Origin of the sequence: Pseudomonas sp. DE0157, assembly GCF_007678615.1 — a bacterium.
GTDB lineage: Bacteria > Pseudomonadota > Gammaproteobacteria > Pseudomonadales > Pseudomonadaceae > Aquipseudomonas > Aquipseudomonas parafulva_B.
The window spans coordinates 165,217-277,662 of the sequence record NZ_VEJN01000005.1 but is presented as its reverse complement, the minus strand read 5'-3'; the positions used below and the strand labels follow the sequence as shown (position 1 = coordinate 277,662).

Annotated in this window: 100 protein-coding genes, 6 tRNA genes and 3 pseudogenes; 42 read left to right on the top strand and 67 right to left on the bottom strand. The window is 61.3% G+C overall.

Annotated elements, in window-relative coordinates; translation table 11 throughout:
* Nucleotides 1-102: 102 nt before the first annotated feature.
* The 12 genes from FS777_RS09410 to FS777_RS09355 form a co-directional block, all read right to left on the bottom strand.
* On the bottom strand, nucleotides 103-885 hold the full coding sequence (locus FS777_RS09410; RefSeq protein WP_058637691.1) for a TatD family hydrolase: 783 nt from the start codon (nucleotides 883-885) through the stop codon (nucleotides 103-105).
* A 27-nt stretch (nucleotides 886-912) separates the two neighbouring features.
* A complete protein-coding gene (locus tag FS777_RS09405) occupies nucleotides 913-1,899 on the bottom strand; it encodes a DNA polymerase III subunit delta' (protein WP_058605739.1) in 987 nt (328 codons plus the stop codon).
* The gene (gene tmk, locus FS777_RS09400; protein ID WP_145255181.1) at nucleotides 1,892-2,524 is read right to left on the bottom strand and encodes a dTMP kinase; all 633 of its coding nucleotides are present in this window, start codon (nucleotides 2,522-2,524) and stop codon (nucleotides 1,892-1,894) included. The genes FS777_RS09405 and tmk overlap by 8 nt, the downstream gene beginning before the upstream one ends.
* Nucleotides 2,525-2,533: 9 nt before the next feature.
* Nucleotides 2,534-3,727 carry an endolytic transglycosylase MltG gene (gene mltG / locus FS777_RS09395; protein ID WP_145255178.1) on the bottom strand — a complete coding sequence of 398 codons (1,194 nt, stop codon included), beginning with the start codon at nucleotides 3,725-3,727 and terminating at the stop codon, nucleotides 2,534-2,536.
* 4 nt (nucleotides 3,728-3,731) lie between these two features.
* Nucleotides 3,732-4,547, bottom strand: coding sequence for an aminodeoxychorismate lyase (pabC, locus tag FS777_RS09390; RefSeq protein WP_078478216.1), 816 nt, complete (start codon nucleotides 4,545-4,547; stop codon nucleotides 3,732-3,734).
* Nucleotides 4,547-5,791 (bottom strand): beta-ketoacyl-ACP synthase II, encoded by a 1,245-nt coding sequence (gene fabF / locus FS777_RS09385; RefSeq protein ID WP_058605743.1) that lies wholly within the window; start codon nucleotides 5,789-5,791, stop codon nucleotides 4,547-4,549. Before fabF ends, pabC begins: the two co-directional genes overlap by 1 nt.
* Nucleotides 5,792-5,978: 187 nt before the next feature.
* Nucleotides 5,979-6,215 carry an acyl carrier protein gene (gene acpP / locus FS777_RS09380; RefSeq protein WP_027914361.1) on the bottom strand — a complete coding sequence of 79 codons (237 nt, stop codon included), beginning with the start codon at nucleotides 6,213-6,215 and terminating at the stop codon, nucleotides 5,979-5,981.
* A 203-nt stretch (nucleotides 6,216-6,418) separates the two neighbouring features.
* A complete protein-coding gene (gene fabG / locus FS777_RS09375; RefSeq protein ID WP_145255175.1) occupies nucleotides 6,419-7,159 on the bottom strand; it encodes a 3-oxoacyl-ACP reductase FabG in 741 nt (246 codons plus the stop codon).
* A 15-nt stretch (nucleotides 7,160-7,174) separates the two neighbouring features.
* Complete coding sequence (fabD, locus tag FS777_RS09370) at nucleotides 7,175-8,113, bottom strand: ACP S-malonyltransferase (RefSeq protein ID WP_078478214.1); 939 nt, start codon at nucleotides 8,111-8,113, stop codon at nucleotides 7,175-7,177.
* A gap of 147 nt (nucleotides 8,114-8,260) precedes the next feature.
* The gene (gene plsX, locus FS777_RS09365) at nucleotides 8,261-9,271 is read right to left on the bottom strand and encodes a phosphate acyltransferase PlsX (RefSeq protein ID WP_078478213.1); all 1,011 of its coding nucleotides are present in this window, start codon (nucleotides 9,269-9,271) and stop codon (nucleotides 8,261-8,263) included.
* A gap of 3 nt (nucleotides 9,272-9,274) precedes the next feature.
* Nucleotides 9,275-9,457 (bottom strand): 50S ribosomal protein L32, encoded by a 183-nt coding sequence (gene rpmF / locus FS777_RS09360; RefSeq protein ID WP_008096416.1) that lies wholly within the window; start codon nucleotides 9,455-9,457, stop codon nucleotides 9,275-9,277.
* 13 nt (nucleotides 9,458-9,470) lie between these two features.
* Entirely contained in the window at nucleotides 9,471-9,998 is a 528-nt protein-coding gene (locus tag FS777_RS09355; protein WP_058637699.1) for a YceD family protein, read from the bottom strand.
* 95 nt (nucleotides 9,999-10,093) lie between these two features.
* Here FS777_RS09355 and FS777_RS09350 point away from each other — a divergent pair, with 95 nt between their 5' ends.
* On the top strand, nucleotides 10,094-10,672 hold the full coding sequence (locus FS777_RS09350) for a nucleoside triphosphate pyrophosphatase (RefSeq protein WP_100851117.1): 579 nt from the start codon (nucleotides 10,094-10,096) through the stop codon (nucleotides 10,670-10,672).
* A gap of 43 nt (nucleotides 10,673-10,715) precedes the next feature.
* Here FS777_RS09350 and FS777_RS09345 read toward each other — a convergent pair whose 3' ends face one another.
* The 3 genes from FS777_RS09345 to rluC are packed head-to-tail and all read right to left on the bottom strand — an operon-like array spanning nucleotide 10,716 to nucleotide 13,332.
* Nucleotides 10,716-11,705, bottom strand: a complete 990-nt coding sequence (locus FS777_RS09345) for a S49 family peptidase (RefSeq protein ID WP_145255172.1) — start codon at nucleotides 11,703-11,705, stop codon at nucleotides 10,716-10,718.
* A 6-nt stretch (nucleotides 11,706-11,711) separates the two neighbouring features.
* Nucleotides 11,712-12,386 (bottom strand): HAD family hydrolase, encoded by a 675-nt coding sequence (locus FS777_RS09340; RefSeq protein ID WP_145255169.1) that lies wholly within the window; start codon nucleotides 12,384-12,386, stop codon nucleotides 11,712-11,714.
* The gene (gene rluC, locus FS777_RS09335; RefSeq protein WP_145255166.1) at nucleotides 12,376-13,332 is read right to left on the bottom strand and encodes a 23S rRNA pseudouridine(955/2504/2580) synthase RluC; all 957 of its coding nucleotides are present in this window, start codon (nucleotides 13,330-13,332) and stop codon (nucleotides 12,376-12,378) included. Before rluC ends, FS777_RS09340 begins: the two co-directional genes overlap by 11 nt.
* Before the next feature lie 794 nt (nucleotides 13,333-14,126).
* Here rluC and rne point away from each other — a divergent pair.
* The gene (rne, locus tag FS777_RS09325; protein ID WP_058637703.1) at nucleotides 14,127-17,480 is read left to right on the top strand and encodes a ribonuclease E; all 3,354 of its coding nucleotides are present in this window, start codon (nucleotides 14,127-14,129) and stop codon (nucleotides 17,478-17,480) included.
* Between the two features lie 113 nt (nucleotides 17,481-17,593).
* Here rne and murB read toward each other — a convergent pair whose 3' ends face one another.
* From murB to FS777_RS09285, 8 genes are all read right to left on the bottom strand, one after another.
* Complete coding sequence (gene murB, locus FS777_RS09320) at nucleotides 17,594-18,613, bottom strand: UDP-N-acetylmuramate dehydrogenase (protein ID WP_145255163.1); 1,020 nt, start codon at nucleotides 18,611-18,613, stop codon at nucleotides 17,594-17,596.
* Nucleotides 18,610-19,074, bottom strand: a complete 465-nt coding sequence (locus tag FS777_RS09315; protein WP_078478209.1) for a low molecular weight protein-tyrosine-phosphatase — start codon at nucleotides 19,072-19,074, stop codon at nucleotides 18,610-18,612. Before FS777_RS09315 ends, murB begins: the two co-directional genes overlap by 4 nt.
* Nucleotides 19,074-19,835, bottom strand: coding sequence for a 3-deoxy-manno-octulosonate cytidylyltransferase (gene kdsB, locus FS777_RS09310; protein ID WP_145255160.1), 762 nt, complete (start codon nucleotides 19,833-19,835; stop codon nucleotides 19,074-19,076). The genes FS777_RS09315 and kdsB overlap by 1 nt, the downstream gene beginning before the upstream one ends.
* Nucleotides 19,832-20,017, bottom strand: a complete 186-nt coding sequence (locus FS777_RS09305) for a Trm112 family protein (RefSeq protein WP_003247142.1) — start codon at nucleotides 20,015-20,017, stop codon at nucleotides 19,832-19,834. The genes kdsB and FS777_RS09305 overlap by 4 nt, the downstream gene beginning before the upstream one ends.
* A 43-nt stretch (nucleotides 20,018-20,060) precedes the next feature.
* Nucleotides 20,061-21,059: a tetraacyldisaccharide 4'-kinase gene (gene lpxK / locus FS777_RS09300; RefSeq protein WP_145255156.1), complete on the bottom strand. Its 999-nt coding sequence runs from the start codon at nucleotides 21,057-21,059 to the stop codon at nucleotides 20,061-20,063.
* Complete coding sequence (locus tag FS777_RS09295; RefSeq protein WP_058605755.1) at nucleotides 21,059-21,493, bottom strand: biopolymer transporter ExbD; 435 nt, start codon at nucleotides 21,491-21,493, stop codon at nucleotides 21,059-21,061. The genes lpxK and FS777_RS09295 overlap by 1 nt, the downstream gene beginning before the upstream one ends.
* Nucleotides 21,490-22,125 (bottom strand): MotA/TolQ/ExbB proton channel family protein, encoded by a 636-nt coding sequence (locus FS777_RS09290; protein WP_058637708.1) that lies wholly within the window; start codon nucleotides 22,123-22,125, stop codon nucleotides 21,490-21,492. The genes FS777_RS09295 and FS777_RS09290 overlap by 4 nt, the downstream gene beginning before the upstream one ends.
* 61 nt (nucleotides 22,126-22,186) lie before the next feature.
* The gene (locus FS777_RS09285; RefSeq protein ID WP_145255152.1) at nucleotides 22,187-24,403 is read right to left on the bottom strand and encodes a DNA internalization-related competence protein ComEC/Rec2; all 2,217 of its coding nucleotides are present in this window, start codon (nucleotides 24,401-24,403) and stop codon (nucleotides 22,187-22,189) included.
* Nucleotides 24,404-24,545: 142 nt separating this feature from the next.
* Between FS777_RS09285 and FS777_RS09280 the strand changes: the two genes are divergently transcribed.
* Entirely contained in the window at nucleotides 24,546-25,178 is a 633-nt protein-coding gene (locus tag FS777_RS09280; protein WP_145255149.1) for a DUF2062 domain-containing protein, read from the top strand.
* Here the strand turns inward: FS777_RS09280 and FS777_RS09275 are convergent.
* The 3 genes from FS777_RS09275 to FS777_RS09265 all read right to left on the bottom strand — a co-directional run bounded on the left by FS777_RS09275 (nucleotide 25,062) and on the right by FS777_RS09265 (nucleotide 27,539).
* Nucleotides 25,062-25,841 (bottom strand): ABC transporter permease, encoded by a 780-nt coding sequence (locus FS777_RS09275; RefSeq protein ID WP_058637710.1) that lies wholly within the window; start codon nucleotides 25,839-25,841, stop codon nucleotides 25,062-25,064. The genes FS777_RS09280 and FS777_RS09275 overlap by 117 nt on opposite strands.
* A complete protein-coding gene (locus FS777_RS09270; protein ID WP_058605758.1) occupies nucleotides 25,838-26,770 on the bottom strand; it encodes an ABC transporter ATP-binding protein in 933 nt (310 codons plus the stop codon). The genes FS777_RS09275 and FS777_RS09270 overlap by 4 nt, the downstream gene beginning before the upstream one ends.
* Before the next feature lie 145 nt (nucleotides 26,771-26,915).
* Nucleotides 26,916-27,539, bottom strand: coding sequence for a glutathione S-transferase (locus FS777_RS09265; RefSeq protein ID WP_058637711.1), 624 nt, complete (start codon nucleotides 27,537-27,539; stop codon nucleotides 26,916-26,918).
* 282 nt (nucleotides 27,540-27,821) lie between these two features.
* Between FS777_RS09265 and FS777_RS09260 the strand changes: the two genes are divergently transcribed.
* Nucleotides 27,822-30,269: an acyl-CoA dehydrogenase gene (locus FS777_RS09260; protein WP_058637712.1), complete on the top strand. Its 2,448-nt coding sequence runs from the start codon at nucleotides 27,822-27,824 to the stop codon at nucleotides 30,267-30,269.
* Nucleotides 30,270-30,347: 78 nt separating this feature from the next.
* A complete protein-coding gene (locus FS777_RS09255) occupies nucleotides 30,348-30,755 on the top strand; it encodes a PA2817 family protein (protein WP_058637713.1) in 408 nt (135 codons plus the stop codon).
* Nucleotides 30,756-30,794: 39 nt separating this feature from the next.
* Here the strand turns inward: FS777_RS09255 and FS777_RS09250 are convergent, their stop codons facing one another.
* Nucleotides 30,795-32,261, bottom strand: coding sequence for a hypothetical protein (locus tag FS777_RS09250; protein ID WP_145255146.1), 1,467 nt, complete (start codon nucleotides 32,259-32,261; stop codon nucleotides 30,795-30,797).
* 469 nt (nucleotides 32,262-32,730) lie between these two features.
* On the opposite strand from FS777_RS09250, the gene FS777_RS09245 reads away from it, so the two are divergent.
* The 3 genes from FS777_RS09245 (at nucleotide 32,731) to FS777_RS09235 (ending at nucleotide 34,687) form a co-directional block, all read left to right on the top strand.
* Nucleotides 32,731-33,279: a fimbrial protein gene (locus tag FS777_RS09245; protein WP_145255143.1), complete on the top strand. Its 549-nt coding sequence runs from the start codon at nucleotides 32,731-32,733 to the stop codon at nucleotides 33,277-33,279.
* Nucleotides 33,280-33,344: 65 nt separating this feature from the next.
* Nucleotides 33,345-34,070, top strand: a complete 726-nt coding sequence (locus FS777_RS09240) for a molecular chaperone (RefSeq protein ID WP_145255140.1) — start codon at nucleotides 33,345-33,347, stop codon at nucleotides 34,068-34,070.
* Nucleotides 34,071-34,102: 32 nt separating this feature from the next.
* Nucleotides 34,103-34,687, top strand: a complete 585-nt coding sequence (locus FS777_RS09235; protein ID WP_230375208.1) for a fimbrial protein — start codon at nucleotides 34,103-34,105, stop codon at nucleotides 34,685-34,687.
* 133 nt (nucleotides 34,688-34,820) lie between these two features.
* On the opposite strand, the gene FS777_RS09230 is transcribed toward FS777_RS09235, so the two are convergent.
* From FS777_RS09230 to FS777_RS09215, 4 genes are all read right to left on the bottom strand, one after another.
* On the bottom strand, nucleotides 34,821-38,669 hold the full coding sequence (locus tag FS777_RS09230) for an RHS repeat domain-containing protein (protein WP_178091256.1): 3,849 nt from the start codon (nucleotides 38,667-38,669) through the stop codon (nucleotides 34,821-34,823).
* A gap of 69 nt (nucleotides 38,670-38,738) precedes the next feature.
* Nucleotides 38,739-41,627 carry a hypothetical protein gene (locus FS777_RS09225; protein WP_145255134.1) on the bottom strand — a complete coding sequence of 963 codons (2,889 nt, stop codon included), beginning with the start codon at nucleotides 41,625-41,627 and terminating at the stop codon, nucleotides 38,739-38,741.
* Between the two features lies 1 nt (nucleotide 41,628).
* A complete protein-coding gene (locus tag FS777_RS09220) occupies nucleotides 41,629-44,118 on the bottom strand; it encodes a hypothetical protein (RefSeq protein ID WP_078478203.1) in 2,490 nt (829 codons plus the stop codon).
* Between the two features lie 82 nt (nucleotides 44,119-44,200).
* Nucleotides 44,201-46,027 (bottom strand): hypothetical protein, encoded by a 1,827-nt coding sequence (locus FS777_RS09215; RefSeq protein WP_058637720.1) that lies wholly within the window; start codon nucleotides 46,025-46,027, stop codon nucleotides 44,201-44,203.
* A 314-nt stretch (nucleotides 46,028-46,341) separates the two neighbouring features.
* Here FS777_RS09215 and FS777_RS09210 point away from each other — a divergent pair, with 314 nt between their 5' ends.
* The 5 genes from FS777_RS09210 to FS777_RS21675 all read left to right on the top strand — a co-directional run bounded on the left by FS777_RS09210 (nucleotide 46,342) and on the right by FS777_RS21675 (nucleotide 56,997).
* A complete protein-coding gene (locus tag FS777_RS09210) occupies nucleotides 46,342-46,929 on the top strand; it encodes a hypothetical protein (RefSeq protein ID WP_145255131.1) in 588 nt (195 codons plus the stop codon).
* A 2-nt stretch (nucleotides 46,930-46,931) separates the two neighbouring features.
* On the top strand, nucleotides 46,932-52,031 hold the full coding sequence (locus tag FS777_RS09205; RefSeq protein ID WP_145255128.1) for an RHS repeat-associated core domain-containing protein: 5,100 nt from the start codon (nucleotides 46,932-46,934) through the stop codon (nucleotides 52,029-52,031).
* Nucleotides 52,032-52,308: 277 nt separating this feature from the next.
* Nucleotides 52,309-54,762: a fimbria/pilus outer membrane usher protein gene (locus FS777_RS09200; RefSeq protein WP_145255201.1), complete on the top strand. Its 2,454-nt coding sequence runs from the start codon at nucleotides 52,309-52,311 to the stop codon at nucleotides 54,760-54,762.
* A gap of 45 nt (nucleotides 54,763-54,807) precedes the next feature.
* Complete coding sequence (locus tag FS777_RS09195) at nucleotides 54,808-55,887, top strand: fimbrial protein (RefSeq protein ID WP_058637723.1); 1,080 nt, start codon at nucleotides 54,808-54,810, stop codon at nucleotides 55,885-55,887.
* Nucleotides 55,888-56,703: 816 nt separating this feature from the next.
* Nucleotides 56,704-56,997, top strand: a complete 294-nt coding sequence (locus FS777_RS21675; protein ID WP_058637725.1) for a type VI secretion system baseplate subunit TssG — start codon at nucleotides 56,704-56,706, stop codon at nucleotides 56,995-56,997.
* Here FS777_RS21675 and FS777_RS21670 read toward each other — a convergent pair.
* The 6 genes and pseudogenes from FS777_RS21670 to FS777_RS09160 all read right to left on the bottom strand — a co-directional run.
* A pseudogene (locus FS777_RS21670) lies at nucleotides 56,924-57,351 on the bottom strand (hypothetical protein); the annotation flags it as partial. The gene FS777_RS21675 and the pseudogene FS777_RS21670 sit on opposite strands and share 74 nt — an antisense overlap.
* Nucleotides 57,352-57,561: 210 nt before the next feature.
* A tRNA-Gly gene (locus FS777_RS09180) sits at nucleotides 57,562-57,637 on the bottom strand.
* Nucleotides 57,638-57,723: 86 nt separating this feature from the next.
* Nucleotides 57,724-57,799: transfer RNA gene (locus tag FS777_RS09175), tRNA-Gly, on the bottom strand.
* A gap of 2 nt (nucleotides 57,800-57,801) precedes the next feature.
* Nucleotides 57,802-57,877 (bottom strand) — tRNA-Glu (locus FS777_RS09170).
* Nucleotides 57,878-57,969: 92 nt separating this feature from the next.
* Nucleotides 57,970-58,045, bottom strand: a tRNA-Gly gene (locus FS777_RS09165).
* A 4-nt stretch (nucleotides 58,046-58,049) separates the two neighbouring features.
* A tRNA-Glu gene (locus FS777_RS09160) sits at nucleotides 58,050-58,125 on the bottom strand.
* Between the two features lie 325 nt (nucleotides 58,126-58,450).
* Between FS777_RS09160 and FS777_RS09155 the strand changes: the two genes are divergently transcribed.
* A complete protein-coding gene (locus tag FS777_RS09155; protein ID WP_023535381.1) occupies nucleotides 58,451-59,218 on the top strand; it encodes a hypothetical protein in 768 nt (255 codons plus the stop codon).
* Nucleotides 59,219-59,273: 55 nt separating this feature from the next.
* Here FS777_RS09155 and FS777_RS09150 read toward each other — a convergent pair whose 3' ends face one another.
* Nucleotides 59,274-59,756 carry a GAF domain-containing protein gene (locus FS777_RS09150; RefSeq protein ID WP_058605774.1) on the bottom strand — a complete coding sequence of 161 codons (483 nt, stop codon included), beginning with the start codon at nucleotides 59,754-59,756 and terminating at the stop codon, nucleotides 59,274-59,276.
* Entirely contained in the window at nucleotides 59,753-60,643 is an 891-nt protein-coding gene (locus FS777_RS09145) for an ATP-binding protein (RefSeq protein WP_078478198.1), read from the bottom strand. Before FS777_RS09145 ends, FS777_RS09150 begins: the two co-directional genes overlap by 4 nt.
* 195 nt (nucleotides 60,644-60,838) lie before the next feature.
* Here FS777_RS09145 and FS777_RS09140 point away from each other — a divergent pair, with 195 nt between their 5' ends.
* Complete coding sequence (locus FS777_RS09140) at nucleotides 60,839-63,193, top strand: response regulator (protein WP_058639820.1); 2,355 nt, start codon at nucleotides 60,839-60,841, stop codon at nucleotides 63,191-63,193.
* Here the strand turns inward: FS777_RS09140 and FS777_RS09135 are convergent.
* Entirely contained in the window at nucleotides 63,183-63,671 is a 489-nt protein-coding gene (locus FS777_RS09135) for a glutathione peroxidase (RefSeq protein ID WP_058605777.1), read from the bottom strand. The two genes, FS777_RS09140 and FS777_RS09135, sit on opposite strands and share 11 nt — an antisense overlap.
* A gap of 13 nt (nucleotides 63,672-63,684) precedes the next feature.
* Entirely contained in the window at nucleotides 63,685-64,080 is a 396-nt protein-coding gene (gene msrB / locus FS777_RS09130; RefSeq protein WP_025338187.1) for a peptide-methionine (R)-S-oxide reductase MsrB, read from the bottom strand.
* Nucleotides 64,081-64,247: 167 nt separating this feature from the next.
* Between msrB and FS777_RS09125 the strand changes: the two genes are divergently transcribed.
* Both FS777_RS09125 and htpX read left to right on the top strand, forming a co-directional pair.
* Entirely contained in the window at nucleotides 64,248-65,459 is a 1,212-nt protein-coding gene (locus tag FS777_RS09125; protein WP_078478195.1) for a pyridoxal phosphate-dependent aminotransferase, read from the top strand.
* A 269-nt stretch (nucleotides 65,460-65,728) separates the two neighbouring features.
* Nucleotides 65,729-66,616 carry a protease HtpX gene (htpX, locus tag FS777_RS09120; protein ID WP_023535364.1) on the top strand — a complete coding sequence of 296 codons (888 nt, stop codon included), beginning with the start codon at nucleotides 65,729-65,731 and terminating at the stop codon, nucleotides 66,614-66,616.
* A gap of 79 nt (nucleotides 66,617-66,695) precedes the next feature.
* Here htpX and FS777_RS09115 read toward each other — a convergent pair whose 3' ends face one another.
* Nucleotides 66,696-67,346 carry a thiopurine S-methyltransferase gene (locus FS777_RS09115; RefSeq protein WP_078478194.1) on the bottom strand — a complete coding sequence of 217 codons (651 nt, stop codon included), beginning with the start codon at nucleotides 67,344-67,346 and terminating at the stop codon, nucleotides 66,696-66,698.
* Between the two features lie 100 nt (nucleotides 67,347-67,446).
* Between FS777_RS09115 and FS777_RS09110 the strand changes: the two genes are divergently transcribed.
* Nucleotides 67,447-68,214, top strand: coding sequence for a class III extradiol ring-cleavage dioxygenase (locus tag FS777_RS09110; protein ID WP_145255125.1), 768 nt, complete (start codon nucleotides 67,447-67,449; stop codon nucleotides 68,212-68,214).
* A 65-nt stretch (nucleotides 68,215-68,279) separates the two neighbouring features.
* Here the strand turns inward: FS777_RS09110 and FS777_RS09105 are convergent.
* A pseudogene (locus FS777_RS09105) lies at nucleotides 68,280-69,985 on the bottom strand (DEAD/DEAH box helicase).
* A gap of 396 nt (nucleotides 69,986-70,381) precedes the next feature.
* Nucleotides 70,382-71,137, bottom strand: a complete 756-nt coding sequence (locus tag FS777_RS09095) for a spermidine synthase (RefSeq protein ID WP_145255198.1) — start codon at nucleotides 71,135-71,137, stop codon at nucleotides 70,382-70,384.
* A gap of 113 nt (nucleotides 71,138-71,250) precedes the next feature.
* Between FS777_RS09095 and FS777_RS09090 the strand changes: the two genes are divergently transcribed.
* Nucleotides 71,251-72,597 (top strand): class II 3-deoxy-7-phosphoheptulonate synthase, encoded by a 1,347-nt coding sequence (locus FS777_RS09090; protein ID WP_058639832.1) that lies wholly within the window; start codon nucleotides 71,251-71,253, stop codon nucleotides 72,595-72,597.
* Nucleotides 72,598-72,636: 39 nt separating this feature from the next.
* Here FS777_RS09090 and FS777_RS09085 read toward each other — a convergent pair whose 3' ends face one another.
* Nucleotides 72,637-72,855 (bottom strand): DUF1127 domain-containing protein, encoded by a 219-nt coding sequence (locus tag FS777_RS09085; RefSeq protein WP_058639825.1) that lies wholly within the window; start codon nucleotides 72,853-72,855, stop codon nucleotides 72,637-72,639.
* Between the two features lie 97 nt (nucleotides 72,856-72,952).
* On the opposite strand from FS777_RS09085, the gene FS777_RS09080 reads away from it, so the two are divergent.
* The gene (locus FS777_RS09080; RefSeq protein WP_023535366.1) at nucleotides 72,953-73,804 is read left to right on the top strand and encodes a LysR substrate-binding domain-containing protein; all 852 of its coding nucleotides are present in this window, start codon (nucleotides 72,953-72,955) and stop codon (nucleotides 73,802-73,804) included.
* A gap of 11 nt (nucleotides 73,805-73,815) precedes the next feature.
* Here the strand turns inward: FS777_RS09080 and FS777_RS09075 are convergent, their stop codons facing one another.
* Nucleotides 73,816-74,565: a sulfite exporter TauE/SafE family protein gene (locus FS777_RS09075; protein ID WP_145255122.1), complete on the bottom strand. Its 750-nt coding sequence runs from the start codon at nucleotides 74,563-74,565 to the stop codon at nucleotides 73,816-73,818.
* Nucleotides 74,566-74,679: 114 nt separating this feature from the next.
* Between FS777_RS09075 and FS777_RS09070 the strand changes: the two genes are divergently transcribed.
* Nucleotides 74,680-75,633: a LysR family transcriptional regulator gene (locus FS777_RS09070; RefSeq protein WP_058639827.1), complete on the top strand. Its 954-nt coding sequence runs from the start codon at nucleotides 74,680-74,682 to the stop codon at nucleotides 75,631-75,633.
* Between the two features lie 56 nt (nucleotides 75,634-75,689).
* Nucleotides 75,690-76,145, top strand: a complete 456-nt coding sequence (locus tag FS777_RS09065) for a MarR family winged helix-turn-helix transcriptional regulator (protein WP_058639828.1) — start codon at nucleotides 75,690-75,692, stop codon at nucleotides 76,143-76,145.
* A gap of 140 nt (nucleotides 76,146-76,285) precedes the next feature.
* Here FS777_RS09065 and efp read toward each other — a convergent pair whose 3' ends face one another.
* Together efp and earP are read right to left on the bottom strand one after the other, a co-directional pair.
* Nucleotides 76,286-76,855 (bottom strand): elongation factor P, encoded by a 570-nt coding sequence (gene efp / locus FS777_RS09060; protein WP_058639829.1) that lies wholly within the window; start codon nucleotides 76,853-76,855, stop codon nucleotides 76,286-76,288.
* 48 nt (nucleotides 76,856-76,903) lie between these two features.
* Nucleotides 76,904-78,037, bottom strand: a complete 1,134-nt coding sequence (earP, locus tag FS777_RS09055) for an elongation factor P maturation arginine rhamnosyltransferase EarP (RefSeq protein ID WP_058639830.1) — start codon at nucleotides 78,035-78,037, stop codon at nucleotides 76,904-76,906.
* 129 nt (nucleotides 78,038-78,166) lie between these two features.
* Here earP and FS777_RS09050 point away from each other — a divergent pair, with 129 nt between their 5' ends.
* Together FS777_RS09050 and FS777_RS09045 are read left to right on the top strand one after the other, a co-directional pair.
* The gene (locus FS777_RS09050; RefSeq protein ID WP_078478189.1) at nucleotides 78,167-78,565 is read left to right on the top strand and encodes a hypothetical protein; all 399 of its coding nucleotides are present in this window, start codon (nucleotides 78,167-78,169) and stop codon (nucleotides 78,563-78,565) included.
* A 2-nt stretch (nucleotides 78,566-78,567) separates the two neighbouring features.
* Nucleotides 78,568-79,038 (top strand): GreA/GreB family elongation factor, encoded by a 471-nt coding sequence (locus FS777_RS09045; RefSeq protein WP_145255119.1) that lies wholly within the window; start codon nucleotides 78,568-78,570, stop codon nucleotides 79,036-79,038.
* On the opposite strand, the gene FS777_RS09040 is transcribed toward FS777_RS09045, so the two are convergent.
* The gene (locus FS777_RS09040; RefSeq protein WP_058605790.1) at nucleotides 79,035-79,925 is read right to left on the bottom strand and encodes a LysR family transcriptional regulator; all 891 of its coding nucleotides are present in this window, start codon (nucleotides 79,923-79,925) and stop codon (nucleotides 79,035-79,037) included. The two genes, FS777_RS09045 and FS777_RS09040, sit on opposite strands and share 4 nt — an antisense overlap.
* A 106-nt stretch (nucleotides 79,926-80,031) precedes the next feature.
* Between FS777_RS09040 and FS777_RS09035 the strand changes: the two genes are divergently transcribed.
* Together FS777_RS09035 and FS777_RS09030 are read left to right on the top strand one after the other, a co-directional pair.
* Complete coding sequence (locus FS777_RS09035) at nucleotides 80,032-81,222, top strand: MFS transporter (protein WP_058605791.1); 1,191 nt, start codon at nucleotides 80,032-80,034, stop codon at nucleotides 81,220-81,222.
* Between the two features lie 138 nt (nucleotides 81,223-81,360).
* Entirely contained in the window at nucleotides 81,361-83,493 is a 2,133-nt protein-coding gene (locus FS777_RS09030) for a TonB-dependent siderophore receptor (protein WP_145255116.1), read from the top strand.
* Between the two features lie 331 nt (nucleotides 83,494-83,824).
* Here FS777_RS09030 and FS777_RS09025 read toward each other — a convergent pair.
* Nucleotides 83,825-83,914, bottom strand: a tRNA-Ser gene (locus FS777_RS09025).
* Nucleotides 83,915-84,112: 198 nt separating this feature from the next.
* Here FS777_RS09025 and FS777_RS09020 point away from each other — a divergent pair.
* The 3 genes from FS777_RS09020 to FS777_RS09010 all read left to right on the top strand — a co-directional run bounded on the left by FS777_RS09020 (nucleotide 84,113) and on the right by FS777_RS09010 (nucleotide 86,658).
* Complete coding sequence (locus tag FS777_RS09020; protein ID WP_100851090.1) at nucleotides 84,113-84,802, top strand: crotonase/enoyl-CoA hydratase family protein; 690 nt, start codon at nucleotides 84,113-84,115, stop codon at nucleotides 84,800-84,802.
* A 102-nt stretch (nucleotides 84,803-84,904) separates the two neighbouring features.
* Complete coding sequence (locus FS777_RS09015) at nucleotides 84,905-85,618, top strand: 1-acyl-sn-glycerol-3-phosphate acyltransferase (RefSeq protein ID WP_058605794.1); 714 nt, start codon at nucleotides 84,905-84,907, stop codon at nucleotides 85,616-85,618.
* A 68-nt stretch (nucleotides 85,619-85,686) separates the two neighbouring features.
* On the top strand, nucleotides 85,687-86,658 hold the full coding sequence (locus FS777_RS09010) for a magnesium and cobalt transport protein CorA (RefSeq protein ID WP_058639729.1): 972 nt from the start codon (nucleotides 85,687-85,689) through the stop codon (nucleotides 86,656-86,658).
* Nucleotides 86,659-86,692: 34 nt separating this feature from the next.
* Here the strand turns inward: FS777_RS09010 and FS777_RS09005 are convergent, their stop codons facing one another.
* Entirely contained in the window at nucleotides 86,693-87,424 is a 732-nt protein-coding gene (locus FS777_RS09005; protein WP_078478184.1) for an amidotransferase, read from the bottom strand.
* Between the two features lie 524 nt (nucleotides 87,425-87,948).
* Between FS777_RS09005 and FS777_RS09000 the strand changes: the two genes are divergently transcribed.
* Nucleotides 87,949-88,749: a cytochrome c gene (locus FS777_RS09000; protein WP_058639727.1), complete on the top strand. Its 801-nt coding sequence runs from the start codon at nucleotides 87,949-87,951 to the stop codon at nucleotides 88,747-88,749.
* A gap of 30 nt (nucleotides 88,750-88,779) precedes the next feature.
* On the opposite strand, the gene FS777_RS08995 is transcribed toward FS777_RS09000, so the two are convergent.
* The 4 genes from FS777_RS08995 to FS777_RS08980 form a co-directional block, all read right to left on the bottom strand.
* Nucleotides 88,780-89,112, bottom strand: coding sequence for a ribonuclease E inhibitor RraB (locus FS777_RS08995; protein ID WP_023535326.1), 333 nt, complete (start codon nucleotides 89,110-89,112; stop codon nucleotides 88,780-88,782).
* Between the two features lie 173 nt (nucleotides 89,113-89,285).
* Nucleotides 89,286-89,522: a hypothetical protein gene (locus FS777_RS08990; protein ID WP_023535304.1), complete on the bottom strand. Its 237-nt coding sequence runs from the start codon at nucleotides 89,520-89,522 to the stop codon at nucleotides 89,286-89,288.
* Between the two features lie 138 nt (nucleotides 89,523-89,660).
* Nucleotides 89,661-91,718: an LTA synthase family protein gene (locus tag FS777_RS08985; protein WP_058605798.1), complete on the bottom strand. Its 2,058-nt coding sequence runs from the start codon at nucleotides 91,716-91,718 to the stop codon at nucleotides 89,661-89,663.
* Between the two features lie 153 nt (nucleotides 91,719-91,871).
* Complete coding sequence (locus FS777_RS08980; protein ID WP_023535355.1) at nucleotides 91,872-92,063, bottom strand: PLDc N-terminal domain-containing protein; 192 nt, start codon at nucleotides 92,061-92,063, stop codon at nucleotides 91,872-91,874.
* Nucleotides 92,064-92,193: 130 nt separating this feature from the next.
* Here FS777_RS08980 and FS777_RS08975 point away from each other — a divergent pair, with 130 nt between their 5' ends.
* Complete coding sequence (locus tag FS777_RS08975; protein ID WP_058639734.1) at nucleotides 92,194-93,132, top strand: ZIP family metal transporter; 939 nt, start codon at nucleotides 92,194-92,196, stop codon at nucleotides 93,130-93,132.
* Nucleotides 93,133-93,172: 40 nt separating this feature from the next.
* Here the strand turns inward: FS777_RS08975 and FS777_RS08970 are convergent, their stop codons facing one another.
* Nucleotides 93,173-93,703 (bottom strand): hypothetical protein, encoded by a 531-nt coding sequence (locus FS777_RS08970; protein ID WP_058605799.1) that lies wholly within the window; start codon nucleotides 93,701-93,703, stop codon nucleotides 93,173-93,175.
* A gap of 60 nt (nucleotides 93,704-93,763) precedes the next feature.
* The gene (locus tag FS777_RS08965) at nucleotides 93,764-94,297 is read right to left on the bottom strand and encodes an ankyrin repeat domain-containing protein (RefSeq protein WP_058639725.1); all 534 of its coding nucleotides are present in this window, start codon (nucleotides 94,295-94,297) and stop codon (nucleotides 93,764-93,766) included.
* A gap of 271 nt (nucleotides 94,298-94,568) precedes the next feature.
* Between FS777_RS08965 and FS777_RS08960 the strand changes: the two genes are divergently transcribed.
* Nucleotides 94,569-94,841: a DUF3509 domain-containing protein gene (locus FS777_RS08960; protein ID WP_058605801.1), complete on the top strand. Its 273-nt coding sequence runs from the start codon at nucleotides 94,569-94,571 to the stop codon at nucleotides 94,839-94,841.
* 176 nt (nucleotides 94,842-95,017) lie between these two features.
* Here FS777_RS08960 and FS777_RS08955 read toward each other — a convergent pair whose 3' ends face one another.
* The 3 genes from FS777_RS08955 to aroC all read right to left on the bottom strand — a co-directional run bounded on the left by FS777_RS08955 (nucleotide 95,018) and on the right by aroC (nucleotide 97,878).
* Nucleotides 95,018-95,554 carry an oxidase gene (locus FS777_RS08955; protein ID WP_145255112.1) on the bottom strand — a complete coding sequence of 179 codons (537 nt, stop codon included), beginning with the start codon at nucleotides 95,552-95,554 and terminating at the stop codon, nucleotides 95,018-95,020.
* Entirely contained in the window at nucleotides 95,551-96,705 is a 1,155-nt protein-coding gene (locus FS777_RS08950; RefSeq protein WP_058639723.1) for an MFS transporter, read from the bottom strand. Before FS777_RS08950 ends, FS777_RS08955 begins: the two co-directional genes overlap by 4 nt.
* An 81-nt stretch (nucleotides 96,706-96,786) precedes the next feature.
* On the bottom strand, nucleotides 96,787-97,878 hold the full coding sequence (gene aroC, locus FS777_RS08945; RefSeq protein ID WP_078478179.1) for a chorismate synthase: 1,092 nt from the start codon (nucleotides 97,876-97,878) through the stop codon (nucleotides 96,787-96,789).
* A gap of 180 nt (nucleotides 97,879-98,058) precedes the next feature.
* Here aroC and FS777_RS08940 point away from each other — a divergent pair, with 180 nt between their 5' ends.
* A complete protein-coding gene (locus tag FS777_RS08940) occupies nucleotides 98,059-99,018 on the top strand; it encodes an alpha/beta hydrolase (RefSeq protein WP_145255110.1) in 960 nt (319 codons plus the stop codon).
* Between the two features lie 63 nt (nucleotides 99,019-99,081).
* Nucleotides 99,082-99,864, top strand: coding sequence for a hypothetical protein (locus FS777_RS08935; protein ID WP_145255107.1), 783 nt, complete (start codon nucleotides 99,082-99,084; stop codon nucleotides 99,862-99,864).
* Nucleotides 99,865-99,954: 90 nt separating this feature from the next.
* Here the strand turns inward: FS777_RS08935 and prmB are convergent, their stop codons facing one another.
* A complete protein-coding gene (gene prmB / locus FS777_RS08930) occupies nucleotides 99,955-100,863 on the bottom strand; it encodes a 50S ribosomal protein L3 N(5)-glutamine methyltransferase (RefSeq protein ID WP_058606109.1) in 909 nt (302 codons plus the stop codon).
* Nucleotides 100,864-101,044: 181 nt separating this feature from the next.
* Between prmB and FS777_RS08925 the strand changes: the two genes are divergently transcribed.
* From FS777_RS08925 to FS777_RS08905, 5 genes are all read left to right on the top strand, one after another.
* The gene (locus FS777_RS08925; protein ID WP_058639718.1) at nucleotides 101,045-101,635 is read left to right on the top strand and encodes a cysteine hydrolase family protein; all 591 of its coding nucleotides are present in this window, start codon (nucleotides 101,045-101,047) and stop codon (nucleotides 101,633-101,635) included.
* A gap of 81 nt (nucleotides 101,636-101,716) precedes the next feature.
* A complete protein-coding gene (locus FS777_RS08920; protein ID WP_100851085.1) occupies nucleotides 101,717-102,037 on the top strand; it encodes a hypothetical protein in 321 nt (106 codons plus the stop codon).
* Between the two features lie 227 nt (nucleotides 102,038-102,264).
* Nucleotides 102,265-102,825 (top strand): Smr/MutS family protein, encoded by a 561-nt coding sequence (locus FS777_RS08915; RefSeq protein WP_023535332.1) that lies wholly within the window; start codon nucleotides 102,265-102,267, stop codon nucleotides 102,823-102,825.
* Between the two features lie 69 nt (nucleotides 102,826-102,894).
* A complete protein-coding gene (gene folE / locus FS777_RS08910) occupies nucleotides 102,895-103,440 on the top strand; it encodes a GTP cyclohydrolase I FolE (protein ID WP_023535356.1) in 546 nt (181 codons plus the stop codon).
* A 61-nt stretch (nucleotides 103,441-103,501) separates the two neighbouring features.
* Nucleotides 103,502-103,873 carry a glutaredoxin gene (locus FS777_RS08905; protein WP_058639716.1) on the top strand — a complete coding sequence of 124 codons (372 nt, stop codon included), beginning with the start codon at nucleotides 103,502-103,504 and terminating at the stop codon, nucleotides 103,871-103,873.
* A 157-nt stretch (nucleotides 103,874-104,030) separates the two neighbouring features.
* Here the strand turns inward: FS777_RS08905 and FS777_RS08900 are convergent, their stop codons facing one another.
* Entirely contained in the window at nucleotides 104,031-104,633 is a 603-nt protein-coding gene (locus FS777_RS08900) for a glutathione S-transferase family protein (protein ID WP_078478176.1), read from the bottom strand.
* A gap of 146 nt (nucleotides 104,634-104,779) precedes the next feature.
* On the opposite strand from FS777_RS08900, the gene FS777_RS08895 reads away from it, so the two are divergent.
* A complete protein-coding gene (locus FS777_RS08895; protein WP_145255104.1) occupies nucleotides 104,780-105,970 on the top strand; it encodes a benzoate/H(+) symporter BenE family transporter in 1,191 nt (396 codons plus the stop codon).
* Nucleotides 105,971-106,024: 54 nt separating this feature from the next.
* Here FS777_RS08895 and FS777_RS21890 read toward each other — a convergent pair whose 3' ends face one another.
* From FS777_RS21890 to FS777_RS08885, 3 genes and pseudogenes are all read right to left on the bottom strand, one after another.
* The gene (locus tag FS777_RS21890; protein ID WP_372239216.1) at nucleotides 106,025-106,888 is read right to left on the bottom strand and encodes a methyl-accepting chemotaxis protein; all 864 of its coding nucleotides are present in this window, start codon (nucleotides 106,886-106,888) and stop codon (nucleotides 106,025-106,027) included.
* Nucleotides 106,886-107,413: pseudogene (locus FS777_RS21885) on the bottom strand (HAMP domain-containing protein); the annotation flags it as partial. The gene FS777_RS21890 and the pseudogene FS777_RS21885, both read right to left, overlap by 3 nt.
* 1,104 nt (nucleotides 107,414-108,517) lie before the next feature.
* A complete protein-coding gene (locus tag FS777_RS08885; RefSeq protein ID WP_058606116.1) occupies nucleotides 108,518-109,279 on the bottom strand; it encodes an SDR family oxidoreductase in 762 nt (253 codons plus the stop codon).
* Nucleotides 109,280-109,455: 176 nt separating this feature from the next.
* Between FS777_RS08885 and FS777_RS08880 the strand changes: the two genes are divergently transcribed.
* Complete coding sequence (locus FS777_RS08880; protein WP_058606117.1) at nucleotides 109,456-110,457, top strand: NADP-dependent oxidoreductase; 1,002 nt, start codon at nucleotides 109,456-109,458, stop codon at nucleotides 110,455-110,457.
* A gap of 69 nt (nucleotides 110,458-110,526) precedes the next feature.
* Here the strand turns inward: FS777_RS08880 and pyrF are convergent, their stop codons facing one another.
* Nucleotides 110,527-111,228, bottom strand: coding sequence for an orotidine-5'-phosphate decarboxylase (gene pyrF / locus FS777_RS08875; RefSeq protein ID WP_145255098.1), 702 nt, complete (start codon nucleotides 111,226-111,228; stop codon nucleotides 110,527-110,529).
* A gap of 214 nt (nucleotides 111,229-111,442) precedes the next feature.
* Between pyrF and FS777_RS08870 the strand changes: the two genes are divergently transcribed.
* On the top strand, nucleotides 111,443-111,610 hold the full coding sequence (locus FS777_RS08870; protein WP_023535343.1) for a DUF2897 family protein: 168 nt from the start codon (nucleotides 111,443-111,445) through the stop codon (nucleotides 111,608-111,610).
* A gap of 56 nt (nucleotides 111,611-111,666) precedes the next feature.
* On the opposite strand, the gene FS777_RS08865 is transcribed toward FS777_RS08870, so the two are convergent.
* Complete coding sequence (locus FS777_RS08865; protein ID WP_058639934.1) at nucleotides 111,667-112,002, bottom strand: helix-hairpin-helix domain-containing protein; 336 nt, start codon at nucleotides 112,000-112,002, stop codon at nucleotides 111,667-111,669.
* Between the last annotated feature and the right edge of the window lie 444 nt (nucleotides 112,003-112,446).

Sequence of the window (112,446 nt, the reverse complement as noted above, 5' to 3'; positions counted from 1 at the left end):
CAACTGCAACTGCAACTGCAACTGCAACTGCAACTGCAACTGCAACTGCAACTGCAACTGCAACTGCAACTGCAACTGCAACGTTAACTTAGGGTACGCGCCCTAGCGAACCCTTGCCAACGGAAATAACCGCTTGAAATTTGTGGTGGTCTGCTCAGCCAACTGTTCATAACTGACACACCGCAGTGAGGCCACATATTCAGCCACTTCCCGCACATATTGGGGCAGGTTGGGTTTACCCCGATAAGGAATAGGCGCCAGATAGGGCGAGTCGGTTTCCACCAAGAGCCGATCCGCCGGCACTTGCCGCGCCACGTCCCGCAACGCCTCGGCATTACGGAATGTGACGATCCCCGAAAGCGAAATGTAATACCCAAGATCCAAAGCCGCCTTGGCCATTTCCCAGTCTTCGGTAAAGCAGTGCAGAACGCCCGCCTGGGACAAGTTCGCCTCACGCAATAGTGCCAAGGTATCGGCACGGGCCGCTCGGGTATGCACGATCACCGGTTTTCCCGTCTGCCGCGAAGCTTCCAGGTGCAAGCGAAATGAGGCCTGCTGCAACTCGGCAGCTTCCGGCTCGTAATGGTAATCCAGGCCGGTTTCACCGATCGCCACCACATGGGGATGAGCCAATTCGGTCAACAGCCAGTCCAAAGCAGGCGCTGCACCCGGCGCCAGGTCCAGCGGGTGAACGCCTACCGAGCAATCCACATCGCTGTATTGCTCGGTCAAGGCTTTGACTGCGCCTGCATTTTCGGCACTGACACCGATGCACAGGAAGTGCCCGACACCACGAGCACGCGCCGCCTGCAAGGCAGCATCGAGCGAACCCCCATGGGCGCTGAGGTCAAGGCGGTCAAGATGGCAATGGGAATCTACAAGCATGGGTACACACACGGATAAGAATTAAAGTCAGCGCCCAGTTGGCAATTGTAGCCAATGGGCCAGCAACGATTCGATCAGCAAAGCACGATTCAGGTTTGCCTTGCCCAGCACTTTCTGACGCTGCTCAAGGATCCAGGCCTGGACCTCGAGGACTTTGGCCGGACGGCTCTTTTGCGCAAGGTATTGCACCACCTTGCGCATGTCGGCCATGCCGAGCTCATCGTCGTCCTCGGTCAACTGGTAGCGCAGGATCAACTGGGCCCAGTCGAAAAACCAATCGAACACTATCAACAACGGCACGGCTGTCCATGCGTCGGCCAACTGGCTGGGCGATTGCTGCTGCTTGAGCAGCTTCTTTACGCCTTCGGTCACCAGGGCGCGCTGTTCATGCACGCCTTGCTGATGAAGACTTAGGGCCAACAGCGGCGAACCGGCAGACAAGGTCAACAGATCGTCGCGCCGGGCCTGATCGGTCTCCGGCAAGGCGCTGGCCAACCAGGCATGGCTCTGGGCCTTGGTCGGCAGTGGACAGGTAACCTGCTGGCACCGGCTCTTGATGGTAGGCAGCAAGCGGCTGGGTTGATGGGTCACCAGCAGCAGCACCGTGTCGCCGGAAGGCTCCTCAAGGCTTTTGAGAAGTGCATTGGACGCGTTGACGTTCATGGATTCGACAGGCTCGATCATGACCACCTTGCGCCCACCCAACTGCGCGGTCTGAGCGACGAAGGCAACCAGTTCGCGGACCTGGTCCACCTTGATCGGCTTGTCCAGCTCTTCAGGTTCAAGCATGAAGTTGTCGGGGTGACTACCGGCCTTGAGCAGGTGGCAGGACTTGCACTGGCCGCAAGCCAGGGTGCCATTAGGGCGCTGGCACAGCAGCCGCGCCATCAGGCGCTCGGCCAGATCACGCTTACCTATCCCCTTCGGGCCGTGCAGCAGATAGGCATGGGCATGCTGGGCGCGGCCAGCCAGTTGCTCCCACAGTGTCTGCTGCCAAGGGTAGGCATCAGCCACGGCAGCGCTCCACAATATCTGGTAGCAGCCTGTCCAACGCTTGCTGGACGTCCGCCAGCGGCTGCGATGCATCCAGCAGCGTGTAGCGTTGTGGCGCCGCGGCTGCGCGATCCAGGTAGGCGCGGCGGACCGCTTCGAAAAACGCCTGCCCTTCCTGCTCGAACCGGTCCAGCCGCCCTCGCGCTGCAGCGCGGGCCAGGCCTACTTCGACGGGCAGATCGAACACCAGGGTCAGGTCAGGACGAAGGTCGTCCTGCACGAACTGCTCAAGCGTCGCGATACGATCGACGGGCAAGCTGCGCCCGCCCCCTTGATAGGCGTAAGTAGCGTCTGTGAACCGGTCACACAACACCACCGCCCCACCCGCCAACGCCGGTCGGATCACTTGTGCAAGGTGTTGAGCGCGTGCAGCGAACACCAACAAAAGCTCAGTATCGGCGTGCATGGCTTCATCGCTCGGCGACAACAACAGCTCACGAATCTTTTCAGCCAATGGCGTGCCGCCTGGCTCGCGGGTCAGCACCACGTCCAGCCCTTGCTCGCGCAGCCGGGCAGCCAGGTATTCCCGGTTAGTACTTTTGCCCGCGCCTTCGGGGCCTTCCAATGTAATAAACAAGCCGCTCACAAACAGTCCTTATTGGGGGGCGTCAAGCGCCGACGGTTCGGTTGCCCGATCGCTCTCGACCTTGCCCTGTTCAGGCGCAGCGGCTGGAGCAGATGGATCATCCGATGCTCCCGCCTCGGGCACTTGAGATGAACCGGACGGCGCTGCATCGTCCGAGGGTGTCGGCTGAGCGGTGCCAGGGCTTGAACGGTAATCGGCCCGACGCTTGAGCTGAAACTCGCGCACAGCAGAGTTGTGGTCGTCTAGGTCATCGGAAAAAACGTGGCTACCATCACCGCGCGCAACGAAATAAAGGCTGGTGCCATCTGCCGGGTTCAACGCCGCATGGATGGCCTCACGCCCGACCATTGCAATAGGCGTTGGCGGCAGCCCCGTCATGGTGTAGGTGTTGTAAGGCGTTGGCTGACGCAAATCAGCGCGTGTAATGCGGCCGTTGTAGCGCTCGCCCATGCCATAGATGACCGTCGGATCGGTCTGCAGCATCATGCCCAGCCGCAGGCGGCGGACGAATACGCCAGCGATTTGCCCGCGCTCCTGTGGAATACCGGTTTCCTTCTCCACCAGCGAGGCCATGATCAGTGCCTGGTAGGGGTCGCGGTACGGCAGGTCGCGGGCGCGCTCGGCCCACTCACGGGCCAGCACCTCTTCCAGGCGCATGTAGGCTTGCTGCAACAGTTCCACATCGCTCATGCCGCGTACGAAGCGATAGGTGTCCGGAAAGAAACGGCCTTCCGGGAAAACGCCAGCGTGCCCCAGCTTTTCCATGACTTCGGCATCGGAGAGGCCATCAAGGGTCTGCTTGATCTTTTCATGCTTGGCCACGGCCGCGCGCACTTGGCGAAACGTCCAGCCTTCGACCAGGGTCAGGTTGTATTGCACCACGTCGGCCCGCTGCCAGGCGTCGAAAAGCTGTTTCACGGTCATGCCGGGCGTCAGGCGATACTCGCCCGTGTGCAGTGGCACGCCGGCCATGTTGAAGCGCCAGTACAACCTGAGCCATAGCGCGTCGCCCAACAGCCCCTCTTGTTGCATGCGGTAGAACATGCGATTGGGCGTAGCGCCATTGGGCACATCCAGCAGGCGTTCCTGTGCCACATGCACAGGCTGATCCAGCACCGAATGGACCTTCCAGGCCGACCAGCCAAGGGCCAGGCCCATGACGATCAGGCACATTTCCAGCAGCAGCAGGAATTTACGTCTCACGAATTCAGGTTTCCAGTAACGTACGGGCAACGGCCTGCAACGTACGGGTGAGCGGGCCAGGCCGCCAGTTTAGCGCGCCTGCGGCGCGGACGGGCCAGATGCCGTAGACACTATTGCAAACGAATGCTTCATCCGCTTGTGCGAGCTCATCGAACGCCAGGTCACGCACTTGCACCGGGATGTTCATCATCTCCGCCCGCGCCAGCAGTGCGGCGCGCATCACGCCTGCCACCCCGCAACGATCAAGCCTGGCAGTAAGAAGCGTGCCTTGCTTAACCAGAAACAGGTTGCTGTAGACACCTTCGATCAGCCTGCCCTGCCCGTCACGCATCAGGCCTTCGGCATGTTCGCCGTCCTGCCATTCGGAACGTGCCAGCACCTGCTCGAGGCGGTTGAGGTGTTTGAGCCCTGCCAGCAAGGGTTGTTCCCCAAGCCGGGTCTGGCACATGAACAGGCGCACGCCCACGTCGGCGTGTTCGGCTGGGTAGCTGGGCAACGGGCTGGCTTGCAGGATACGCCGCGCCGCGACACCGGCCGCGGGTGCATATCCGCGCTGGCTGTCGCCGCGGGTCAGGATCAGCTTGGCCACGCCCTCACCCAGCTGAGCGGCATAGCGCCTTACCTCATCGGCCACCAGGGCCACGTCAGTGGCGATGGACAGGCGCTGACAGCCCAGTGCCAGACGCGCCATGTGCTCATCCAGCAGCAAGGGCCGCCCATGGCGTACAGCGAACGTCTCGAACAGACCATCCCCGTAGGCCAACCCGCGATTGTGCAGGTTGATCGCAGCCGCAGGCGTGCCATCGACCCAGCTTTGCATCACTCGGCGAACCGGCGGAACACCAGGGAGCCGTTGGTGCCACCAAAGCCGAACGAATTGGACAGCACGACATCGATTGGCATGCTGCGGGCCTGGTGCGGCACGAAGTCCAGGTCACAGCCTTCGTCTGGCTCATCCAGGTTTATGGTCGGCGGCGCCATCTGGCTGTTGATCGCCAACACGCTGAAGATCGCCTCCACCGCACCGGCAGCCCCCAGCAGGTGCCCGGTCATCGACTTGGTGGAGCTGACGGCCAGCTTATAGGCATGCTCGCCGAACACGCGCTTGATGGCTGCCACTTCGGCCAGGTCTCCAGCCGGTGTCGAGGTGCCGTGGGCGTTGATGTAGCTGACTTCCTGAGGCTGCACGCCGGCATCGCGCAGGGCATTGACCATGCAACGGGCTGCACCTTCACCCGATTCGGGCGGCGACGTCATGTGATAGGCATCGCCGCTCATGCCAAACCCTGCGAGCTCGGCGTAGATCGTTGCACCCCGCGCCTTGGCGTGCTCAAGCTCTTCGAGCACCAATGCACCGGCCCCGTCGGACAGGACGAAGCCGTCACGGCCTTTGTCCCAGGGACGACTGGCCCGCGCAGGCTCATCGTTGCGGGTAGAAAGCGCGCGCGATGCGCCAAACCCACCCATGCCCAGCCCACAGGCGGCCATTTCAGCGCCGCCGGCGATCATGACATCGGCCTCACCGTGCGCAATATTGCGCGCAGCCATGCCGATGCAATGGGTACCGGTGGTACAGGCGGTGGCGATGGCGTAGTTCGGCCCTTGCAGACCCAGGTGGATCGACAGGAAGCCGGAGATCATGTTGATGATCGAGCCAGGGACGAAGAACGGCGAGATACGCCGAGGGCCTGCGTCGTGCAATGTACGGCTGGTCTCCTCGATATTGGTCAGGCCACCGATGCCCGAGCCCATGGCCACGCCGATGCGCTCACGGTTGGCGTCAGTCACTTCCAGGCCAGCGTTGCGCACTGCCTGAAAACCGGCTGCCAAGCCGTACTGAATGAACAGGTCCAGCTTGCGAGCCTCTTTGGCCGACAAGTATTGCTCAACCTCGAAGCCCTTCACCGAGCCACCAAAACGGGTGGAGTAGGCAGAAAGATCCGTATGCTCGATCGGACCGATGCCACTGCGGCCAGCCAGAATGCCCTGCCACGTGCTCGGTACATCCGTACCCAGTGGCGACAGCATGCCCATACCGGTGACCACGACGCGTCTACGCGACACAGTACTCTCCTTTTCTAATGACAGAGTTTCTTGCCATTGCATCCAGTTGGACGGAATGAAATGGCAACAAGCTCTTGATGCGGGGCTTGGCAGCCGACACGGCGACAGCCGAAGCTTGCAAAGAAAAAACCGCACGCCAGTCAAGGCAGTGCGGTTTTTCCCGACAAGAAGCGTCGACTACAGCGTCTTAGGCCTGGTGGCTGTTTACGTAGTCGATGGCAGCTTGAACGGTAGTGATCTTCTCGGCTTCTTCGTCAGGAATCTCGGTCTCGAATTCCTCTTCCAGAGCCATCACCAGCTCAACGGTGTCAAGCGAATCGGCACCCAGGTCATCGACGAAGGACTTCTCGTTGGTCACTTCTTCTTCCTTGACGCCCAGTTGCTCGGCGACGATTTTCTTGACGCGTTCTTCGATGGTGCTCATACCTAGTTTTCACTCCTAATGGATATATGTCAGGCAGCTGGCCGGTGGCTAATTTTATAGAAGAACGTTCGCTTTTCAAGCTCAACGCGCCTTCAGCCTAGTCCCACGACCAGCCGCCTGGAATCTGATTGCAGCTTTATAACGGATTTTAGGCTCGCAGTATGACTCTTTTTTTACGAAATCCGTCACATTGACCGGCGATATTACATGTACATCCCGCCGTTGACGGGCACGGTTGCGCCCGTCACGTACGCTGCACCGTCAGAGGCCAGGAACGAAACCACCTTGGCGATTTCATCTGCCTGACCCAGGCGGCCCAGCGGAATCTGGGTCTGCAGGGCTTCGCGCTGCGCTTCTGGCAGCTCGCGGGTCATGTCGGTATCGATGAAGCCCGGCGTGACCGAGTTGACGGTGATACCGCGCGAGCCCACTTCACGCGCCAGGGCGCGACTGAAGCCTTCGAGACCGGCCTTGGCCGCCGCATAGTTGGCCTGGCCAGCGTTACCCATGGCGCCGACCACCGAGCCTATGCTGATGATACGGCCCCAGCGCGCCTTGGTCATGCCGCGCAGCACGCCCTTGGACAGACGGTAGAGGCTGTTGAGGTTGGTATCGATGACATCGAACCACTCGTCGTCCCTCATGCGCAGCATCAGGTTGTCACGCGTGATACCCGCATTGTTCACCAGAATGGTCGGTGCACCGAACTGCTCGCCGATGGCCGACAGTACCGAATCAACCGATTCGGCGCTGGTCACGTTCAGCTCCATGCCGGTACCGACAATGCCATGCTCCTTCAGGGTCGCGGCGATACGCTCGGCACCGGAGGCCGAGGTCGCAGTACCGATGACGGTGGCGCCTTGGCGACCCAGTTCCAGGGCGATGGCCTGGCCAATGCCACGGCTGGCGCCAGTGACCAGTGCAACTTTACCTTGCAGGCTCATGCAAGCTTCTCCAAGTCAGGCCAGTGCCGCACGCGTGGCGGCAACGGCGTCAGGGGTGTTGAGGTTGTAGGTGGTTACGCCATCGGCGCAGCGCTTGTTGAGGCCAGCCAAGACCTTGCCCGGACCGCACTCGACCAGGTTGACCGCACCGGTGGCAGCCAGCGCCTGGACGCACTCGACCCAGCGCACGGGCTGGTACAGCTGAGCCAGCAGATCACGCTTGAGCGCATCCAGATCGGGTGCGATGGCGGCTGTCACGTTCTGCACAACCGGAATCTGTGGCGCCTGCCAATCGATGGCATTGATCGCGGCGGCAAATCGTTCGGCCGCAGGCTTCATCAGCGCGCAGTGCGACGGTACGCTGACTGCCAGCGGCAAGGCGCGCTTGGCGCCCTTTGCCTTGCACAGCTCCATGGCCCGGTCCACTGCGGCTTTGTTACCGGCAATCACCACTTGGCCCGGCGAATTGAAATTGACCGCGCTGACGACCTCGTCTTCAGCCGCTTCGGTGCAGATCTGCACCACGACGGCGTCGTCCAGCCCCAGGATTGCGGCCATGGCACCGTGCCCGGCAGGCACGGCTTCCTGCATCAGTTGGCCGCGGCGCTCGACCAGGCGAACGGCGTCCTTGAGGCTGATGCTGCCCGCTGCGACCAAGGCACTGTACTCGCCCAGGCTATGACCCGAGACGAATGCAGGCTTGGCGCCGCCCTCCTCGAGCCACAGGCGCCACAGCGCAATGGAGGCTGTCAGAATGGCTGGCTGGGTCTTATCAGTCTGATCGAGTTGCTCTTGCGGACCTTCCTGAACCAGTTTCCAGAGGTCGTAACCCAGCGCCTCGGAAGCTTCCTTGAAGGTCTCGATGATCACCGGCTTCTCGGCGCCGAGTTCTGCGAGCATGCCCAGCGACTGGGAACCTTGACCTGGAAAGACGAATGCGAGAGATGCAGACATTGAACAAGCCCTTATGATCTTGTCGTCGGATAGAGGCGCCTGGCGCATGCAAGGCGCGGAATCTGAACATTTGGATGAAGACCGAAACCCTGCGGTCACATTTAAGCATTTCGTCGGCAAGACCGCTAAGCGCGGGCTCGCATCACATTACTTGAGTAAATCCTCCAGGCGACCATGAAGGCGCCCGGGCAAATTCTCCTGAATTTCGATCAGGGCGCGCTGGATCGCACTCTGAAACCCCTCAACGCCTGCCGCGCCGTGGCTTTTGACGACGATGCCCTGCAACCCCAGAAAGCTGGCACCGTTGTGACGCGCCGGGGCCAGATCGGCCTGCACGCGTTTAAGCAGCGGCATGGCCACAGCGCCCGCCAGGCGCGACAACAGGCCGCGCCTGAAGGTCTGCTCGATACGCTGCGCAACCATGGTGGCCAACCCTTCGCTGGACTTGAGCAGGATATTGCCAACGAAGCCGTCGCAGACCACCACGTCCGCGGCCCCTCTGTACAAGCCGTCACCTTCGATGAAGCCGACGTAATTGAGGCCGCGAGCCCCTTGCAACAGGTTCGCCGCCAGCCTGACTTGCTGGTTACCCTTTATGTCTTCGGTACCTACGTTCAGCAGTGCCACTCGGGGGCGCTGCACGCCCAGCGCCTGCGCCGCCACCGACCCCATGACCGCAAACTGGTAAAGCTGCTCGGCCGTGCAGTCGACATTGGCGCCAAGGTCAAGCAACTGGCAGTAGCCGGTGCGTGTCGGGATGGCAGCCACCATGGCTGGACGATCAATGCCTGGCAGGGTCTTGAGCACGGCGCGAGACAGCGCCATCAGGGCCCCGGTATTACCGGCGCTGACACAGGCCTGGGCCTTGCCGTCACGCACCAATTCCAAGGCAACACGCATGGATGAATCGGGTTTGCCGCGCAATGCCTGTGAAGGCCGCTCGTCCATACCGATCACTTCTGCGGCACCGAGAATCTGCAGGCGCGCGCGATCGGCAGCTGAAAAGCCGCTGACAAGATCTTCCAGGAGGGAGGATTGACCGACGAGGGTCAGGTGAAGCGAGGGGGTAGCCGACAGGCAGGCGATACTAGCCTGGACAATGCTGCGGGGACCGAAGTCCCCGCCCATTGCGTCGATCGCGATGATCTGAGCGGACAAGGATTACTCGTCAGCGCCCTTATCGATCACTTTGCGACCACGGTATACGCCTTCTGGCGAAACGTGGTGGCGCAGGTGCACTTCGCCGGTGGACTTCTCTACCGACAGCGCGTTTTCCGACAGGGCATCGTGCGAACGACGCATGTCACGGGCAGAGCGGGATTTTTTGTTCTGCTGAACAGCCATAATTGATTAACTCCTAAACGTTTGGGTCACGCTTTAACTGCGCCAAAACACTGAACGGGTTGGACCGCGATACCTCGTCCTTGCTCGAGTCGGGCTCGTCTGCGCCCGCCGGCTGCTGGCATTCTTCCGGATGATGAGCAGGCACGATGGGCAAGGCGAGCAACAGCTCTTCCTCGATCAGCGCCTGCAGATCCAAAGGATCTTCGCCCAGTTCCAGCACGTCATAGCCTTTCGGCAACGACTGGGTATTCGCACCCTCCTTCACCACGGCGTAGGTACACTCGCTGTGGATCGGCAGGGTGACCAGCTCAAGACAACGCTGGCAAACCATCTTGACCTCGACATCCAGCTCGCTGTGGATAACCACAGTGTGCTGTTCGTCTCGTTCAAAATCGAACTTCGCCTGCACCATACCGACATCGTCGGAAAGCGGGTCGCAGAGTCTTTCCAAATCAGCGAGTGGTAGCGAACCGCCAAGGGTTACGCCACGATCAGCCAATTTGCGCGGGTCAACGTGAGGTGGAATCGGGTCATTCAACATAGGCGCAGCATTCTAGGGATGCCCCCCGTCCCTGTCAAAGGAATTTGGTGGCATCGTGCGTGATAGGATGGGTTCAACCGAATCAGGAGCTTACCATGCTTGCACTGTTACTGGCTTCCAGTTCCCTTTATCGTCGCGAGCTACTCGCGCGCTTGCAGCTTCCGTTTACCTGGGCAAGCCCTGACATAGACGAAACGCGCCAGCCAGCAGAGCCTGCAATCGACCTGGTCCGGCGCCTGGCCATGCAAAAAGCCCAAGCCCTTGCAGGCAGCCACCCTAACCACTTAATCATCGGCTCGGACCAGGTCGCAGTGCTAGGCGAGCACATTCTGGGCAAACCCCACACGGTCGAGCGAGCCTGCGAACAATTGCTCGCCTGCAGCGGCCAACAGGTGACGTTTCTTACCGCAGTGGCGCTGCTCAACAGCGCCACCGGGCAGTGCCAGGTGGACTGCGTGCCGTTTACCGTGAAGCTGCGGGTGCTGGACCGTGAACGCATCGAGCGCTACGTGGCAGCGGAAATGCCCCTCGACTGCGCCGGAAGCTTCAAGGCCGAAGGGCTTGGCGTGAGCCTGTTCGAAAGCACCGAGGGGCGCGATGCGACCAGCCTGGTGGGGCTCCCACTGATACGGCTCGTCGACATGCTGGCCTTGGAAGGGGTGCGCGTCCCGTAGCCAGACCAGGGGGCGTGCACCGCCCCCACAAAGGCGACTGGCCTTAGCGCAGTTGCGGGCCCTGGAAACTCATCCACATGGCCAGGCGCTCTGCCACGCTGGCACCCATGCGCTTGGAGAAACGGTCAAAGGGCGATTCCTGCACGGTGAAATCAACCAGATCCTTTTCGCCCACCACCTCACGCGCCACATAGCTGGCGCTGCCCAGGCCATCGATCAGACCAAGCGCCTTGGCCTGCTCGCCGGACCAGACCAGGCCGCTGAACAGCTCCGGGTGATCCTTGTCCTTGAGTCGCTCGCCCCGCCCTTGCTTGACCATGGCGATGAACTGGTTGTGGGTGGTGTCCAGCACACCCTGCCAGAATTGAGTTTCTTCAGGCTTCTGCGGCGAGAACGGATCGAGAAATGCCTTGTGCTCACCGGACGTATAGAGCCGGCGCTCCACGCCGAGCTTGTCCATGGCACCTACGAAACCGTAGCCCGCAGCCGTCACGCCGATCGACCCGACCAGACTGGCCTTGTCGGCATAGATCTCATCGGCCGCACTGGCGATGTAATAGGCTCCTGACGCACCCAGGTCGGTGATGACGGCGTACAGCTTGACGCTGGGGTGCTCGGCACGCAGGCGGCGAATCTCGTCATACACATAGCCCGCCTGAACAGGGCTGCCGCCCGGGCTGTTGATGCGCAGGACCACGGCTTTGGTCTTGCCATCCTTGAAGGCATCGCGCAGGCCTTTGACGATGTTGTCGGCACTGGCAGCCTCCTGGTCGGCGATGACCCCGCGCACTTCCACAAGGGCCGTATGACTGGCACCGCGCGAGGCAGCCTTGTCCATGTCGGTCCAGGGCAGGAACAGCGCCAGGATGCCAAAGAGGTAGATGAACGTCAGCAGCTTGAAAAAGATACCCCAGCGTCGCGACCGGCGCTGCTCCTGGATGCCCGCCAGCAAGGTCTTTTCCAGCAGCTTCCAACTTTTGCGCTCCTCGCGCTCCTCGGGCTCGGCCTCGGGGGCCTTCCATTCGCCTGCCATGCTCACCTACCTCGAAAATGAACCTGTGAAACCGGACAGCCACTGACGCAGCTGGCCAAAGTGATCGATGCAAACCTGTGGCCCGAACTCGGCCAGCGCCTGGAGTGACATCGCGCCATAACCCACGGCCACGCAGTGCATCCCCGCGTTGCTGGCCATCTGCAGATCGAACGCAGAATCTCCGACCATCAGCGCACGACCCGGTTCGACACCGCAGTGGTCAAGTATTTGTTCGAGCATCAAGGGGTGCGGCTTGCCGCGCGTCTCATCCGCCGCACGCGTGATATCGAAAAACCGCTCAAGGCCATTGGCCTTGAGCACTCTGTCGAGGCCGCGGCGCGCCTTGCCGGTAGCCACCGCCATTCGATAGCCCTCGGCGCGAAAGGCGGCCAGCGATTCGGCGACGCCGTCGAACAGCGGCGAAGGCTGCTGATCGAGTGCCGTGTAGACATCGGCATAATGCTGACGAAACCGCTCCACCTGCTCATGCGTCAGGTGCGGATAAAGGGTGTGGATCGCCTCAGCCAGCGACAGCCCGATGATCCCCTTGATGGCCTGTTCCTGAATGGGCGCTTGGCCGGCACGCTTGGCAGCGACCTGCATGGCCTCGACGATGCGCCCGACGGAGTCGGCCAGGGTACCGTCCCAGTCGAAGATCAGCAGCGTGTAGTCACGGCGCACTCAAACGCTCCACGGTCTTGGCCCATATTTCATCCACGGGCGCCTCCAGCTTGAGCTCCCCACCGTCCGGAAGCGGCACCGTCAGTGCGTAGGCGTGCAGGAAAAGCCGCTTGCCGCCCAGGTCGCGGATTTCGCGACTGAAATCCTCGTCGCCATACTTGCTGTCCCCCGCGATCATGTGCCCGGCATGCAGGGCATGCACACGAATCTGGTGAGTACGGCCCGTGATCGGGCGCGCCTCCACGAGGGTGGCGAAGTCGCCGAAGCGGCGCAGCACACGGAACAGGGTCAGCGCTTCCTTACCTTCGTCATTGACTTCGACCATACGCTCGCCTGAGCGCAGGTTGCTCTTGAGCAGCGGTGCATTAACTTGCTTCTTCGCGGTTGGCCAGTGACCGCGCACCAGGGCCATGTAGCGCTTGTCCACGCCATCCCCGCGCAGCGCCGCATGCAGGTGGCGCAGCATGCTGCGCTTCTTGGCAATCATCAGCAGGCCCGAGGTGTCCCGGTCCAGGCGATGCACCAGCTCCAGCTCCTTGGCATCGGGGCGCAACTGACGCAGCGCCTCGATCACGCCGAAGCTCAGCCCGCTACCGCCATGCACGGCGATCCCGGCAGGCTTGTTCATCACGATCAACGCCTTGTCTTCGTGAACGATGGCAGCTTCGAGCCGCTGTAGCAGCCCCTGGGCCACCGGGGCCGGCTCGTCGCGCTCAGGCAGTCGCACGGGCGGCACCCGCACGATGTCGCCCGCCTGGATCTTGTACTCGGGCTTGACCCGACCCTTGTTCACCCGCACCTCGCCCTTGCGCAGGATGCGATAGACCAAGGTCTTGGGCACACCCTTGAGGGCTGTGATGAGAAAGTTGTCGATACGCTGGCCGGCAAGTTCCGGCGCGACTTCAATCAGCTGAACGCCGGAAGTCGGAGAGGTATTGGTTGTCATGGCGCAATCATACAATTTTTATGGAATTGAAGCACTTAATCATTGCTGCTATAGTCGCGAACGCCGCCATAAGCGGCAGGCCAGTGGAATCAGGCTGTGCGCCAGTCACTGACCTTCGCAATTCTCCAGGACGCGAGGCCGTCCTACGGGGGTTCGCCAGTTTACCGAATTGCCTGGAATCGCCACCAGCGCCGTGTAGAGAAGACCGAAAATAAACGACAAGTGCGGTGTCCAACCTGCTTACACGCTTCTTTTCGCAGTACCTCTGCCCGCCCGTCGCTTCCACGCAACCCATGGCGAATGCCTCGGAAATACCTGCCTTGGACATGAATGGCGCCAGCGCAGAATCGCGCTGGCGAAAAATGCAACCCGTTGCGGATTCAGCGCGCGGCAGCACCCGAATTATCAGGGATACGTGCAGGGTGGAGATGCACAGCCCTCGGACCGTGTAGCACCGCGTCCGGCCACCAGCCCCTTCGTACGGCTGGCGAGCGGATAAGGTCCTGAACAGATGCCCCTGGGCGTCCACGGCTGAAGGTTGATTCCTCCTCCTGACTGAGTGCACCAGGCCCGCTTGGTTGATTCGGATAACAATTCGAAGCCTCCGGGGCCTTGTTGGCACCGCAGCAAAACAGGACGCGTCGTCGCGACAACGGCAGGCTGGGCAACCGGCTGGTGCCGAACGTTGCTCGACACGGGGGTGGTTAATCACCCTTTGCGCACCTTGGCACCGACCATGAGACGTCGTGTGTGCCGAACGCCGTTTCCGGCAGCCCGGAAACCGACGGTACAACATGAAAAGAATGCTGATTAACGCCACTCAACCCGAAGAGTTGCGCGTAGCCCTGGTGGACGGCCAACGCCTCTACGACCTGGATATCGAATCCGGTGCACGAGAGCAGAAAAAGGCCAACATCTACAAAGGCAAGATCACTCGCATCGAACCCAGCCTCGAAGCCGCCTTCGTCGACTTCGGCTCCGAACGTCACGGCTTCCTGCCGTTGAAAGAAATCTCCCGCGAATACTTCAAGAAGGCCCCTGAAGGCCGCGTCAACATCAAGGAAGTGCTCAGCGAAGGCCAGGAAGTCATCGTCCAGGTCGAGAAGGAAGAGCGCGGCAACAAAGGCGCGGCCCTCACCACCTTCATCAGCCTGGCCGGCCGCTACCTGGTGCTGATGCCCAACAACCCGCGCGCCGGTGGCATTTCCCGTCGCATCGAAGGTGAAGAGCGCAACGAGTTGCGCGAAGCGCTCAATGGCCTGACCGTACCAGGCGACATGGGCCTGATCGTTCGCACCGCGGGCCTTGGCCGCAGCAGCGAAGAGATGCAGTGGGACCTGGACTACCTGCTGCAGCTGTGGACCGCCATCAAGGAAGCTTCGCTGGACCGCGCCGCGCCGTTCCTGATCTACCAGGAAAGCAACGTCATCATCCGCGCCATCCGCGACTACCTGCGCCAGGACATCGGCGAAGTGCTGATCGACAGCATTGATGCCCAGGAAGAAGCCCTGACCTTCATTCGCCAGGTCATGCCGCAATACGCCAGCAAGGTCAAGCTATACGAAGACAGCGTCCCGCTGTTCAACCGCTTCCAGATCGAAAGCCAGATCGAGACCGCTTTCCAGCGCGTGGTCGAGCTGCCATCGGGCGGTTCGATCGTGATCGATCCGACCGAAGCGCTGGTGTCCATCGACATCAACTCGGCGCGCGCCACCAAGGGCAGCGACATCGAGGAAACCGCCCTGCAGACCAACCTGGAAGCGGCTGAGGAAATCGCCCGTCAGCTGCGTCTGCGCGACATCGGCGGCCTGATCGTCATCGACTTCATCGACATGACCCCTGCCAAGAACCAGCGCGCCGTGGAAGAGCGTGTGCGTGAATGCCTTGAGGCCGACCGCGCTCGCGTGCAGGTTGGCCGCATCTCGCGCTTCGGCCTGCTGGAAATGTCCCGTCAACGCCTGCGTCCGTCGCTGGGCGAAAGCAGCGGCATCGTCTGCCCGCGCTGCTCGGGCACCGGCATCATCCGTGACGTGGAATCGCTGTCGCTGGCTATCCTGCGCCTGATCGAAGAAGAGGCGCTGAAGGATCGCACTGCCGAAGTCCGCGCCCAGGTGCCGATCCCGGTGGCCGCCTTCCTGCTCAACGAGAAGCGCAACTCCATCACCAAGATCGAGCTGCGCACCCGTGCGCGCATCATCATCCTGCCAAACGATCACCTGGAAACCCCACACTTCGAAGTCCAGCGCCTGCGCGACGACAATCCCGAGGTGTTGAACAACCAGTCCAGCTACGAAATCGCTGCCAGCGAGACCGAAGAAGCGCCACAGCCAACCGCCACCCGCACCCTGGTTCGCCAGGAAGCCGCCGTGAAAACCGCACCGGCCCGTGCGAATGCACCCGTGCCAGCCAGCGAGGAGCCACAGCCTGCGCCAGCCGCCGCCCCTGCCCCAAGCGCCCCGGAGGCAAGCCTGTTCAAGGGCCTGGTGAAGTCGCTGGTGAGCCTGTTCGCTGGCAAGGAAGAACCTGCTGCCGCCCCTGTCGCCCCTGCTGCGGAAAAGCCGACTACCGAACGCAGCCCGCGTAACGAGGAACGCCGTAACGGACGGCAGCAGAGCCGTAACCGCAACGGTCGCCGCGATGAAGAGCGCAAGCCGCGTGAAGAACGTGCCGAACGTACCCCGCGCGAGGATCGCCAGCCACGCGAGGAGCGTGCTGCGCGTGAAGAACGTGCCCCACGAGAAGAACGTGCCCCGCGCGAAGAGCGTGCACCACGCCAGTCTCGCGAGGACCGTCGCGGCAACCGTGGCGAAGAGCGCGTGCGTGAACTGCGCGAGCCGCTGGACGCCACGCCGCCAGTAGAACGCGAGGAGCGTCAGCCCCGTGAAGAACGTGTAGCTCGCGAAGAACGTACCCCACGTGAAGAGCGTGCGCCTCGCGAAGAACGGGCTCCACGTGAAGACCGCGCACCTCGCGAAGAGCGTGCTCCGCGTGAAGACCGCGCACCTCGCGAGGAACGTGCTCCGCGTGAAGACCGCGCACCTCGCGAAGAACGTGCTCCGCGTGAAGAACGCGCGCCTCGCGAAGAACGTGCACCACGTGAAGACCGAGCGCCTCGCGAAGAGCGTGCCGCCCGGGAAGAACGCGCCCCGCGCCAACCTCGTGAAGAACGTCAGCCACGCGCGGCCGAGGAAGCTGCCGAACACGCTGCCGAAATGGCCGAAGAGCAACTGCCGAACGAAGAGCAGCTACAGGACGAGCAGGACGGCAACGATGGCGAGCGTCCGCGCCGCCGGTCGCGTGGCCAGCGTCGCCGCAGCAACCGTCGCGAGCGCCAGCGAAACGCCAACGGTGAGCTGATCGACGGCGAAGAAGAAGGCAGCGAAGAGCAGCCTCAACAGCGCCAGGCCACCGAGCTGGGCGCAGAGCTGGCCGCAGGTATTGCGGTGACCGCTGCGGTTGCAACCAGCAACATCAGCACCGACGCCGAAGCCCAGGCCAATCAGCAGGCCGAGCGCGCTACCGCCGAAGTCGCCGCTGTTGCCCCAACCGACAGCAGCGAAATCGCTCAACCGGCCAAGCAAGCTGAAACTGTAGTTCCAGCAGAAGCGGTCGCCGTGGCCCCAGTGGTCGAGCAACCGATCAGCGAGCCAGCGCCATTTGTCGAGGCCTCGGCCGTGCCAGTGGTCGAAGTCGCCCCGCAGCCGGTAATCGAACAGGCGCCCGTTGCTGAGCCAGCCGCGACCACCGAAACCTCAGTCGTTGAAGCCCCGGCAGACGTTCAGGCACCCGAAGCGCTGATCACCGAAGTGCCTGCAGAAGCCCCGGCCATCGAAGCCGGCGAAATCGAGCAGGCACCCTCTGTGATCGAGGTCGCCCCGGTTGCCGAACAGCCTGCCCCGGCGGTAGAGGCCCAGCCAGAGGTTTTGGCCGCGCCTGAAACGGTTGCGCCTGAGCCTGAGCCAGCCCCAGCTGCCGCGGCAGAGCCTGCCACCGTCATGCTGTCCAACGGCCGCGCACCAAACGATCCACGTGAAGTGCGTCGCCGCAAGCGTGAAGCCGAAGCTGCCGCCAAAGCCGCTCAGGCTGGCGCTGCTACCGACGAGCCAACACCAGAGACCGCCGACGAGCCAAAAACCTACCAGGGTTGATAGCCAAGGCTGAATGAAAAAGCCCCGCCAGTGCGAACTGGCGGGGCTTTTTCTTGGTCGGGCGTTTACCGTGGTCGGCGGACACGGCGCCTAGGAAGTTGCCGTAGGCAGTATCAATAAAGATTGGGCTCCATCTCCAGCTCAACCCCGAACCGCTCAAGGATGTCGACCTGGATCCGCCGCGCCAGGGCATGCATTTGCGCCCCGCTCGCCTGGCCATAGTTGACCAGCACCAGCGATTGCAGGCGATGCACCCCGGCATCGCCTTCTCGATAGCCCTTCCAGCCCGCCTGTTCGATCAGCCAGCCTGCTGCCAGCTTCACCTGGCCATCGGCCTGCGGGTAAGCAATGACACCTGGATGTTGCGTACGGATACGCTCAACCACCTGCGCCGCAACCACAGGGTTCTTGAAAAAGCTCCCGGCATTACCCAGCTCGGCCGGATCAGGCAATTTTTCACGACGAATGCTGCAGATGGCATCGCTGATGGCCTGCGCAGTGAGCGCGGTAGTGCCCTGCTCGGCCAGGCGCTGACGCACCGGGCCGTAGTCCAAGCGCGCCTGCAAGGTGCGACTCAAGGCGAAGCGCACACGCAGGATCAGCCAGCGACCAGGGTTACGCTTGAACACGCTGTCACGGTAGCCGAACGCGCAGTCGGCCAAGGCGAAGTCACAGACGTCACCCGTCTTGCGGTCCAACGCGGTCAGGCCGGCGAAGACATCCTTGATCTCTACGCCATAAGCGCCCACGTTCTGCATGGGGGCAGCACCCACTGTGCCGGGAATCAGGCTGAGGTTCTCCAGCCCGCAAAAGCCCTGCGCGAGCGTCCACTGCACGAACGGGTGCCAGGCCTCACCCGCCTCGGCCTCGACCAAAACGCGCTCACCATCGTCACTGACCACGTGGCGGCCCTGGCTTGAGACGTGCAGCACCAGGGCATCGACATCGCGGGTTAGCAGCAGGTTGCTTCCCCCGCCGATCACCAGCACGGGTATACCCTGCTGCTGCGCAGCGTCCAGCGCCTGACGCACCTGCAGGTCGTCTTTGGCTTGGCTGAAGTAGCGCGCTTTCACGTCGATGCCAAACGTGTTGTACGGCTTGAGCGAGACCTGCTCTTGCCATTGCCCCGTCATAACCGCCCCTTGATTTCCACGACCAGCGCTTGGCAGGCGGCTTCGATCAGGTCGAGCACCTGCTCGAAACCATCGGCACCGCCATAGTACGGGTCTGGAACTTCATCGAGCGCAGAACCGTAGCGGCGCAAAAACAGGTCGAGCTCGCCTATCGCCGCATGCGGGCGCAGAGCACGCAAATCGCGCAGGTTGCTCTGATCCATTGCCAGTACCAGGTCGAACTCGGCAAAGTGCCCCACCTTGACCTGCTGGGCGCGCTGCTCCGACAGGTCGTAGCCACGTGCCAGTGCGGCCTTGAGGGTGCGCCCGTCGGGCGCCTTGCCAACGTGCCAGTCGCCCGTGCCGGCCGAGGCCACCTGCACCTGATCGGCAAGCCCGGCGGCCTGCAGTTGATGACGCAGCACGCCTTCGGCAGTCGGCGAGCGGCAGATGTTGCCCAGGCACACGAACAGAACGCGCATCAGGCCTCCAGCAAGCGCCGTACGCGCTCCAGGTCTTCAGGGGTGTCCACGCCCACGGCGGGTGCCTCGATGGCATCCTCCACATGGATCCGCACGCCGTGCCACAACGCACGCAGCTGCTCCAGCGCTTCGGTCTGCTCCAGCCAGCATGGGCCCCAACCGACGAAATCATGGAGGAAACCAACCCGGTAGGCGTACATGCCAATATGGCGGCGGTAAGGCACACCGGGCGGCAGCTCCTGACCTTTGGCAAACGCATCGCGCGCCCACGGCAGCGGCGCACGGCTAAAGCTCAGGGCCAGGCCGTTCTTGTCGCTCACTACCTTGACTGCGTTGGGGTTGAACACCGCTTGCGGCTCATGGATGGGCTCGGCCAAAGTCGCGATACCGGCGTGCGGATTAGCCGCCAGGTTGGCGGCCACTTGGTCGATGATCACCGGCGGGATCAGCGGCTCGTCACCTTGCACATTGACCACGATGGCCTCGCTGGGCAGGCCAAGCTGCACGGCCACTTCGGCCAGACGGTCGGTGCCGGACTCATGGTCCACGCGGGTCATCAGCACCTCAGCGCCAAATGCCTGGCAAGCCTCAAAGATACTGGCATCGTCGGTTGCAATGACAACGCGACTGGCGGCACTCCCGCGCGCCTGTTCCCATACGTGTTGCACCATTGGTTTACCGGCGATGGGCAGCAGGGGCTTGCCTGGCAGGCGTGTGGAGCGCAGACGGGCTGGAATGACGACGGTGAAGTCCAGGTTCATTTGTCCAGGCGCTCATCATCGGTCAGGGTACGTGCCTCGCTTTCCAGCATCACCGGGATACCGTCGCGAATGGGATAGGCAAGGCCGGCGCCCTTGCTGATCAGCTCGGTCTTGTCGGCGCTGAGCTTGAGCGGGCCCTTGGTGATCGGGCAGGCCAGGATATCGAGCAGTTTGGTGTCCATTGAAGGCTTCCTCTAGGCCAGAAGGCCGAAATTGAAAACGGGATCAGGGCTTGGGTAGCAAACGTTGCAACTGCAGGTCGAACCAAGTGCCAAATGCCGGCGTGGGTTGTGCTTCTACAGCCAGGTACCACCAGTTCTCGGCGGCAAAAGAGCGGCACTTCACCGCATCCTTCTCGGTCATGATGAGCGGCAGTGACGGTGTGAAGGCAAGGTTTCGGGCATTGAATTGCGCGTGGTCTGCAAAGGGATGCGGCAGCGGCTGCCAGCCTAGGCCCTGCAAGGTATTGAAAAAACGCTGAGGGTTACCAATGCCGGCCACCGCATGCAGGCGCTGGCCTGCGGGAAAATGGTCGAGTGCACGGCGCTCGCCCGTGCGCAGGTTGACCAACGCGCTGGGTTGCAGGCGAAAACCAAAGCCCTCGGCACTGTCTAGTGCTGCACCATTGAACAATACTGCGTCGGCCGCATTCAGACGCTCGACAGGCTCGCGCAAGGGGCCGGCCGGTAGGCATCGGCGATTGCCCAGGCCGCGGGCTGCGTCGATCAATACCAATTCCAGGTCTCGCGCCAGGCGGTAGTGCTGCATGCCGTCGTCACACAGGATCAGGTCCAGGGGTTCGGCCAGCAGAGCCTTTACCGCACGTGCGCGGTCCGGATCGATCATCAGCGGCACACCGGTACGTTGCACGATCAACAGCGGCTCGTCGCCTGCCTGTTCGGCCGCCTGATCGGCCGTCACCCGCCAAGGGAACTGCGGCGGCTTGGCGCCATAGCCACGGCTGACCACTCCCACCCTCAACCCCCGCTGGCGGCAGTGCTCGATCAGCCAGAGAATCATAGGAGTCTTGCCGGTACCGCCGACAGTGATGTTTCCCACCACGATGACGGGCACCGGAGCGTGATAGCTAGCGCGCTCGTCGTTGAGAAAACGCCTGCGCTTGCGTTTGACCACCCAGCGGTACAGCGCTTCCAGCGGACGCAGCAATGCCAGTGCCGGATGGCCGGTGTACCAGGCAGCAAGCAGGCGATCGGCTAGTGTCATCAAGGTGTGCTCTGGGCCGCCTCGACGGTGGTCATGCGCAATTGGCTGAAGCCGAGCTTGCCGGCAGCATCCATTGCGGTGACCACAGCCTGGTGCGGGGTCTTGCCATCGGCACTGATGGCCAGGGGCAGCTTGTTGTCGCCACCTGATTCACGCTCGATGGCCTCGCTGAGGGTGGCCAGATCGCTCTTGGGCAGCAGATGGTTGTTGACCGAGTACACCCCATCGGCACTGATGGTGATTTCTACCAGCTTGCCCTCATCGCCCGGTGCCCGCTCGGCGCTGGCCGCTTCGGGCAACTCGACGCGTAGCTGGGTTTCGCGGGTGAACGTGGTGGTGACCACGAAGAACAGCAACAGCACGAACACCACGTCGATCAACGACGCCAGGTTGATGTCGATATTCTCGCGCTGGCGATTGCGCCGAAACTTCACGCCTTGCCTCCAGCCACTTCCACCTCACGGTCACCCTGAATCACTTCCACCAGCTTGATTGCCTCCTGCTCCATACCGACCACCAGCTCGTCGATACGGCGCAGCAGAAAGCGGTGGAAGAACACCGCCGGGATACCCACCATCAGCCCGGCCGCCGTGGTTACCAGCGCCTTAGAAATGCCACCCGCCAGCACCGCGGCGTTGGCGGTCATCTGCGACCCCATGAACGCGCTGAAGATGTCGATCATGCCCAGCACGGTGCCCAGCAGGCCCAGCAGCGGCGCCATGGCGGCGATGGTGCCCAGCGTGCCGATGTAGCGCTCGAGCTCGTGGATAACGCGTGAGGCGGCTTCCTCGATGCACTCTTTCATGATTTCGCGACCATGACGCGAGTTGGCCAGCCCCGCCGCGAGGATTTCGCCCAAGGGCGAGTCGGCACGCAGAGCCTTGAGCTTGTCACTGGTCAGTTGCTTGTCCTTGATCCACATCCACACCTGGCCCAGCAGGTGGGGCGGGCTGACGCGACTGGCGCGCAGGGTCCACAGGCGCTCGACAACGATAGCCATGGCGGCGATGGAACTCAGAATGATCGGCAGCATCATCCAACCGCCGGACTTGACCAATTCCCACACAGTAGAAGCCCTCTGGAAAAGGTCGCCACTTTACCATAGGCGCGGCAGGCGCTCATCAGCATTAACCATCCCTGACGTCACGCCAGAAGCGGCGCTGGCTGCGCATACCCTCGACCCCGGCTTGCGCACCGAGCACCAGACGTAACGCCCCCTCCACTGCCGTGTCGTGCAGGGTCATGCCATGCCTGCGATAGCGTTCGACCACCTGTGCATGGGGATGCCCGAAGCTGTTGTTGCGCCCGCGGGAAATCAGTACCCCACGCGGGGCCGCAGCGCGGATGAAAGCTTCGGTCGACGAACTGCGGCTACCGTGGTGCGGCGACTGCAGCCAGTCGATGCGTGGTGAATCCATGGCAGCCAGCCACGCACGTTCGGCTCCCGCCTCCATGTCACCGGCCAGCAGCAACCGCTCCCCCGACGCCTCGACCAGCAACACGCAGGAGCGGTCATTGCTGGTGCGCGCATCTGCCCAGCGCCACAGGGAAAAGCGAACCCCGTCCCACTCCCAGGACTCGCCACTGACGCAAGGCTGTAACTGAACCTCTTCCAGCGGCTCACCGCCAATCGCCCGTCTGACCGGCAGCCCGCGCTGGATCGCACCTGCACCGCCGGCGTGATCGGCATGGGCGTGACTGACCAGCAGCACATCCAGGCTGTCGACCCCCAACTTGCGCAAGGTGGGCAACACGACCCGCTCACCCAGATCGCTTTCGCCCCTGGCCGGCCCGGCGTCATACAGCAGACTGTGCTGCCGGGTGCGCAGCAACACCGCCAAGCCTTGGCCCACGTCCAGCTGCCAGACCTCGACCTGGCCGTGCGAGACCGGCTCCCGAGGCACCCAGAGCGCCAAAAGCATCACCGCGCCCAACCCACGCAGCGGCACACCCCGTGGCAGCAACAGCAGCAGTGCGCCCAGGCATACCAGCAGCCAGGCCCACAACGGCGGTGCCGGAGGCACCCATGCCGGGCGCTGCTGGGCGACCAGTGCTAGCGCGCGAAACAAGACATCCAGCAGGCCGCCTGCCAGCCACAGCAATGCCTCACCTGCGTCGCCCAGCGGCAGCAACAAAGTGCCCAACAGTGCCAGCGGCAATACCGCCAGGCTCACCCACGGCACCGCCACCAGGTTGGCCAACGGGGCACTCAGGCTCACCGGCAAGCCCACGGCCAGCAGCACCGGGAGCAGCCCGACGGCGATGACCCACTGCGCTCGCGTCCATGCCTGCCAGGGTCGCCAGGCCCCTAGCCGGGCACTGAAGCTGTAGATGAGCGTGGCCACGGCGCCGAATGACAGCCAGAAGCCCGGTAGCAGCGCCGCCAACGGCTCGAACAGCAAAACGGCAACCAAGGCAAGTAACAAGGGGTGGAACGCGCCAAGGTGACGAAAGCGCAGGCGCCACAGCAGCACCACGGCCAGCATCAGACAGGCGCGCTGTACTGGCACCCCTGCCCCGGCCAGCCACCCGTAGGCCAGCGCCGCACTCATGGCCAACACACAAGCCCAAGGCAGCCACGGCAGCCGGGGCGGCCACAGCCCCCAGCGGGCCAACCACGCGACCACGGCATAGAGCAGACCCGCCACCAGGCCAATGTGCTGGCCTGAAATCACCAGCAGGTGCACGGTGCCGGTGGCCTGAAGCGCCTGCCAGTCTTCGCGCGCCAGGCCGGTTCCATCACCAAGCACCAACGCCACCAACGCGGCTTGCCGACCATGGGCTTCGACCGCCAGCAGACGCTCGCGCAGGCCATCGCGCCACCCGACTGCTGCGGGCGTCAGTAACTGCCCGGCTTTCACCGCTCCGCTGGCGCCGATCCGACGTGCCAGCAGCTGCGCCTCCCGATCGGGCCCGTGGGGGTTTAGAAGGCCGGTCGGCCGCTGCAGGGTGACGGCCAGGCGCCACTGCTCGCCGGCACGCAGCGGTGGTCCGTCAAACCAGCTCAATTGCAGGCGTTGCGGCAAATCGGCACGCCGGGAATGCGCGCCTTCAAGCTCGAAACGCACGCCTTGCGCAGTGCGCGCCGGCAGTCCGGCCACCCGCCCTTCCAGCCACAAGGTGCGACCATCGAGCCCTGGCGCCAGACGATCGTCCACGGCCTGCTTGGCAGACCAACAGGCCCAGCAGAAGCCCAGCAGGAACAAACCCAATAACCAACCCCGGGTGAACAGACTGACGACGGCGCCCGCTGCAAGCATTAGCAGCCACCCGACCGATGGCAATTGAGGTACCAGGCAAAGACTGAGCAGACCAAGCGCGAGCGCCAACATCCCTGTGCGCATGAGGTAGAGCTCCAGAAGCTGAATCAACCTCTGAGGCATAGCCCACTTGCCGGCACTGCTTGCTCAACAATTGTCACAAACTCTGAACGAGGCTGAATGGGAATCAGGGCATACTGCCCCGGTCAACGCCCCGGGAGCCCCCATGCCGCGCCGACTATTCAAACGCTTCATGCCGGACCCGAGCAGTATTCGGGAACACAAGTCCTTACGCTTTTTCGGCAAGTTGCTGCATGACCCTAACCTGTGGCACCTGAACCGTCATTCGGTAGCGCGAGCCATGGGCGTCGGCCTGTTCGCCGCATTGATCCCGATGCCCGCACAGATGCTGCTTGCCGCTGCATTGGCCATCCCGCTGCGAGGCAATCTGCCGATCGCCGTCAGCCTGGTGTGGCTGACCAACCCGCTGACCATGCCGCCGGTGTTCTTCGTTACCTACATGGTCGGTGCCTGGCTAATGCAGGTACCACCACGCGCACTGCCCGACACGTTGACCTTCCAGTGGATCACTGACCAACTGTCGACGGTCTGGCAACCCTTCCTGCTCGGTTCAATCGTGTGCGCCGTACTGCTGGGTATGCTCGGCTATTTCAGTACCCTGATGTACTGGCGCTGGTGGGTAGGCCGGCAGTGGCGTCGTCGCCAATGCCGGTGCAAGGTTTCAGGCACGCATCCCCCGGCCGCTGACCAGCAGCCGCACGCACAACAGGTAGAGCACGGCAGTGGCCACCAACATGAACGTGATCGCCGTGCCGATGCTGATGTCCGACACCCCTAAAATGCCGTAGCGGAAGGAATTGACCATGTGCAGCACAGGGTTGGCCAGCGATACGGTCTGCCAGAACGGTGGCAGCAGGGTGATCGAGTAGAACACGCCGCCCAGGTAGGTCAGCGGAGTCAGTACGAACGTCGGGATGATCGAAATGTCGTCGAAATTGCGAGCGAACACCGCGTTGACGAACCCCAGCAAGGAGAAGATGGTCGCCGTCAACAGTACCACTGCCACAGTCACACCCAGGTGATGCACTTGCAGGTCGGTGAAGAACATCGACAGGATGGTGACGATCACCCCTACCGCCAAGCCACGCAGCACGCCGCCTAGGACATAACCTACCAGGATGGTGTGCGGCGATACCGGCGAGACCATCAGCTCTTCGATCGAGCGCTGGAACTTGCTACCGAAGAAGCTCGATACCACATTGCCATAGGAGTTGGTGATCACCGACATCATGATCAGCCCCGGCACGATGTACTGCATGTAGGTGAACCCGCCCATGTCGCCAATCTGCCGGCCAATCAGGTTGCCGAAAATGACGAAATACAGAACCATGGTGATTGCCGGTGGCAACAGGGTCTGCGGCCAGATGCGCAGGAAGCGCCGCACTTCGCGATAGACGATGGTGTTCAGGGCGACCCAGTTGGTACGCAGCTCCACGCTCATACGGCCACCTTCGAAAGGTTTTTTTCCACCAGGGCCACGAACAGCTCCTCGAGTCGGTTGGTCTTGTTGCGCAGGCTTTGCACGTCGATGTTCTGCAGGGCCAACTGGCCGAACAGGGCGGTGATGCCGATGTCTTTCTCTACCTGTACTTCCAGGGTGTGCGGGGTCAGCAGCCGGCACGGGTAACCCTGCAACACCGGCGCCGTGGCCAGGCCCTGCTTGATGTCGAGGACAAAGGTTTCGACATGCAGCTTGCCCAGCAGTTGGCGCATGCTGGTGTTCTCGACGATGGTGCCGTGGTCGATGATGCCGATATTACGGCACAGCTGCTCAGCCTCTTCCAGGTAATGGGTGGTGAGGATGATGGTGATGCCTTTCTGGTTCAGCTCGGTGAGGAAGCTCCACATCGAACGGCGCAGCTCGATGTCCACGCCGGCGGTCGGCTCGTCGAGAATCAGCAAACGCGGCTCGTGGATCAGCGCACGGGCAATCATCAGCCGGCGCTTCATGCCGCCGGACAGCGAACGCGATGGCACGTCGCGCTTATCCCACAGGCCCAGTTGGGTCAAGTACTGCTCGGCACGCGCCTTGGCGATCTTTGGCGGGATGCCATAGTAGCCAGCCTGGGTCACGACGATGTCGAAGCACTTCTCGAACTGGTTGAAATTGAACTCCTGTGGCACCACGCCCAAGCAACGCTTCAGCGCCGAGGGCTCGCGGTCGAGGTCGTGGCCGAACACATTGACCGTGCCGCTGGTTTTATTCACCAAGGTGGAGAGGATGCCGATGGTGGTGGATTTGCCGGCGCCGTTGGGGCCGAGCAAGGCGAAGAAGTCCCCTTCGGCGACATCAAGGTCGATGCCTTTGAGGGCCTGAAAGCCGTTGCCGTAGGTTTTGGTCAGCTGTCGAATGGACAGGGCAGAACTCATAGCGGGTCACTTACCGAAAAATAAGGTGCAGGACACGCCAGATAAGGTCACTGGCGCAGTGAGTGCGGCCAATGGTGCAAGGCGCGGCCGCACAAGTACAGTCATGTGTATTGATAGTGACTATCGAAACAGCCGTAGTGTTCGATCAGGTCAGCGCAGTCATTACTGCAGCCTGGTAGGCCGGGCGGGCCTTGAGGCGTTCGTACCAGGCTTCCAGGTGGTGCATGGCCGGGCGCTTGATGGGCATTTCGAACCAGGCATAGACGAAGCTACCCAGTGGGATGTCGCCCATGCCGATCTGGTCACCGGAAAGATAGGGCTGTGTGGCCAAGGTTTCGTCGGCAATGGCCAGCAACTGGGCGCACTGCTTGTGCGCAGCGTTGATCGCCACCCAGTCGCGCTGGTCTTCGGGGGTGCGCAGCAGGCCCCAGAACAGCGGGCGGAAGGGTGCGGCGAAGGATGAAGTGGCCCAGTCCATCCATTTGTCGGCCAAAGCGCGTTGGCGCGGGTCTTCCAGGTACCAACCTTGCTCGGTGCCATATTCGGCGCACAGGTAGCGGACGATGGTGTTGGACTCCCACAGGGTCAGGTCACCGTCTTCAAGCATGGGTACCAGGCCATTGGGATTGCGGGCGCGGTAGTGCGGCTCGTTGACCACGCCGAAGGCGCCGCCGGCGTCGATCGATTCGAAGTCCAGGCCCAGTTCCTGGGCGATCCACAGCGCTTTGCGCACATTGCTCGAGTTCTTGCGGCCCCAGATCTTCAGCATGGCAACGTCCTTATGAATGCGGATGTTGCACAGTCTACTCCAGAGGTTTGTTGCCTGTACCAGCCCTTTCGCAGGCAAGCCCACTCCTACAAGAATCGCGCCTTATCTGGGGACGGTGCCCCCTGTAGAAGCGGGTTTGCCCGCGAAAGGGCCAGTACAGGCAATCACCGGACTGAAACTCCCACCGCCACACCCTGTCACTGTTCTGACCCTGCCTTTCCCGGCGTTGCGTCTAAGCTGTCCGGAACGGCTCAAGCCCCCTGGTTCCAAGGAGGACCGATTATGTTGCTGTTGTGGTTGGTAGTGCTGGTGATAGGCGCGGCGTACCTCACGCACAGGCGCCTGGCACCCTTGCAGATTCTCGGCATCATGGCCGCCTATGTGCTGCTGATGGGCATTTTCAGCAGCGCTCCTGGCTGGCTGCTAGCACTGATCTGGCTCGTGCTGGCACTCAAAGGCGCCTTGTTGGCGCTGCCCGACTGGCGCCGCAAGGTGTTCACCGGCCCGGTTTTCAACTGGTTCCAGCGCACCCTGCCGCCCATGTCGCAAACCGAGCGTGAAGCCATCGACGCCGGTACCGTATGGTGGGACGGCGAACTGTTCAGCGGCCGCCCCGACTGGCGCACCTTGCTGGCCTACCCGGCACCCAAGCTGACCGACGAAGAGCAGGCCTTCATTGACGGCCCTACCGAACAACTGTGCGCCATGGTCAGCGACTGGCAGATCGGCCAGGACATGGACCTACCACCCGCGGCCTGGGCGCATATCAAACAGAATGGCTTCTTTGCCCTGATCATCCCCAAGCAGTACGGTGGCAAGGGTTTTTCCGCTTACGCACACTCCCAGGTGGCGATGAAGCTGGCCACCCGCAGCGGCGATCTGGCTTCCACGGTGATGGTTCCCAACTCGCTCGGCCCGGCCGAATTGCTGTTGCACTACGGCACCGATGAGCAACGCGACCACTACCTGCCACGCCTGGCCCGTGGCGACGACATTCCTTGCTTCGCACTCACCGGCCCTCTGGCCGGCTCAGACGCCGGCGCCATGCCCGACACCGGCGTGGTGTGCAAGGGCCAGTGGCATGGCGAGGAAGTCATCGGCCTGCGCCTGAACTGGGAAAAGCGCTATATCACCCTAGGCCCGGTTGCCACGCTGCTGGGCCTTGCATTCAAGGCCTACGACCCGGACCACCTGTTGGGCGAGGAGGAAGAACTGGGCATCAGCCTGGCGCTGATCCCTACCGACACCCCCGGCGTGGACATCGGCAAACGCCACCTGCCGCTGGGCGCCGCCTTCATGAATGGCCCCAATAGTGGCAAGGACGTGTTCGTGCCACTGAGCTTCCTTATCGGTGGCCAGGCCATGCTCGGCAAAGGCTGGATGATGTTGATGAACTGCCTGTCGGTAGGCCGTTCCATCTCCCTGCCCGCCGTGGGCACCGGCGCCGCCAAGTACACCAGCCTGGTCACCGGCCAGTACGCCAACATCCGCGAGCAATTCAACGTGCCGCTGGCCGCATTCGAAGGTATCCAGGAATCGCTGGCACGCATCGGCGGCAACGCCTGGCTGATGGACAGCGCGCGCCTGCTGACGGCCAAAGCGGTAGACCTGGGCGAGAAGCCCTCGGTGCTGTCGGCGATCCTCAAGTACCACCTGACCGAGCGCGGCCGCGAATGCATCCAGCACGCCATGGATGTGCACGGCGGTAAGGGCATCATCATGGGCCCGAACAACTACCTGGGGCGTAACTGGCAAGGGGCACCCATCTTCATCACGGTCGAGGGCGCCAACATCCTCTCACGCAACCTGATGATCTTCGGTCAGGGCGCCATTCGCTGCCACCCGTTCGTACTCAAGGAAATGGCTCTGGCCCACCGTGAGGACCGCGACCAGGCGCTAGGAGAGTTCGATGACCTGTTGATGAAGCACATCATGTTCGCCGCCGGCAATGCGGCTAGCACACTGGTGTTCAATCTGGGACTGGGCCGCCTGGAAAGCGTACCAGGCGATACCCTCAGCCAAGGCTACTTCCGCGCCCTGAACCGCCAGGCCTCAGCCTTTGCATTGCTGGCGGACCTGTCGATGATGCTGCTGGGCGGCACCCTCAAGCGCCGCGAGCGCCTGAGTGCCCGGCTAGGCGATGTGCTGAGTTATCTGTACTTGTCCAGTGCGGCGCTCAAGCGTTATCACGACTTGGGCTCGCCCGAGCAGATGCAGCCATTGCTACGCTGGGCCATGGAAGAAAGCATGGGGCAGGCGGAAAAGGCCCTGGATAGGTTACTCGACAACTTCCCCAACCGCTTTGTCGGCTGTGCACTAAGGGTCCTGGTGTTCCCCTTCGGCCGTCGTCATACCGGGCCGAGCGATGAACTGGATGCCGAGGTCGCGGCGCTGATTGGGCGTAGCAAGGGTGACCCAGCGCTGGAAGAGCTGCTCGCGGGCTGCTTCCGGCCACAGGCGGACGGTGACCCAGTGGCAGCACTGCAACGGGCTTGCGACTTGCTTGATGAGGCAGTGCCACTGCACAAGGCGCTGCACCTGGGGATCAAGGACGGCAAGGTACGGCCGGCACCTGGGCAGTCGGTGATTGGTGCGGCCATCGAAAGCGGTGTGCTGCAGCCTGACGAAGGGCAACGGCTGCACGCAGCGGAACAGGCACGCCGGGCAGTGATCGATGTGGATGCCTTCGACAAGGAGCAATTGCTGCCAGTACCTGGCAAGGTGCGTTGATTGATGGGGGCGCTCTGCCTCCCCATCCCCAACCGGCGTATACTCCGCCTTCGTTTCAATCACCCCGAGGACCGCCCCATGGCCAATTCCCACCTGGATTACAACCTGCAACTGCTTAACCACCTGCGTACTATCCTGGTGGCCTTGGGCGAAGCCGAGCAGGTACCCGAGGAAAGCCACGCCCTGTTCCTCGAACGCTTCGATGAACTACTGACCCTGCTGCCGCAAAACCCGCTGAAAAGTCAATACCTGGGGCAAGACCTGATCTGCCAGGTGATCCAGCGTTACCCGCAGATCGCTCATCTTGTACCCAGAGATCTATTGTGGTTCTTTGGCGGCGACTGCTTGCATTTCATGCCCGATGACGAACTGGACCTGTATCAACGTCTTGAAGAGCGCCGTTACGAAGCCGAGCAGAACGATGAACCGTTCGATTGGAACCAGGAAAAACAGGTGCTGAGCCTGCAGCCCGGCCCTCCCCACTGACTCCATCCGTTTGGGGCGATGCGCCTCGGGCAGCCCTGGTCACGCTTGCTGTAGCCGCAACGCGTCGTACACAGACAGCAATGGCAACGGAATGATTGTCACCGCGAAGCGCCACTCAACAACATTGCGCGTATCCAGAGCCATCACCACCGTGACACCGCTCGGCGCTGTCGACGCAGGCGTAAACACACCTTGCGCCGATACCACACCGTTGCCTGCAAGGATGTGCCACTCAACATCCTCGGCCGGCACTGCGGTTTCTTCCATGTCGAGGTTGAAATACCAGCAGTTGAGTTGCAACGCATTGCCTGCAAGGGTAAATCGGATGAAATGCGTCGGATACACGAATGTCGTGACGAAAGATACCGACTCTCTCATCCCATCTCCCGCCGCCGTCAGCACATCTGTACGTGCTGGCACCCGGGGAAAACTAGCCCTGGTAGCGGCTGGGATCAAGGTTTCTCCCGGTGCACTGAAGACGACACCGGGTGGCTTGAGGGCAGGTACGTAGAAGTGATCATTACCCTCTTTGACAAGGGTACCGCCTGCATCACCCGTCACACTCCAATTGACACCAGGCATTTGTAGACTGACGAAACCAAGCCGCTCCTTTGCATCCCCTGCATGGAAAACTTGTGAGTACGGTGAAATTTTGTACGTCGCGGCTGGGGTAGCCGACTCAGCGGGCTTCAACGACTTCTTGTAGACCCTCCTGTAGCCGAATAACGACCCCCCGGCATCCATTAGACCAACCAATTCAGTCGACCCCGGTGGGGTCACCAAATCGCTAATGAATGCGCTGTCCACAGGTGCTCTACCTGCCCCCACCTCTGGAAAATTTTCTTTTGGAAAATAGCCAAACAAGGCTGCATCTGCTGCGGGCGCGATGGGTTGCTGCACCCCGCTTACCAAACTTTCATAGGCAATGGGCCGCTCCAGAAAACCGAAATGCCGGACGCGCCGGTTTTCGTCTGGAATCATATAGATATAAAGATTTTGCAGCTTCGCACTTTCAGGGCGCGGCATGATCGCAATGTCAATTTTCTTTCTCTGGTCATAATATTCAATATACTCGGGAGGCGCCGCAGTCTCGACAGTTGAGTCATTCGTGTCGTAGGAGCCATAGTCGGCCCCACCCGTCCATTCGAAACTCAGCATACTTTGACCTTGCGCCTGGTACCGCAGGTAGCACTCTCGCATTGGTAACGTGACCGAGAATCTCACCCAGGGGCCGTTGATCTCCGTCAAGCGCAGGATCTGTTCCGCGCCCAAGTTGGAGAGTCTCTTCGTAAATATGAGGAATTCTTGGGATGAATGAAGAATCAACTTGTTACTGACGTCACCGTATGACAGAATTTCGATTTTGGAAAACTTCCTCAGCAACGCCTCTGCCCCCTCGCGCCCCATTAAAGCAGGCGGCCTAGTCTTAACAAACGACTCAATCAGAAAATCATTATTAGCGTCTGTTAGCCACAGTGTATTAATCCACAATACATTCGTGAACATTGTGCACACCGCCTCCGGCGCCATAGACGAAGAGCCGACCCCAGTCGCTTTATCATTTTTTATTTTTTTCACCTCAGAGCCCCCTGCCTGGTATGAGCGCCAATTACCCCACCCCACAAGAATCGAATCAACTGGCATTTTTACCAGTGCCAGACAAAGTTTAGTCTCACAGTGCGACTGTGCTGCCCGGCGTGCATGGCCTTAACGGTTTGGCAACTGGTATTTCTATCAGTTGACGCAACCGCACGGCCCTTTCACGCTCTATGAAACAGACCATGGAAACAGCATCACCTTCCATCGAACAACTGCCGTAGAACCGGGAGAGAAGATCAGCGCAAGCCAATTGGACTTCAGATTTTTCCTACATACGAACCACAAGCAAACTTGCACGCTGTGCACCGTCGCATTTAGCGATGCTTGTGCAGCCTTACCCAATATTCACCTGACACACGCTAACCTGGAGCTCCTAATGAAAAAAACTCTCCTGGCTTTAACACTTGGCCTGGCCAGCAACGCCGCATTAGCCAACACTGGCTCGATCAACTTCTACGGCCAGGTGCATGCCGGGACGTGCCCGATCGAAATCATCGACCCGTCGACAGGCCTGCCGGTAGCCCGCGTCAACATGGGCAACGTCAGTGTTTCGCAGTTCACCGCCGTTGGCGATGAAGCGGCATCTCGCGCCTTCGGCATGCGTATCACCCCAGGCGCTGGTTGCGTCGTTGCCCCTGGTAGCAATGCCACTGTCACCTTCACTGCCGCCTATGGCGGCGCCGGCACAGGTGGTACGTTGTATGCGTTGGAACCAGGCGGAGCCAACAACCTGGCCTTGATCATCAAGGACAATGCCGGTACCCCCGTGGATAACGGCCTGGCCTCCAAGGATTACCCACTGGATGACACGAACCCTACCACCATGATCTTCTCTGCGGCCTACAAATCCATAGGTACCGCCGTGACGGCCGGTACGGCCGGTACGGCTAACACCGATGTGCAATTTCTGGTCGATATTCCATGAGAACGCGCCTCAGGCGAGCTGATACCGCCTGAGGCTTCCTCATATTATTCAGAAGGTATCGTCAGATGAAGATTCACCCGCGCCGCCTCGCATTGGGTATTTACTTGGCAGCCGCCCTGCAGACTGCTCAGGCAGCGCTGACCGTCAACACCACGCGAGTCGTGTTCGACAGCGACAAACGCAGCACCTCGGTGGTGATAGCCAACCCCAGCCCTCGCCCCTACGCGGTGCAAAGCTGGGTCAACACCGCCAAGGACGATACCGACACACCCGTCCCGCTGGCGACCTCTCCCGGTTTGTTCCGTCTGGACCCGAGCAAGGAGCAGATGGTGCAGATCAACCACCTGCCCAACGCGCTGCCTAATGACAGGGAAACACTGTTCTACCTCAATATTCAGGAAATCCCCGAGGTCAGCCCTGATGATGTGAACGTCCTCAATATCGCACTGCGTACGCGCCTCAAGCTCTTCTATCGCCCCAGCCAATTGACTGACCGGCCCGCCGACCGCATCGGCGAGCTAAAATGGTCCGTACGTCAAGGCCCTGGACGTGTCCAGTTGGTGGTCGATAACCCGACACCCTTCCATTACACATTCGGCCGCCTGGAAGTCAGCGCTGCAGGTGCGACAGAGGCTATACAGGCCATGGCCATGGCGCCACCGTTTGGCCAGCAGGTCTATGACCTTGCCCGGATCAAATCGCTCAGTGGCTTGCAGTTGACCTTTACCACCATCAATGACTACGGGGTCGCTACTCCGGTGATGCAGAAGGCGCTGTCCAGCAGCCCCTGAGCACTCCCACCCGACACCTGCAAGCGAGCCCTATGGGCTCGTTTGCCATTGTGACTCAAGAAATCAAGGAGATTTCCATGAAGCCTCTAGTCATTGCCTTTGCGCTCGCCATGGCCAGTCAACAGGCGTTTGCGAACAGCGGCTCGATCAACTTCTTCGGCCAGGTGAGCAGCGGGACCTGTGCGATTGAAATCATCGACCCTTCGACAGGTCTACCTGCTTCCAGAATCTACATGGGCACAGTGCACACAGCCCAATTCAAGCAAGCAGATGACGAGGCCGCCAACCGCGCCTTCGGCTTGCGCCTTACACCGGGCGGTGGCTGTATACTGCTGCCAGGGGCCAATGCCCGCGTGACCTTTACCGGGAACTACGGCGGCGCTGGCGCCAGCGGTACACTGTATGCTCTGGAACCAGGTGGTGCTACGGGTTTGGCCTTGATCATCAAGGACAACACAGGCACACCAGTAGACAACGGAATAGCCTCCAAACAGTACCCCCTGTATGACACCAAACCCACCGACATGCTGTTTTCTGCTGCCTACAAAGCGATCGATAGGCAGGTAACCGCCGGCTTTGCCAACAGTGATGTGCAGTTCAGGGTGGACATACCGTAAGCGTTACTGGGGCCATTTTGCACCCCTGCGCGGCGGTTTGACGCGAAGGGGTGCAAAATGGCCCCAATTTGCTTGAGTATCCACTTAACCGAGGGGCACTAGCTCCTCGGCCCGATCTTCACTTCATCTGCCTTCATACCGCCTGGCCTGACAACCTGTCCAAAGGATCGTAACTGTAACCACTGCCGTCATAGCTGCTCAGGCGGCCCAGGGCGTCGTACGTCAGCGTCTTGCCCTTGTCATCGAGGCTCATATTGCCGTCCTTGTCGTATTGCAATGTGAAGTCTGCATAGTCGGAATGGGTATTCCGCACGCCACTCAATTGCGCAGGGTCTTCATTGTCGAATAGATAGGTAGCCTCGTTACTGCCCTTGCTGCCGTCCTCTTCCTCGAATTCGGTCAGCACCCAGGTGATGTTGTCGAGCGCATCAAATTCGAAATACTGCTGACGAATAGTCTTCCCAGCCGGGTCGGTCGGGCTATGGGAAACCAGCCCATCGCAACTGTATTCCTCCAGCCGACCACGCAGGTCGTACTTGAATGTTTCCTCACGCAAGACAGTGCCATTATCACTCAAGCGTTTTGACGTGATCTGGTCGAGCACGCTGTATTCCTGCGCCAGCTCCTGTACTGCCTGCACCGAAAGCCCGGCCTCTGCAACCAGCGCCTGCACACGTTCATTGGCGAACGTAAAGTCTTTGATCGGCGCTTCAGGCACGCTACTGAGGAACACAAACCGACGCAGGCATTCGCGCCCTTGGTGATCGTACTCCAGCTCGGTGGCTAGTCCTTGAGTGCCATCCAGGGTGAGTATGCATTGTGAATTGCTCAGCCCGTCATAGAAGAACCAACTGCTTGTGCTCCCCAGTGCAGTACGCTCCAACAGGCCGCTGGGGTAATAATCGTAGGTCTGCGTCTGGCCGAGAACATCCTTATAGAACAACTGGCGCCCCAACAGGCTGGTGCCGTACTCCATGGTCCAGGTTTCGTCGCCGATAACGCGGGTTTCCTGCTTGATTTCGCCGGTACTGAAATAGACGCGGCTCAATTCCTCTTCCTCCTCCTTGCAGTGGGTAAGCCGGGCGTTGAGCGGGTCGAATGTATAGTCGGCCTGCTTACCCGGAATGCGCCGTAGTTGAGGCTCCTCACCCAGTTGAGGAAGGTATTGATACTCGATGACATTGCCAGCGGCTGTCCGCACCTTGCTCGGTTTGATCTGGCCAGGCTCATAGTGCATGTGCCGCGCCCGTCCGCCGGTAACAGAGGTGATCATACGGTTCAGACCGTCGAAAACCTGCTCCCCCAGCACGACACCGTTGACACTGATACTGATCGGCAAGTCTTCACTACTGTGCACGGCATAGTCGCGATGCACCACCGACCTGTCCGCCAGTGTCTGGTCGACCAGGCGGCCGAAAGCGTCATAGCCGGAGCGGGTAACGGCTTTACGCGCATCGATCTCCCGTACATTGCGCCCCAAGCCGTCATAGAAGTACTCATGCGTGGCGTACACTTTATCCGCCAGGTCAAAGCGCTGCACTTTGGCAGGCTGCTCGAACAGGTTCAACCAGGTGATGGTCTTGCCCAGGCTCAGCTTGCCATCTGCAGACTCGCTCCACTCGGTTTGGGTGGGCAGATTGCCCTCGGGGTCGGTCCCGTCAGGGTTGGAGCCGATCGGGTCATGCTCCTGGAACCGCTTGACCCCGTCCGGCCCTGTCTCGCAACACTGTACGCCCCAATCGTCGTAGGCATACTGGGTCGCCAACGACATTTGCTGTTCGCCTATCCAGTCGTATTCGGTTGCCTCGGTCAATTGGCCAAGTTCATCGTAGGTAAACGAGCTGCGCGGGCGAAAGACTTGACGCAGGCGGACATCTTCTGCGTCGACGTCAGCATCGTGCCGCTCTTCGCGCACCACTCGCCCCAGGCCATCAATGTATGAGTTGATGGCAACTCCCTTGACGTCTATTCGGGTTTGCACGGCCTGACCACCCGGTGCGCTCACAAGCCCGTACGTGTAAGTGCGAGATGCCGTATACGCACCGTCATTGGGTGACACCGTCTCACGAACCACACGGCGTAACGCATCGTAGGCGTACTCGATTTCAACATCGTTGTCATCGCGATTGAGCAACGGCTCGCCAATGAGCATCGAATGCTTCAGCGTGATCACCTTGCGAACATGGCGCGGCTCGCCAGTTTCTTGGTCGATACTCCCATGATCAAAGCCGGTCACCTGCTGCTCGGTCACCAGCACAGGGTGCCCATTGAGGTCGTCCAAGCTGTACGTAAAACCGGTCGTGGTACTTTTACCCCCCATGACCAGGGTTTCCAGCGATGAACGCCCATGGCGCAGCAAGTCGGCAGGGTCATCGACCGGGCTCACGGTGGTCACTTTCAACGCTGCCTGCTCTACCTCGCCAACGACCTCACACAGGCTTTCCTGCGTAAGGACCAGCCAATCGGACGCCGATCGTTTGATCGAGGCACCCGGATAAGCTACCCGAGCGAGCGCCTTGTACTGGAAGCTTTTTCGCAGTACCGGCGCAGGCTCGTCGCCATCCGCTGCGGGATGTTCCGTCACGCTTTTTTGGTTGCGTACGAAGCCGTCCGGGTCGTCTTCGGCAGGGTAATACGCGATCACGGTGCGCTGCCCGGAGGGCAGGATCTGCTCGACCAAATTGCCATGCAGGTCATATACGGTCCTGGTGGCAGGCTCTTGGCGAAACCTGGAAGCATCCCCTAGCAGTGACCACGCCCGGGTTTGCTCCAGCGGTAACTGGAAGTTACGCGGCTGATTGTCGAACTCAGTCGTTACATTGCCGTGATACGTCGTGCTGTTGACAAGTTGGTTCTTGCCTTGCACCACGACCTCACCCACCTGCAAGTGAAAACGGTTGTACGTGCGATGAGTGGTGCGCAATACCTGGTCCTTGCCATCCGCACCTTTACCCCATTGAGACGCCGTGCTGCCATACAGGTAGGTGGAGCGGGCACGATAGAGGTTGTCCTCACCATCGTCACGCCAGCTGATACCGCTGCCGTTACCGACGAAGTTGTTCGGCGCCTCAATGCTATCTTGCAGGACGGTGTAGGTGTAGCTGGTTTTCATCGACGGCTGGCCGCCGCCAGGGTTGATCGTATGCGAGGTCACACGCGGTAACGCCGCACGGGTTCCACCGCCTGGCAGCAGATGGCCTGTATCACCGCCCTCACCGTAGCGGATATCTTCCACACTACCGTAGGGTGTCGAAACCTTGGCCAGGCAGGTCAGACCAAAAGACGTGGTGTATTCGAACCGCCAGTTGCCACCCACTTCGGCCGGCAAGTCGACCTGACGCAACTGCTCATTGACCAGGCTGAGCTTGTATTCGGCGACCGGCTTGCCGCCATTGGCCCCAGGGTGCAGCTTGAGTGTTACCGTGCTGCCATAGCTGATTTCCAGCAACGCCTGACCCGTGCCGTCGACAATGCGCTCCAGCCTTTGGTTGGCGGTGTAGCTCAACAGAATACGATGGCCCGAAGCGGCGCGAACCTCAGACGGCAGTGCAACAAGATTATCCCCGGTACCGTACTCGCTCAGCACTTCTTCCATATAGGACTTGTGCACCACACGGTATTGTTTCTTGCCCCCTTCACTGTCATCGAAAAAACGAAAGCTTTCGAGTTTTCTTTCCTTGATGCCCGGCTCTGCACCAGACCCGGTCACCTTGAAACTTTCTCCGGTGTGAAGCCGCAACATGCGCGTAGCCGGCACGTATTGAGTAAGGTCGACATACCACCCCCGGCCGAAGCCGACATTGTTGTCGCTGAATGGATTGAACACCAGGCGAATGGGCAGCTCTGGACCGACCTGATAATTACCAACAAGGGCTGGCAAGTTGATACTTACCGCATACTGGCCAGTACGTGGGTCGACATTATTTTGCACAAAGCTGGACGCATTCAGTGCATTGGAGTGAAGTACAGTTTCAATAGCCATCTTGTTTATCATCCGAAAAAGAATGGTGGGCTCACCTCGGCACACCCGTGCACCCAGGTGAGCCGTTGCTCAACGAATTGAAAGTTTCAGAACATCGCGGTGGGTGATGCCCTGCCTCTCTTCGTCAGCCGTGACAGCAAAAGAAAATGTCAGGGGATGTTCGTTACCTTCCACATCCAGCAGCGTGAACTCCAAGTTTTTTTCAAGCGCCTGGCGATAACCCGACTCCTCGCTTTTACTCGAGAGAACAAACCCCGTATCCCGCTGCAGGACGATCATCAGTTGCCCGGCACCGGGCTTGGTGCCTGGCACCTTCGTCGGCAGTGCATACGTTCGATGCTTGGCCATGCGGTAAAGAAGTCCGTCGAACAGCAAATCGTCCTTCACTCGGCCATCAACCGACTGGAAGGAGAACCCAGTGAAGCTGACGAAATCATCGTCCAGAACTGGCCCCGGCGACGTCCCGGGCTCCCAAGACCACCGTACAGCCGATTTTGGGTCGGTATCCTTGATGAATAGGCGAGCGAACTTGATTACTCGGCCCTCTCTGAGGACGTGCTCCAGCAACCAGTTGTCGGTACTGGTATCGACATAAGCGAATTCATCGCCCTCGGACGGTGACGCATCGCCCGCCACACGCGTGCGCTTGAAGGAATACAGTTCCTGCGTGAAGGACGGGGTGACCAGCCCGCGCAACTCGAGCTTACCTTTCTCGCCGGTGGCTGCAGACGTGACCGTCTTGCCCGTCAAGGTGTTCTGTATCGACGCAATCACCTTGATCACCCCCGCCTTACGGGAGTGCAGGTAGAATCGGCGGGTTCTGGCCGCCAACGGCGCGCTCCCCCCAGCGGGCGCTGTTGCTTGCCGGTCGATGTTGTTCGCCTCTCTGTTTACCGCCCAGTCCTCCTCTTCTTCATCCGCCTTGCCAACGGCCAAGGCTTCTTCATCCGGCGCCAGGAAAGGTAGCTCGTTGTTGCTGTCCACATTCAAGAACTTCAACGTTGCCAAATCGGCGTCGGAGATCTCGACCGGTTGATCGTTGTGATCGTTACTCGCAGCAACGGTCACCTCAACTTCTATCTGCTGCCAGCCATTGGCAAAGCACTGCGGCGCGCTGATGGCTTTAAGTTCAAAGGTGCTAAGGCTCTCCCATGACATAAGGCCAGCGGTTGCCTGCCGACTTTCGCTGAACTCGACGATGGCGTAGCCGGTGCGCTCAACGCCATCGAACGCAGTCACCACCGCAATGGGTGATCGGGGATTTTCCGGAGGCGTGTAAACGTTGCCAACAAACACGCCTTCGCCATTCACAGTCCACGTTATATCGCGGCCAAGGTCTAGCTCAGGCTCGTCAGGCATTACCGTGAAGGGTATGGATTGAACCGAAAGCCCCTGCACCACGTGGAACGGCACCACGTTCAGGCCCGCATGCCACCTGATCACCACCACCGAAGCTTCAGCACTGTCCCCGTTCTGCCGGTTGGTGCAACGGATTCGCTGTACCTTGAACAAATCGCGGTCGCTGCCAGGCGGGTCGGGCGTGAAAATGGCCCGGCCGCCCCCCTTGTCTTCAAGTTTCCCTATCGGGTTGGCAAGCGTCTGAACTCGCTGCTCCCCCTCCGACAGCAGTACTGCCTCCACTAGGCTCCATTGCAGGCTACCGGCATCGACACTAGAGGCGCGCAGCTCGATCGGATCTTCACCTTGCACCCAGGTGGCAACGCGCGGTACGACCTGCACCGCTCGGGCGGTTTCCATGACCAAGGCATGACTGCGCATTGCGTCACCGCCTTCAGCCGAAGTGGCAGTCACCAGCACCATCTGCTGGTCCTCGACGAAACTGCCTGCAGGACGCGGACTATAGATGGCACCATTGAATGTGCCGACCGCCGCTGGGCGTTTCAGGTTGGTGGCCGACCACTGCACCGGGCCAGGCGCGCCATCAACAGTGAAAGCAATGGTGCGCCCGGATACCACGCTCGCCAAAGCAGGCTCTACCGTTGCGGCGTTCTGCGTTTTTGTCCACTGTCCGGGCACCACAAGGTCGATGCCTGGTTGCGGTGTACCAGTAACGAACTCGTAACCGTTGGGCAGGCTGAAGGTACTGAGCACATCCTTCACCCCACCAGCCCCGAGCTCTGCGATATCCGGAACAAGGATCAGGGTACCCGGCAAATTGGTAGCACTCTCTGCGATCGGATATGGGATTTCGTTACCCGGGGTTGGCTGTCCCCCTGCGCGCAGGTCGATCCCCAGTTTCATGAAGACCAGCGCTGCCCCGTCCCCGTACCGGGGGCTACCTTCACTTTTTCCCCAAGGTGCGAGCATGGTGCGCACCATGAACTGCTCCGGGCTCAGCGGATGGTAGTCGTCCATGACGAAACGGCCCAGGGAATAGGTGAGCTGGTAAGCCCGCATATAGCTGATCGATTCCTGCAAGCGCCGGCCAATCATGACCCCGGCATACTCGGTTGGCCCCAAATTGGTGGAAAACTCGATCGCACGGGCAAGGTTTAACTCCAGCGAGGCGAACCGGCTCGTCTTTGGCCGGCTACACTCCAGGGCCAGCGGTGCTTCGACCCGATAGCCCATGCCTTCGGTGATGGTGAAGCTTTCCACGACGCGCTTAGGCCTGCCAGGAAGATGCAGAATTCGCATGTACTCCCCGGCAATGATGTTCATCCGCAGCGTCAAGTCCGAGCTGAACCCTGTTGCGTTCTGGAAGCCGACCTGAGGCGCGCCCAGCACCATCCCTTGCACCGAAACGCTGATGCGCTCGCCCTCGTCAAGGTAGGCCTCCAGATGGATAGGGTCCATCGCACCAAAGTTAGCAAGCGCATCGAGATACTGCTCACGTAGCACAAGGTCGAGGAGGCTGCGGTCCAAGGCAAGCATGCCACCCCAGCCTATGCGTGCCGATGTTTCCTGTTTTTCATGCGAAGTAGCCTTAGTATTCATCTCAAACCTCCTTGATGGTTGGGCTGAGAATCTCGGCGTAATTGCGCACCGGTACGAATGGCAGTGGCAAAATCACATAGTCGTGGGTATCGGGGGAGTCGTTGACGTAGAAGGCCGATATGATGACGTACTGGTCGTCAGAACCGGGTGCGGGCTTATAGGTTTGGGTGTTGCTGTCAATGGTCCCACTACCGCGCAGCACGTTCCACTCGATTGGCTCAGGTACCTTGACCTTTTCCATGTCTAGATTGAGCCTATAGAAAGGCAGCGCCACGGAGCCATCGGCATTGACTGCTGGCTCTATCCAGTAGTTGGGGCTCTTGGCCCCAACGACCAGCATGTCGATGGTCGCGGGCGTGCCACCTGCAGCCGGCTCAACGGTGACCTCGTCAAGGCGCAGCACTCTGTAATGGTTCGGCTGGTTTGATTCACGCTTAGGCAATGTGGTTGGCGCGGTGTACTTTTGACCCCCTGGGTTAAGCGGGTCGGTATCCTTATCGACTTTACCCAGTTCTGGCTGATTCCACTTCAGCTCGGCATTATCGGGAGTGCCCGCCGACAATGCATAATTTTTGCCCAGGCTTACCACCGCCACCCAAGGGTTCACCGAGACATGGCTAGGTACGATGCTGACCAGCGCGCGGCTGACCTGCTCCCCACTGGTGGCCTTCACAATCACTCGGCGCTGGCCTTCTGTAACCAAGGCGTCATCGGATGGCGCCGTATATCGCCCCACCGACGGTGTAGCGAACTTCCCAGTTTCTCCAGTTTCGCCAGGGAGATTTTCCACTGTCCAGGTGATACCGCTTGTAGACGAGGCGCTGAAATCAATAAACCCACCGCTTGCCACGATCGGTTCCAGAGGCGTGATGGACATCGCGGTGCGCTTGGGCGCCAAGTTACCGAGCAGGGTCAAGTCGTTCGGCACCGCCACATCGCGCGGATCAACGACATTATCGCCTCGGAATAGCAATTGGTTAAGACGCAACGCATCAATTTCGAACGTCATGTTCTTAAGGCTCTCAAGTTTTTCCTTGGCAGCCTTAATCAATGCAGCCTCCAGTGGCGCTTTTAGATTTTCGGATCTTGCTCTGGCATCTTTGCCAGCATCCCCAGAACGGAAGCCGTCTTGAATAGAAATCTCTACACTCGATTCAAAGTTGCTCACCGAAAACTTAAGCGTGGTTTTATTGGCCTCCCGCGAAACATCAAACTTACAATCTGCACGAATCTCTACCTTCGCAGAGACCTGCAGAGGAATGGTGTCGCCGGAGGAATTGCCGGTCTGAAGCCAATACACCAAAGTACCCACTGGCATAGCGGAGGACCAGTTTATCTTCAGCATCCTTTTATCGAAAACAACTTCGCTGCCCTCGTCAAACAGGTTGATGGTGGCGCCGACCATGTTCAACCTCCAGCGCCACGGCTGCAATGTCCCACCATGGTTGGTATCAGAGTAATCGATCTCGGCATAGGCTCCACCGCTCATGGCGTTGGCCACCAATTTGTAGCGGTTTTCATCCACTCGGTAGCGGTCGTCTTTCAACGCCACCAGGTCAAACTTTCCTTTCATCCAGTCAAACTGGTCAAAGCCCAGCTTCACGACGTGCTGCGCAACCAGCTTGTGCGACAACACTAAATTACTGGTATACGGGTCAGTCGAATCAGGCAGCATGTACAACAAATCTTTATCCTCTGGAGGATAAGCACCTGAATCATTTCCGCGCATGGCAACGAACACCACCACTGCACCGTCCCCCTGATTCGCACTACCCAACACTTTCGCACCGGGCTCTGCATGAGTCCCTAACATAAAGACGCCGGGATTGAGCAGCGAAGTATCGTCAACGGCCAGTTCGCTGAGCGGGAACTGCAGTATTTCTTTCTTTTCCTTCGCCCAGGTTTCAAACAGCTCTTTGAAATACAAGCCCAAGCGAACGCGCTCAGGCCCAGTGCCGCCACCACTGAACAGATGGTCATAACCTTTATTGATATCAAGTAAAACTTTACCGCTTTCATCAACGGCACCGGCTACGGCGTCTAACGTAATGTTCATATCCAGCACAGCGTGCGTAGCGGCGTTGTAGAGGATCAGGGCTTGCACGCTCCTGACCGGCTTGCCATCCAGAAATGTTTCGATCACTTCAAGATGCTTCCCCCCGACCAGACGCATTTGCAACTTAGCTTTCGGGTCCTTCAAGTTTGCATTTTCGAACGACAGCCTCGCCTTGTCGAGACGCAGCCCGAGCAAGACATGCTCGATACCATTGCCGGAGTCGACATTGCCATCGGGTAAAGGGGGAAAGAACAACTCCGGAATATGCGCCCGATCAATGTACTCCTGCGAGAGCAGCGCGTTTGTAGCGCTCCTGGAAAACACTAACAGCGCATCCCAACCCCATGTTTTAGGGCCCGCATCCATTGCTTTATAAAATGCTTCAAGTGATTGATTTTCTACCGCTTGAGCCACTCCAGCACTTTCAATTTTCATCGCTTTAGTCTCCATGCCCATGCATTGATTGGTGCGACGCCAACCCGACCGTCAGACGGATTTGGGCCGACGCCGGCTTCGTCTACTTTGACTTTTTAGGAATGATTAACAGCGGCAGAAGTTTATGCCAACTGTCGCCCTTGTCGAAGCTGACATTTCCGCTGATGGTGTATTGTTTGCCTTCGTCCAAGCCGTTATAAACCGCAACACTCAACCATTGCTGTATCCGCTTGTTAGCAAATTCGACAGGTGTCACCGGCACTCGATCCCGTAATATGACGCCGTCTTGAATGGCCAGTGTGAACAGTTGGTCTGGCGCAGCGAACGGCCAAAGTAACGCGCCGGACACTTCGAGCATTGCACCGTTCGCAACAAGCTTGGACCGCCAAAGTTCGCCGTTGGTCTGGGCTTGCAGGCACTTGATATTGTTATCGAACGTCAGCGGCTGAACACGCAAGTCCACAGCTTGGGACGCCGCCGAGCGCCCCCCCTCGTCATCGACGATGTGGTAGAACACTTTAAAACGCCTGCTGTTATCCGCGCCGGGCTGGTGCATGTTCGCAGCCACCACGCTGGGGTCAATCTTGAAGCGTCGGCCGCCTTCCTCCACCGGCGTGGTGGTAATCTGCTTGCCGTTATGCTCATAACCGTCCCAGTGAACCTCAAGGTGTTCGCCGGGGCGCAAAGGCACATCAGGCACCGTGACGTAAGCCCCTAAAATCGCGCTGTCCGCCAATAGCACTTGCTTGCCACTGCCATCTTCGCTAGCGCGCTCGATGCTTGGCGCAGCAAGGTTGCGTGCCGTTTCGAACTCGACATCCAGGCGTTGCGACGTCAGCGCATGGCCCGCACGCGCAATTTGGTAGAACACTTGGTGATCACCCGGCACAAGCAACGCCGCGTCAACTCGGAACACGGTTTCATCGCTTTCCAGGCTGCTGGCATCCATACGCGCGAACTGCACCTCAGGCTCGGTCTTGAGAGGTGTTTTCCAGTGCAGAAGCAAGTAGTCCCCCGCTTGCACATCGGGGTTTACCGGCACACGCACAGTTACCCCGTCGGGAAACTTGCCAGGGTCAAGCGGCGCCCCCGTAAAACCATCGAGCTTAGCCTCTGGCAACAGGTCAACGGGGCTCGAAGCCCTGGCTACTGCCATTTCCTGCACAGGGGAAACAACTTCTTCGCCGTTACCGACCAGCGTGACGGTGTACTGAAACGCTACCCTGCCCTCCTGCACGCGAATGAAATGCGACTTGGCCACCTGCCATTGCAAAGGTTCGCCCACATTGGCTTCGGTCACCTCAAACAACTCGCTCGCCGGAGGCGTTACCTCGTCGCCTGCCGCATTGAACTTGCGCACCACCAGTTCGATGCGGTCGCCGGCCTGCATGGCCCGGTAACTTGGCGCCAGCAAACGCACACCTTCTGTTTCAAGGTCTGCTGCGACAATCACACGGTCATGCGACTCTCGCGCCTGCGCAACCGCCAGGGCTTCGGTAACATCGCCACGGTCGCGCAAACCCAAGTAACAAAAGACGCGGTGTGAATCCGGGGTGCTCTCTGCCCGGTCATCAACCTTGTATGATAAAAATGCCCACCCACCATCAAAGGGTTCAACAAAACGATTAGAAATCTCGGCCACCATCGTTTTTGTAGTGTCGTAGTCCACAGGCACTTCACATTGCGCACCCAGGTCATCAAAAGGCGTGCCGTCTGCGGCGAGACCTCGCCAGACGGGGAAGATATACTGACCGAACTTTAAGTCCGCATCCTTGATCAGAAACTTCAACGGCTGGCCATTTAATTCATTGAGGTCAATTTCACCCAACGCATTTTGCGCGGGGATTTCAGGTGCGGGGTTACGCGGGGACTGTTGTCCCCTATTTTTCACTGGGCGTTGAGGCACCATGGATAGGCTCCAGGCGGGTTGAGATGCCCCTAGTTTTCAGACTACTGCCCATCGCTGGCTACTGGCAGAAATAACAGGTAGCACGCCCGCTCAAGGCACGCTTGCACCTGATAAATCTACCAGGTGACAACCCTTCAAAAACTTGCATGCCCCCTCGATGCCCACGCAGGCACCTTTAGCGCACCTGTTAATTCTAATAGGTGTCACACCCCAACAAGTTCAATAAGCTCCGAACACACCGCCTTATTCACCCAACGACGTAAATACGTTTCTTCTAACTGTTCAAGTCACCTGAACGAACAGGGAGCCTAAATATGAGACCATTAAACTGCTGGCGCCTAGCCATCCCATCGACCATGAAACAGTTGATGTTGGCCGCACCCGTGCTTGTGTATGGCACAGCCGCCTTGGGTGCTGGCACCGCAGATTCACCCCAGGCCGACCCAACGCCTATGCTCGCCCTGTACCAGACAGTGGATAACAACACCGAGCCTGCTTGCGGACTGGAACTGACGGCAATACCTGGCGGCTTACCCCAGAAACTGCTGCCCAAAAAAGAGTGCGCGGAAGTAGACGGTAGCGTCATAGCGCCGCATGCCATCCGCATTCGGAACGTACCGATCAAATCGACGCTTCTGCTCACTAATAACGAGCGTTGTGAAAAGGTCAACAGCGCCTGGGTTGAACTCGATACAAGCCGAGCCAACGCTTCGCTGGAAAAAATAGGCATCGACAAATTATGGACCTACGCTGGTAGCCCCGAGAAACCGGGCTACCTGACCAACAACGGCATCGATAGCAATGCGCCAAGCCGTGGCTTCAGGGTGACCGGCAAAGGTGACCCAATCAAGCAAGGAGAGCTCGCCTGTATCGTAGTCACCTTTGCCGAGAGGGGTAACTGAACATGGCCAGTTCTGCGGGTGCTCACAGCAACGCCACCAACTTCCAGAGCTTTGTACAAAACCAGGTCGACCAGCGCACGGGCCAATACAACTTGGCGATCGACTTGCAAATGCCGGCCGGCAATGACCTGACCGGCCCCAACCTGCCCTTGCGCCTGTCGTATAGCCCGTTCAACACACAAGACTCGGGTTTTGGCACCGGCTGGCAGTTAGCATTGACCCAATACGACCCCGCGACCCAGATGCTTACCTTGCACACGGGGGAAAGCTACAAGGTCACCGGCAGTGGTCCGCAACCGGCTATGCGTGAAAAGAAAATTCATAGCTTTCACTTTTACGACGACGGCGAAAATGGCTCGTACCGGGTGGAGCACAAGTCTGGCCTTGTGGAAATACTGACCCTGCACGATGTGCTCAACCCTATTGCGCTGCCCAGCAAAGTCAGGGCGCCCTCCGGCCACGGGATAACCCTCAGCTACGTCCCAGAAAACCGCCGGCTGGAAAAAATCGTTGATGACTATGGCGCACAGCTGCTGGCGTTGAAGTACACCGATGGCAGGGTAACCATTGATGCTCACCCTGGGGCCGGTGCTGAAGGCCTTCCGTTCATGCGCTACATGCTGGAACTTAAAAACCGAGTACTGGTTGAGGTCAAGCTGCCTCCTGAAGTGGGCGGCAACTGGCGCTTCGGCTACACCACCGCCCGTGGTCTAACCTGCCTTGCCAAAGTATCCGCACCCTCGGGCACCGTGGAGGAAATCCGCTACGGGGAGAATGACGACCCTGGCCATCTGCTGCCCGGGACAAACCCTCAAAGGGCTTGGCCACGGGTGACCAGCCATGAAGTCAAGCCCCGCGCCGATCAGCCACCGATGAGGACGACCTACACCTACGAGCACTTCGACGAGGAAAACAGCATCGAAGTGGCACACAGCTTTGTCGGCAGCAACAGCGGTATCAGCTGGCGTGACGACGGCGAAGACAACCTGTACCGCGCACAATCCTCCTACCGCTACAGCGTCACCGCCCATTACTGGAAAGCAGGCAAGGTCGCACGCAAGCAGACACAGACGTTCAACCGCTACCACCTGATGACCAAGCAAACGCTCGAACAGGATGGCCATATCGAAGAAACCGAAACTGTTTTCCATGAACGCCCCGGCATCGGCTTCGACGATCAGCCGCGCTACTTCCAATTGCCCAAGACCATCACCAAACGCTGGAAGCTGCGTGATGACGCCAGCAAGTTGCACCTGGAAACCGCGATCACCCACTTCGACGATTACGGCAACGTCACCGAGGAGCAAGCCCCCACCGGTGTACGCACCACCTACGAGTACTATGACAAGGAAGGCGAAAAAGACGGAGACACCTGGGCCTGTCCGCCTGACCCGCAGGGCTTTGTGCGCAATTTGAAATGCAAAACGGTTTACCCCGTGCCCAATATGCCCAACGACGCCCCCGTGCAACGTACGCGGCTAACCTACAAAGCCTTCCCGGCGCTAGCCAGCCTTGGCCAGGCGAGCCAGTGGCTTGCGCCTTGTGAAGAACAAGTGCTGCAAGTGTTCAATCCCAGCCAGCCCGATGAGCGCGAACAGCTGCTGCTGAAGGTGGAACGGGGCTACCTGAACCTGCCTGACAATGCCTTCCTGCACGGCCGCCCCGACTACCAGGTAACCACCCGCTATGGTGACGACAGTACCGACACGGTGCGCCGGGCCATTGAAAGCCGCAGTTCACGTATCGAATGGGGGTACCGCAAGGTCGTCGACGACGTCTATGGCCTGGAGTACTGGACCGATGAAACCGTGCTCGGCTTCGATCTGGTGCAAAAGACCACCAGCATGGCTGTATCTAGCCTACATGGTCAGAACGTTTACGAAGAAGATGACACCGGCAACAGCATTCGCCGCCGCTACGACGCCCTGGCCCGCGTGGTGGAGGAAACCCTAGCGCCGGGCCAGGGCATGGAGGAGTCCAAGCAGCGCTATGAGTACGGGCTAGTGAACCATCCCGAAGAAGGCGCTGCCGGGCTGGCCACGCAGTCGGTCACCAGCAGTACCGGCGTGATCACCGTGCTCACCTTCGATGGCTGCAGCCGCATGGTGACCGAAGAACGCGAAGCGGAAGTTGCACAAGACCCAGACACCGCAGCGGGCGATGAGAAACCACGCAAGCGTGAGCGGGTAGCACAGCGCAACTACGATGAATTGGGCCAGTTGAAAGACGAAACCTCCTTCGACTACTTCGACGACAAGACCCTGACGCTGCAAACCACCTTCGAATACGATGCATGGGGCAAGCTGTGCAAGACCACCTTGCCCCACGGCGTTACCCAGCACAGCGAATTCTCCCCGTTCGGCGAAGCTGGCGACATCGTCACCCAATGGGTCGAAACACCGGGCAACCCTGGTGTGCGTCAGCAGCAGCAGGTTACCGAAAGCAATGGCTTCGACAAACCGGCAGCTCACTACCGCTTGGACGACGCAGGCAATATCGTTGGCCGCCGGGATTTCAGCTACGACGGCCTTGGCCGCTGCACCCTTGAAGAACACACCTTCAAACGGAACGACAAGCCGGTCAGCCGGATCAGAAAATACACCTACGACAGCGAAGGCCGGGTGACCCGTAGCGAACGGCCCGACCAGTCGGCCGTACTCAGCCGCTTCGCGCTACACAGTGCCGCCCCGTTGGCCGAACAGCTGCTGGTCGAGCGGCGTAAAGACCTTGAACCCACCCTTGCCTGGCAACGGGATTACGATGGCCTGGAGCGCTTGAAGTCCCTGACGGCCGGCAAACAAAAGGAAACCTATAACTACAAGCGCAACACCTCGCTGGTAGAAACCCGCACAACAGCGCAGCGCACCTTTACCTACCACTACCGCCCTGCGCGCTCTGCCCAACCCAGCCAGATCGACGTCAACACTGCTAAGAGCGCTACGTTCGATTACGATCCCAGAACCTCGTCTATCAGCTCGGCCAGCGACGCCCAAGGCACGCATAGCTATACCTACACCGATCAAGGCTACCTGCTGAGAACCCAATGGGTGGGCGAGGGCGCCATCGGCCACCATTGCGACTACCGCAGTTCGTTTCAGGGAATGCAGTTAGGTTATCGGGAAAGTGACGGCGTTCAGGTGGACCACACCTACAACGACCTGGGCCAGCTTGAAAAGACCTGCCAGGGCGACCTGGTTGCCCAGTTCGAGTATGACGCTCTCGGACGGCTGTGGAAAACCACCACCCAAGACCTGAGCAACACCCAGGTATTGGTGTGCCTGCAGACTTACGATGAACTGGGTAGGGAAATAAATCGCGAGCAAACCCTCACACGGCACGATGGCACCACCCTCAGCCAAAGCATCGCCCTCACATGGCAGGAAGATGACCAGCTACGTAGCCGCACCCTTACCCGTGACGGCAAGCAACTCTTACTGGAAACCTTTGACTACGATACGCTCGACCGCTTGGAGCAGCACAACTGCCAAGGCACTGCCTTGCCACAAAACGGGGCTGGGCGGTTTATCAAGAATCAGTTTTTCGTCTACGACGAACTGAACAACCTGACCGAGTGCTATACCGATTTTGCCGATGGCACATCGGACGAGGCTTTCTACACCTACGACGGTTTCATCCTGAAACAGGCAGAGCACTCGCTGCAGCCAGATTACCCAGCCAGCCAGGCCTTCGAGCACGATGCCGAGGGCAACTTGCTGAACGATGAGCAGGGCAACAAGCTGGTATACGACGACCGCGGTCGCTTGCAGGAAGTACAACGTTCCAGCGATGGGCTACCCCTCTACCGCTACCGCTATGACGGCCACAACGACCTGATAGGTGTGCGCCATGAGCAAGCCGCGGAAGTGACGCGCCGTTACCAGGGCTACCGGTTAACCAGTACACGCGACGCCGACTTGCTCACCGAGTACCTGTATGCAGGCGAGCGCCCCCTGGGGCTACAACGCCCTGCCAGCACAGCAGACAACCGTTTGTTCATGACCGACGCGGCGAACAGCGTGATTGGTGAATGCAGCAAAGACGAACTGCACGCTAATACTTACAGCGCCTATGGCGACTCACCGGACAACGCCCCCTTGGTGGGCCTGCTTGGCTTCAACGGCGAAGTCCGCGAGCGCGCCCTGGGCTGGTCGCTGCTGGGGCGCGGCTACCGCGCCTATAACCCAGGGCTGATGCGCTTCCACAGCCCGGACTCGGCGTCACCAGAAAATGCCGGCATCAACCCGTATGTGTACTGCGGCGGCAACCCAGTCAACTGGTACGACCCAAGCGGCCATTACGGCATGCGTAACAGCACAGAGTACCCGTACGTGCCCCCCGTTGCACAACCCAAGCCCAAGGCCGACTGGCGATCCTGGCTTGGTGTAGCGCTGGGTGCTGTTTTCGCTGTGGTCAGTTTCATGCTGTTGCCGCCGGTGGGCTTAACCATGGCGTTCTCGCTCGGCGCAGCCAGCCTGGCAATTGACGTGGCTGGCACAGTTGTTTCTGTGGTAGGGCTGGTGACAATGAACGAAACGGTTAATGACTGGGCATTCGGGCTTGGGATTGCCAGTGCACTGAGTACGTTGGGGATCATAGGTTACAGCAGGTTGGCGGCGAAGGGAGCGGGCAAGGCCGCCAGTATTGGCACCCAAACTGACAGCGCCGCTTCGCTGAGCGGACCGCGGGTGATCGCCAGAGAAGGTGATGTTTTCTTCGGGCGTAGATTCGGCACTGCTCCTGGACGACTCTGGCGCAAAGTGACAACGCCATTCAACAATAATATTTCAACCCAAACAGTGGCAACAGGTATAGGCGTTGACGCAGGCACTCAGTTCAGCCCTACGATGCTCTCTGACGCGGCCACCTCCATGTCGCCTCCACAATCGATTCGCAGTACCGCGCCTACAGCGTCTAGTGCATCTACTGCGTCTACTGCGTCTACTGCGTCTAGCCGTTCAATTGGTGCCACCCAGTTAGAGACTCGGTTTACCCCCCCTCCGCCTAACAAGGTCAGTCCCGGCTCTATTTTGGGCTTTGAGCGAGATCCAGTGACTGGAAAATGGGTAGCTACCAACAGATCGAGCTACAGACCTCCACGGTAAAACCCTGGGCGGTCAGCGCGTAGGCTGACCGCTCTTTTTGATAGTAATCGGCAAGCCTTGCTGGATTTTCCTCCACAACTATCGGTTTTTTCCTACATGAAACATTAATCCAAGACCGTAACGTGCCGCCCCTGATGTTTCTAACGATGAAGCCATAACCTTCAATCCTCACATTGAAAAGGCCCTCGAGCTAATAAATCCACGGTGCCTGAGTATGCAAACAAACGCACAGTACAGGCATTTGCCGACTCGCCTTGCTGCAAGCTTGCTTCTACCCATGGCAGGTTGCGGCCTGCTGCTTTTTCTCACTGATACTGCTTTTTCAGAAGAACGTCCTCTGCAGTTCAATCCCAACTTCATGCGCCAAACCCCAGGCCAGTCCAGCGACGCCAGCGTGGCCGCCCTGCGCACGCTGGCCAATCAAGCGTCGCTGGCGCCAGGCCGCTACCAGGTTGAAGTCATGGTCAACCTGGCCCCGGCAGGCAAGCACGAAATCGACTTCCGTGCACGCAGCGACGGCAAGGGCCTGGAGCCGTGCCTGAGCGCCAACCTGCTGCGCGAGCTGGGCCTGCGCGAACAGGGCCTGGCCGAGCCCTTGCCCAGCGACGAGCGCTGCGTGGACCTACTCGCGCTGGTACCCGATACCACCTACGACCTGGACCCCGGCCTACTGCAGTTGGCACTGTCCATTCCACAGATCGCCCTGCGCCGAGATGTGGCCGGCAGCGTCGCACCAGAGCGCTGGGACAGCGGCATCAATGCCGCATTCGTCAGCTATCAGGCCTCCGCACAGCATTTCAGCGGCCGCGCCGGCACGTCCAACAGCAGCCAGGACCTGAACCTCAACGGTGGCATCAACCTGGGCGGCTGGCGCCTGCGCAGCAGTCAAAGCTGGCGCGACGACGGCGAAGGGCAGGACTGGGTGCACTTCAACACCTACGCCCAGCATGACCTACCCGGCCAATGGGGCACACTGACCCTGGGTGAAACCTTCAGCAGTGGCGACGTATTTCGCAGCCTGCCCATCAAAGGGGTACAACTGGCCACCGACATGGGTATGCTGCCCGACGTGATGCAAAGCTACGCACCCGTGATCCGTGGCGTGGCCCAGACCCGCGCCAAACTGGAGGTGCTGCAGAACGGCTACCCGATCTACACCACTTACGTTGCCCCTGGCCCATACGAAATCAATGATCTGGGCATTGGTGGCAGCAGCGGTGACCTTGAAATCGTCCTCACCGAGGCCGACGGCCAGGTGCGCCGCTTCATACAGCCTTACTCCACGCTCAGCAACCTGCTGCGTGAAGGGGTGTGGCGCTACAACCTCGTGGCCGGGCGTTATGATGGCGCCGACGGCATCGACAACCCGGCCTTGTGGCAAGCCACCCTGGCCCGCGGCGGCAAGTGGGGCACTACACTGTATGGCGGGCTGCTGGGCAGCGAGTACTACGATGCTGCCAACCTTGGCATCGCTCGCGACTTCGGCCCTCTTGGCGCAGTATCGCTGGATGTGACCCAGGCCCGTACCGACCTGGGCGAACAAGGCGGCCAGGTGCAAGGGCAGAGTTACTCCGTACGCTACGGTAAAGCCTTTCAGACCGGCACTAGCCTGCGCTTCGCCGGCTACCGCTACTCCACTGAGGGTTATCGCGAATTCGACGAAGCCGTGCAGCAGCGCAACGCCTCCAGCCGCTACCAGGGCAACCGTCGCAGCCGCGTGGAGGGCTCGATCTACCAAACGTTCAACAACCGCAACTCACTGAGCCTGACCCTGTCCCAGGACGATTACTGGCACATCAACCGCCAGCGTCGCCAATACCAGTTCCAGTTCAATACCCAATACCGTCGCGTCAGCATCAATCTGTATGCCTCGCAGTCGCTGAGCGATACCAGCGGCAGTGACCGCATCGTTGGCCTGGGGGTCACCATTCCGCTGGGCTGGGGCACCTCAACCACTGCAAGTTTCGATGTACAGGAAAGCAACGGCCACTTCAGCGAACGCGCCACCTTGAACGGCGGCTCGCAGGACAACCGCCTAAGCTACCTGGCATCGCTGGCCAACGACCAACAACAGAACAAGACGGCCTCGGTCTCGGTGGGCTACCAGACACAGAAAGTCAACCTGGGTGCCGGCTATACCGAAGCGGATGATTTCCGTAGCCTCTCGGTCAACGCCAGTGGTGCGGTGCTGGCACACGCGGGCGGCGTCGTGCTGGGGCAATACCTGGGGGAGACCACTGCCTTGGTGCACGTGCCGGACGTGCCCGGTGTTGGCGTCGATAACGTGCCTGGTGGCAGCACCGACAGCAATGGTTACATTCTGGCCCCGCACATGCGCCCCTATCGGGTCAACCAAGTAACCCTGCAAACCGATCAGCTCGGCCCTGATGTGGAAATCGAAAACGGTGCCACCCAGGTCGTACCCCGCCGAGGCGCTGTCGCCCTGGCAACCTTCAAAGCGCGCCAGGTTACCCGCCTGATCCTCACCCTACAGCATAACGACGGCCGCCCACTGCCCTTCGGCGCCCAGGTTAATGACCAGCAAGGCCAGCACCTGGCAGTAGTGGGCCAGGCCGGTCAGGCGCTGGTTGCAACCGGTGCCGAGGCCCAAACCCTGGAAGTGAGCTGGGGCGACCGTGCCGAGCAGCGCTGCCTGCTGAAGATCGACCCGTCAACCATGCCGCAAGAGCAAGGCTACCACTTGCAAACCTTGCGCTGCCCTATCCCATGATTCAGTCCGTGCGACGAAGCCGCATGCTTGCAACAGGAACCGACCATGCCCTCTTTATCACGTTATTTCATCGGCATCGCTGCGGCGGCGACGATAATGGCAATGTCGAACCAGGCCCATGCGCTGGGCTGCGAATGGCCAACGGTCACAGGCCCCATGCAGTTCACCCATACGCTGACTGGTGTAAAGTGGGTGGCACGCGAGGCACCCGTGGGTAGCAAGATCTACTCGACCACCACTACCGGCGTAGTGGGCCCCGGCTTTGGATTGGCATGCGACAACAACGGCACGCTAACCCTCACGGCCAATATGGGTACGCCATTACCTATCGCTCCCGGCACCTTCCCCCCTGTCGACGGTAAAGATGTGACGGGCAAAGTGCTGCAAACCAGCATTCCGGGCGTAGGCTTGTACCTGGAACTGGGCGGTTTCCTCAATGGTTCGGCCACCAACGCGTTCCTTGCCGACGACGGGGGCGTCGGCGCCATTCCTTATGTGGGTGTAAACCAGCAGAACATGCAGCCCTCCTCAATGCTGATGAGGAACCTCACCATCAAATACATGGCCCTGATCAAGACCGGCCCCATTCCAGCTGGCGTCAGCTCGTTCAATCAAGAGGTTGTCAGGGGTGTAGTCAGCGATGTCGGAGATGCCGTAAGGCTTACCCTGGTCGGGCAAGTCCAGCAGGCCCAGTGCACAGTAAAGGCCGACGCAGTCAGTGCAAACCCGGTACAACTTGGCACTCACGACATCGCCGACTTCACAGGCCCGGGCAGCACCACCGCCCCGGTGGACTTCTTTATCGCGCTCAGCGACTGCGAGGATGATCCGGCCGGCAGCGTCGCCCGCGCCTTCATGCGCCTGGACGGCGTAGACGGCTCCGTCTCGATAGACCGCAGCATTGGATTGTTCAGCCTGACCACAGACTCGACCGCCAGCGGCCTCGGCATCCAGGTACTGCGCAGCGACAACACCCCAGTGCAACTGGAAGAGTTCGTGGATATGGTGGCCCTTGCCCCTGGCACGGTGCGCCTTGATCTTCGCGCACGGTATTACCAGACTGAAGCGACGGTTACCCCTGGCGAGGCCAAAGGTGCACTGAGCTTCACCATCGAGTACCGCTAAAGGGCAGGCCATGGTGTGAATTGCCATGGCCGGGCCATTTTCCAGAAAAAAACGCACGTTGGGCAGGATGAACTTGACGCTCTCACACAGCAATTCGATAAACGTTTCGTAGATCGAACCCAATGCTGGACTTATCATCGTCGCCTTCTGGCGATCCACGCGCAGTTGCTCTATTGAGTGAACGACATAGTTCAATGACTGCACAAACTGTTCTCCGAGTTTGGTCAGGGTCGCTAGCCGCTGAGCCCGCCGTAACCGAACATTTAACTCGAAATTCTGCATTTCCCCACCGCATCGCTCGGAATTAGCGGCAGCAACCAGCACGACTGAACACCCCACGCGCCAGACTTATTTCGAACAGGAAAATGCTGTGGGCTGCGCGACAGAGCGATAACCAACTTTCTAAAAACATTTGCTTACACTTCGCGCCTCGACTGGAAGTCCTTCTTCATTGCATGGTTTTCTTTTGGAGACAACTGCCGAATAGCGCCTGTTTGATCAACGCCTACTAACCGGTAATTATCCCTACAAATCTACCCCTCATATAGAAACCATCCCGTTCTCTGAGGATTTGACGTGGGCGATGAATTAGACAAAAAGTCCGTGCTGCTTGTGGACTGCATGTTGCCAAAGGCCCATCAGTACTCGGACTTCCAGCTTCTGGAGTTGATTTACCAGGTACACGGCGATGATCTTGAGCAACGCTCCCCTTCCCCCCCAAACCCGAAGACGCTTGCGACTCGAAGTTTCTCCGAAACTGTCACTCCCCATCGCCGATGTACTCAGTGCTGAGCGCACTGCTTCGATCTTCAGGACATGACGATCCGTGAGTCCGAGAAACGCGCCGTGCAGATACCACAGGCTCAGCGAAATGGCTTGAGTTCGCGCAACTGTACGCTCAACGACAACTTCCTGGTGGGCGGCAGCACCGTGTCACGCAACAGCAAGTTCACCATCGTGATCGCGGGGCTGGACCAACAGCAGTTTCGCGAGTTCGTGCCCAGCGGTGACAACTACCACAGACTGGCCCGACTGGTGGCGTTTCTGCTTCGCGATGTTGGGGCCTATGACCTGGAGTTGCGCATGCGCGCTCCAGCCCTGGCGCCTTGACCAAGACGAAGCAAAGCAGCTGTTTGAACCAAGTCCTGACCTTTTCGGCCACGGTGTAGGCTCGACGCCGCTCGATTCTGGCCAATACATCAAACGAATCGTGCCGCTTGATGGAATAGATCGAAGACTTACCCAACGCCGGCAGCACGTCGTTGTCGAAAACACGCTCGATCTGCTCCAGTGTGCTCTGCCGGCCCTTCTTGAGCACACGACCGCGGAAGTGCCACGACTTGCTCCCCCCCCGCTCACGCCAAGTGAGAGGCCATCGCTATCGCCGAGGGTGTAGTCCTTGCCAGTGGCCTTGGCCTGGCGGACGGTTGCATCTGAGAGTGCCGTGCAAAAGCTCCTGAACATGAAATTCAGGGCTAGATGCACGTGACGCTCGACGCTCCGCTCCAGCAACAAACCGCCACGGTGGGAGTCCGGAGTTCATGGACTAATTTCTGGACTAAAAAAGTCCGAATGCCCATGAATCGGAGTGGCTTTGGCTAGAACGAAAAAAGACGCCGAAGCGTCTGATTTCAACGACTTACAGACCTCCATGGAACTCTGTAAATCTATAATTGGAGCGGGAAACGAGACTCGAACTCGCGACCCCGACCTTGGCAAGGTCGTGCTCTACCAACTGAGCTATTCCCGCAATTTGAAGCTTTACCGCTAATCGGCGTGAAGCGCCTTTACAGCCTTCACCACCACTGCACCGTGCGAACGCCACAGTATTCAAACTGGAGCGGGAAACGAGACTCGAACTCGCGACCCCGACCTTGGCAAGGTCGTGCTCTACCAACTGAGCTATTCCCGCAATGGCGTCCCCTAGGAGACTCGAACCCCTGTTACCGCCGTGAAAGGGCGGTGTCCTAGGCCACTAGACGAAGGGGACACACAACACTTTTCAGTGCACCAGCACCTGAACCTCACGATTCAGACTGGATTTTTATTTCCCGCCCCGCCGTTGGGCGTTGCCGGAGAACTTGGAGCGGGAAACGAGACTCGAACTCGCGACCCCGACCTTGGCAAGGTCGTGCTCTACCAACTGAGCTATTCCCGCAATATGGCGTCCCCTAGGGGACTCGAACCCCTGTTACCGCCGTGAAAGGGCGGTGTCCTAGGCCACTAGACGAAGGGGACACGCTGCTGGCATTACTGCCTGCTTTCACTTCCTGCTGCGTTCTGCTGTGTGCTTTACGCTGCAAGTGGCGCGCATTCTATGGAGGGATGGATAAGCCGTCAACCCTTTTGTAGAAATTTATTTAAATCAATGACTTCCCGCCCTGCCGTCCCAACTCGCCCCTGGGTTATACGAAGCCCGAGCTGAATTTCTGACGTCAGCGCCGCATAAATGTGCCAGCATTCAGCCACTGGGCAAACGGCCGATAATGAACACAGGCTGTCAGGGATTATGCAACCTCGCCCCTACACTCAATGATGCAATCCATTTCATGAGGCATTCACGGTGACACCACTACTGATCACCCTGCTCGTCGTGGCGGGTATCGCACTGCTGATTCTGATTGGCTACCTCAATAACGTGGTCGAGAACGGCAAGCTTGAGCGCGCTCGATTGAAGATCGAACTGGCCGATCGCCTGCGTCGCTGTGGCGAAATCAGTGAAACCTTCCCCGGCCAGTACATGACCCCTGGGCTGAAATTGCTGCTGACCCGGCTGGAACTCAACGTGAACCAGCGCCAGCTTGCCCTGGACAAGCACAATGCCGACATCAAGGCGCGCATCGCTGAAGTAGAAGCGCTGATCGCCAAGGGCGAGCAGATACCGGTCAACAACCCACCCAACCCGATTCTGACCGAAGCCAAGGCCAAGGACGTGCGGTTTCTGCTCGAAGCCTTGCACAACCAGATCACCCGCGCCGCGCAGGAAGGCTTTTTACCTGCTCTGGAAGCCAAGCACTGGCTCAAGGAAATTCGCCACATCCTGGTATTACTGCATATCGAGTTCTTCAACAACCTCGGCCAGCAGGCCTTGCAGAACGAACAGCCCGGCCAGGCCCGCCTGGCCTTCGAACGGGGCGTGCAATACCTGCGCAAGCAGCCCGAACCGAAGGTCTATGAAGAGCAGCTGACGTACCTTGAAAAATTGCTGGCGCGGGTGAACGCCCAAGTGCTGGATCAGCTGGCGCCGACCGAAGACGAAGAAAACGAGCTGACCGAAGGCTTGAAGACCGACGACGAGGAAACCTGGAAGAAGAAGGCGATGTACGACTGAACATCTTGCCCGTACCGGCGGCTCAGGCATGCCGCCGGTACAGGCTCAGCGGCGATCAGCAGTCAGTCAGTTGCAGGAAAATCGCCGCCAGCTGCTCAAGCCCCGCCTGATCGGCTTCACTGAAACGCCCAACCGTAGGGCTGTCCAGATCCAGCACGCCCACCAGCCTGCCCTCCTTGATCAGTGGAATCACCAGCTCGCTGTTGGACGCGCTGTCGCAGGCAATGTGCCCGGCAAAGGCATGCACGTCCTCTACCCGCTGGGTTTGCCGCGTGGCTGCTGCGGTGCCGCATACGCCTTTGCCAAAGGGAATGCGCACGCAGGCCACCTGGCCCTGGAACGGGCCGAGCACCAGCTGTTCATCGCGATTGATGTAGAACCCCGCCCAGTTCAGGTCCTCGATCTGGTGATAGACGAAGGCCGAGAACTGCGCGGCGTTGGCGGTGAAGTCACGTTCGTCGGCGAACAGCGCTTGCACTTGCGCCGCCAGCAGGGCGTAGCCGTCCAGGCCAGCACCACTGGCATTAAGATCGATCATCGGGTTTGCTCCAGCAATTGCAGCCCGACCCAATAGCGGGCGAACTGATAGGCACATCGGCCATTACGATTACCGCGGCCAGTAGCCCAGCGCACGGCGAGTATGTCCAGGGCTTCGTCACGCTGCCAGCGCAGCCCGGCCGGGCGCGCGAGCTGGCCGATCCAGTGCTCGACCACATCGAGGAAGTGCTCCTGGCTGAAGGGATAGAAAGACAGCCACAACCCGAAGCGGTCGGACAAGGCGATCTTGTCTTCCACGGCTTCGTTGGGATGCAACTCGCCATCGACCATCTGCCAGTTTTCGTTGTCGCTCTGTTTCTCCGGCACCAGGTGGCGGCGGTTGGACGTGGCGTACAACAGGACGTTGTCCGGGGCCTGCTCCAGCGAGCCATCGAGTACGCTCTTGAGCACTCGGTAGTCGCCCTCGCCTGCCTCGAACGACAGGTCGTCGCAGAACAGGATGAACCGCTGCGGCAATTTCTGCAGTTGCTCGACCACCCGCGGCAGGTCGGCCAAATGGTCGCGCTCGATTTCGATCAAGCGCAGCCCCGCCTTGGCGTGCTCGGCCAGCAACGCGCGCACCAGCGAAGACTTGCCCGTGCCGCGCGAGCCCCACAGCAACGCGTGATTGGCCGGCAGGCCATTGATGAACTGATGGGTATTGCGGCCAAGCTGGTCACGCTGCTGGTCGACCCCGATCAGGTCGCTCAGGCGGATATCCAGGCTGACCTCCAGCGGCATCAGGTAGCCATTGCGGCCGTCGCGCTGCCAACGGGCAGCCAGGGTCGCGGACCAGTCGATCTCTGGACGCGGTGCCGGCAGCAGCGGTTCGAGACGGGCCAGCACCGTTTCGGCGCGGTCCAGAAAAGCAATCAAGCGGGCGTCCATCAAGACTCCTACACATTCGAATTCGGGTTGGCGGGTGGCCCGTTATCCTTGCACCGTCACATCCAGTCGCAACGGCACGTAGCACCGTGCCATGACGTACAAGGCTATTGAACAATGAAACGGCCAGCCCAGGCTGGTCAGCCTGATCAGGGCTGAATATGTGACAGACCCGCCAGCAGCCGCGATCGATCGGCTATGCTTGCGCAGCGCAAGGAATGTGGAACCGGCTCGGGACTCATGGATATCAAGTTCACCAATCGCCTGTCATACAAGCAAGCCCGGTTGACAGTCCTGGTTGGCTTCATCCTGGGAACATTGCTCAGTCTTGTCCAGATCGGCATCGATTATGCCAGCGAAGACGCCTCGATCAACCGTGAAGTGCGTGCGCTGCTGCAAATCAGCCATAACCCGGCCTCGCGCATTGCCTACAACATCGACTCGGAACTGGCACTGGAGTTGACCCGGGGGCTTCTGGAGTCGCCTGCCATCGTGCGTGCACGCTTGATCGACAACAACGAGACGGTGCTGGCCGACGTGGAGCGACCGCGACTCGAGGACCGCTACAGGCCGATCAGCGACTTTCTCTTCGGCGATCATCGCCAACTGCGCGACCCCCTGTTTCTCACCCACATGCCCGACGAGTACCTGGGCACGCTGTACCTGGACGTGGACACCTACCCCTTCGGCCGGCGTTTTCTCGACCGCGCCGGCCTCACCCTGCTCAACGGCTTTGCCCGCAGCCTGGTGCTGACAGGCCTGTTGCTGGCACTGTTCTACATGATGCTGACCAAGCCGTTGGTCACGGTGATCGGTGCGCTGAGCGGCGGCGATGCGCGCAAGCCCATGCAGGGACGACTGCAATGCCCGCCCGGTCATGAGCACGATGAAATCGGTGTGCTGGTGAAGGTGGCCAACCAGCAGTTCGTCAGCATGTCCACCGAGATCGAGCAACGCCGTACGGCCGAGAATCGGCTCACCCAGTACCTCAACGAGCTGGAGAATATCGTTGCGGCCCGCACCGACGAACTCAAAGCGAGCAACGACAACCTCAGCCTGACCAACCAGGAGCTTGAACAGGCCCGGCGGCGGGCGCTGGACATGGCCCATGCACGGGCGGCGTTCCTGGCCAACATGAGCCACGAAATTCGCACGCCTCTGAACGGGATGCTCGGCATGATCGCCCTGGCGCTGGACAACCCACTGCCGGGCGAGCAGCGCCAGCAGCTGGCCATTGCCCATGATTCCGGCAAAGTCCTGGTCGAATTGCTCAACGATATCCTCGATCTGTCGAAATTCGATGCAGGCCAGCTTGAGCTCGAACACATCCCCTTCGACATGGCGACCTTGGTCGAGGACACCGCCAGCCTGCTGTCGCAGAACGTGGCCCAAGGGGTCGAACTGACCTGCCTGATTGCCCATGACTTCCCGGCAAGCGTGTTGGGCGACCCCACGCGGGTGCGCCAGATCGTCGGCAACCTGTTGTCCAATGCCTTGAAATTCACGCGCTTCGGGCGGGTGGACGTAAGGCTTGAGCCAATGATCGGCGGCGTGCGCCTGGAAGTCCGGGATACCGGCATCGGCATCCCTGAAGATGCGCAAGCGCGTATCTTCCAGCCCTTCACCCAGGCCGGCGCAGGCATCACGCGCCAGTACGGCGGTACCGGCCTGGGCCTGGCCCTGACCCGTAACCTGTGCAAGGCCATGCACGGGCATCTGCATATCCGGTCCCAGCCCGGTTTTGGCAGCCGCTTCACCGCAGAGCTGCCCCTCAACGCCTACGCCAAGGCTGATGCGCCCGAGCCTTTGCACGCCAGCGTGGCTGCACTGACCGCAGCGGGCAGTGGCCTGCATGAGCTGATGCTTGGCCTGCTACCGGCCTTGGGCCTGGCGTATGCACGTCACGACGGCATTGAGACCGTGGCTGGCACAACCGACCTGCTGATCCTTGACGATGTGCAAGCGCTGGCCGAAGTGCGCAGGGTTTCGCAAATACCCATTCTGCTCGTCACTGCCTACGGCAATTTCCTGCCCAGCGAGCAGGCGTTGGCCATGGCTCCTCTGCATCAGCTCGCACGCCCGCTGACCCGGGGGGCGCTGTACCAGACGCTGCATCGGGTATTGCAAGGACACGATGCCGAGCATCCATTGGCAACCCCGCCCACCGCTACAGCCAAAGGCCGGGCACGCATCCTTCTGGTGGAGGACAACCCCGTCAATCAACTGGTGGCCAAGGGCATGCTGGCAAAGCTGGGGTGTCAGGTCGAATTGGCCACGCAAGGTGTCGAAGCCCTGGCGCGGCTCGAGGAGCAGGCCTTCGACCTGGTGCTGATGGACTGCAACATGCCGGTGATGGATGGCTACGAGGCCACCCGTCGAATCCGTGAGCGCGGCCGTTGGCCAGGGCTGCCGGTTGTCGCACTCACCGCCAATGCAATGCCCGAGGAGCGCGAGCGATGCCGGGCGGCCGGCATGGACGATTACCTGGCCAAGCCGTTCCGGCGCGAGGATCTGCTGGCCGTGGTCGATCGCTGGGTGCCGGTCAGCGGCTGAGCAGGCGCTCGATGTCCGCCTCCAATGCCTGCGGCTTGGTGGTCGGCGCATAACGCACCACCTGGCCGCTGACTGGGTCGAGCAGGAACTTGGTGAAATTCCACTTGATCTTCTGGCTACCCAGAATGCCGGGCGCCCGCTGTTTGAGCTCGGCGAACAAGGGATGGGTACCTGGGCCGTTGACCTCCACCTTGCGAAACAGCGCAAAGCTCACGCCGAAATTGCGCTGGCAGAACTGCGCGATATCACGCGCCTCACCCGGCTCCTGCTTGCCGAACTGGTTGCAGGGAAAGCCCAGCACCATCAGCCCCCGATCACGGTACCTCTGCCACAGCTGTTCCAACCCGGCGTATTGCGGCGTGAAACCGCACTGGCTGGCGGTGTTGACCACCAGCACGGCCTTGCCTGGGAAGTCGCCCAGCTTCTTGTGCTCGCCTGTAATGGTGACACAGGGAATATCCAGCAGCGATGCGGCCATGTTCGAGCTCCGGTCAGTCACGGGGGCGCAAGTCGATGCACACCGAGTTGATGCAGTAGCGCAGCCCGGTCGGTGGCGGCCCGTCGGGAAACACGTGGCCCAGGTGAGCATCGCAGCGGGCACAGGTCACCTCCGTACGGATCATGCCGTGGGACGTGTCGCGGATCTCGATCATCGCGCTGTCCTCGATGGGGGCGTAGAAGCTTGGCCAACCACAGCCCGAATCGAACTTGGTCTGGGCATCGAACAGCGCCAGCCCGCAGCAGATGCAGTGATAGATACCGTCGCGGCGCTCGCTGTTGTACTTGCCGCTGAACGGGCGTTCAGTGCCTTTGAGACGGCACACCTGGTACTGCTCGGGGTCGAGCATCGACCGCCACTGTTCCAGGGTTTTCTCGATCTTTTGCATGGGGCTACCTCGGCAGGCTCAATTTCACCCTGCGCCGTCTTTTCCGGGGCGCGGGTGGCACGTATATTAGTTGGCTTCGTGTGCAAGGCGTTCAGTCTCGCACCCGCTTTGTGCCCTTACAAACCTTTCGGCCGGGCATAGCGCGTTTTCTCAATCGGGATTCCATCATGCAGTTCAGCAAATCGAACAAGCTCGCCAATGTGTGCTACGACATTCGCGGCCCTGTGCTCAAGCACGCCAAGCGCCTGGAAGAGGAAGGCCACCGCATCCTCAAGCTGAACATCGGCAACCCGGCGCCGTTCGGTTTCGAGGCGCCCGATGAAATTCTGCAGGACGTGATCCGCAACCTGCCTACCGCGCAGGGCTACAGCGATTCCAAAGGCCTGTTCAGCGCACGCAAGGCGGTGATGCAGTACTGCCAGCAAAAGGGCATCGAAGGCGTCGGCATCGAAGACATCTACCTGGGCAACGGCGTGTCCGAGTTGATCGTCATGTCGATGCAGGCCCTGCTGAACAACGGTGACGAGGTGCTCATCCCCGCCCCCGACTACCCCCTGTGGACGGCAGCCGTAAGCCTGGCCGGTGGTAAACCGGTGCACTACCTGTGCGACGAGCAAGCCGACTGGTTCCCGGACCTGGAGGACATCAAGGCCAAGATCACCCCCAACACCAAGGCACTGGTCATCATCAACCCCAACAACCCAACGGGCGCGGTCTACTCCAAGGAGCTGTTGCGGGGCATGCTGGAACTGGCTCGCCAGCACAACCTGGTGGTGTTCTCAGACGAAATCTACGACAAGATTCTTTATGACGAGGCGGTGCATATCAGCACGGCCTCCCTGGCACCGGACCTGCTGTGCCTGACCTTCAACGGCCTGTCCAAGTCCTACCGCGTGGCAGGCTTTCGCTCCGGCTGGCTGATCATTTCCGGGCCCAAGCACCATGCCCTGAGCTACATCGAAGGCATCGACATGCTGGCCAACATGCGCTTGTGCGCCAACGTACCGGCCCAGCACGCCATTCAGACAGCACTGGGTGGCTACCAGAGCATCAACGACCTGGTGCTGCCGCCAGGGCGCTTGCTGGAGCAGCGCAACCGCACCTATGAACTGCTTAACGACATCCCTGGCGTGAGCTGCGTCAAGCCCATGGGCGCGCTGTATGCGTTCCCGAGGATCGACCCGAAGGTCTGCCCGATCCTCAACGACGAGAAATTTGCCTTGGACCTGCTGCTGTCCGAGAAGCTGCTCATCGTCCAGGGCACTGCGTTCAATTGGCCTTGGCCGGACCATTTCCGTGTGGTGACACTGCCCCGCGTAGATGACCTGGAAGCAGCCATCGGACGAATCGGCAATTTCCTCAGGACCTATTCGCAGTAAGCACACGCGTCGCGGGCGCTCACAGTTGGCTGAAATCGTGGTTGAAGCTGTGAGCGCTGGCGAGCCCGCCATAGGAAAAAGAGCAGCCTTGCGCGCGCCGTAGCATGTTTCTTACATCCTGCAATGCTCTATCCCACAGCCGGCTTCCCCTCCTCTGCCATACTGCGGCTTACACAGTTTGAAATAGTCCGTCGATTGAATCCCGGCGGCAGGCCCCTTATATACCCCGCAGTAAGCGACAATTCATCCGTCAGGAGAACGTAACAACCATGATGCGCATTCTGTTGTTTGTGGCCACCAACCTTGCGGTGGTGCTGGTTGCAAGCATTACCCTGAGCCTGTTCGGTTTCAACGGGTTCATGGCGGCCAACGGGGTCGACCTCGACCTTGGCAGCCTGCTCGTGTTCTGTGCGGTGTTCGGTTTCGCCGGCTCGCTGGTTTCGCTGTTCATCTCCAAGTGGATGGCGAAGATGAGCACCGGCACCCAGATCATCAGCCAGCCGCGTACCCGTCATGAGCAGTGGCTGCTGCAAACGGTCGAGGAGTTGTCCCGCGAGGCTGGCATCAAGATGCCGGAAGTGGGTATTTTCCCGGCCTATGAAGCCAACGCCTTCGCCACCGGCTGGAACCGTAACGATGCGCTGGTAGCGGTCTCTCAGGGCCTGCTGGAGCGTTTCTCGCCCGATGAAGTGCGCGCGGTGCTGGCGCACGAGATCGGCCACGTTGCCAACGGCGACATGGTCACCCTGGCGCTGGTCCAGGGCGTGGTGAACACCTTCGTGATGTTCTTCGCCCGGATCATCGGCAACTTTGTCGACAAGGTCATCTTCAAGAACGAGGAAGGCCAGGGTATCGCCTACTACGTCGCGACCATCGTGGCCGAACTGATTCTGGGCATTCTGGCCAGCATCATCGTCATGTGGTTCTCGCGCCGCCGCGAGTATCGCGCAGACGAAGCCGGCGCTCGCCTGGCTGGCACATCGGCCATGATCGGCGCCCTGCAGCGCCTGCGTGTGGAGCAGGGCCTGCCGGTCCACATGCCCGATACGCTCAAGGCCTTTGGCATTAATGGCGGCCTCAAGCAGGGCCTGGCCGGCCTGCTGATGAGCCACCCGCCGCTGGAAGACCGCATCGACGCCCTGCGCCGCCGCGGTTGATCCGCCCCACCCTGCAAAAGGCGACCTCGGTCGCCTTTTTTGTGAGTGCTCGATAACGCGGCAAGGCTGGGTGACGGTTTCAACGGCTGACCCGATAGACCCTCTCCCACAAGCTCGAGGCTCCCGCCTGCACGAACTTCGGGCTCTGCTCGATCACCTGCACCGCCTCGAGCTCATCCACTTGCCAGCCGGCGAACCCTTGCCGCAACGCGTCGTCGCTCACCGAAAACGGCGGCCCGGCCACCAGCGCCTGGTCATAGTCCAAGGTCACCACCAACCCCTGGCTGCCGGCAGGCAACAGAACCGCTAGCGCTCGGACATACTGCTCCCGCATTGCCGAGGGCAAGGCGATCAAGGCCGCTCGGTCGTAGAGCGCAGTACAGTCACCCACGTCGCTGCGCGACAACGCAAAAAAGTCGCCGCACCACAGCTCTATCGGCCCATGGCGCCAGACTTCGAATGCACCTGTGTGTGAAACCTGTGCCTCAAGCCCCTGTTCACGGAAGAAATCTTCCACTGCCCGACGAGACAACTCGACCCCCATCACGCGGTGCCCCTGCCCGGCCAGCCACCGTACGTCCAAACTCTTGCCACACAAGGGCACTAGGACCTTGCTGTTGGCTGCCAGATGCAAGCCAGGCCAATAGGCCTGCAGGTAGGGGTTAACCTGGGCTTGATGAAAGCCAATCTGATTGTCGGCCCACCGCTGCTGCCAGAATGCAGGTTCCATGTTTGCTCCCGATTATTCGATGGTTCATAGCCATAACTTGATTTGGATTCGATCAAGGCTTGGCCGAAGATGCGTGCATCTTAACCCTCAGGACCCTGCCATGCTGCCCAGCTTGTTCATCTCCCACGGCTCACCCATGTTGGCATTGCAACCCGGCGCTAGCGGGCCTGCACTGGCGCGCTTGGCCCAACAGCTGCCTACGCCACGTGCGATTGTCGTGGTATCGGCCCACTGGGAAAGCCGCGATCTGGCGGTAACGAGCGGCGCAAGGCCGGACACCTGGCATGACTTTGCTGGCTTTCCTGCAGCGCTGTACGCCGTGCAGTACCCAGCACCGGGCGATCCGGACCTGGCGCGACGTATCTGTGAGCGTTTGCAGGCGGCCGGGCTACCCGCTCACCCAGACGCCGAGCGGCCATTCGATCATGGCGCCTGGGTACCGTTATCGCTGATGTATCCGCAGGCACAGATCCCGCTGGTGCAGGTGTCCTTGCCCAGCCATTTGGGCCCCACGGTGCAGGTACGCATTGGCCAGGCCCTGGCCGGGCTGCGCGAAGAGGGTGTCCTGCTGATTGGCTCTGGCAGCATCACGCATAATCTTGGAGAACTGGACTGGCAGGCTGGACCAGACAAGATGGCACCGTGGGCGCTGGCCTTCAGGAACTGGATGGTAGAGAAGTTGCAGATCGACGACTCCCAGGCCCTGCTCGACTACAGGGCGCAGGCGCCGTTTGCAGTGCGCAACCATCCAAGCGATGAGCATCTGCTGCCGCTGTTCTTCGCCCTAGGCGCGGGCGGGGCTTTTGGTGTGGTGCACCAAGGCTTTGCCTTGGGTGCGCTGGGGATGGATATCTACCGATTCGATTAGGCAGCGCCTGATTGCTTGCAAAAAAAATCCCCGACCTAGGCCGGGGATTTTTCACTGCTTGGGGATCAATCTTCGCGGTAGCGACGCAGCTTGAGCTGCTTGCCAGCGACGCGAGTGTCCTTGAGCTTGGTCAACAGCTTCTCGAGGCCATCCTCCGGCAGCTCGACCAGGCTGAAGCTATCACGCACCTGGATGCGACCAATGGCATCACGCGCCAGGCCACCTTCGTTGAGGATGGCGCCCAGCAGGTTCTTGGCGGCGATACCGTCACGTGCGCCCAGGGCGGTACGGCAGCGTACGCGGCCTTCTGCCAGCGGCAGTGGCGCACGACGCTCGCGCTCGCCACGGTCCGGGCGCTCGCCACGTTCGGTGCGCTCGCCACGCGGTGCGAAGCTTGGCACCAGCGGCTGTTCGCGTTCTACCGCTGCCAGGTCCAGGGCTTGGCCATTGGTGGCCTTGCGCAGCAGGGCAGAAGCCAGCGCGCGAGCGCTGCAGCCCAGGTCGGCGGTCAGGCGGTCGAACAGCTCACCGTGGGTGGCTTCGGCTTCGGCAACCAGCGGCGCCAGGCTGTTGGTCAGCTTCTTGATACGGGCATCAAGCACCGCCTGGCCGTTGGGCAGGCGCGCTTCGGCAACTTTCTGACCAGTCACGCGCTCGATCACCTGCAGCATGCGGCGCTCACGGGGCGTCACCAGCAGCAGTGCGCGACCTTCGCGACCCGCACGGCCGGTACGGCCAATACGGTGAACGTAGGACTCTGGGTCGTACGGCATGTCGACGTTGAACACGTGGGTAATGCGCGGCACGTCCAGGCCACGGGCAGCGACGTCGGTGGCGACGACGATGTCCAGGCGGCCATCCTTGAGCGAGTCGATCACACGCTCACGCTGGTTCTGGGCGATGTCGCCGTTCAGCGCAGCAGCCTTGTAACCCTTGGCTTCCAATGCGGCAGCCAGGTCCAGGGTAGCCTGCTTGGTGCGCACGAAGGCGATCAGCGCGTCGAACTCTTCGACTTCCAGCAGACGCAGCACGGCCGGGATCTTCTGGTCGGCATGTACCATCAGGTGAGCCTGATCGATCGCGGTGACGGTCTGGGTCTTGCTCTGGATCTTGACGTGCTTGGGCTCACGCAGGTGACGTTCGGCGATCGAGCGGATCGACGACGGCAGGGTCGCGGAGAACAGTACGGTCTGACGCGTAGCCGGGATGGCATCGAAGATCACTTCGAGGTCGTCCATGAAGCCCAGCTTGAGCATCTCGTCGGCTTCGTCCAGTACCAGGTACTGCACGGTCGACAGGACCTTCTCGTCACGACGCAAGTGGTCGCACAGACGGCCTGGGGTGGCGACGACGATTTGCGCGCCGTTGCGGATGGCGCGCAACTGCGGGCCCATCGGGGCACCACCGTAGACGGCCACGACGTTCACGCCCGGCATCTGCTTGGCGTAGGTTTCGAAAGCGGTTGCAACTTGCAGCGCCAACTCACGGGTTGGTGCCAGGATCAGGGCTTGCGGCTCGCGCTTGCTCACATCGATCTTGTTGAGGATCGGCAGAGCGAAGGCAGCGGTCTTGCCGGTGCCTGTCTGCGCCTGGCCGATCATGTCGTGACCGGCGAGGATGATCGGGATCGATTGCTGCTGAATGGCCGACGGCTCTTCATAGCCGGTGGCCACGACAGCGGCAACAATGTTCGGATTGAGATCGAGAGCGGCGAAGCCGGCGATTTCCTGGGTCATGGGTCTGCCTCTAGAGTGCATCCGCAAAGACCCATGCTCCAAAGCTGCACAAGCCATGAAAGACCGACAGGTCACCCAGGCAGCTTTGGCGGCGGGGATTTGCGAAAACGATTGAAAAAGATACTTGGGAAGGTCCGCCTAGCGGACGTGCAGCCGAAGCTGGACTCGGAGGATTTGCACCGCCTGATTTTTGAGGCCCGCTAAAAGACCGGCGCGTACTATACCTGAAATCGAACGGGACGGGAGGAATTTTTTCAGACCGCGGGGTGTGGGAGGGATGTCGGCTAGGGGTGGCTGAAACGATACATCTTTTGCACCTCAATGGGCGTTGTTTGGATTGTCGCCAAGCTACTGAAATGCTACGGGTTTGCTTCTCGGAGCCTCTGCATGACTGCGCAGCGGCCCCTGCAAGCTCATCCCACACGCCCGGCTCAACTGGCCGGGCGAATTTCCTTGATCAACCCTTCAAGGCTATACCCCAGGCGTGGTGCCAGCGCCTCGGCCCGTGCCCGCAGCCCCGCCATGTCCAGGGTCTGCTCCAGATCGGCTGGCACCAGCACGATCACGTTGCCCTCCTTGACCGGCAACTCCCAGTAATGGCGGTGGTACAACCCGCGCAGCAATGCCGCCCCAAGCGGCTTGCCCTCGTCGGTGGCCCACTGATTGATCACCAGCCAGCCGTCGGGGTTGAGGCGTTGCTGGCAGCCCTCCAGAAACTTCCAAGCCAGATGCCCCACGCCAGGGCCATGGTCGGTATAAAGGTCGACGAACAGCAAGTCGGTCTTTTCCGTGGTTGGCAGCAGTTCGACAGCATCGCCAATGCGCACGTACAGCCGTGGGTCATCGTCCAGGCCAAGGTGCTCCATGGCCAGACGTGGCACATCCGGGCGCAGCTCGATGGCCTCGATGTCTTCGAGGGGCAGAAACTTCATGCACGCCTGGGTCAGGGTTCCGGCGCCCAGCCCCAGGAACAGCGCACTTTCCGGCTGCCCATGGCAGAGCGCCCCTACCAGCATGGCGCGGGTATAGTCGTACTCCAGCCAGCTGGGGTCCGCCGTGAACACGCAGCTCTGCTCGATGGCGTCGCCGAATTCGAGGAAACGGTAATCATCCACCTCGTACACGCTGATGACGCCAAAGGCATCCTCCACGCGTGCCAGCAACCGTTCCTGCCGTTGCGCCACCATGTGCCAATCACCCCGCAAAAGCTGCATTGTCCGTCAACACCGGTGCTAGCAACAAGCACGGTGCCAGCTGTTACCATGGCTGCCAGCCTGCAACCTACATGACCGAGCCTGAAATGACCCAAACGTGGAGCCCTGACAGCTGGCGTGCCCTGCCGATCCAGCAACAACCCGTCTACCCTGACACTGCGCACCTGCACAAGGTCGAGCAAACCCTGGCCAGTTACCCGCCGTTGGTGTTCGCTGGCGAAGCCCGCGAGTTGCGACGCCAGTTCGCCGAGGTGACCGAAGGCCGGGCGTTTCTCCTGCAAGGTGGCGACTGTGCCGAGAGCTTCGCGGAATTTTCCGCAGCCAAGATTCGCGACACCTTCAAGGTGCTGCTGCAAATGGCCATCGTCATGACCTTTGCCGCCGGTTGCCCCGTGGTCAAGGTAGGGCGCATGGCCGGGCAATTCGCCAAGCCTCGCTCGGCCGGTGACGAAACCCTAGGCGGCGTTACACTGCCCGCCTACCGCGGCGACATCGTCAATGGTATCGGCTTCGATGCCAAGAGCCGCATCCCCGACCCAGAGCGCTTGCTGCAGGCCTACCACCAGTCCACGGCCAGCCTGAACCTGTTGCGCGCCTTTGCCCAAGGCGGCTTTGCCGACCTGCACCAGGTGCACAAGTGGAACCTGGACTTCATCGCCAATTCGGCGCTGGCCGACAAATACCACCAGTTGGCCAACCGCATCGACGAAACCCTGGCGTTCATGCGCGCCTGTGGCCTGGACAGCGCCCCCCAGCTGCGTGAGACCAGCTTCTTCACGGCCCACGAAGCCCTGCTGCTGAACTACGAACAGGCCTTCGTGCGCCAGGACAGCCTGACCGGCGACTACTACGACTGCTCCGCGCACATGCTCTGGATCGGCGATCGCACCCGCCAGCTCGATGGCGCACACGTGGAGTTCTTGCGTGGGGTGCACAACCCGATTGGGGTCAAGGTGGGCCCGAGCATGGACCCAGAGGCGCTCATCCGCCTGATCGACATCCTCAACCCCGGCAACGACCCAGGGCGCCTGAACCTGATCGTGCGCATGGGCGCGGGCAAGGTCGGGGACCATTTGCCGGGGCTGATCCGCACCGTCGAGCGAGAGGGTCGCAAGGTGCTGTGGAGTTCGGACCCGATGCACGGCAATACCATCAAGGCCAGCAGCGGCTACAAGACTCGCGACTTCGCCCAGATCCTGGACGAGGTTAAGCAGTTCTTCCAGGTGCACCAAGCCGAAGGCAGCCATGCGGGCGGTATTCATATCGAGATGACCGGGCAGAACGTCACCGAATGCATCGGTGGGGCTCGCCCGATCACCGAGGATGCCCTGTCGGATCGCTACCATACCCACTGCGACCCGCGAATGAACGCCGACCAGTCGCTGGAATTGGCGTTCCTGATCGCTGAAACATTGAAACAGGTGCGGCGCTAAACGACAGCCCCGAAACGCCAGGCAAGGACACCGCTGGGCTCACTTGCACAGCGGGTCGTCCCAGAAGTGCCGCTCAATTTCCTGATGAGTATCGGCCCTGCTCAAACCCAGGTCGTGAAGCATGGCATCGCTCAGGCTGGCAAGCTGCTGACGCTGGCGGTGCAGCTCCAACCACCGGGCCACTCGCCCCCAGGTCGCCCGCCACAGCGGCCTGAACGAAATGGCCGAAGCCTCTGCGTTGCTGATCGTACCTTTCATCGTGAAGCCCTCCGTTATCGATGGCTTCAGTCTCACGCGCCGATTAAGATCAATCCAACGAATGTTTCTGATGCCATGCATCTCGGAGATTGATGCAATGTCCCAGTACCAGAGCCTTGACGCCGATGTGTTACGCACCTTCGTTGCCATTGCCGAGCAAGGTGGCTTCACCCGAGCTGGTGAAGTGGTCAACCGCACCCAATCGGCCGTCAGCATGCAGATGAAGCGCCTGGAAGAAGATATCCTTCAGCGGCCCTTGTTCGAGCGCGAGGGGCGGCAGGTGCGCCTGACCGCCGAAGGTCAGGTGTTGCTGGGGTATGCCCGGCGCATCCTCAAGCTGCACGGCGAAGTCTTCAACACGCTGCGCATGCCGCACATGGTGGGCCTGGTGCGTATCGGTACGCCGGACGACTACGCCATGCGTTTTCTGCCGAGCATCTTGTCCAGCTTCGCCAAAGCCTACCCCTTGGTTCAGGTGGAGGTGCACTGCGATACCTCACGCCAACTGATGCTGCGCAAGGACCTGGACCTGACCATCGTCACCCGCGAGCCCGGCAACGAGATCGGCCAATTGTTACGCCAGGAGCGGCTGGTATGGGCCGCGGCCGAGGGCTTCTGCCCGCACGAGCAGCGCCCCATGCCACTGGCATTGTTCAACACCGAATGCTTCTGCCGCGCCTGGACCTGTAACGCACTGGAAACCCAGGGCATCGACTACCGAGTGGCCTATACAAGCCCCAGCCTCTCAGCGATTTTTGCCGTGGTCACCGCAGGGCTTGCGGTGACCGCCCAGCTGCAGAGCCTGATCGGCGGCAATCTGCGGGTACTCGGCGAAGCCGAAGGCTTGCCTGAATTGCCGCTGGCCAACGTCATGCTGGTACGTGGCGGTCAGTCACCCTCCCCCATCACCGACTGCATGGCGCAGTACATCATCGAAGGGTTCAAGTGACACGCCTGGGGCTACAGTTCGAAACCCAGCATGACCGCGCAGGCCACCAGGAAAACGCAGAACATCGCCCGCAGCGCCTTTTCCGGTAAGGCGTGGGCCAACTTCACGCCCCAGCTGATGCTCAACAGCCCGCCTACCGCAAGCGGGATACCCACGCCCCAGTCCACACTGTGGTGCACGGCGTAGGTCACCAAGGTGACCAACGTACTCGGCGCGGCCAGGGCCAGCGACAACCCTTGCGCCACCACCTGGGTGGCACCGAACACGCTGGTCAATAGGGGCGTGGCGACGACCGCGCCACCGACGCCGAACAACCCGCCCATGGTCCCGGCGAAGCTGCCGAGAACGCCAAGCCAAGGCCAGGGATGACGCAGCTCGGTACTGGCAGGGCTGACTTTCATGAACATCCTGGCCACGTTCCAGATCGCCAGCGCCACCAGAAAGCCCACGAAGCCCAAGCGCATGGCATGTGCGTCCAACCCCACCGCCCAGATCGACCCCAACCACGCGAACACAAAGCTGCACAAGGACAGCGGCAAGGCATGCCGCAGCTCGATGCGGTTGCGCTGGTGATAGCGCCATAACGCCAATAGCACGTTGGGCACGACCATGACCAACGCCGTGCCCTGCGCCAATTGCTGGTCAAGCCCGAACAACACGCCAAGGGCCGGGATGGCAATCAGGCCGCCACCGATGCCGAAAAGCCCACCCACGGTTCCCAGGGCGACACCCAATACGCCGTACAGCACCCACTCGATCATCAGCCTTCCACTTTTATCGTGCACAGGGATCGTCATGCTAGCGGCTGCACGCTGGCAGCGAAACGCACAGCCACGCACAATGGCTGTGCGTTTCCTGCATAAGCGAATTTGCCCATGAACCCCGATGCATTGATCGATCAACTGAGCTTGTTTCTGGATGTACTGGAAACCGGGAGCTTTTCCGGCGCGGCCCGGCGTCACCCGCTGACGCCTTCAGCAGTTGCCCGGCGTATCGACAACCTGGAGCGAGCCCTCGGCAGCCGCCTGTTCAGCCGCAGCACCCACGCCGTGCGGCCAACGCCTGCGGGCAATGCGTTTGCCGAACGCGCCAGGCATGTCATCGATGAGTTGCGCCTGGCCCGGGCTGAAGCGGTGTCGCTGAGCAATGCCCCGGAAGGCTTGATACGCATGGATGCACCGGCGGCCTTCGGGCGTCGTCATCTGGCACCGGCGATCGCCGATTTTCTGGTGGCCTACCCTGGCCTTGACGTGCAGTTGCGCTTGATCGACAGCTTCGTCGACATGCACGGTAGCCATTTGGGGGAAGTCGACCTGGTGTTACGGGCAGGTCCGCTGGCCGATACACGCCTGGTGGCGACACCCCTTGCCGACATGGTGCGCATCGCCTGCGCCAGCCCCGCCTACCTGGCGGCACGGGGCTTGCCCAAGTGCCCCAGCCAATTGCCCGGGCATGACGGCCTGGACTGGGACGGCCTGGCACCCCCGTTCGCCTGGAGATTCGAGGTGGACGGCCAGACACGTCTGTACCGGCCCTCGCGCATGCGCATGGTTGCCAACAATGCCGAAACACTTCTGTTCGGCGCCCTGGCCGGGCTGGGAATCGCCCATTTACCGACGTGGCTGACCAGTGAATACCTGCTGCGCGGGGAATTGATCGCGCTTTTTTGCGACGCTGGCTTGCCCCAACCGGAGACGAGCGGCATTTATGCACTTCGCCTTGAACATGAAACGAACTCTCGCAGCCGATTGCTGCTCGAATTCCTCAAGAGCCGCTTTAGCCCAGTCCCGCCGTGGGATCTGGCACTGCGCAGTGAATTACGCTGGTAGTAAGCGTACCCACCATCAGCGTGCTAGTTTCTTATTCAACGAATTCAAGGACCTGCATGAACGCCGATAACAAAGCCTCTGGCGCCGAACTGCTACTGGAGAACCAGGTCTGCTTCGCGCTGCATTCCACCTCGTTACTGATGACGAAGGTGTACAAGCCCTTGCTTCAGGCCCTCAACCTGACTTACCCGCAATACCTGGCGATGCTGGTGTTGTGGGAGCACGATGGTTTGACCGTGGGCGAAATCAGCCAGCACCTGCTCACTGACCCAGGTTCACTGACACCGTTGCTCAAGCGCCTGGAAAGCGAAGGCCTGCTCAAGCGCACCCGCAGCCGTGAAGATGAGCGGGTTGTGCTGGTGCAGCTGACAGACAAAGGGCGCAAGTTGCAGAAGCAGGCTGAAGAAGTGCCTCAGCTGATTCTCAAGGCCAGTGGGCGTACCCATGAGGGGCTGCAAAAGCTGCAGGCAGATTTACTGGCACTGCGCGAGAGCTTGCAGAGGACGTTGTGAGGGGGGACCTTGGGTTGGAGCGGCGCTGCGCAGAGGCGGTGCTGTAAAACCCAGTTTTGCGTGGGATTAACAGTTGGGGCCGCTTTGCGGCCCCAAATAAGCACCAGACAGTAGCGGTGCTTCAGGCTACCCAGGAAGCATTACTTCTTGGAGCGACCTTTGAAGCTGTTGTCGCGGGTGTCGATGTCGATCCACTCGTCGATCTGAATGAAGTCCGCCACCGAGATCTCGGTACCGTTCTTCAGCTTGGCAGGCTTCATCACCTTACCCGAGGTGTCACCGCGCGCGGCGTTCTCAGTGTAGACGACCTGACGGCTGATGGTGGTCGGCAGTTCTACCGAGACTAGGCGGTCTTCGAAGAAGACGGCTTCACAGACATCTTCCATGCCTTCTTCGATGTACGGCAGAACGGCTTCGATGTCCTCGGCGTTCAGCTCGTACATGGTGTAGTCGGTGGTGTCCATGAAGTTGTATGAATCACCGCTGATGAACGACAGCGTGGCTTCCTTGCGGTCCAGGATCACGTCGTCCAGCTTGTCGTCCGCACCGTATACGGTTTCGGTCTTGTAGCCGGTCAGCAGGTTCTTGAGCTTGGTCTTCATGATCGCGCTGTTACGGCCCGACTTGGTGAACTCAGCTTTCTGAACCAGCCACGGGTCGTTGTCGATCCGCAGGACGGTACCGGGTTTCAGTTCTTTACCAGTTTTCATTACGCAGTATCCGAATCTGGATGGATTTATAAAAATCGAGGCCGCATATCATAGCGAATTTCCACAAAAGTGTACTAGCGCCTTGGCAAGGTCCGGCCCAGCGGCCTGCTGAGCAGCCCAACAGCGGGCATGCTGCTGCAATTGCGCCCAATATGCGCGGGCCGCGCGCCAGGCCTGCCCCATGTCCTGGTCCATGTTCCAGGCGCGCCACAGCCCGAGCAGGGCAGCTTGCGCCTCGTCCGACAAGCCACGTCGATAAAGCGCCAGGAACGCCTCGAGTTTTTCCCAGTGAGCGTTTTCTTCCTGCACGTAGATGTGCCAAAGCATGGGCTTGGCGGCCCACTGGGCGCGAACGAAGGAATCTTCGCCCCGTACGGCGTTGAAATCGCAGCTCCACAACAGCCGGTCGAAGTCGTCCTGACTGACGAAAGGCAACACCTGCACCGTCAATGACCCGCGCACATGCACATCGCCCGCCTCCAGCTGCGTTACCCCCAGCCACTGCGCAAGCCCGGCGATGCTCCGTCCTTGCGGTACCAGCACATGGCACGCCTGCGGGTCGGTGGCCAGCGCCTGCAACCAGCTGGCAAGCTGCGGATTCTCGTAGGCAAATAGCATGATCAACAGCGCATCTTGCCCAGGCGCCACCCCTAAGGCCTCTAGAAACGTTGCTCGCGCTCGGTTGGACGACTCGAAGGCGTCACGCCTTGGCAGCAGGTCATGCTCGCGAAGCAGTCCACCGGTCTTTTCGGTGAAGCCTGGAAAGAAAAACACCTTGCGCAGCCCGTTTGGCTGCGGTGATGGCAGCCCATGACAACCTTCCACCCAAGGCTCGGCGCTCAGGTATTCAAGGTTCAGCCACACAGGCGGATGGTTACGCGCTCGCATGGCCTGGACAAAAGCGTCGGGCAGTTGGCAGGCGAATGCGCCGATCACCACATCACCCGGCTCCACCGGCACCCAGGTAGGCGACCACTGACGCACCTCTACACCCCGCAGCCATTGCTGCGCCGCCGTGGCATCTGCGCCAGGGCACATGGGCACGAAGGCATTGAGGTCATCAACCCACAAGCGTACGGCCACCTCGTGCTCGGCCACCAGTTGCCGGGCCAGGCGCCAGGTCACACCGATATCGCCGTAGTTGTCCACGACGCTGCAAAAGATGTCCCAAGTGGCTGTCATGCTGGGCTCCCTAACCCGTGCCAAAGCTGCGGATTCTGCGCATAAATTGTCACCAAAGACAGCCGTGGGCGAAAAAAGGCCGGCTTGCATGCAACAATGCGCCAGTGCCCACCTTGCCAGGAAGCAACCATGCCCCGTCGCCGCGAATTGACGATCACACTCAAACCCTTGCCGCTGATACTGAGCATTGCGCTGGGGCTATGGCTGGGCGCCCTGGCCATTGCTGCCAGCCTGTGGCTTGCAGACCAGCTTATGCCCACCCCGGCCGAAGCACCGGCGTCAGCCACCACGCAAGACGCCCCCCACGCCACTACGCCCCCGACCGTCACCCAGCCACCGGACGCCCAGGGCGAAATGTTCGAGCGTTACAAGGACATGCTGCGCAAGCAGCAACTGGAACAGGCTGCCGAAGCCGCCCAAGGCAACCCGCGCAACCTCAACAGCCCCAAGTGCCAGTTCTGGTTGCAGCAGAATCGCACGGCCCCTACAGACAAAAGCCAAGCCAACGTGCTGGAGTTCTGTTACTGATCATGAACAAGCCCCACCTGATAGCGCAGATCATCACGGCCCTTGAACACGACCTGGATGTGGTAACCCGGGCAGCGCAGAGCGCCTATGAAGCTGCGACTGCCGAAGAAAACATCGCCGAGAACAAGTACGACACGCTGGGCCTGGAAGCCTCCTACCTGGCCACCGGCCAGGCCCGGCGCAGCGCCGAAATCCGCCAGGCACTGCACACCTATCGGCAACTGAAGCTGCGCGACTACGACCCTCAGCAAGGGGTGCAGGTAAGCCAGGTGGTCACCTTGGAAGATGAACAGGGCCAATGCCGCAGGCTGATCATCGGGCCAGAGGCGGCCGGGCTGAAAATCGGCACGGGCGATGGGATGGTCATGGTGATCACGCCGCGCTCACCTTTGGGGCAACAACTGATGGGCAAGCACATTGACGACGAGGTCTGTCTCAATGCCACACGCTGGACAGTCGTCGAGGTGATCTAGCGCCTGCCCTCAATCGCCCCCAAGCGCTGCTCCATAAGCTCTAGAAAGGCTCGGGCGGCGGGTGTCGGATGGGCCGACCAGATCGCGTACAGGTGCCGCACTGGCGCATCGAGCAGTTGCACCACGGCCACGCCGTCAAAGCCCTGGGCCACCCGCTCCGGCACCAGGCCGATCGCCATGCCGCGCTGCACGAACTTCTCCACCAGCTGCACATGACCGATCTCGAACTGCACCCGACGGTGCAGCCCTGCCGCCTGGAAAGCCTCGTCGGTCTGCCGACGTGCACCCGTGCCTTCCGGGAAATCCACCAGCACCTCCCGGACCAGGTCGGCGAGTGTCAGTTGCCCGTGTCCGGCCAGGCGGTGGGTGGGTGGAAGCACGGCGACGAGTGCTTCCCGAGCCAGCAGGCGATGCTGCACACCCTGCACGCCCTCGCCTTCCCACAAGCCGATGAAACCCACATCCAGTCGGCGTTCGAGCACATCGGCGACCAGCAGTTCGCTCTTTGCCGTGAGCCAACGCACGTCCACATCCGGATAGTGCCCGTGAAAATCGGCAAGCAGATCGACCAGGTCCAGGGCCGTCAGCGAGCTGATTTCGCCAATGGTCAGTCGACCGCGAACCTGGCCACAGGCGGCCGCCACATCGTCGGCGATGCGGCGCGCTGCCTCCACGGCTGGCCGGGCGCTGAGCACGAACGCCTCGCCTGCCGGGGTCAGGCACACCCGGCGCGAGGTGCGCTCGAACAGGCTCACACCCAGCTGGCCTTCCAGCCTGGCCACCTGATGACTGAGGGCCGACTGCACCACATGGCAGCGCTCGGCGGCACGGGTAAAACTGCCGGTCTCGGCCACGGCCAAGGCGTATTCGAGCTGTTTGAGGTTCATGGATCTATCTGCTTTCACGATCGATGGCGTGAGCACTATACATTGGTGTCATGCGTCTCGGATGGCGATAATCTTTTCCACTTCACTGCCTGTCACGAGAACCCCAATGCACACCCCAACCCTCAGCCGTGCCCTGATTCTGCTGATGGCCACGGCCACTGGCCTGGCCGTGGCCAGCAATTACTACGCTCAACCCCTGCTGCACAGCATCGCCCAGCAGTTCGGCCTGAGCACTGCCAGCGCCGGCAGCATCGTGATTGCCGCGCAGCTCAGCTACGGGGCCGGCCTGTTGCTGCTGGCACCGCTGGGCGATCTGTTCGAACAACGCCGGCTGATCACCGTGATGACCGTGATCGCCACGCTTGGCCTGGTCATCAGTGCCTGTGCCCCCAGCCTGCCCTGGTTGATACTGGGTACCACGTTGACCGGGTTGTTTTCCGTGGTGGCGCAGATCCTGGTGCCCATGGCCGCCTCGCTGAGCGAGCCCAATCAACGGGGGCGTGCCATCGGCACCTTGATGAGCGGCCTGTTGCTGGGCATCTTGCTGGCGCGTACGGCCGCAGGCTTCATGGCCGAACTGGGCGGGTGGCGCAGCATCTACGTGCTGGCTGCGGTGCTGATGGGTATCACGGCCCTGGCCCTGCACCGTAGCCTGCCGGAGCATCACAGCCATGCAGGCCTGCGGTATCCGGCCCTGATTGGCTCCGTGTTCCGCCTGTTCATCGAAGAGCCGGTGCTGCGCCTGCGCTCGCTGCTGGGCCTGCTGGCGTTCAGCCTGTTCGCGCTGTTCTGGACGCCCCTGGCATTTCTGCTGGCCAACGAGCCTTATCACTACTCCGACGCGGTGATCGGCCTGTTCGGCCTGGCGGGTGCGGCCGGGGCGCTTTCGGCCAACTGGGCCGGGCGGCTGGCTGACCATGGCAAGGGCTCGCTGGGGACCACGGTGGGGCTGGTGGTCTTGCTGCTGTCCTGGGTACCGCTGGGCTTTGCCGAGCAGTCCTTGCTGGCCTTGCTGCTGGGCGTGCTGATGCTCGACCTGGCCGTGCAGCTGGTGCATGTGAGCAACCAGAACGCGGTTATCGCCCTACGCCCCGAAGCGCGGACCCGTCTGAACGCGGGCTATATCACATGCTATTTCATCGGTGGCGCCCTGGGGTCGCTGCTGGGCACGCAACTGTTCCAGCGCCAGGGCTGGCCAGGCATCGTGCTGGCAGGCCTGGTGATTGGTGCGTTGGCGTTGATCGTTTGGTGGGTAGCCGCGCGTAAAGCCAAACCCGAAGCCTTGGTGCGCCAGTAGCCGTGCCTACGGGGGCTGCTTGGCGCGCAGCCCCGCCCTAAGACGCCCCCAAGGCTTTTGTCTGCGCCCATTACCTTAAGCGACTGATACTATGCGGGCTTTTTCACAGCCTGTGCCGCGCCTTCAGGAGCCCCACGCATGCCCCCGCCTCATCCTCGCTTGCCCCTTGGCCTTTTAAGCCTGGGCTTGGCCCTGCAATGCCCTGCGGCGTTCGCAGCCCAAGGGGTGCAACTGGACCCGCTTGAGGTATCCGATACCTACGGCAACGATGGCTACCAGGCACGTGAAGCTGCCGTGGGCAGTTTTCAGGCTGCCCCCCTGCTTGACACCCCGGCATCGATCAGCGTCTTCAGCCAGCCTTTGCTGGAAGATCGGCAGGTACGCCTGCTTAGCGAAGTGCTGCAAGGCGACGCTTCGGTGGGGGAAAGCTACGCACCGGTCGGGTACTACGAGAACTTCAACGTGCGCGGCTTCGAGCTCAACGCCGCCAGCAGCTACCGCCTCAACGGCCACACCCTTGTCGGCGAGCAGAACGTGGCCCTGGAGAACAAGCAGCAGGTGGAACTGCTCAAGGGTCTGTCGGGGCTGCAAAGCGGCGTGTCGTCGCCAGGCGGCCTGGTCAACTATGTAACCAAGCGGGCCGAGCCCGTGCGCCGGGTCACGGTGTCCACCAACGAGCAGGGCGAACGTTACCTGGCCACCGACGTCGGCGGCTGGTTCGGCGACCAGCAGCAGTTTGGCCTGCGGGTGAACCTGGCGCATGAGGACATCCGTTCCTATGTCGCGCATGCCGACGGCCAGCGTGATTTCGCGGCGCTGGCGTTTGACTGGCAGATCAGCCCGGACGCCACCTTGCAATTGGATGCCGATTACCAGCACCGCCAGCAACGCTCGGTACCGGGTTATCAGCTGCTGGGCGGCACGCGCCTGCCTCACGACGTGGACCCCAAGGACCGCCTGGCCTACCAGCAGTGGGCCAAGCCTGTGCAAACCGATTCGCTGAACCTGGGCGGGCGCCTGGAGTACCGCTTCAGCGAGGCCTGGACAGGCACCGTCAGCGCCTCACGCAGCCAGGCGGTGATCGACGACTACAGTGCCTTTGCCTGGGGGTCGGGCGAAGGCGCCTTTTTCAGCAGTGCCGGCGACTACGACATCTATGATTTTCGCAGCCCCGACGACACCCGGCGTATCGACGAAGCGCAGGCCACGCTCGATGGGCGCTTCGATGCGCTGGGCCTAGGCCACGCGTTGACCCTGGGCACCAGCGCCCAGCGCCGTACACTGGACCTGCGCCCGTACTACAACGTGTGGCTCGGCACCGGCACCCTGGGCGAAGTCGCGCCTGCCCTTCCCCCCTCAGATCAACCCGTCGGCGCCAGCGAAAGGCGCCTGGACAGCCGCCAGTACGGGCTCTTCGTCACTGACCGGGTGACGTTCAATGAGCACTGGCAAGCCATACTGGGCGCCCGGGAAGTGCGTCTGGATGAACGCACCTGGGACGAAACCGGCACTGCCGGGCGGCACACTCGCCAATATCAACTGCTGCCCAACGCAGCGCTGGTCTACAAACCTGCGCCAGACACCATCCTTTATGCCAGTTATGCCAAAGGGCTTTCGGCGGGCGGCACTGCACCTTGGTTTACCCAAAACGCTGCGCAGATCCTTGCCCCTACCCTCTCGCGCCAGCTGGAAGTGGGCCTCAAGCATGACTGGGAGGCGCTGAGCGTGAGCGCTGCGTTGTTCCAGATTCGTCAGGCGTACCAGTACGCGCGCCCTGACGGCGACGGCGTCTTCACCTATGTGCAGCAAGGCCAGCAGAAAAACACAGGGCTGGAACTCGGGGCCAGCGGTTGGGTGACATCCAACTTACAATTGCAGGCCAGCGCGGCCGCCATTCGTGCGCGGGTGGTGGGCAGCGGCACCGCTGAGCGTGAGGGGCATCAGGCCATCAACGTGCCAAGGTTCCGGGTAGCCCTGCAGGCGCAGTACAGCCTGCCGGTGCCAGGGCTGGCGCTCTTGGGCGGGGTCCGCTACAGCGCCCGCAAGTACGCCGACCATACAGGCAACGTGGCGGTGGGCGGGTATACCGTGTTCGACCTAGGCGGGCGCTATCAGACGCGCATCGGGGGGTATGACACGGCGCTGCGGCTGACAGTGGACAACGTCTTCGACAAACGTTACTGGCGGGATGTGGGGGATTATCTGGGGGATAACTACCTGTTCCAGGGGGCGCCGCGTACGGCACGGTTATCGGCTTCGGTGAGTTTTTGAGTTGTAGTGGGGTGAGTGGGATTACTAGCTTCGCAGCAGGCATTGCCGGGGGCCGCGGCGCGGCCCATCGCGGCACCAGGCCGCTCCTACAGGGATACCGCGTGCCCCCTGAGTTCACGCTGTACCTGCGTATTAACGACCCTGCACCACACCCGAAGGCTATTGAATCCAGCGTAGGAGCGGCCTTGTGCCGCGATGGGCCGCAGCGCGGCCCCGGCAATGCCTGCTCCAAAGCTGCAGCCCGTGCCTCACACACCACCGGCAACCCAAATAGCTACCCCAAAAACAAAAAGCCCCCGTGCTTTTCAGCACAGGGGCTCTTCGTAGAATGTGGCGGTGAAGAAGGGATTTGAACCCTTGATACGATTTCTCGTATACACACTTTCCAGGCGTGCTCCTTCGACCACTCGGACACTTCACCGTTTATCTTCAAGCCGTACGGCCTGTCGAGGTGCGCTAATTTAGTGAAAGACGTTTCCTTTGGCAAGCATTTTTTTCAGTTTTTTCATGCATTTGCATCCGGCCGTCGTCAGCGGCTGACTGGCCGGTCAGCCTTGCTGCTTTACCTGGCCTGCGCCGCTGGGTAACGTCAGCGCCACGCCAACAAAAGGACTCTGCCATGAGCGAGCTGATCACCTACCATGCCGAAGACGGCATCGCCACCCTGACCCTGAACAATGGCAAGGTCAATGCCATCTCGCCGGAGGTCATCGACGCGTTCAATGCAGCGCTTGATCGCGCCCTCGAGGCCCGGGCGGTGGTGATCATTACTGGGCAGCCAGGCATTCTGTCGGGCGGCTACGACCTGAAAGTCATGACCCGCGGTCCCAAAGAAGCCATCGAGTTGGTCACCGCAGGCTCCACCCTGGCGCGCCGTCTGTTGTCGCACCCGTTTCCAGTGGTGGTGGCCTGCCCGGGCAACGCCGTGGCCAAAGGGGCGTTCCTGCTGCTGTCGGCCGACTACCGCATTGGCGTCGAGGGCCCGTACAAGGTGTGCCTGAACGAAGTGCAGATCGGCATGACCATGCACCACGCGGGCATCGAACTGGCCCGTGACCGCCTGCGCCGCTCGGCCTTCCACCGCTCGGTGATCAACGCCGAAGTGTTCGACCCCCAAGGGGCGGTGGATGCAGGCTTTCTGGACAAGGTCGTGCCCGCCGAGCAACTGATGGATACCGCCTTGGCTGCAGCACAAGCGCTCAAGCAGCTGAACATGCTGGCCCACAAGAACACCAAGCTCAAGGTCCGCAAGGGCCTACTCGAAGCCCTGGACAAGGCTATCGAGCAAGACCAGCAACACATGGGGTGACCCCATCACCTGCACAGATCGCCCACTCAACCTACACCAAGGTTTGCCCCGGCCAGTGCACAGTCGTACACTGCCGGGCGACTGTCTGGTGTGAGTCGTACCATGCTTTACGTTCTTCGCATGTTCCTGCTGGCGCTGCATTTTCTCGCCGTTGGCGCCGTGGGGCTGATCATTGGCCTGTGCCGCCCGTTCAATCCCGACAACAGCCGCGTGTTCGCCCGGCTCTACAGCGTGCCGGCCACCTGGCTGATGCGCCTGAAGGTCCAGGCTCAGGTGGGGCCTTTGTGGGATCAGCCGCCTGGCTGCGTCATCATCGCCAACCACCAATCCAACTTCGACCTGTTCGTCCTGGGCCAGGTGGTTCCGCAACGCACCGTGGCCATCGGCAAGAAAAGCCTGGGCTGGATTCCGCTGTTCGGGCAGTTGTTCTGGCTGGGCGGCAACGTGCTGGTCGACCGCAAGAACGCCTACCAGGCCCGCAAGGCGTTGCAAAAGACCACCCGCGTCCTGCAGAACGACACCTCCATCTGGATATTCCCTGAAGGCACACGCAACGCCGGTGAACAGCTACTGGCGTTCAAGAAAGGCGCATTCCACATGGCCATCGAGGCCGGGGTACCCATCGTACCTGTGTGCGTGAGCCGCTATGCACACCGGCTGGACCTCAACAGCTGGCGCCGCCGGACGGTGATCGTGCGCTCCTTGCCCCCCATTGCTACCACCGGCATGACGCAACAAGACCTGCCTGCGCTGATCGAGCAGTGCCGCACGCAAATGCAGCAGTGCATCGACCGGATGGAAAACGAACTGCCCTGACCCGTTGCTCTCGCGCCCGCTACAGCCCAAGCTGTAAGGCGTGTTCAACCACAAGAAAGCGGGCAGTCATGGGGCGAGTCGTGGCAGCGGCGGTATACAGCGCCGGTAGGAAGGTCACCAACATCAGTATCGATGAAGGCAGCGAGTGGGCGCGCAAACCGGGCCACTTCGTGTGGATCGGGCTGGAGGAGCCCGACGCCGAAGCACTGGCCAACCTGCAGCGCCAGTTCAACCTGCACGAACTGGCCATCGAAGACGCCCTGGAGAAGCACAGCCGGCCGAAGCTGGAAACCTTCGGCGACGCCTTGTTCATCGTCACCTATTCACCCGTGCGCCAGCAGGGTCGGCTGGAGTTCATCGAAACCCACATCTTCGCCGGCACTGGCTACGTGATTACCTGTCGCAATGGCCATTCCAAATCCTATGCCCTAGTGCGCGAGCGCTGCGAAGCACGGCCGTTGCTGCTCGAACACGGGGAGGACTTCGTGTTGTATGCGCTGTTGGACTTCGTTACCGAAAACTACCAGCCTGTAAGCGAGGCGATTCACGGGGAGATCGAAGCGCTGGAGCAGAGCGTGCTGGGCGGTTCGCTGCTTGAAGCCGACATCCGTCGCCTGCACAGCCTGCGGCGCGATCTGCTGCGCCTGCGCCGCTATGTGGCGCCTATGGTGGAAGTGAGCGAAGAACTGCAGCGCCTGAGCTTTCCCTTCATCGACAAGAACATGCGCCCGTACTTTCGTGACGTCCAGATCCACGTGACCCGGCAGATGGAAGACCTGGCCGGGATTCGCGACATTGCCAGCCAGACCATCGAGATCGGCATGCTGCTCGAAGCGTCTCGCCAGAGCATCGTGCAGCGCAAGTTCGCCGCCTGGGCGGCTATTCTGGCCTTCCCCACTGCCATTGCCGGCATCTACGGGATGAACTTCCAGAACATGCCCGAGCTGAGCTGGCACTACGGCTATTACGTAGTCCTGGGGGTGATCGCGGCCGGGTGCACAGGCCTGTTCGCCAGCTTCAAGAAATCCGGCTGGTTGTAACCAAGATAGGGGTCACCGGGCGACCCCTGCCCTGTCAGGCCGCGTTGTGCTTGTTAGCCGGTTGCTGGATGAAACGCAACATCCATTCGCCTACCACGTCACCCTGATGTTCGGTGGCGAGGCTGGCGACGGCCTGCTGGTAGACCTCATCGCCTAGATGCGCCTGGCGTGCGTCGAGCAAGGCCCGGGAGTAGTCGTGTACGAACTCCGGGTGGCCTTGGAAACACAGCACCTGATCGCCGATGCAATACGCGGCGTTGGGGCAGAAATCACTGGACGCAATGACCGTGGCGCCTTTGGGCAATTCGGTCACCTGGTCCTGGTGACTGATCAGCAAGGTCAGCTCCGATACTTGAGGTTGCATCCATGGTGCACGCGCTGCCAGTGAATAACGGTGTACGCCAACGCCCCAGCCCTTCTCCGCTCGCTCCGCTTTGCCGCCCAAGGTCAACGCCAGCAGCTGGTGACCGAAACACACACCCAGCAGCTTCTCACCCCGGTCATACAGCTTGAGCAGATAAGCCTTGAGCGTCTGGATCCAGGGATCGGAACCGAACGAATCGGCCTTGCTGCCCGTCACAAGGTAAGCATCGAACTTAAGGTCATCGGCGGGATATTCACCGTTCATGACGTTGTAGACACTGAACTGTGCTGTGATCGGCTGACGGGCGAAGAGCTGCTCGAACATCCTGCCGTAGCCTTCGTACTGCGCCGTCAATTCCGGTCGCAGAACATCGGTTTCAAGGATGCAGATGCGTAACGACATAGGGATAGTCCTGAACGACATGGATGGAAAACAGCTGTAGAGCGTGACGCGAAAGGCACGTACAAGCAAGAGGGTCGCGCAGACGAACGGTGCGCTTTGGGCTGAGACAGCACAAAAACACCCAACCTGTCTAGGTGAAGCCTATCAGCGCGATGGCTTAATGCTTTAAAACGAAATGTTATAGGCCGCTGGCAGTTAGAACAAAGGGTTCTCAATATTGAATGATGTACGCCCTACTGTTGCAGTATGTCCACATTCATGAGGCAAGCCGTGCCGGCGCCAGTAGGGGCCATTGCGATCGACCCGACATGTGACAAGGAAGCCAACGGGTATTTAGGAATAACAACAAGAAGGCGGTCCGCCATGTTTAGACAATCGAAACTTCGCCAAGCTGGACTCATTCTTTTCGCAACCACGCTGTTGCTGATAGTGCCAAACCTGACACGTCTGTTCGGCTAAGGCGGGTGGTGGCGGTAGCAGGCGGGATAGCGGTAACCTGCTGGCCCTGATGGCCGGAGTATCCCATGCGCCCATGCATTGCCTTGGCAGCCTTGCTGTCGTGCCTGCCGCTGTCGGCGGCCCAACTGCACCTTGAACTTGGCACTGGCCAAAAGCAGTGGAGCAGCGAACAGTTGCTCGCACATCCCCAAGCCAAGACGGTGGACATTAGTGAGGACGTTTCCTATAAGCGCCCCATGCGCTATCGCGCAGTGCCCCTCGCGGCGCTGCTCAACGGTGTGCAGCCTGAGGACCACCTGCAGGCCATTGCAGCCGATGGCTTTGCGGCAGAAATGCCCGCTGGCCCTCTGCTTCAACCCGGCCCGGCGCAGGCCTGGCTAGCCGTCGAAGACCCAGCCGCCCCTTGGCCGCCCCTAGGTAAGGGAAAACCGAGTGCAGGGCCGTTTTATTTGGTGTGGACGGCGCCGCAAGCGAGCGGCATTCGCCCCGAACAATGGCCCTTTCAGATCTCCACGATACGTAAGCTAGCCTCTGTCGAGCAGCGCTTCCCGGCGTTGCTGCCGGACCCCGACCTGCCGGGCGACAGCCCCGTGCGACAAGGCTTTGCATTGTTCCAGCAGAACTGCCTGGCCTGCCACCGTCTGAACGGTGCAGGGGATGCGCAGGTAGGGCCTGATTTGAATGTGCCGCACAACCCGACCGAGTATTTCCAGCCGGGTTACCTGCGCATGCTGATTCGGGACCCACAACGCTTGCGGCAATGGCCCCAGGCGAAAATGCCGGGCTTTGCCCCAAGCGTGCTGAATGATCAGGAGCTCGATGCGCTGTTGGCCTACCTGCGGCACATGGCCACGCGCAAATCCTGAGAAAATCGGGCCGCAGGGCGGCCCAATGGCCTAGGCCGTGAGGCGCTCGTGCTTGACCCCCCACCCCTCCACTTCGCCTCCATAAGGCGTGACAACCTGTTCGAAGGCCTCCTCGAAGTCGCCAATGCCACCGTGGGTGGCGAACATGATTTTACTGAGTTCCAGGTGCCAGGCACCGTCGTCGAGTTCGGTTACCTGAGCGTTAAGCGACTCGCCACGAAACTCCCCGGCTGCGCGGCGCGCAGCGGCTTCATCCGGAAAAACGGCATAGAACTCGATGGGGTGGATCTGGGTGAAATCGAAGCCACCTGCCTTCATCTGGCGCAGGACGTTGCTGCTGATATCGTCGTGTTGGCTGCTCATGAATCGTCCTCCTGAATAACGCAGTGGATAGACTTTCCGTGCAAGGGCACCTGCCCTAAATCGTCGGGCAGTTCGAGCTGATACAAGACGCGGGTGGGAACGGTGCCGCCTGCGCAGCCGGCGGGCACCTTCATGCAGCGTAGTGCCCAGGCGGACGCTACGCAAACCGTGAATCAGGGCGCCTCTTCAATGCTGGTGATGGTGACGCCGCTGTGTTCTTTCAGCCAGCGCGCCGTGGGGGACACCGCGCGATCCTGAAAATCGTTGAGGTCCAGCTCATCCATGACCGGGAACAACCGCGTGCGGATGGCACGGGCAGCGTCTTCCTCGCTGGGGCGATGTTCGGCCTGCAGCACAATCGAGGTCGGTGCGCCTTTCTGGTCGGCAAAGATGACTTCCCACTCTTTCATCGAACGAGCCCTCTCAATCAAACGACACCTTATGCGATGCCTGAATAAATGACCTTGGCCCTTGGGGAATGTTCAGAAAGTTGAACACCCGTCGACCTGAGCCGCTAGGTAGCGGCTCGGGTCGGGGTGTAAACAGGGTTACTTCGGCGTGCCGTGCACCACCCCTGCCGTGTTGTCCAGCAAGCTCTTGGTGGCCGTCTGGATGTAGGCTTCGAGCTGCTTGAGCAGCTGCGGCTGGTCAGGGCTTTCGATGAGCTCGGCCTTGAACTCGCGACCCAGCTGATAGCGGTACAGGCGCGGGGTCATGTCCTTGGACTCGATCAGGATACGGTCGCCCTGTACCAGCCCCACGATCTGCTCGCTACCCGAAGGCTTGATCATGCCGATGCCTGGGTCGCCCTCAGGCAGGTTGAGCAAGTCGCGCCCCCAGCACTGATGGCGCGTCTGGCCGCCCAGGCGACCCATGATAGTCGGCACGATATCGACCTGGGTGCCCACGGTGTGGTTGACCGCACCGAATTTCTCCTGGATGCCTGGGGCGATCAGCAGCAGCGGTACGTTGAACCGCCCCAGGTCCAGTTCGGTGACCTGTTGATGGTTGCCGAAACCATGGTCCCCCACGATCACGAACAAGGTGTCCTTGAAATAGGGCTCCTTGCGCGCCTTCTCGAAGAACTGGCCCAAGGCCCAGTCCGAGTAGCGCATGGCCGTCAGGTGTTCATCCAGGCGGCCTTGCCCGGTGACCTTCTCCACCGGCAGGTCCTTGGGCAGGGCGTACGGCGTGTGGTTGGACAGGGTCTGGAGCAAGGCATAGATCGGCTTGCTGCCATCGTGCTTGGCCAGCTCCTGGTTGCCGCGGTCGAACATGTCCTGGTCGGACACGCCCCAGGTCGGGTCGGAGAACACCGGGTCGACGAAGTCCTGCCGGCCGATGAAGGTGGTCATGCCCTGGTTGCCGAAGAACCCGGACTGGTTGTCCCAGGCGAAGTCGCCGTTGTAGACGTACACGTCGTCGTAGTCGCGGGCGCTGAGCAAGGCCGGCAGCCCGGACAGCTTGTGACCGCCCTCCGGCGTCTGCATCAGGTACTCGAAGCCGGGCAGGTTGGGGAAGCACGCCATGGTGGCGAACATGCCCTGGTGGGTGTGGGTGCCGTTGGAGAAGAAGCGATCGAACAGCAGCCCTTCCTTGGCCAGCTTGTCGAAGTAAGGGGTGATGTTGTTGGGGCTGCCCAGCGCGCCGACCGAATGGCCCGCGAAGCTCTCCATCAGGATCACCACCACGTTCTTGATGGGCAGGGTGCCCTCGGCCGGCGGCATGAAGTCGCGGCGCACGGCCGCTTCGTCGGCATCGACCAGGGTGTCATGGGGGGTCAGCAGTTGCTGGCGCACGGTCTGGGTCGCCAGGTTCTGCTCCAGCACCGGTTTCCAGATGTTGGCGCGGTCCTCGCCGAAGCGGCTCTTGGCTGCGTCGATCAGGGTCAGGGTGCCGTTGAGGCCCAACTGGTTGACGAAGTTCGAATCGGTGGTGAACGCGTCACCCCAGCGCATGGGCGGGCCTTGACGCAGGGTGCCACGGGCGGCGATCACGGCCACCAACAGGATCACCATGAACACCGCCAGGCGGTAATACCAAGCGGCCACCGGCTGGGTGCCGATGCCCCTGGTCAGCCGGTCGACACCCTTGAACAGCAGGCTGAGCAGCCAGGTCCCGAACACCCACGCCAGCAGGTAGCGCACCACTGGGAAGCCGTACCAGAGCATGCTCATGACGGTCTTGGGGTCTTCCTTGATGTACTGGAACACCAAGCCGTTCAAGCGCTGGTGGAACTCGCGATAGAAGTCCAGTTCCATCAGGCCCAGGAACATCACCACGCTGGCGGTGAGCGTCAGCCAGAAACGGAATACGCCCCGCCGGGCCATGGCCCAAGGGCTGAGCAGCGCCAGCAGCAGCGGAATGCTGATGTACACCACCACCCGAAGGTCGAAGCGCAGGCCGTTGACGAACCCTTCGGCGACCGTGGCCGCTGGCGTGTCGCCAACCATGTCGCTGTTGTAGACCAGCAGCGCCAGGCGCACGAGGCTGAGCATCAGCATGATGACCAGCGCGCTGAGCAGCGTATAGGCCAGGTGGGATTTGAGGGTCGGCGAGAACGGCGCTCGCGCGCGCCATTGCTTCAAGGCGTCCGGGTTGGCCATGAACAGGAAGGTCCTAGAAATGCGGTTTGCGAAGAAGGCGCTGGCGCAAGACCAGCGCAGCATTGTGCGGGTGCGGATTCTGTTTAATTCATTGTGAAAATTTTGTCACGGCCTGGATTGCCTCTGGCGCCATGGGGGCACAGAGTGCTGGTTTCAGAGCCGGCCTGTGCCGCGCGGCCCGGCAATGGCCCAAATCACCAGCCCCACGACCGGCAGCAGGGCAATCAGAAGAATCCACAACACCTTGACCCCCACTTCGCGGTCACTCTTGTAGACGTTGATGATGGCCCAGATATCCAGGGCAAGAATGATCAGACCTACGAGGCTGTTGAACATCGATCCCATACCGCGTACTCCAGTTGATGAGTGTATTGCTGCATAGCATAGCCCCCTATCGGTTCAATAGAAGGGAATCCTTGGCGCCGCCTGCAGGTCACTGCCTATGATGCATCGACATTCCGATCAGAGGTTCTGCATGCCACCTGCCCACAGCCACAGCGCCACCCCGCCCTCGCCGTTCAGCGTGTGGCGACAACAGATAGCCAACAATCCCTGGGTCGGTGCAGGCCTTGCGCTGAGCCTGATGGCCGTCGTGATTCTGCTGGGTGCGAGCCTGTGGAATGCGGTCAACGGCGATCATTCCGAAAACCTGCACCTGGCCGCGCTCGGGGGCCTGTCCGGCTTTGGCGCCACCGCGTTGGGCGCTGTGCTGGCCGTGGTGTTGCGTGATGTCAGTAGCCGTAACCAGGACGTGATGCTGGGGTTCGCTGCCGGCATGATGCTGGCAGCTAGTTCTTTTTCGCTGATTTTGCCGGGTCTGGACGCGGCGCGGGAGATCACCGGCAGTGGGCCGGGTGCGGCCTTCATCGTAGTCGTCGGCATGGGGCTGGGCGTGCTGCTGATGCTGGGCCTGGACCGTTTCACGCCGCACGAGCATGAACGCGTCGGCGTGGTGGGGCCGGAAACCGAACGGTTCAGCCGGGTCTGGCTGTTCGTGCTGGCCATTACCCTGCACAACTTGCCCGAGGGCATGGCCATTGGGGTGAGCTTCACCAACGGCGACATGAACATCGGCCTGCCGCTGACCACCGCCATCGCCATTCAGGACATCCCGGAGGGCCTGGCCGTGGCGCTGGCGCTGCGGGCGACCGGGCTGTCCAACCTGAAGGCCGCACTGGTCGCCATTGGTTCAGGAGTAATGGAGCCATTGGGCGCGGTCATCGGGCTGGGCATTTCCACCGGCTTTGCCGTGGCCTACCCTATCAGCATGGGGCTGGCGGCGGGGGCGATGATCTTCGTGGTGAGCCACGAGGTCATTCCCGAAACCCACCGTCACGGCCACCAGACCTCCGCCACGCTCGGCTTGATGGGCGGTTTTGCGGTGATGATGTTCCTGGACACCGCATTGGGTTGACAGCGCCGTTGCCCGCCTGCCAGGGCCGCGTACGACGCGCTCAGACGTGCAGGGCGACCTTCAGGGCCTCCAGGGCGGGCTCGGCCTTGATGCCAAGTTCAGCGGCCAGCGCCTGGACCCGCTCCAGGTCATGCTGGCCAACCATGACCATCTGCAGCTCATCATCGAGCAATTGGCTGAAATCGAGCAGCACGTAGCCACCGGCTTCCTTGTTGAGCGCCCCCATCTGCACCTGGATACGGTTGAGCGCCACGAGCGGCTCGGTGCGTGCCAGCTGCTTGGGCTTGAGGGTGAGCGGCACGCTCTTGTCGAACGAGTCGCTGATCTGCTGGAACAGCTCCTGATAGGTGTCAGCCTGGAATACCACGGTGTCAGGCAGGCTGCCGAGTACTACCCACTCGCCCAGTGGGATGGGAAAGCTGTCGTCGTAGTTGATGTCGGGGTTGGCGGCCAGGAAAGCGGCGGGGTCGGCGTAGGCCTGGGCAGCCTCGTCGGCAATGCGCTCGATGTCTTCTTCGCGCAGGCAGCCTGCGCTGATAAGGCGGATGAATTCGAGCAACTGAGTTTTCATGAAGGGGGGCCTGTGGCGATGGCAAAGTCGCCAAGGATAGCCGCAAACGCCCCCTGCCGGTTAGCCTGCCAGCGCTTGCAGGCGTGCGGTGGCGTCCACGGCGCCCATGGTCTGGGCTGCCATCAGTGCGTTTGCACCGCGCACATCCTGCAAGGCAGGGTTGGCACCCTGGGCCAGCAGGTACTCAAGGATCTCTACACGGTTGAACATGGCGGCCAACATCAGGGCCGTGCGTCCATCCTGGGCAGCGGCATCGACCGGTACACCGTTTTCCAGCAACAGGCGGATCATGGCCATGTCCCCTTTGAAAGCGGCACCGGCGATGGGGAGCTGGCCGTTGTCGTTGGCAATGAGCGGATCGGCCCCGTGGTTGAGCAACACCTGAACGGCGTCATGGTGGCCGTGGTAGCTGGCCAGCATCAGCAGGGTGTCGCCCTTGTGATTACGCAGGTTCACCGGCAGACCGCTTTGCAGCAGGCGCTCCAGCATCTGGGCATCGCCTTGACGGGCCTTGTCGAACACTTGTGCGGCAAAAGCAGCCGCTTCATCGGTAGACATTTGAGCAGGCTGAGCGGACGCAGTCTGGGTGGACATAAGGAACCTCCTGGTAGAAATCGTTGCCCAAGTGTTTGTCAGGCCCTTCCTGCGCGTCAAAGGTTCCGTTTCTATCGAGCCCATAGCGTTGATTGGCTTGCCGTGCAAAATGCACTGTGCAAAATGCATGACCTTGCAGCTTGCACGGAAGGCATTCTCTAAATGTAGTCCAACCCCCTGATTTAACTGGATTTTTCCTACGTTCAGTTTCTGGCACGGTCGCTGCAATCTATCTAGACATCGATTGCCACACACCTTGTCAGGAGTAGTCATGAACCTTATCCAGGAAAAATTCGTCTCGGTGTTCCCTGCTTACCAAGTCGCGACTCAATCACGTCCTGACGGCGGCATCTTGCTGACTCTGCGTGCGGCCGACGGCAAGGTTACCCGCCGTGTACTGACCTACACCCAACTGCACAGCGCCGAGCAATTGTCCTGGGCCATCAGCGCCATTCGCCGCGACTTGGCCGAACAAGCCAGCGAGTTGCCAGTGATCTCGATGTTGCAGAGCCAGCAGCGTTTTGCATTGCCGACTTATCGCTGATTCTTGCACTGCCCCCGAAAGCGACCAAATTCAAGGTGGGAGCGGCCTCGTGCCGCGATAGGCCGCAACGCGGCCCCAACGATATGAGCTGTGAAGCTGAAATCTTGGGGCCGCTGCGCGGGCCATCGCGGCACGAGACCGCCCCTACAGGGGCATTACATGCCTCGGGCGCAAGGTCACAACTCGTCTATCCCCAGAAACGCCCGCGCACTCGCGTCGCCGGTAAATGCCAGCTGACTCCCCGCTTCAGTTGCAAATAGCCTGAACGCCAGGCAAAACGGCGCCTCCCCCAGCTCAAGCCAGCGCCGCGTCCCCGCAGGCACGCATAACTGGTCGCCCTTCTCGCACATCACCGAATACACCTCGGCGCCTAGGCGCAGGCCAACCTGCACGCGTCCGCTCACCACGACGATCACTTCGTCGGTATCAAGCACATGCTCATCGCGCAGGTCCGGGCCTTGATCCTCGACCCCGTCACGGTTGATCACCCCATGGGCCCGGCAACCGTGGGTGGTCATCATGTGATCGAGATGGGCCTGGCAGGCATCCATCATCTCATCGTGCAAGGTGCCCGGACGCACCCGCAGCCCGTGCTCGGCCTGCATGAGCGACACCCCATGCTCGGCCAGTGCTGCCGTGATGTCTTCGGCATGGGTCAGCACCTTGTTGGGCAACTGCGGGGTGGAAGGGTCGAATACGCAGAGGATGCTCATCGTAAGGTCCTGTTGGGTTGCGAATGAAAGGCCATGATAACGGCTGCCGACAGTGCTGCGACGCTGGCCATACCAAAGGTGAGCCCGGGGCCGAGCATGTTCCAGCTATAGCCGGCGTACAACGCGCCCAGGGCACCACCGGTACCCGACAGCGCAGCGTACAGGGCCTGGCCCTGCCCCTGCTGCCTGGCGCCGAAACTGCTCTGCACGAAGGCGATGCTGGCCGCGTGAAAGCAGCCGAAAGTGGCCGCATGCAGCAACTGCGCGCCCACCAGTACGCCCGGCTGCGCTGCCAGATTGCCCAGCAACAGCCAGCGCACGGCGGCTAGCACGAAGCTTGCGAGCAGCACCCGGCGGACGCTGAACCGTGCGAACAGGCGACTCATGAGCATGAACATCACCACTTCCGCCACCACCCCGAGCGCCCACAGCAGGCCAATGGCCGTTCGGCTGTAACCCAGGTGCTCCAGGTGCAGGGTGAGGAAGGTGTAGTACGGCCCATGGCTCAATTGCATCAGCGCCACACAGACGTAGAACGCCAGGACTCCAGGGGCGCGCAGCTGCATGAGGAAACCCCCGGCCCCGTGTCGCTCACCGTGCTCGACGGGCTGGGCATTGGGTACCCAGAGGCTGGCGGCCACGATACCGGCCATGATCAGGACCAGGGCCACGGGATAGATGTCCAGGCTCAGCCATTCGAGCAGGCGCCCAAGCCCCACCACGGTGAGGATGAACCCAATCGACCCCCACAGCCGGACCTGGCTGTAGCGCGACGTCTGGCCATGCAGGTGCGCCAGCGTAATCACCTCGAACTGCGGCAGCACCGCGTGCCAGAAGAACGCATGCAAGGCCATGACCATCGCCAGCCAGGCGTAGCTCTTGCCGAAGAAGATCAGGCTGAAGGTGGCCAGCGTGCACAACGCCCCAAGCCGCACGATCAGCAGGCGCTGCCCGGTCCGGTCCCCCAGCCAGCCCCACAGGTTAGGCGCTATGCAGCGCATCAGCATGGGAATGGCCACCAGTTCGCCGATGCGCGCGGGCGCAAAGCCCAGGTGGTCGAAGTACAGCGCCAGGAACGGCGCCGTGGACCCCAGCAAGGCGAAATAGAACAGGTAGAAACTGGACAATCGCCAGTAGGGTATCGGCTGCATGGGGTTGCCTTGGGAAGCAGGGCCTGTCGGCGGTGACTCAGCTGCGCGAGCTACCGCCGCGAGAAAACAGGCCCAGATGGGTCAGAGCTGGCCCAGCACCGGCGTGTTCACCTTCACCTCGGCGTTCTGGGCACGGTGGCGCAACAGGTGATCCATCAGCGCGATGGCCATCATCGCCTCGGCGATCGGGGTGGCGCGAATGCCTACACAGGGGTCATGCCGGCCTTTGGTGATGACGTCCACCGGGTTGCCGTCAACGTCCACCGAGCGGCCCGGCACGGTGATGCTCGAGGTAGGCTTCAATGCCAGGTGGGCAACGATCGGCTGGCCCGAAGAGATACCACCCAGAATGCCGCCTGCGTTGTTACTGAGAAAACCCTGCGGGGTCATCTCGTCGCGGTGCTCGGTGCCGCGCTGCGCAACGCTGGCAAAGCCTGCACCGATTTCCACGCCTTTCACGGCATTGATGCTCATCAGCGCATGGGCCAGCTCGGCGTCCAGACGATCAAAAATCGGCTCGCCCAGGCCCGGCATGACGCCTTCGGCCACCACGGTGATCTTGGCGCCTACCGAATCCTGATCCCGGCGCAGCTGATCCATGTACGCCTCAAGCTCCGGCACCTTGCTCGGGTCGGGGCTGAAGAAAGCGTTCTGCTCCACCGAGTCCCAGGTCTTGAAAGGGATCTGGATCGGGCCCAGCTGGCTCATGTAGCCGCGCACGGTGATGCCCTGGGTGGCCAGGTACTTCTTGGCGATGGCGCCGGCGGCCACGCGCATGGCGGTTTCGCGGGCCGAACTACGCCCGCCTCCACGGTAGTCGCGGGTGCCGTATTTGTGGTGATAGGTGTAGTCGGCGTGGGCCGGGCGGAACAGGTCCTTGATGGCCGAGTAGTCCTTGGACTTCTGGTCGGTGTTGCGGATCAGCAGGCCAATGGAGCAACCGGTGGTGCGCCCTTCGAACACGCCTGAGAGGATTTCCACCTCATCGGGTTCCTGGCGCTGGGTGGTGTGGCGGCTGGTGCCGGGCTTGCGCCGGTCCAGGTCGCGCTGCAGGTCGGCAAGGGAGATCTCAAGGCCTGGCGGGCACCCATCGACAATGGCGACCAACGCCGGGCCATGGCTTTCGCCAGCGGTGGTGACAGTGAACAGCTTGCCGTAGGTATTGCCGGACATGGACGCTCCGCGAGATCTGCCTGAAGTGAAGGAAAGCGGCAGTATACAGGTGGATTGCCCGCGTGTGCGGGCCGGTTGGCGAGCGCGTCGTTCCGGGCGATGCGGGGCCTTGGGCCTGGCTTAGAACCTTCCTCGGCCACTGTAGGTCAAAGTGCTATCTCCCCTGTGTAGTTGCGCACGATGCCGCGTTTCATTGCCCTGCTTTGCCTGCTGTTGACCACCCTTTGCCATGCCGCCACCCCGACCGTTCTGCACCGCCCGATCGACCTGGACACCGGTCAGGGCGTATTACACGGCAGCCTGTTGTTACCCCAACAGGACACCCCGCCGCCGGTGGTGCTGATCATCGCAGGCTCCGGGCCCACTGACCGCGACGGCAACAACCCGGCTGGCGGGCGCGTGGACAACTTGAAGCGCCTGGCCTTGCTGCTGGCCAATGCGAATATCGCCAGCGTGCGCTACGACAAGCGCGGCGTGGCCGCCAGCCAACCGGCTACGCCCGATGAACGCGACTTGAGCGTGGAGCGTTATGTCGCCGACGTGGTGGCCTGGGGCCATAAGCTCAAGGCCGACCCCCGCTTCGGCTCGTTGATCCTGATCGGCCACAGCGAAGGTGCGCTGATCGCCAGCCTGGCCGCCGAGCAGGCCGGGGCCAGTGCGGTGATCAGCCTGGCCGGCAGCGGCAGGCCCATGGCCGAAGTGGTGCGCGAGCAGCTTGCCGAGCGCCTGCCGCCTGCGCAGCTGGCCCGTGGCAGTGCCCTGCTTGACCGCCTGGAAGCCGGCCAGACCAGCCTGGACGTACCCGCACCGCTGCGCCAGGTGTTTCGCCCCAGCGTGCAGCCCTACCTGATCACCTTGTTCCGGCAGGACCCGGCAGCCGCGTTTGCGCGGCTGCCTATGCCGGCGCTGATCGTGCAGGGGCGCAACGACGTGCAGGTGGACGTGGCCGATGCGCAGAAGCTCAAGGACGCCAAACCCGATGCCCACCTGGTGCTGATCGAGGGCATGAACCACATGCTGCGCATCAGCCCCAAGGACATGAGCGAACAGCGCGAGAGCTACCAGAACCCGCAGTTGCCATTGGCACGGGAGCTGGGCGAGCAGATCGTCACGTTCATTCGCCAGTTGCCACCGGCCTGATCGACGGGCTCAGGTCTGGGCAGCGGCGGCCGATAAAGCGTGCATAGCCAAGGACATGCCCTGATGACCACACCACCTGCTGCCACAGAGCCGGCTGAAGAGCCTCAAAACACTCCCGCCCTGCCCTGGGCGGACCTGGCCGTCGAGCATCACCAGTTGCTGCGCCTGGCGCCGCTGCCTGGCGACCGCGTAACCGGCGCCCGACCCCTGCGTTTCGTGCAGTTCGGCTATGCCGAGCGCCACGACCCGGCCCACAGCCTGCTGCGCATGCAGATTGCGTTGCCCGGCCAGAAGGTGCACAAGGGCCATAACCAGGTGGACATACGCGTAGATCACCAGGCGCGGTGCGTGCGCCTTGGTGATGAGCATGGTCTGCAACTGGAGCCGGTCAATCGCGGCCTGGGCCGCTTCCTGCTGGCCCAGGCCGCCCAGTGGCTACAGCGCAAATGGCCGAATTACCGTGTAGAGGCCTTCGCGCTGCCGAGCAAGGATGCGCTGGAGGAGGACTCGCGCCTGCGCCGGGACCAGTGCCTGCGCGGGGTAGGCCTTGAGGTGCAGTACGAAGACGGGCAGGTGCTCAAAGGCCGAACGGCCGAGACCCGGGTAGACCAGCTGGAGGTAGGCTGGAACAGCGAGCGCGTGCAGCGCCTGGGCCTTCTCGATGCCGCGCAGTTGTTGCAGCAGGCAGACCAGCAGTTGCAGGAAGGCGAGGCCCGCTTGCGCGAGCGTGATGAGCGTGTGGCCAAGTACCAGCGCGAAGACAGCGGCTTGCGGTTCACCATCACCTGCCTGGTGGCCTTTGCACTGTTTCAGGCCGGGCTGCTGATCTGGATCGCCACGCGTTGAAACCCTGGGCCTGGCGTTTCATGGGCCCCAGGTGTTTTGAAAACGGGTTGGGCGAAACGGGCGCCTGACACCCGTTGCGCCCACGCGCCCTCAGACGCGGCCTTTGAACAACGCCTGATGCTGACGGCACTGCTCGGCGGTGAGCATGAATACCCCATGCCCGCCGCGCTCGAATTCGAGCCAGGCGAAATCGACTTCCGGGTACAGCGCCTCGACATGAACCTGGCTGTTGCCCACCTCCACGATCAGCAAGCCCTTTTCGGTCAGGTGGTCGGCCGCATCGGCCAGCATGCGCCGTACCAGGTCCAGACCATCAGCACCGCAAGCCAAGCCCAGCTCCGGTTCGTGGTGGTATTCGGCCGGCATGTCGTCGAAGTCTTCGGCATCCACGTACGGCGGGTTGGACAGGATCAGGTCGAAGCGCTGGCCCGGCAGCCCTTCGAAACCGTCGCCCTGCACGGTGTACACCCGGCCATCGAGGCCATGGCGCTCGATGTTCTGGTTGGCCACTTCGAGCGCTTCGAACGACAGGTCGGCCAGCACCACCTCGGCCTGCGGGAAGACGTCGGCGGCGACGATCCCGATGCAGCCGGAGCCGGTGCACAGGTCCAGAATGCGGCCTGGCTCAGCGCCCAGCCACGGCTCAAGGCGCTTTTCCAGCAGTTCGCCAATGGGAGAGCGCGGCACCAGCACGCGCTCATCGACAATGAACGACATGCCACAGAACCAGGCCTCGCCCAGCAGGTAGGCGGTGGGTACCCGTTCTTCGATGCGGCGCTTGAGCAAGTGCTGCAGCTGTACGCGCTCGGCATCCTCGAGCATGCAGTCCAGGTAGCTGTCGGCCACCTCGAACGGCAGGTGGACCGCCCCCAGCACCAGCAACCGGGCTTCATCCCAGGCGTTGTCGGCACCATGGCCGAAGAACAGGTCGTGCTCATGGAAGCGGCTGACCGCCCAACGGATATAGTCGCGCAGCGTGCGCAGACGGGATGTGATCACGGGAAACTCCTAATTCAGACTGGCCGAAAGTCTAACAGCCCAGGCCCCGGATTTGTTCCCTGCAATCGCCTGTACGGTAGCCACAAGCCAGCAACCACGCCACTTGCGTTGTCAACCATTCCCATTGTCGCCAAGGCAGGGGAGAATAGGCGCACAAAAGCCCTATACCAAGGAGCCCTTGATGTCCGTTCCAACCACGATGTTCCGCCTCACTGGCCGCGATTACCCGCCGGCCAAGCTGAGCCAAGCCAGCCTGATCATCATTGATGCGCAGAAGGAGTACCTCACCGGGCCCCTGGCGCTGTCGGGCATGGATGAGGCCGTGGCCAACATCGCCAGGTTGCTCGATGCCGCGCGCAAGAGCGGCCGTCCGATCATCCATGTTCGCCATCTGGGCACCGTTGGCGGGCGCTTCGACCCCCAGGGCCCTGCGGGTCAGTTCATTCCGGGGCTCGAACCGCTGGAAGGCGAGACCGTGATCGAAAAACGCATGCCCAATGCCTTCAAGAACACCAAACTGCACGAGACGTTGCAGGCACTCGGCCATCTCGACCTGATCGTCTGCGGCTTCATGAGCCACTCCAGCGTCAGCACCACCGTGCGCCGTGCCAAGGACTATGGTTACCGGTGCACCCTGGTGGAAGATGCCTCGGCCACCCGTGACCTGGCTTTTAACGACCAAGTGATTCCAGCGGCGCAGATTCACCGGTGTGAAATGGCCGTGATGGCCGACAACTTCGCGTGCGTGGCGCCGACGGCCAGCCTGATCTGACTCGATCAGGAGGGTGGCGGCAGGCAGGAACCGGAGGTGTGATTGTGGGTCGAAGGGCCCATACCCCTACAGGAGAGCAGGATGAAGCTCAAAGGCAGTATCGACGCCAAGCGCCTGCGCCCGCGCGAACCGCGCAGCTGGGGCGCACGCCTGGGTGCTGCGCTTTCCGCGCTGCTGGCCACCCTCGGTGTGTTGCTGGCCATGGCCGGCGTGGCCGGGCTGTTGGGCAACTACCCTGCCCTGGCCGAACTCAACGCCAACAAGCCGCTTGCCGCCACCTTGACGGTGGTGGGGCTGTTGATGCTGTGGCTTGGCGTACGCTTCTGGCGCCTGAGCCGCATCCGCCTGCGCCGGGCTCGGGAGCTGAACATGTCGCCTCACTTGATGAAAAAGCATGAGTGAGGTTCCTGCAAACGCTGCCCCCTGTAGGAGCGGCCTTGTGCCGCGATGGGGCGCGCAGCGGCCCCAGGATTTCAGCTTGGCAACCTATATCGCCGGGGCCGCTGCGCGCCCCATCGCGGCACAAGGGCCGCTCCTACAGTAGTCCACCGTCCCCCTTCCCCACCTAACCACCATGGCTGCACACCGCCGCACACTCGCGTAAACTACGCCGCCCACGTGGAGGCATCATGCAAGACGACGATTTTTCCCTGTTCAAGGCCGAAGTGCGCGGCGTCAAGCCGATCACGCACGACCGTGCCGAGGTCGGCAAGCCCAAGGCCGATCGCCAGAAGCTGGCCGGCCTGCGCCAGTCGGCGACCGTGTCCAGCGACAAGGCGTTGGTCATCGATGGCATGTCCGACCAGTTCGTCATCGACGTGGGCGCCGAAGACGAATTGATGTGGCGCCGGGACGGCGTTCAGGAAACCCAGCTGCGCAAGCTCAAGCTTGGGCAGATACCGTTCGAAGGCAGCCTTGACCTGCACGGCATGACCGTGGAAAAGGCGCGCGAGACACTTTGGGATTTCATCGCCGAAGCGACCCGCCTGGAAGTACGCTGCGTGCGGGTCACCCACGGCAAGGCGGCACGCCTGGATGGCAAGCGCCCCATGATCAAGAGCCACGTCAACACCTGGCTGCGCCAGCACCCGCAAGTGCTCGGCTTTGCCTCCTGCAGTGCCCGCCACGGGGGCACCGGCGCCGTCTATGTGATGCTCAAGCGAACCATGCTCGAAGGCCGCGACGAGTAACGCCGCGCTTGCAGCGCCGCCCTTGCCGCCGTAACCTTCGTTTTTGCGATTTTTCCCACAGGTAGATCCATGTCCCTGGAACAGAACTACACCGAGATCCTCAGCCAGATTGGCGAGGACGTCTCCCGTGAGGGCCTGCTCGACACGCCCAAGCGGGCTGCAAAGGCGATGAAGTATCTTTGCCGCGGTTATGAGCAAACACTGGAAGAAGTGACCAACAACGCGTTGTTCAGTTCCGACAACAGCGAAATGGTGCTGGTCCGGGACATCGAGCTGTATTCGATGTGCGAGCATCACATGCTGCCCTTCATCGGCAAGGCCCACGTGGCCTACCTGCCCAAGGGCAAGGTGCTGGGCCTGTCGAAAGTGGCGCGTATCGTCGACATGTACGCCCGTCGCCTGCAGATCCAGGAAAACCTCAGCCGCCAGATCGCCGATGCCGTACAGCAGGTCACCGGTGCCGCCGGCGTTGCCGTGGTCATCGAGGCCAAGCACATGTGCATGATGATGCGCGGTGTGGAGAAACAGAATTCGAGCATGATCACGTCGGTGATGCTGGGTGAGTTCCGCGCCAACGCGGCCACCCGCAGCGAGTTCCTCAGCCTGATCAAGTAACCGGCTGCGTCACCCAGGCCGACCCCTGCCGGTCGGCCTTTTTCATTTCAGGAGTTTGTAGATGATCGTCAAAGCCCTGCGGGTTGGCCTCGGCCAGCTTATCGTATTCGGCGACTGGGTCAGCCGCCCGGCCAAGCGCAAGCGCGACCCAGCAGCCCAGGCCGGCGTGGACGAGGCGGCCAAGGGCCTGGCGCTCTACCAGTTCCATGCCTGCCCATTCTGCGTCAAGACCCGCCGTACCTTGCACCGCCTGAACGTGCCGGTGGCGTTGCGCGACGCCAAGAACGACCCCGTGCACCGCCAGGCCTTGGAGCAAGGCGGTGGCCGGATCAAAGTGCCATGCCTGCGCATCGAGGAAGCGGGCAAGGTGACCTGGATGTATGAGTCCAAGGCCATCATTGCTTACCTGGATGAGCGGTTTGGTAAGCATTGAGTCACTGAGCGAGATCGTGTAGGAGCGGCCTCGTGCCGCGATGGGCTGCGCAGCAGCCCCAGGATTTCAGCTCCGCAACTCATATTGCCGGGGGCCGCTACGCGCCCCATCGCGGCCGGTCCGGCGCCCCGGCAAGGCCGCTCCCGGACCTCGTGGCTCACCCCACCATCGGCACATGCCGCGGATGGCTGCTCACCCGCTCCAGCCAGGCGCGCACGGCCGGGTAATCCGTCAGGTCGAAACCGCCTTGCTGCGCCACATGGGTGTAGGCATACAACGCCACATCGGCGATGGAATACTGGTCACCCACCAGATACGGGGTCACCAGCAACTGCCGCTCCATCACACGCAGCGCCTTGTAGCCGCCCTTGTGCAACTTGCGGTACTCCTCGACGCGATCATCCGGTAGCCCCAGATAGAACTGAATGAAGCGGGCCACGGCGATATACGGCTCATGGCTGTATTGTTCGAAGAACTGCCACTGCAGCACCTGGGTGCGCAGGCGCGGCTCGGCTGGCAGGAACTCGCTGCCGTCGGCCAGGTAGTTAAGGATGGCATTGGATTCCCACAGGTAATTGCCGTCCTCGAGCTGCAACACCGGCACCTTGCCGTTGGGGTTCATGGCCAGGAACTCGGGCGTCTCGGTCTCGCCCTTGAGGATGTCCACCGGGTGCCACTCATAAGGCCGCTCCAACAGGCTGAGCATCAACTTGACCTTGTAGCAGTTACCCGATTGATAATCGCCGTAAACCTTGTACATCACCCCTACCCCTGCAATGCCGTCATACCAGAGCGCCTGATAGTTAACGACTGTATGGTTAAAAGCAATGATCGCTGTATCGCTGCTGTCACCTCGCCTGGCGTTAGTCTGATAACCACGGCGTATACCCTTACAAGGATTTTTTCATGACCGATGCCACCTCCGCTCGCCTTCGCCCCCTGGCAGATACCTCGCCCTCGGCGGTGGTCGCAGGCTTCATCGCCATGCTCACCGGCTACACCTCCTCGCTGGTGCTGATGTTTCAGGCCGGGCAAGCGGCTGGCCTGACCACTGCGCAGATATCCTCGTGGATCTGGGCGCTGTCGATCGGCATGGCGGTCTGCAGCATCGGCCTGTCCCTGCGCTACCGCACGCCCGTGACGGTGGCCTGGTCCACGCCCGGCGCGGCGCTGCTGATCACGAGCTTGGGCGGGGTGAGCTACGGGGAGGCCATCGGCGCCTACATCACCTGTGCAGCGCTGGTGCTGGTCTGTGGGCTGACCGGCAGCTTCGAGCGCCTGGTCAAGCGTATTCCTGCCTCGCTGGCATCGGCGCTGCTGGCCGGCATTCTGTTCAAGATCGGCAGCGAGATCTTCGTCGCCGCCCAGCACCGTACCTTGCTGGTGCTGGGCATGTTCTTCAGCTATCTGCTGGTCAAGCGCCTGTCACCGCGCTACTGCGTACTGGCCGCGCTGCTGGTGGGCACGGCCCTGTCCGGCGCCCTGGGGCTGCTGGACTTCAGTGGCTTCGCGCTGGAAATGGCAACGCCGGTGTGGACCACGCCGCACTTTTCGCTGGCAGCCACCATCAGCATCGGCATTCCGCTGTTTGTGGTGGCAATGACCTCGCAGAACATGCCGGGCATTGCCGTGCTGCGGGCTGACGGCTACCAGGTACCGGCCTCTCCATTGATTTCAGCCACCGGCCTGGCTTCGTTGCTGCTGGCCCCGTTTGGCTCGCACGGGGTGAACCTGGCTGCCATCAGCGCGGCCATCTGCACCGGGCCGCATGCCCACGAAGACCCAAACAAGCGCTACACCGCGGCCGTATGGTGCGGCGTGTTCTACGGAGTTGCCGGCGTGTTCGGGGCGACGCTGGCGGCGTTGTTCGCGGCCTTGCCCAAGGAACTGGTGCTGTCGATCGCGGCCCTGGCCCTGTTTGGTTCGATCATGAATGGCCTGACGGTAGCCATGAGTGAAGCACGCGAGCGTGAAGCGGCCGTCATCACTTTCATGGTCACGGCCTCGGGGCTGACGCTGTTCTCAATCGGTTCGGCCTTCTGGGGCATTGTGGCCGGTGTACTGGCCCTGCTGATCCTCAACCCACGCAAAGCGTAAGACAACCGCCGATGGCAGGCGCCGCGCTGGCGGCGCCCTGCCAGGCTGGCCCGATCACAGCCTGAAATGGCCGACCATGCCCTTGAGGTCGGTGCCCAACTGCGCCAGCTCGACGCTGGACCGGGCGCTGTCCTGCATGGCCAGTGCGGCCTGGTCGGCACTGCCACGAATCTGGGTGACGCTGCGGCTGATTTCTTCAGCGACCGAGCTTTGCTGTTCGGCGGCGGCAGCGATTTGCTGGTTCATCTGCTGAATCAACGATACTGCGGCGGCAATACTGCCCAGTGCGCTTTCGGTGTGCAGGGCATCGGCCACGGCCAGGCGCACCAGCTCGGTGCTGCCGCGAATCTGCGCGACGGACTGCTGCGCATTGCCGCGCAGGCTGGCCACCAGGGTTTCGATCTGCTCGGTGGACTGGCGCGTGCGCCTGGCCAGTGCACGCACCTCATCGGCCACTACCGCAAAGCCGCGCCCCTGCTCGCCGGCACGGGCCGCTTCGATGGCCGCGTTGAGGGCCAGCAGGTTGGTTTGCTCGGCCACGCTCTTGATGACTTCGAGCACATCGCCAATGGTATGGATCTCAGAGCTGAGGCTTTCAATGCTCGCGCTGGCGGTTTCGGCCGCGGCGGCCAACTGCTCGATGCGCTGCATGCTCTGGCGCACCACATGCTGGCCCGAATCGACCTTTTCGTCCGCAGCCTGCGCCGCTTGCGCGGCTTCCTCGGCATTGCGCGCCACATCGTGCACGGTGGCCGTCATCTGTTGCATCGCCGTGGCCACTTGCTCAGTCTCTTCCTTCTGGCTGCCGACTTCGCGGTTGGTCTGCTCGGTCACGGCCGACAGCGCCTGGGCGTTGCCGGCCAATTGCTCGATGCCTTGTTGCAAACCGCTGACGATGCCCGACAGGCCTGCGGCCATCTGCTGCATGGCCTGCGTCAGTTGTCCTACTTCATCGCGGCGAGGCGCGACGGGTTCGAAGGCCAGTTCGCCGTCGGCAATGCGCTGTGCACGGGCAATCACGTGCTTGAGCGGGCCAACCACGGCGCGGGTGATCAGCCAGGCGGCCAGCACGCCCACCAGCAAGGCCAGCGCGGTGGCGATGGCGATGGCCACCGTGTTGCGCTGCAGGTCACCTTGCAGCACGTGCTCTTCACTGAGGTAGGCCTGATCGACGCGGCTGGTGACGTGCTCGGCCGAGGCCTGCAACTGCGCCTTGAGCCCTTGTTCGCTGGCCAGTTGGTCGGTGTATTCATTGAGTTTTTCGGAGAAGCTGCCAATGTGCCCCGCTACCTCGTTGAGGACGCTTTGGTAGCCACTGTCGGTGACCGCCGCCTGCAACTGGCCCACCAGGCTGGCAGCCTCGACCGTTTGCGCGATGCGCGCCTGGCTGACATCGTCTTCGCCCTTGCGGCTTTTCTCAAGGCGTACCCGGGCTTCATCCATGGCCTGGAGCATCAACCGCGAGACCTGCGCCACCTGCGCGGCCTGTTCCAGGAACTCCCCGCCCTGCTGGCCTTGCGATTGCTTGAGGGTATACACCCCGTCATCAGCCAGGCCGGACTGCAGCACGTCGAGGTTGTTGGCAACGCTTGAGACCGACCAGCTGGCGGTGTCGAGCGCCAGTTCCTTGGCCTGCACCGCGCCGACGAATGCTTCGAATGCCTGGCCATAGGCGGCCAGCTCAGGTTCGGCTGCGGCCAGGGCCGGCAGTGCACGGGCGCGCTCGAGCAACCCTTGCAACCCGGCGCGCAAGGCTTCGGCTTGTTTGATGTCGGAGCGCAGTGCGAATGCCTGTTCGTGCTGGCGCAAGCGCAACAGGTCGGTGTTGAATTGTGCCAGCTCGCGCAGGCTATCAAAGCGCTGCCCCACACTGTGCAACGCCGCGATGCCGATGCCAGCCACCGCCAGGGTCAGCAGCAACACCAGGGTGAAACCCAGCGCGAGTTTGCGGGCCATGCCCAGGTTGGCCAACACACCGTGCTTGCTCGCGCCCATGCCAATTCCCCTTGTGGGTGTCAGGTTATCCCGATAGCCAAGGGTGGCAACGTTGCCAACCCCTGAACAAGGGCCTGACGTCAGAATAGTGTCAAATAGCTATGAGGGTGTCGGTAATGGATTTGTAGGAGTCGTCTTACGTGTGAAAGGGAGGGATGAGTGGCGGGATGTTGTCTGGCAACGACGGTGGTGGGTGGAGGGGGATGACGGTGGCAGGCTGGAGGTGCGCGAGGGGGTCAAGATTTGCGGCTTGGGGCGGAGAACTTGGGGCCGCTGCGCGGCCCATCGCGGCCGGTCCGGCGCCCCGGCAAGGCCGCTCCCACCCGGGGGGACGCGGGGGCTGGTAGATTGGGTAATTGCATGAGTGCGTCCAGCGCGGCGCCAGGCCGCACACGGGGCTCGGTGGCCTGTAAATTTCGCTTTTGTGGGAGCGGTCCTTGTGCCGCGATGGGCCGCGCAGCGGCCCCAGGATGTCAGCGTGATAATGCCTGTTCAGAACGAGTGCTCAGACCCTGACAGCCTTTGGGCTTCATCCACCACAGCCACACCCATTCAAATCGCCGTAGCCCCTCCATCCACCGTCAGGCAATGCCCAGTGGTAAACGCCGCACCATCGCTGCACAGGTACAACACCGCGCTGGCGATTTCGGCCACGGTGCCGATGCGTCCTACCGGGTGCATGGCGGCCGCGAATTCGGCTTTGCGGGGGTCGGCTTCATAGGCCCGGCGGAACATGTCCGTATCGATCACGGCCGGGCACACGGCGTTGACCCTGATGCCTTTGCGGGCATATTCGATGGCGGCCGACTTGGTCAACCCGATCACGGCATGCTTGGACGCGCTGTAGATGCTCATCTTAGGCGCCGCGCCCAACCCCGCCACCGAGGCGGTATTGACGATAGCGCCGCCACCCTGGGCCAGCAGCAGCGGCAGCTGATACTTCATGCACAGCCACACCCCCTTGACGTTAACGCCCATGATGGCGTCAAACTGCGCCTCGCTGCCGTCGGCCAGCTTGCCCTGCTCGATCTCGATACCCGCATTGTTGAAGGCATAGTCCAGGCGGCCATAGGCGGCGATCAGGTGCTCGTGCAGTTGGCGGACCTGGTCGTCACAGGTCACATCGCAAGCGATGAACAACGCCTCGCCGCCAGCGGCCCGAATCTGCCCGACCGTGGCCTCGCCACCCACTGCATCGAGGTCGGCGACCACCACCTTCAGGCCCTCGCAGGCAAAGGCCAGCGCCGTTGCCCGGCCGATGCCTGCCCCGCCCCCGGTGACCAGTGCTACCTGGCCCGAAAAACTCATGCTCATGCCGCGCTCCTGTCAGGGCCTGTGAGGCACACGAGCATAGCCAGCCGCTGGTAAGGCCGGCAGCATCATCACATGGACATTTATAGGACCATGCTTGTCAGTGATGTTGAGGACCTGCTTTCATCAACAAGGTAGATTTATCCTCTTGTGCCTATTCTATTCTTCAAGGACCCGTCATGACCCAGACCAATCGCCGCTTCCTGCTCGTCAAACGCCCGGTTGGGGCGGTAACGCGTGAAGACTTCAAGTTCGAGACCGTGCCTGCCGAACAACCCGGTGAAGGGCAGGTGCTGGTGCGCAACCTGTACCTTTCCCTTGACCCGGCCATGCGCGGCTGGATGAACGAGGGCAAGTCCTACATCCCGCCGGTTGCCTTGGGGCAGGTGATGCGCGCCCTGGGCGTGGGTGAAGTGGTTGCGTCCAACCACCCGGACTTCAAGCCTGGCGACCATGTGAACGGCGCATTGGGTGTGCAGGACTACTTCACCGGCGAGCCCCAGAACCTGCAGAAAATCGACCCGAGCCTTGCCCCCCTGCCCCGCTACCTGTCGGCCCTGGGCATGACCGGCATGACGGCGTACTTTGCCTTGCTGGAAGTGGGCCAGCCCAAAGCCGGCGACACCGTGGTGATCTCCGGCGCCGCGGGGGCAGTGGGCAGCATTGCCGGGCAGATTGCCAAGATCAAGGGCTGCCGCGTCGTGGGTATCGCTGGCGGTGCCGAGAAATGCCAGTACCTGAAAGATGAACTGGGCTTTGACGGCGTCATCGACTACAAGGCCGAGGACGTACAGGCGGGCCTTAAGCGCGAATGCCCGAAAGGTGTGGACGTTTACTTTGACAACGTTGGGGGCGAGATCCTGGATGCGGTGCTGACGCGCATCAACTTCAAGGCGCGCATCGTGATCTGTGGCGCGATCAGCCAGTACAACAACAAGGAAGCGGTCAAAGGCCCGGCCAACTACCTGGCGCTGCTGGTCAACCGTGCGCGCATGGAAGGGTTCGTGGTGATGGACCACGCCAAGGATTACGGCAAAGCGGCCAAAGAAATGGCCGGCTGGCTGGCCAATGGGCAGGTCAAGAGCAAGGAAGACGTGGTGGACGGCCTGGAAACCTTCCCAGACACCCTGTTGAAACTGTTCAACGGGCAGAACTTTGGCAAGCTGGTGTTGAAGGTGTAATGACGCACTAGACGCACGCCTATCAGGTTCCGATTCAATACCGGAGCCTGACAGGCGTGCAGTTCAGACTCAGCCGCGAATCTCGGTCACCACCGCTGCCAAGGCCTGGGCTGGGTCGGCGGCCTGGCTGATGGGGCGGCCGATTACCAGGTAGTCCGAGCCGGCGTCCAGGGCCTGGCGTGGCGTGAGGATGCGACGCTGATCATCCTGGGCGCTGCCTGCTGGGCGGATGCCCGGGGTGACCAGCTGCAGGCCTGGGTGCGCAGCCTTCAGCGCAGGGGCTTCCAGCGCCGAGCATACCAGCCCGTCCATGCCGGCCTTCTCGGCCAGCGCCGCCAGGCGCAGCACCTGCTCTTGCGGGTCTACATTCAGGCCGATACCGGCCAGGTCTTCGCGCTCCATGCTGGTCAGCACGGTCACACCGATCAACAGGGGTTGCGGGCCGCTCCGTTTGGCCAGTTCTTCACGGCAAGCCGCCATCATGCGCAAGCCGCCGGAGCAGTGCACGTTCACCATCCACACGCCCATCTCGGCAGCGGCCTTGACGGCCATGGCCGTGGTGTTGGGGATGTCGTGGAATTTCAGGTCCAGGAACACTTCGAAGCCTTTGTCGCACAGGGTTTCGACAATGCCCGACGCGCTGCTGGTGAACAGCTCCTTGCCCACTTTGACGCGGCACAGCGCAGGGTCCAGCTGGTCAGCCAGCTTCAGGGCGGCTTCGCGGGTGGGGAAGTCCAGGGCGACGATCAGGGGCGTCTGGCAAGCGGGCATGGCAGGGTCTCTTGGCAAGTCGGAAACGGCGCGCATTGTAAACGATGTGACGCAGGCTGGGGGGCCGCTGGCCGAGGGATTGGTCGGACGGTGAGCCAGGATGTGGGCGTTGGGTGCTGGGCCGGGATGAGGCGCTGTACCATTGAACCAACGAAGCGGCGCCTGGCTCAAAACAGGTAAGCAAGCCGCTTACACTCGCAACAGGAGAAGGAAAATGCCTTGGTATGCCTGGCTGATACTCATCGTTGCCATTGGCTCGATCGTCGGCGGTTTGATGATGCTGCGCGACACGGCCAAGAAGCTGCCGTTGACTGACGAGCAGTTGCGCAAGGTCCATGAACGCAATGCCGAGGCTGATGCCCGGGATGCTCAAGACCGCTGAGTGCGGTCAACGCCCTTTCAATGAGCGGGCCTGTCGATAGGCCCGCCCCTCTGTGCTTATTGCACTTTCAGCTTGTCGCGATTGCGTTCCAGCAGCGCATTGCCGATGCCTTTTATCTCGAGCAATTCATCGACTGATGCGAAGGGGCCGTGGGCTTCGCGGTAGGCGACGATTGCCTCGGCCTTGGTTTTGCCGATGCCGTTGAGTTCTTTCTGGAGGGTCAGGGCATCTGCGCTGTTGAGGTCAACCAGCGGGGTGGCTTGCTGGCTTGCCTGGGCGACCATCGCCATGGGTTCGACCATTGTCGTGGTATTGGAGGGTGCTGCGTTTACGGTGAACGAAAGGCTGGCGACGAGTGGGAGCAGCAGCGCGGTGAGCAGGTTTTTACGCATGATGAAGACTCCTAGGATTGGTCATTTCTGGCAGCCTATTCCTTGGGCTGCGGGGTTAACCCTAGCGCTGGAGGTGGGGGGTGGGACAGGGTTTGGGGTGGGGTAATGGTTACTGGATTGGTCGGGGATGGGCTTAGGGTGGGGGGAGGCTGCAGAGGTGGGGTCGGTTGGTTTGGTGAGGTGTAGCAGGGTTCATTGGGGGAGAGGTGATTAGTGGGAAATGGGGCTGACGTGCTGGGGGGCTGAGTCTGACAAGAGGGTCGGGGTAGTCGCTTGAGTGTTAGGGTGTGTGATGTGGTGCTGAATGCGGGGGTGCTGGATACCCTACCGGGGTAAGAGTCACAGAGATGGTGGGCGCGCTTTAGGTCTTGGGGCCGCTTTGCGGCCCATCGCGGCGCGAGGCCGCTCCCACCCGGGGAGGTGGGAGCCTTCAAATGCGGTGCT

Bases quoted from the DNA above. Each gene is read 5' to 3' on its own strand.
- FS777_RS09410 (WP_058637691.1), bottom strand. From the start codon at position 885: ATGCTTGTAGATTCCCATTGCCATCTTGACCGCCTTGACCTCAGCGCC.
- pabC (WP_078478216.1), bottom strand. From the start codon at position 4,547: ATGCAAAGCTGGGTCGATGGCACGCCTGCGGCTGCGATCAACCTGCAC.
- acpP (WP_027914361.1), bottom strand. From the start codon at position 6,215: ATGAGCACCATCGAAGAACGCGTCAAGAAAATCGTCGCCGAGCAACTG.
- fabG (WP_145255175.1), bottom strand. From the start codon at position 7,159: ATGAGCCTGCAAGGTAAAGTTGCACTGGTCACTGGCGCCAGCCGTGGC.
- fabD (WP_078478214.1), bottom strand. From the start codon at position 8,113: ATGTCTGCATCTCTCGCATTCGTCTTTCCAGGTCAAGGTTCCCAGTCG.
- rpmF (WP_008096416.1), bottom strand. From the start codon at position 9,457: ATGGCTGTTCAGCAGAACAAAAAATCCCGCTCTGCCCGTGACATGCGT.
- FS777_RS09355 (WP_058637699.1), bottom strand. From the start codon at position 9,998: ATGTTGAATGACCCGATTCCACCTCACGTTGACCCGCGCAAATTGGCT.
- FS777_RS09350 (WP_100851117.1), top strand. From the start codon at position 10,094: ATGCTTGCACTGTTACTGGCTTCCAGTTCCCTTTATCGTCGCGAGCTA.
- FS777_RS09345 (WP_145255172.1), bottom strand. From the start codon at position 11,705: ATGGCAGGCGAATGGAAGGCCCCCGAGGCCGAGCCCGAGGAGCGCGAG.
- rluC (WP_145255166.1), bottom strand. From the start codon at position 13,332: ATGACAACCAATACCTCTCCGACTTCCGGCGTTCAGCTGATTGAAGTC.
- rne (WP_058637703.1), top strand. From the start codon at position 14,127: ATGAAAAGAATGCTGATTAACGCCACTCAACCCGAAGAGTTGCGCGTA.
- murB (WP_145255163.1), bottom strand. From the start codon at position 18,613: ATGACGGGGCAATGGCAAGAGCAGGTCTCGCTCAAGCCGTACAACACG.
- FS777_RS09315 (WP_078478209.1), bottom strand. From the start codon at position 19,074: ATGCGCGTTCTGTTCGTGTGCCTGGGCAACATCTGCCGCTCGCCGACT.
- kdsB (WP_145255160.1), bottom strand. From the start codon at position 19,835: ATGAACCTGGACTTCACCGTCGTCATTCCAGCCCGTCTGCGCTCCACA.
- FS777_RS09305 (WP_003247142.1), bottom strand. From the start codon at position 20,017: ATGGACACCAAACTGCTCGATATCCTGGCCTGCCCGATCACCAAGGGC.
- lpxK (WP_145255156.1), bottom strand. From the start codon at position 21,059: ATGACACTAGCCGATCGCCTGCTTGCTGCCTGGTACACCGGCCATCCG.
- FS777_RS09285 (WP_145255152.1), bottom strand. From the start codon at position 24,403: ATGCGCACAGGGATGTTGGCGCTCGCGCTTGGTCTGCTCAGTCTTTGC.
- FS777_RS09280 (WP_145255149.1), top strand. From the start codon at position 24,546: ATGCCGCGCCGACTATTCAAACGCTTCATGCCGGACCCGAGCAGTATT.
- FS777_RS09275 (WP_058637710.1), bottom strand. From the start codon at position 25,841: ATGAGCGTGGAGCTGCGTACCAACTGGGTCGCCCTGAACACCATCGTC.
- FS777_RS09270 (WP_058605758.1), bottom strand. From the start codon at position 26,770: ATGAGTTCTGCCCTGTCCATTCGACAGCTGACCAAAACCTACGGCAAC.
- FS777_RS09265 (WP_058637711.1), bottom strand. From the start codon at position 27,539: ATGCTGAAGATCTGGGGCCGCAAGAACTCGAGCAATGTGCGCAAAGCG.
- FS777_RS09260 (WP_058637712.1), top strand. From the start codon at position 27,822: ATGTTGCTGTTGTGGTTGGTAGTGCTGGTGATAGGCGCGGCGTACCTC.
- FS777_RS09255 (WP_058637713.1), top strand. From the start codon at position 30,348: ATGGCCAATTCCCACCTGGATTACAACCTGCAACTGCTTAACCACCTG.
- FS777_RS09250 (WP_145255146.1), bottom strand. From the start codon at position 32,261: ATGTTCACGAATGTATTGTGGATTAATACACTGTGGCTAACAGACGCT.
- FS777_RS09245 (WP_145255143.1), top strand. From the start codon at position 32,731: ATGAAAAAAACTCTCCTGGCTTTAACACTTGGCCTGGCCAGCAACGCC.
- FS777_RS09240 (WP_145255140.1), top strand. From the start codon at position 33,345: ATGAAGATTCACCCGCGCCGCCTCGCATTGGGTATTTACTTGGCAGCC.
- FS777_RS09235 (WP_230375208.1), top strand. From the start codon at position 34,103: ATGGGCTCGTTTGCCATTGTGACTCAAGAAATCAAGGAGATTTCCATG.
- FS777_RS09230 (WP_178091256.1), bottom strand. From the start codon at position 38,669: ATGGCTATTGAAACTGTACTTCACTCCAATGCACTGAATGCGTCCAGC.
- FS777_RS09225 (WP_145255134.1), bottom strand. From the start codon at position 41,627: ATGAATACTAAGGCTACTTCGCATGAAAAACAGGAAACATCGGCACGC.
- FS777_RS09220 (WP_078478203.1), bottom strand. From the start codon at position 44,118: ATGAAAATTGAAAGTGCTGGAGTGGCTCAAGCGGTAGAAAATCAATCA.
- FS777_RS09215 (WP_058637720.1), bottom strand. From the start codon at position 46,027: ATGGTGCCTCAACGCCCAGTGAAAAATAGGGGACAACAGTCCCCGCGT.
- FS777_RS09210 (WP_145255131.1), top strand. From the start codon at position 46,342: ATGAGACCATTAAACTGCTGGCGCCTAGCCATCCCATCGACCATGAAA.
- FS777_RS09205 (WP_145255128.1), top strand. From the start codon at position 46,932: ATGGCCAGTTCTGCGGGTGCTCACAGCAACGCCACCAACTTCCAGAGC.
- FS777_RS09200 (WP_145255201.1), top strand. From the start codon at position 52,309: ATGGCAGGTTGCGGCCTGCTGCTTTTTCTCACTGATACTGCTTTTTCA.
- FS777_RS09195 (WP_058637723.1), top strand. From the start codon at position 54,808: ATGCCCTCTTTATCACGTTATTTCATCGGCATCGCTGCGGCGGCGACG.
- FS777_RS21675 (WP_058637725.1), top strand. From the start codon at position 56,704: ATGACGATCCGTGAGTCCGAGAAACGCGCCGTGCAGATACCACAGGCT.
- FS777_RS09150 (WP_058605774.1), bottom strand. From the start codon at position 59,756: ATGATCGATCTTAATGCCAGTGGTGCTGGCCTGGACGGCTACGCCCTG.
- FS777_RS09145 (WP_078478198.1), bottom strand. From the start codon at position 60,643: ATGGACGCCCGCTTGATTGCTTTTCTGGACCGCGCCGAAACGGTGCTG.
- FS777_RS09140 (WP_058639820.1), top strand. From the start codon at position 60,839: ATGCTTGCGCAGCGCAAGGAATGTGGAACCGGCTCGGGACTCATGGAT.
- FS777_RS09135 (WP_058605777.1), bottom strand. From the start codon at position 63,671: ATGGCCGCATCGCTGCTGGATATTCCCTGTGTCACCATTACAGGCGAG.
- msrB (WP_025338187.1), bottom strand. From the start codon at position 64,080: ATGCAAAAGATCGAGAAAACCCTGGAACAGTGGCGGTCGATGCTCGAC.
- FS777_RS09125 (WP_078478195.1), top strand. From the start codon at position 64,248: ATGCAGTTCAGCAAATCGAACAAGCTCGCCAATGTGTGCTACGACATT.
- htpX (WP_023535364.1), top strand. From the start codon at position 65,729: ATGATGCGCATTCTGTTGTTTGTGGCCACCAACCTTGCGGTGGTGCTG.
- FS777_RS09115 (WP_078478194.1), bottom strand. From the start codon at position 67,346: ATGGAACCTGCATTCTGGCAGCAGCGGTGGGCCGACAATCAGATTGGC.
- FS777_RS09110 (WP_145255125.1), top strand. From the start codon at position 67,447: ATGCTGCCCAGCTTGTTCATCTCCCACGGCTCACCCATGTTGGCATTG.
- FS777_RS09095 (WP_145255198.1), bottom strand. From the start codon at position 71,137: ATGGTGGCGCAACGGCAGGAACGGTTGCTGGCACGCGTGGAGGATGCC.
- FS777_RS09090 (WP_058639832.1), top strand. From the start codon at position 71,251: ATGACCCAAACGTGGAGCCCTGACAGCTGGCGTGCCCTGCCGATCCAG.
- FS777_RS09085 (WP_058639825.1), bottom strand. From the start codon at position 72,855: ATGAAAGGTACGATCAGCAACGCAGAGGCTTCGGCCATTTCGTTCAGG.
- FS777_RS09080 (WP_023535366.1), top strand. From the start codon at position 72,953: ATGTCCCAGTACCAGAGCCTTGACGCCGATGTGTTACGCACCTTCGTT.
- FS777_RS09075 (WP_145255122.1), bottom strand. From the start codon at position 74,565: ATGATCGAGTGGGTGCTGTACGGCGTATTGGGTGTCGCCCTGGGAACC.
- FS777_RS09070 (WP_058639827.1), top strand. From the start codon at position 74,680: ATGAACCCCGATGCATTGATCGATCAACTGAGCTTGTTTCTGGATGTA.
- FS777_RS09065 (WP_058639828.1), top strand. From the start codon at position 75,690: ATGAACGCCGATAACAAAGCCTCTGGCGCCGAACTGCTACTGGAGAAC.
- efp (WP_058639829.1), bottom strand. From the start codon at position 76,855: ATGAAAACTGGTAAAGAACTGAAACCCGGTACCGTCCTGCGGATCGAC.
- earP (WP_058639830.1), bottom strand. From the start codon at position 78,037: ATGACAGCCACTTGGGACATCTTTTGCAGCGTCGTGGACAACTACGGC.
- FS777_RS09050 (WP_078478189.1), top strand. From the start codon at position 78,167: ATGCCCCGTCGCCGCGAATTGACGATCACACTCAAACCCTTGCCGCTG.
- FS777_RS09045 (WP_145255119.1), top strand. From the start codon at position 78,568: ATGAACAAGCCCCACCTGATAGCGCAGATCATCACGGCCCTTGAACAC.
- FS777_RS09040 (WP_058605790.1), bottom strand. From the start codon at position 79,925: ATGAACCTCAAACAGCTCGAATACGCCTTGGCCGTGGCCGAGACCGGC.
- FS777_RS09035 (WP_058605791.1), top strand. From the start codon at position 80,032: ATGCACACCCCAACCCTCAGCCGTGCCCTGATTCTGCTGATGGCCACG.
- FS777_RS09030 (WP_145255116.1), top strand. From the start codon at position 81,361: ATGCCCCCGCCTCATCCTCGCTTGCCCCTTGGCCTTTTAAGCCTGGGC.
- FS777_RS09020 (WP_100851090.1), top strand. From the start codon at position 84,113: ATGAGCGAGCTGATCACCTACCATGCCGAAGACGGCATCGCCACCCTG.
- FS777_RS09015 (WP_058605794.1), top strand. From the start codon at position 84,905: ATGCTTTACGTTCTTCGCATGTTCCTGCTGGCGCTGCATTTTCTCGCC.
- FS777_RS09010 (WP_058639729.1), top strand. From the start codon at position 85,687: ATGGGGCGAGTCGTGGCAGCGGCGGTATACAGCGCCGGTAGGAAGGTC.
- FS777_RS09005 (WP_078478184.1), bottom strand. From the start codon at position 87,424: ATGTCGTTACGCATCTGCATCCTTGAAACCGATGTTCTGCGACCGGAA.
- FS777_RS09000 (WP_058639727.1), top strand. From the start codon at position 87,949: ATGCGCCCATGCATTGCCTTGGCAGCCTTGCTGTCGTGCCTGCCGCTG.
- FS777_RS08995 (WP_023535326.1), bottom strand. From the start codon at position 89,112: ATGAGCAGCCAACACGACGATATCAGCAGCAACGTCCTGCGCCAGATG.
- FS777_RS08990 (WP_023535304.1), bottom strand. From the start codon at position 89,522: ATGAAAGAGTGGGAAGTCATCTTTGCCGACCAGAAAGGCGCACCGACC.
- FS777_RS08985 (WP_058605798.1), bottom strand. From the start codon at position 91,718: ATGGCCAACCCGGACGCCTTGAAGCAATGGCGCGCGCGAGCGCCGTTC.
- FS777_RS08980 (WP_023535355.1), bottom strand. From the start codon at position 92,063: ATGGGATCGATGTTCAACAGCCTCGTAGGTCTGATCATTCTTGCCCTG.
- FS777_RS08975 (WP_058639734.1), top strand. From the start codon at position 92,194: ATGCCACCTGCCCACAGCCACAGCGCCACCCCGCCCTCGCCGTTCAGC.
- FS777_RS08970 (WP_058605799.1), bottom strand. From the start codon at position 93,703: ATGAAAACTCAGTTGCTCGAATTCATCCGCCTTATCAGCGCAGGCTGC.
- FS777_RS08965 (WP_058639725.1), bottom strand. From the start codon at position 94,297: ATGTCCACCCAGACTGCGTCCGCTCAGCCTGCTCAAATGTCTACCGAT.
- FS777_RS08960 (WP_058605801.1), top strand. From the start codon at position 94,569: ATGAACCTTATCCAGGAAAAATTCGTCTCGGTGTTCCCTGCTTACCAA.
- FS777_RS08955 (WP_145255112.1), bottom strand. From the start codon at position 95,554: ATGAGCATCCTCTGCGTATTCGACCCTTCCACCCCGCAGTTGCCCAAC.
- FS777_RS08950 (WP_058639723.1), bottom strand. From the start codon at position 96,705: ATGCAGCCGATACCCTACTGGCGATTGTCCAGTTTCTACCTGTTCTAT.
- aroC (WP_078478179.1), bottom strand. From the start codon at position 97,878: ATGTCCGGCAATACCTACGGCAAGCTGTTCACTGTCACCACCGCTGGC.
- FS777_RS08940 (WP_145255110.1), top strand. From the start codon at position 98,059: ATGCCGCGTTTCATTGCCCTGCTTTGCCTGCTGTTGACCACCCTTTGC.
- FS777_RS08935 (WP_145255107.1), top strand. From the start codon at position 99,082: ATGACCACACCACCTGCTGCCACAGAGCCGGCTGAAGAGCCTCAAAAC.
- FS777_RS08925 (WP_058639718.1), top strand. From the start codon at position 101,045: ATGTCCGTTCCAACCACGATGTTCCGCCTCACTGGCCGCGATTACCCG.
- FS777_RS08920 (WP_100851085.1), top strand. From the start codon at position 101,717: ATGAAGCTCAAAGGCAGTATCGACGCCAAGCGCCTGCGCCCGCGCGAA.
- FS777_RS08915 (WP_023535332.1), top strand. From the start codon at position 102,265: ATGCAAGACGACGATTTTTCCCTGTTCAAGGCCGAAGTGCGCGGCGTC.
- folE (WP_023535356.1), top strand. From the start codon at position 102,895: ATGTCCCTGGAACAGAACTACACCGAGATCCTCAGCCAGATTGGCGAG.
- FS777_RS08905 (WP_058639716.1), top strand. From the start codon at position 103,502: ATGATCGTCAAAGCCCTGCGGGTTGGCCTCGGCCAGCTTATCGTATTC.
- FS777_RS08900 (WP_078478176.1), bottom strand. From the start codon at position 104,633: ATGTACAAGGTTTACGGCGATTATCAATCGGGTAACTGCTACAAGGTC.
- FS777_RS08895 (WP_145255104.1), top strand. From the start codon at position 104,780: ATGACCGATGCCACCTCCGCTCGCCTTCGCCCCCTGGCAGATACCTCG.
- FS777_RS21890 (WP_372239216.1), bottom strand. From the start codon at position 106,888: ATGGCCGCAGGCCTGTCGGGCATCGTCAGCGGTTTGCAACAAGGCATC.
- FS777_RS08885 (WP_058606116.1), bottom strand. From the start codon at position 109,279: ATGAGCATGAGTTTTTCGGGCCAGGTAGCACTGGTCACCGGGGGCGGG.
- FS777_RS08880 (WP_058606117.1), top strand. From the start codon at position 109,456: ATGACCCAGACCAATCGCCGCTTCCTGCTCGTCAAACGCCCGGTTGGG.
- pyrF (WP_145255098.1), bottom strand. From the start codon at position 111,228: ATGCCCGCTTGCCAGACGCCCCTGATCGTCGCCCTGGACTTCCCCACC.
- FS777_RS08870 (WP_023535343.1), top strand. From the start codon at position 111,443: ATGCCTTGGTATGCCTGGCTGATACTCATCGTTGCCATTGGCTCGATC.
- FS777_RS08865 (WP_058639934.1), bottom strand. From the start codon at position 112,002: ATGCGTAAAAACCTGCTCACCGCGCTGCTGCTCCCACTCGTCGCCAGC.